We start from the raw sequence: 115,343 nt of genomic DNA, 5'->3' as shown, positions 1-115,343 counted from the left end.
ACGAAGAAGAAACGGGACGACTTTCAAACACCAAAAATCATGTGGAATTAATGCAGGACTTTATACGTGCTATTGGTATTACTGATGAAGAGCGTGATCAAGCTGTTGCACGCGCTGAAACTAAAGAATTAATTGATTTTCGGATGGAAGCTGTAAAAAGTCCTTCCCGTTATCACATTGGCGCAGCCGCAGTATTGATCGCAAGTGAAGGTCAAAACCTTGAAGAACGAGCTGGCGAGGCGAGGCATTCAATATTAGGTAAGTTTTACGGTATTGAGGAAAAGGATCTTTTGTTTTTCTCAGTACATCAAAAAGAAGATGTTGGTCATGTTCGTCAGGGTATTGAACTGGTAGTAGATCTTTGTATTAGTGCAGAAATGCAAGCAGAAGCACTAGAAACTGTTCATCATACTTGTCGATTATTTTATGGCATGTATGAAGGAACTGCTAAACACTACTATGCACAAAAAACAGCATAGATATTCAGTATATTCACCTTAACTCAAAGCAAAAATCGAGAGTATCTTTTTGCTCCCGTATTCAAAGAGTATAAACAAATAGATTGTAATTATTAAGCAAGGAAATTAGACGTATGTACAAGTTGGTTAATATGTTGAAAAAGTTATCAACATTCGGCGAATCAATAATAAGTTTCTACGAAAAAGAAGTTGATAAACGATACAAGTTTTCTAAATTAAGTGATGATGTAAATCTATATGTTAATTATTTGAAGGCTATTGGTGTTAATTCAGGTAGTCGAGTTGGCGTTGCTGCAAACAATTGTTATGAATGGCTAATGGCAGATATTGCGTTAATTGAAATTGGCGCAGTTTCCGTTATATTTCAAGAAAATCATCAAATTAATGATGTTGAACAATTTATAGCTGAGTATGAGTTGGATGTACTTTTACTTGCACCTGAACGTTGGAATCAACTTAACGGTGAAGAGCACAGTAATGTACTTATTATTGGATCTAACCATCGAGAAGTTAAAATAAAGCCGTGTGAGAAAACAAGGTATATTGACAATAGTGATGATCATAGCTTTGTTTTTTCTTCAGGTACGGGCGGTACATTTAAAGGAATGGTTATTGATCGAAATGGGGTTGAACTACAAATTGAATCCTTAGTGGACGCGTTTAATATTACGGCTGCTGATTCGGTTTATGTTTTTATGCCGTTTTCGAATTTTCAGCAAAGGTTATTTTACTATGCGGCTTTATTTGTTGGTGCATCTATGTATGTTGTGCCACAAGAGCAAATATTTGCTGGATTACCTCGTTTAAAACCGACAATTTTGGTTGCTCCACCGATTCTTTATGAATCAATCGCAGCTCAATATGGTCAACTGGAGGGGGCGGCAATAAAGCAAATATTTGGCGGGAATATTCGTTTTATGATCACGGGTATGGCTAAAATTGGTTTGCCAACATTAGAATTATATAAAAGTAAAAATATACCTTTGTTTGAAGTTTATGGTTTAACGGAAAGTGGCGTTGTTTGTGTTAATACGCCAAATAGTAATGTGATTGGGTCAACAGGAAAACCGTTACCTAATACTACAATAGAGATCGTAGAAGATGGGGAAGTGATCGTTATTAAAGAACGGCCTTTGACTAGTCGTTTCTTTGATTATCAGCAGGAAGAAAACGATACCCGTATAGAAGGGAATAAAATATATACTGGTGACTTGGGGTATCTTGACGAAGCTGGGCATCTTTTTTTGATCGGACGAAAAAAAGCAACAATTATCACGGGTGATGGTAAGAAGATCCAACCTGAACCTATAGAAAAACACTTAGAAGAACACTCTCTGATCCAACATTGTGTCTTGTTTCCTTATAAAGATACCAGCGGATTAATGGCTGTTGTGCAAGTACATTTACCTTTAGAAAAAATAGATGTTGTTGAACTTGAACAGCACCTCAATGGATTGTTACAGAAAGAATTTTCTCATATAAGTCTTGCTAAATGGGTCTTTACAGATGTTAGATTTTCAACTGAGAATGGCTTATTAACAAGAAATTTGAAAATAGCCCGTAAGAATATAGCGCAGCATTTTCAAAGTGAACTAAACGAAATTATAACCGATGAATACACTGAGCCAAGCACTGAAATAGAGTCAAAACTTTGTGAAATTTGGCAGTCGGTTATTCGTCTTGAACGGGTTGGGATTTTTGATAATTTCTTTGAAATTGGCGGTGATTCTATTTTGTCTATTCAAGTTGTTGCACAGGCCAATAAACAAGGACTTAGTTTTACCCAAAGACAGCTTTTTGAGCATCAGACCATAAACCAGCTCGCTAAGGTTGTCGGAACAAAAGCAATCGTTGAAGCGCTTCAGGACACAGTTACCGGTAACATGGAATTGTTACCAATTCAGGATTATTTCCTAAACGGCGACCAAACGGATCTTAATTATTTTATTCAACATATAAGTGTTTCAGTTCCTGATGGACTTGATAACGTTCAGTTAGACCAGATCATAAGGGCGCTGTATCAACGACATGATGCGTTAAATCTTAGGTTCTACCAGGAAGCAGGGAGTTGGCAGTCACATTTCATTGCAGACAGTGATTGTGTTCATAAAACACTGAGTGTTGTGAATCTGTCGAATGAAGACCCTAGTGACATTTCTGGCATCATTGAAGCAGTGACATTACAAACGCAGAAAAGCATTAGTTTGAATGATGGCAATATTTTCAAAGCTGTTTATTTTAATTGTGCTGACAATGCCAGTCGTTTATTGCTGGTTATGCATCACTTAGTTGTTGATGGTATTTCCTGGCGCATTTTATTAAAAGATATCAATCAAGGTTATAAACAATTACTAGCTGGGCAGAAAATTTCTTTAGCGCCTAAAACGTCTTCATTCCAACAATGGTCGAGTGCCTTACAATATTATAGTCAAAGTGATAATTTGGTGAAAGAACTGAATTATTGGCAGGAGATTGAAAATAGTGTCGTAACGCCATTGCCTGTTGATGAGCTGAAGGGATCGGATAGCACTTATAGCACTGAAACAACAGAAACTGCCGTTATCGAATTGACCGAAGCTGATAGTACGGCTTTATTAAAAAACTGTAATAATGCCTACAGCACACAAATTAATGAATTATTGCTAGTTGCTCTTTTTATGACTTTTGGTCAATGGAAAGGTCAGTCTGAGAGTGAAACTCAGTTAAAATTACACATTGAAGGTCATGGTAGAGAATTACTGTTTGATGAGCTGGATATCAGCGAAACATTAGGTTGGTTTACTAGCCTGTATCCACTGGTATTAAACTCATCAGAGTTATTTGATGTTGGCAGTATTATTAAAACAGTCAAAGAAAAATTTCGTGCAATTCCTAATAAAGGTATTGGTTACGGTATTTTAAAATACTTACGCAAAAGTCCTGAGCTTAACAATTTTTCTGAAATTAATAATCTTTCAGAGGTTAATCAAAGGTCAAATACACCAGAGATTTTGTTTAATTACCTTGGACAGATATCCCAATCGACAGATGAGGACTTAGACTTTAACCTTATCAACAATAGCGTTGGACTTGCTGAAAGTCCGTTAAGACCAAGAAGTCATCAACTAGGTTTTAATTGCTTAGTCATTGACTCCAAACTAACAATAAAGCTTGATTATAGTCAACAGCAATTTTCATCGGATACGATTGACAATCTTTATCAGAGTTTAAGCGAAAATCTGCAAAAAGTTATTATTCATTGTTTAGCACAATCAGAAAAAATTTATACGCCTTCGGATTTTCCTTTAGCAAAAGTGACCAGTGATACTTTGGCATTATGGCAAAAAGCATATCCGTCATTAAGTAATGTTTATCCGGCAACTCCTACTCAGCAAGGTATGGTATTTCATAGCTTATTAGATCCACAAGCCTATACCACACAGGTATCTCTTACACTGAAAGGGAAATTAGACACTAAATTGTTTAAATCTGCATGGGAAGCCGTAATAAACCGGCACGAAGCTTTACGTACCGCGCTACCAGATGTTGACAATGAAATCATGCATCAGTTAGTTGTATCCGACTATGAACTAAATTGGCAGCAAATTGATTTTCGTCAGTTAAGTGCTGATGAACAGCAAAGTGAAATTAAACATTTCATTGAAAATGACCGCAAGCAAGGCTTTTCGTTCGCTCAATCTCCTTTAATGCGCTTTACATTTTGGCGTAATAGCGACGAAAACTATCAACTATTGTGGTCGCACCATCATGTATTGCTTGATGGTTGGTGTTTACCTCTTATTTTCAGTGAAGTTATGAGTTGCTATCAGGCGAGTTTAGAAGGTAAAACCTTAACACTGGCTGCACCAGTTTCTTATGAAAATTATATTGAATGGCTGAGTTTGCAAGACGAAGATAGCGCGATATATTACTGGCAGCAATCCTTGCAGGGTATTGAGTCAAGAACTGTACTTGCTATCGAAAATATGGCGAACGAGCAGACGGAAACCGGATTGAAAGAAATTGATTTTTCAATTGATGAAGCAACAACAAAACGATTAAACAAATATGCAAAAGAGTCATCAACAACGCTAAATGCAATTGTTCAAGGTATTTGGGCTTATATTTTACAACAATACAGTGGTAACGATAGTGTATTGTTTGGCACAACAGTTTCGGGACGACCAGCAGATTTAATTGATGTTGATTCAATGATCGGCCTATTTATTAATACCTTACCTGTACGAGTTGACGTTGACAGCGAGCAACCCATTAAAGATTGGCTTAAAACTCTGCATAAGAATCAAGTGTACCGGGAAGAAAATGCATTCTTGCCACTTCATGTCATCCAAAAAAATACCGGTATTGCAAACGGTGAAAGCTTATTTGACAGTTTAATCGTTTTTGAAAATTATCCTGTTGATGCGGCACTGAAGCAGCTGGCTGCATCATCTGACTTGCAGATTGAAAACGTCGAAGCGATGGAAAAAACCAATTACGGTCTGCAATTAGTGGTTGAGCCGGGCGACCAGCTGGCGTTTAAATTCAGATACCAATCAGAACGTTATAGCTCAGGTTCTGTACAAGCTTTTATCAAACATATTCATTTATTAATTGAACAGATAACTACAGGTAAAGAGTTAACTGTCGGTGATTTATCGCTACTTAAAATGGAAGATAAAAATCAGCTGTTAAATAAATGGAATGACACTGATGTGGGTTCACCCAGTAATAAATGTATCCATCAACTTATTGAAGCTCAGGTTGAAATTTCACCGGATGCGATTGCGACAGAATATGAAGGTGAAGTTCTGTCTTATCGTGAATTAAATGATCGTTCAAATCAACTGGCCAGATTACTGATCTCAGAAGGTGTGAAAAGCGACATGATTGTCGGTTTATGCATGGAACGTTCTACAGAGATGGTGATAAGTATTTTTGGCATATTAAAAGCCGGCGCGGCTTATATGCCAATGGATCCTGAAAACCCGTCAAATCGCTTAAATTATATTTTGAATGACTCGAAGGTTGATATTATATTATCTCAGTTACATTTAGCTGACCGTCTCCCTGTAGAGCATCAAACTCTATTGTGTCTTGATTCACCAGAGATACTGCAGCGTATAGATCAGCAAGAAATAGCAAACCCTGTGGATCTGAGTGATGTGAATCAATCCAATCTAGCTTATGTTATTTATACTTCGGGGTCGACAGGCCAACCCAAGGGTGTAATGGTAGAGCATGCGGCATTAGTTAATCGTATTAACTGGATGCAAAGTGCTTACCCTATTGATGAAGCTGATTGTGTTTTACAAAAAACACCTTACAACTTTGATGTATCGGTATGGGAATTTTTATGGCCGCTGATGACAGGTGCCAAAATGGTACTTGCGAAACCAGGAGGTCATAAAAATCCTGAATATCTAGTAGATTTGATCCGTTCAAGCAAAGTCACCACACTTCATTTTGTGCCTTCAATGTTAAGCATAATGCTTAGCGGTGCGAACTGGGAAAGTTGCAAGGAAGTCAAACAGGTTTTTAGTAGTGGAGAAGCTTTACCTTATGAATTACAAAAACGATTTTTTGACTCTGGCTCTCAGGCCGCACTCATTAACCTTTATGGTCCAACCGAAGCGGCAATAGATGTATCGTATTGGAATTGTAATAAAAAATCTAACTTAGGCATAGTTCCTATCGGAAAGCCTATTGATAATATTCAGTTATATGTTTTAGATTCCAAGCTTAATCCTTTGCCTGTAGGTGTGTTTGGTGAGTTGCATATTGGTGGTGTTGGGTTAGCTCGTGGTTATCTAAATAACCCTGATTTAACAGACGAAAAATTTATTGAAAATCCGTTTGATAATATAGCTTCAAACAGGCTTCCTTCAAATAAATCTCCTTCAAGAAAATTATACAAAACCGGTGACCTTGCCCGTTGGTTACCCAACGGAAATATCGAGTATTTATCTCGTTTAGACGGGCAGATTAAAATCCGGGGCCAACGTATTGAGCTTGGTGAAATTGAAAGTACACTTCTTGCTTGCACTGAGCTTGCAGGCAAAGAACTTAATATTAAAGTGCTTAAATATTGCTCAGTAGACGTTCGGGAAGAGCATCCGGGAGTAAAACGTTTGGTTGCCTATATTGTTGCGAATGACGAAAATACCAACAATGTAGACGAAACAGTGCTTATAGAATCGCTACGAGATATCGTTAAAACAAACTTGCCTGAGTATATGGTTCCATCGGCTTTTATTTTACTGGATGAATTACCCGTTACCAGTAACGGTAAGTTAGACAGAAAAGCGCTGGCTAAGTTGAAAATAACGACACAAGTAACTAATAAATATGTAGCGCCAGTAACTGAAGTAGAGCGAGCGATAGCATTGATATGGGGCAACATATTAGCGGTAGAAAAAGTAGGGTTAACAGATAATTTCTTTGACCTTGGTGGTGATTCTATTATTGCTATACAAATAATAGCACGAATGAAAGCAAGTGGTCTTAAGGTCACTATGCAGCAATTTTTTGAAATGAAAACTATCGTAAAACTTGCGCTTGTTACAGAAGAATCTGTTAGCCAAATTAGTCAGGCTCCAGTTGAAGGAGATGTGATGTTAACACCAATACAGAGCTGGTTCTTTGACGGAGAGCATAAGGAATTCTCATATTGGAATCAATCGGTACTGTTTACATTAGGCAAACAGGTGCAATCAGCGTTAATTGTTGAAACCCTTGAATATTTAGTTGCTCACCATGATGGCTTACGAAGTCAGTTTGTTCAAAGTGAGGAAGGTTGGCAACAAAAAGTATTATCTGAGCAGCAATTTAATGGTGCTAATGTGTTTGAACAGCATGATATCTTTGATGAAATTAAAGCGCTTGGTAATATATCTGTCGCCATTGAAGCGAAAATTAATAAACTGCAAGGCAGTCTTTCATTAAAAGATGGCCCTCTTTGGAAAGTGGTTCGCCTGAGTATTGATAATACTGAAAGTGACCGACTCATTTTTATATTTCACCACTTGATTATTGATGGCATGTCGTGGCGTATTTTACTTGAAGACTTTGTCAGTACTTTTGAACAACTTGCAACAGGTAAATTGACAAAAAATCCCCCTCCGACTTTACCTATGAAAACAACTTCTTTCAAAGCGTGGGCTGAGCAGCTTGAGCTTTACAGTCAATCGAAAGCGGTTAACGATGCATTACCTTATTGGCAAGAAAATGCGGCACAGGAAATACTTGCTTTGCCGACTGACAAGAACACCGGACCGAATCTTGAAGGTTCTGCGCGAGAAGTTAAAGTAAGACTTAATGAAACTGATACACATACTTTATTAAAAGAAGTGAATGTAGCTTATAGAAGTCAGATCAACGATGTATTATTAACAGCATTAACACGTGTTATTAGTAACTTTTCTGGTGATCCTCGTTGTGTTATTAGCATAGAGGGGCATGGCCGTGAAATGATAGACTCTGACATTGATTTAAGCAGAACTTTGGGCTGGTTTACCACTATGTTTCCTGTGCAATTACGTTGGGACAGTGATGAATGGGGTGAAGGCTTATTATCAATCAAAGACCAACTTAATCAGATTCCGCATAAAGGCTTGAGTTACGGTTTATTAAAACATATTAGAAAAAATGAATTGTTAAATGTTAAGCCAGCACAAGTAGCGTTTAATTATCTCGGACAATTTGATGGTGTGTTAGGTAACAAGATTGGTTTAGAGCTGGCAGATGAATCTACAGGACTTAATCGTCACCCAGCATCGCCTCGTGATCCTTTAATTGAAGTAGAGGGGCTGATAATTAATGGCGAATTAGAAATTCGTTGGTTATATAGCAGTCATCACTATGAAGAAAATACCATCACTGATCTGGCTAATGAATATGTAGAATCATTACAAAGTTTAATTGCTTATTGTTTAAAACCAGAGCATGGCGGCGCATGTGCAACTGATTTCAAAAATAATTTGCTGTCTACCAGCCAAATGCGTAGTTTAATCGCGCCTGAACAGTGGCGTAATTTGCAAGATATGTATCCACTGTCACCGCTGCAAAATGGCATATTGTTTCATGAACTTCTTGAAAAGTATGAGCTAAGTTCAACGAATGAACAGATTTATTTAAATCAGATGTCATGTGATTTTACCGGTTCGTTAGCCGTAGATATGTTTAAACAAGCATGGCAAACGGTTGTCGAACGTCACGAAATACTGCGTACTGCAATTATCTCTGGCGGAGCACATGATCCGGTACAACTGGTAATGAAATCAGTTAAATTAAATGTAGATACACAAAACTGGTGTCATTTAAGTACTGAGCAACAATCTTCACAGCTTAGTGAATTTAAAGATCAGGATCGACAAAATGGTTTTGATTTTAGTCAAAGTCCATTAATGCGATTAACATTGATCCAGCTGGCGGGCAATAAACATGTGTTTGTTTGGAGTCGTCATCATCTGATACTCGATGGTTGGAGTACATCTAAGTTACTTGAAGAAGCATTGCAATGTTATCAATCTATGGTTGATGGAGTTGAAAATGAAATACGTTTGTCGGCCTCTTATGGTGATTACATTCATTGGTTATACGCGCAAGATGAACAGGCTGCCAAAAAATACTGGCAAGAACGACTAGCTGGTTTTTCTACAGTGTCTGCTTTACCTAAAACGCTAGATAAAGGTATTGATAAAGAAAGACAAGGTTATGATACCTGTTCATTAACACTAGATAATGACAAAGTGGGAAATTTACAGGCTATTGCCCAGTCTTATCAAGTAACGTTAAGCACTTTGATTCAAGGGCTCTGGTCTTTAGTTTTAGCGCGTTACAGTGATCAGAATGATGTCATTTATGGTTTAACTACGTCAGGTCGTCCGAGTGAGTTACCGGGTGTTGAATCTATGCTGGGCATGTTCATCAATAGCTTGCCTGTGCGGGTGAAAATTGATGAAAAATCAACTATAGCTCAATGGCTACAAACACTGCAAGCCAATAACATGGCAGCAACTAACTATGAATTTGCGTCACTGGCGGATATTCAACAATATGCTGAAGTAGATCAAGGCACAGCATTATTTGATAGTTTACTGGTATTTGAAAACTATCCGCTTGGCAATTTGGAAAGTGAATTAAATCAACAGTTGCACATTGATAATGTGCAAGTGAATGAGCAGACCAGCTATCCGCTAACGTTGACGGTAGAAATGCAGCAAACTGTGACATTTATTTTTAATTACCAGCGAGCATTATTTGATGATCAATTTATCCTCAAACTATCAGCCTTTTTCCATGAGCTGCTGAATGACTTGATTGATAAACGTCCTGAATGTATTGGTGATTTTTCATCACAGTCTAATAAAGACGCATTGCAAATAAAGCAATGGAATGCAACAGCGCGAGATTATGATACTGAACAGTTATTGCATCAAATGTTTGAAATGCAGGCTGAAAATAATCCAGATGCAATTGCTTTGGCGATGGAAGGGGAAACATCAACCTATCAAGCGCTTAACCAAAGCGCTAATAATCTGGCTCATTACCTTAAAGCTCAAGGTGTTGGAACTGATAGCTGTGTCGGTATTTGTTTAGAGCGTTCTTTTGATATGGTGATCAGTTATTTGGCGGTATTAAAAGCCGGTGGTGCTTATATTCCGCTGGATGCACAACTACCAACGAGCCGACTAGCTTATATGCTTGATAATGCAAACGCAGCTATCTTGATATCTGCGTCAAGTATCAGTTTTTCTGAAATAGAGCGTCAAAGGATAGCCACGCAATCTATTGAAAGAAAAATAGTTAATGTTGACGATAATTCTTTCAAACAACAGTTATCAGTGCAACCAACCAGTAACCTTGGTGATGTAAAGCAATCGAGTAATAATTTGGCTTATGTTCTTTATACTTCAGGAACAACGGGGCAGCCAAAAGGTGTAATGATATCGCATGATGCTATTTGTAATCACATGCATTGGATGCAGGAAATCATTCCTATGGATGCATCAAGTCGATTATTGCAAAAAACATCTTGTAGTTTTGATGCATCAGTTTGGGAATTTTATGCACCTCTTTTACAGGGGGGACAATTGCATCTGGCTAAGCCTGACGGTCATAAAGATACTCAATATTTACTTAAAACCATTAAACAAGAAAATATTTCGGTACTTCAGGTTGTTCCTACGTTATTGCGTTTTCTATTGGAAGGCGGATTAGAACAATGCTCGTCGTTAACTCATGTAGGTTGTGGTGGTGAGGCATTGTCTCGTCAAATGGTGAATGATTTTTATCAGCGTTCAAACGCGCAATTAATTAACTTATATGGTCCTACGGAAGCTTGTATTCATGGTGCTTATTGGCTTTGTGAGTCAGGCGCTAACAATGCACCTGTACCGATTGGACAACCTATCAGCAATGGTCAGTGTTTCGTTTTGGGACGTGATTTTAAACAAGTACCAATAGGTGTTGCAGGAGAATTATATATCGCGGGTAAAGGACTGGCTAAGGGATATATAGGCCAAGATGAAATGACAGCGCGAAAGTTTATTACCGCAACAATTGATGGTTATTCAACTCAATTAGTTTACAAAACAGGTGACAAGGTTCGGTGGCTACCTGATGGTCAATTAGAATACTTAGGCCGTTTTGATAATCAGGTGAAAGTAAGAGGACATCGAATAGAACTTGAAGAAATTGAAATTAATTTACAATCATTTGAGCACGTTTATGAGTGTGCCGTAATTGTCAAACAGCTAGAAGAAGATGCGCTGCTGTTCGCTTATGTCAAGCTTCATGACAATGCAGAAAATAATGTAACCGACAAGATTAAGGCACACTTAATGGCTTTATTGCCTGAATATATGGTGCCAGTACACTTTGTATACGAAGACGATTTACCTTTAATGAATAATGGCAAAATAAATCGTCAGGTTTTAGCACAAAGAGCCTTGTTGTTTGACAATACAGACTTTACATTTGTTGCGCCTACATCACCGCAAGAACAGATTATCGCTGGTATTTTTTGTGACGTATTGAAATGTGAACAGATCAGTATTCATGATAGATTTTTTGATATTGGAGGTCATTCACTTCATGCAACACAGGTAGTGTCTCGGATCCGTGAAAGGTTAAATGTTGAATTGCCGTTGCGTGAGTTTATGATCTGTCAAACGGTTCATGCCTTGACAAAATATATCGCTGGTCAAAGCGATACCATAGTGATGCAATTACCACTAGTGCCGATTGAACGAGGCGATCAAGGCATGTTGTTATCACAAAATCAGGAACGTTTATGGTTTGTTGAGCAAATGTCTCAACACAGCATATTAAATAATGTTGCAGCTGCATTGAAAGCTGTTGGTAATATTGAAATCGACAGGTTAAAGCTAAGTATTGAACAATTGGTGCAGCGTCATGAAGCGTTGCGAAGTCGATTTGTTATCACTGATGCCGGCCCACGGGTATTTTTCAGAGAGCAACCCGCGCTAGATTTTGAATATTTGGATATTCGTCAGAGTTTGCAAAGTAACAGTGATGACAGAGCTAAACAATTAAATCAGCAGATTGATGAGTTGGCATGGCAACCGTTTGATCTTACAAAAGACTCATTACTGCGGATCAAGTTATTCCATATTGCCGACGAAGAATATGTGCTGATGATGGCAATGCACCATATTATTAGTGACGGTTGGTCAATGGGTATTTTAATTGATGACTTAGTCGCGCTATATCATGCAAAATCTCAGCAAGCACTTTCGCCTTTACCAGCGTTAACCTTGCAACATGCCGACTATGTTAATTGGCAAAATGAGTATTTAGATGCAGGTGAAAGCGATCGTCAATTGCAATATTGGCAGCAAAAATTAACAGGTGTAGCGCCTTTATTGTCTTTACCATACGACAGACCAAGACCAGAAATACAAACGTATAACGGTAAAGCTGTTAACTTTCTATTACCACAAAGTCTTTCTGATAAGTTGAGTCAGTTGAGTAAAGAAGAAAATGTGACCTTGTTTATGACGCTAATGTCGGTTTTCGAAATTCTGCTCTACAGACATTCAGGGCAAACAGATTTTGCAATAGGTACACCAATTGCGAATAGAACGAGACCAGAACTTGAATCAATTGTCGGGCTGTTTATTAATACATTAGTTATACGTTCTGATATTGAAACAGGAATACGTTTTAATGAATTATTAGCAAAGGTTGCCAAGACAACATTAGATGCTTATGGGTACCAGGATATTTCTTTAGCTCAATTGGTTAATGCGATAAAGCCTGAACGAAATAGCAGTTATTCCCCATTTTTCCAAACCTGGTTTGTATTACAAAATGCACCATCAGTACCGTTATCGCTTGATGGTACTACTTTTGAACCTATGGAATTAGATATACCAATTGCTAGATTTGACTTAGTCATGAGCTTGCAGGAAACCCCACAGGGTTTAACCGGGGTCTTACAATATAATACAGATTTGTTTGACCGTTCAACAATCGATGGACTTATCGATTCTTATAAAACGTTGTTAGAGGCTGTTGCCAATTCACCAGATAAGTTATTGCAAGACTTGCCACTTATTTCTGATGAAGCAAAAGCCAAGAAAATAGCCCAGCAACAAGTAAATAAACAGACAAGCTTAAGTCGCTTAAAGCGAATTAAGCGTAGATCATAAAATACAAAGGTGATAACAATGAATCAGTTAAACAGTCAACCGAATGCCGGAATTTCACGCCTTCGTAATATCAGGCGTAAACCTGTAGCTTCAAGTAATGAGGTTACAAAAGGGCAAATCGATGGTCATACGTTGCCATTAGTCTATAAATCTGAAAATAGTTCGCTTAGCCTAAGTGATTGGATCAATAAAAATAAAGTGCAACTGGAAACAGAACTATTACAACATGGTGCACTTTTATTTAGGGGGTTTTCAATCGAAGGTGAAAAGGGTTTTGAAAACTTAATTCAAAGCATTTCGGATAAACCGATGTTGGAATACACTAACCGCTCGACACCAAGATCTAGTGTTCGTGGAAATGTTTATACGTCAACAGAGTATCCGGCAGATCAGGAAATAGCATTGCACAACGAAAATGCTTATACCACTTCATGGCCATCAACGTTGTATTTCTATAGTCATACCGCTGCAGAGCAAGGTGGATCAACGCATATAGGAGATAGTCGTAAAGTATTTCAACAAATTGATCCGGCAATAAGAAAACGTTTTGCTGAAAAGGGTGTGCGTTATGTCAGAAACTACGGAGAATTAGATCTTCCGTGGGAAGAGGTTTTTCAAACAACGGATAAGTTAAATGTTGAAAGTCAATGTAAGGAAAGAGACATTAATATTGAATGGTTAAATAATGGTGAAAGATTACGTACATGGCAAAATTGTCAAGGCGTTGCCCAGCATCCAGTCACCAAAGAAGATGTATGGTTTAATCAGGCACATTTATTTCATGTGTCAAATTTACCTCAAGAGATAAAGGAATCTTTACAGTTAATTTATGCTGAGGAAGAACTGCCTCGTCATGCTTTTTATGGTGACGGTTCTTCACTGGAAGAAAGTGTACTTGAAGAAATTCGCGGTATTTATAAAGAGAACGAAGTAGTTTTTCCATGGCAACAGAATGATTTGATGATAGTTGATAACATGCTAGCTGTTCATGGTCGTAAACCATTTAAAGGTAAACGCAGAATATTAGTTGGCATGACCTAAAGCAAAACATACCTGAGAAGTTTGGGTATAAGTACATGTTTAAAATTCAGCAGTTAAAACTCAGCAGTTAAATCACGAGAAATAGCGATACCCATTAGAATTTGTATTTAGTTGGGTTATCATTATTTCCGTGTTGTCGATCTCTGAATTTAAGATAAAAATAATATATTCGTAATGAAACCCAAAAGAAAACTCGATCTCATCCTTCTATAGTTCCATTCTGTATTTTTTAGATCTTCAAGATATAGACACTAATTTAGCGACTTGTTTAGTTAAAAATTTAATTTAACAATGAAGTTCGCCACTTATTAAAATTGATGTCGTACCTAATTAAAGCTAATAAATAATTAAAAAATAAGAATTTCTTTTAGTTTCGTTTTTGAGACCTATTTTATAAAAACGAGATAATTTATTAATGACGGATTGAATTGGTAGCGAAATAATGAACAATATAATTAAAGACGGATTTCGAGTTTCCCCTTATCAGACACGAGTATGGACACTAAGTAGTAATTTAGATGATGCATTTAATTGTCACTTATTACTTGAATTAACGTCAGCCATAACATCTGACTTATTGATTTCTGCAATTAAAAATGTTGTCGATAAACATGAACTACTACGTACCTCAGTACGTTGTCCTGATGGTCATATAATACCGTTGCAATATATAGAAGACGCAGTTGAAATAAAAATAGAACGCCTGTCAATTGAGTCAAAGTCTTGTTCAGAAGAACAGTTGAAAACACTGATAGAAAGTGAATTTGATTGTAATAGCCAAAGTCAAAAATCTCCGCTGGAAGTTACATTGCTCGAACAGGGCGAAGATCTTACGCAGATTTTGTTAAGAATACCGTCAATTTACGGTGATGGACAAACATTGATCAATATCTGGAATGAATGTTTAGCTTATTATTATAAATTGGAAACAACAGAAGACCCTTTTCAGTACGCTGATGTAGCCGAGTGGCTTCATGAAGGGATGGAAACAGAAGAAGCTGTAGAGGGTAAAAAATTCTGGAATGATAGAAACGTTGTTGCAGAGCAGAAAATTCATTTATTAAAAGAACCTCAAGACCAAGGTGATAGCTGGTCACCTAAAGCATTACCATTAACGCTTAGCGGCAAAACAAAAATTAATATCAAGCATTTAGCTGACAATCATCAGATCCCAGCTTCTCAATTGTTGTTAAGCTGCTGGGCTGCTTATTGGTCTATTCAAAATGATGTCTCCAACACAAGAATCGGCACACTTTTTTCTTCAAGAACCTATGATGAGTTGATGGATGTATGTGGTGGTTTAGCTAATTATTTGCCGTTACAAACGACGATAACAGACGAAGATTCTATTGAAACGTTTAGCAAAAAAATGCAATCAGACGTAGCAGAAATGCAAAACTGGTTACATTATTATTCAAGTCATCAGGAAGTGGCTGAACAGTCTTATTACTCGCTTGGTTGTAATATTCAAGAATGCGACTTCATCGAATCACCTTGTGGTTTTGCGGTTAATTCGTGGGCTGTAAACAACGAAAGGTTTGATATTCAGTTAACGGGTTATATTCATAACGACGCGTATCAACTTGAACTTGCTTTTAATGAAGCTTTGTTGTCGACAGTAAAAGCTGAGCGTGTTGCAAAGCAGTTTGAGGCATTTATTGAGCAAGCATTAACGAATAAGCAAGCACCGTTAAAATCAATTAATTTCCTTAGCCAGGAAGAAAAATCATTATTATTGACGGGTGGTTTTCAAGGTGAAAAACAAGATTTTAGCGCTAATTTTAGCAATAATTTCAATAATAGCTCCAACAACAGCTTGATCCATGAAATGGTGGAATATTATGCCGCCAATTCACCAGAGGCTATTGCTGTACGTAATAAGGAGCTTACTTTAACTTATGGCGAACTTAATGCCCGAGCTAACCAAGTCGCTAATTATTTGATTGCCGAGGGCATTGGTGAAAATGCACGGGTTGGATTATTGTTACGTCGTTCAGAATTATTTCTTGTTGGCATATTAGGTGTGCTGAAAACAGGTGCAGCTTATGTTCCCGTTGATCCTGAATTTCCACAAGTACGTATTGAACATATGATCAGTGATGCACAAGTATCATTTATTCTTACACAAGCTAATGTTGTTGAAGCTAATGTCGTTGAAGGTCAGACGGCAATTTTTACGTCGGATTCTATTAAAAATATTAGCTTAGACAGTGAGTGGTCTTCAATTGAGGGATGTGATACCCAAAACGTAAAATCATCGGTTACAGGCGATAGTGCCGCTTACTTAATTTATACCTCAGGTTCTACAGGTAATCCTAAAGGGGTAGTGATATCTCACGCCTCTTTAACAAATTATGTTAATGGTGTTGAGCAAAGATTAGCATTAGCGGCTGACGACACCCTGGCTGCTTTATCAACTATAGCTGCTGACTTAGGGCATACCGCCATATTTGGTGCAATATGTACAGGCAGAACATTAAGTTTACTGCCTGAAGAAATGAATCTTGATGCGGAATTATTAGCTGCTTACCTTGAAGAAAGCCCGATAGATTGTCTTAAAATTGTACCGTCTCATTTAAGTGCTTTATTAAGTTCTGAATCGGCATTGAATTTATTACCTAAAAAACTATTAGTCTTCGGTGGTGAAGCCTTAGATTATTCGCTGGTACAACGAGTTCGTGCGCTTGCTCCTTCGCTTAGAATTATTAACCATTATGGTCCTTCTGAAACCACAGTGGGTGTACTTAGCTTTGAAGTAGCATTTGAAAATACTCCTGCAACAGGACCTGTGGTTATAGGTCGCCCAATGGCGAACAGTGAAATTTATGTATTAGATCAGCATCAGCAACCACTTGCTATCGGATTAGCGGGTGAGCTTTATGTTGGTGGAGCAGGATTGGCTATCGGCTACTGGGATCAAAAAGCACTGACAAATGAAAAGTTCATCAGTCCTGTTTGTGAAGCTATCACGGCTAAACGTCTTTATGCGACAGGAGATAGAGTACGCTTTTTAGCTGATGGCAGTATCGAATATTTAGGCCGTACAGATGATCAAATAAAGGTCCGTGGTCACCGTATTGAAGTGGGTGAAATTGAACGTGCTATTTTAAAAAGTGAGTCAGTAACCGCGGTTACGGTTAAAGCATTTACAATATCAGATGATGATAAACAATTAGCTGCTTATGTTGTTGCACCCACTTTAAAAGATGATCAATTAGCATCGTTGTGTGACGCCCTAAAAGCATTAATACCTGATACGATGATCCCGTCACAGTGGATTATTCTAGGTCAACTTCCCCTGAACAAAAACGGTAAAGTGGACAAGAAAGCGTTACCAGAGCCTGATTGGACGAAAAGTAATAATAAAACGATTTATGTAGCTCCAAGTAGTGAAACAGAGAAACTTTTAGCGACGATTTGGCAGGATATTTTAAATGTTGAAATAATCGGTATCAATGATGATTTTTTCGAAGTGGGTGGGCATTCATTACTAGCAACCCGAGTTGTTACACGAGTACGCAAAGAACTTAATTTCAAATTAGAAGTACGCGACTTCTTTGCTAACCCAACCATTAATGCACTAAGTCAATTAATAAAACAAACTACAAATACCAGCCATAAGCTGGAGATCCCGAGCAGACTTTCGCCGTTGCCTTTGTCTTATGCTCAAAAAAGTTTATGGGTGACTACACAGTTAAGTGGTGGTGCCAGTGCTTACAATATTTGTAGCCCGGTAGAATTAAAAGGGGCCTTAGACAGCGAAGCGTTGCAAAAAAGTTTACAAGCCATTGTTGACCGTCATGAAGTATTGCGGACCAATATGGTTGAACAAAATGACGAGGTAGTGCAACTAATACACGCGTCTATGGAATTACCATTTACCGTTACTTCACTAGAGCAAACAGACGCTGAGCAACTTGATGAAACAATCAAGCAAGCGATAGCCAAAATTGGACAACGTAAGTTTGATTTAGCAAATGATCCACTGATAGAAGCGAGTTTATTTGTAATCTCTCCTGAACGTCATGTTTTGGTGCTTAATGTTCACCATATTGTTACCGATGGCTGGTCATTCGACATAATCATTCGTGAATTTGTACAATTTTATCAACATTATACTGCGGGTCTTAATTTAGACAATATAGCGCCTTTACCGATGCAATACGGCGACTATACAATGTGGCAATTAAGTCAGGCGAATGACGATTCAATTTTACAACAATTAGATTATTGGCAACAACAGCTTGCTGACTTATCACCAACACTGGATTTACCGTTGGATTTTCCTCGTCCGTCAATGCCAACTTTTAACGGTGCACGAGAGCATTTTCAGTTTGATAGCGAAGTAGACCAACGCGTTAAGTCGTTGTGTTTAAAAGAAGGCGCTTCATTATTTATGACTACTTTGGCTGCTTTTCAATTAGTGCTGAGTCGTTTTACCGGTCAATCAGATATTACGATAGGCTCACCAATCGCTAACCGTACTGAAAGTGAATTTGAGTCATTAATTGGATTTTTTGTTAATACATTGGTATTGCGTGGAAAAGTAGACAGCTCGTTAAGTTTTAGCCAATTTTTACAACAGATTAAAGAAACAACGTTGGCAGCTTATGAAAATCAAGACGTGCCATTTGATCAAGTTTCTAACTTAGTTAATAAAGATAAAAGTGCAGGAAGTACAGCAAAAGCACCTTTGTATCAAGTACGTATGGTGATGCGTAATCAGCCGATGAATAGCATTGACGTTGAAGGTGTTCAGGTAACGCCGTTAATGCAAGATTTCAGTACAGCAAAATTTGATTTATTACTTATTTTAGAAGAAGGGGAGAATGGTCTTCAGGGATCGCTTGAATATAATACTTCACTGTTTCGTTCTGAAACTATCAATCGAATTGTTAATGGTTTTAAACAAACTCTGGATGTTCTTTCAAATAACCCTGAGGTTGCGCTAGCTGATATTGAAGAATTGTTCACGGAAAAAGAAGTTAATACAGCGCTTGAGCTAATGCAACGTGAGCAACCTCAAGCAATGCAAACAGAGTTAACAAATGTTGAAGCTTCAAAGACTGTTGCACAGGTTTTTGAAAAACAGGTAAATGCATTTGGTGAACAAGATGCGATTGTTTTTAATAAAATTCGCCTTACGTATGCAGAATTTAATGCAAAGGCCAATTGTCTGGCGAATACTTTAATCGAACAGGGAATAAAACCTCAGTCAAAAGTTGCTATTTTATTGCCTAGAAATGAGTACTATCCACTGTCGATGTTTGCTTGTCTTAAAGCAGGCGCGACATTTATTCCAGTAGATAATGAATGGCCGATTGAAAGAATTGAAAGCATCGTTCAGGAAGCAAAATGTGAATTAGTGATCAGCCAGAGTGATTACAATTTCGGATCAAATATCACCAGCATTAATTTAGCATTAACAACTTTGAGTGATGATGCGAATAACCCTAATATTGAAGTTGATAGTAATCAAGCTGCCTATATTTTGTATACGTCAGGCTCAACAGGTGTACCTAAAGGTGTTGAAGTTAGTCACAGAAATTTACTGAGTTATTTGCAAAGTATTCATCTGGAATTGAAACTACCAGAAAATGCTCAAATGCTGGCGATGTCTACCATGGCGGCAGATTTAGGTTATACCGCATTGTTTGGTGCATTATGCAGTGGTCGTTGCTTCCGTTTTTTCCCTGTTGAATTTAACTTGGATGCCAATCAATTGGCTGATGCATTGCAGCAGGAACCTGTGACTTGTATGAAGATCACGCCTTCTCATTTAGAAGGGTTGCTGACATTATCTGATCCGGCAGGTATTTTACCAACCGAATGTTTGTTACTTGGTGGCGAGCGCTTAATGCCGGGTTTAGTGAGCAAAGTGCTCGAACTTAACCCTGACTGCAGAATCATCAACCATTATGGGCCGACAGAAAGTACCATTGGGGCACTGAGTTATGACGTTTCTAAAGGTGCTGCACTAGATGGAAGCCGCTCTGTTCCTATTGGCAAGCCATTAGCAAACAGCTACGTATATATCTTAGACAATGATTTAAAATTAGTGCCTCAAGGTGTTGCCGGTGAATTATACATTGGTGGTGAAGGGGTATCTTTGGGTTACTTTAATCGTGATGAATTAACTGAGGTCAGTTTTTTGAATGACCCGTTTAGCCATAGCCGATTAAATACTCAAACAAGTGGTAAAATTTACCGTACCGGTGATCGCGTTCGTCAATTAATTGATGGCAATATTGAATTTGTTGGTCGTATGGACGAACAAGTAAAAATTAGAGGTTATCGGGTAGAGCCGGGTGAAATTGCAACAATCATCAGCAATCTGGCAGATGTGGTGGACGTTTGTGTACTTCCGGTTGAACATCCTGTTACGTCAGAACTAGTATTAGCTGCTTACATCGTTGGACCGCAAGACATAGCTTCAACTGTTATTGACCAGCTTAGTCTTAAATTACCACAATATATGGTTCCTAGCCTGATTGAAGTGCTTGATAAATTACCATTAACGGCAAATGGTAAAGTTGATCATAAAGCCTTGCCAGAACCTTCTGCGCATAAATCAACTGATAAACTTCAAGCGCCGAGAGATGAAGTTGAAGAAGCGCTTGTTTCTATCTGGCAATCAGTATTAGGTTTAGAAAAAGTTTCTGTGAACGCCAATTTCTATCAAATGGGCGGTGATTCGATTAAAGCATTACAAATTATTGCACAGGCGCGTAAAATTAATTTGGTGTTTACCCCACAACAACTTTTCAATGTGTTGACGATTAGTCAGGTAGCTGACTTAATTGAAACACCATATTCATCTACTGAACAAGCGTTATTAGCGATTGCTCGCGAAGTGTTGAATAACGATGCTATTACTCGTCACGATTTATTTTTGAAGTTAGGTGGCGATTCTATAAAAGCGTTGCAAATTATAGCGTGTGCAAGACAAAATAATATTGTGTTTACCCCCTCACAATTATTGGAATATCAATCTATTGCGGTATTGTCACGTGCAATTGTTAGTCATCAACAAGATGATGTGCGTCCGCAGGCCGGAGTTTCTTTTGACGTTGCTCCTTTTGAACTGGCTGAAATGACCGCTGAAAAACTTGAAGAGTTACGTCAAGATCCTAAAGTAGCCGATGTCTATCCTGCATCTCCAGTTCAACAGGGGATGTTGTATCATTGTTTGGCGGCGCCTGAAGAGGGATTATATTTTAATCAGGTGATTGGCAACTTTAGTCAGGGTATTGATATCGATGCTTTCAGTAAAGCGTTTGAAGCAGCAATTAATCGCCATGATATTTTACGAACGTCTTTTTTGTGGGGAGATGTAGCTATTCCACATCAAGTGGTTGCAGCCCAGTTAACTTTGCCGTTAATAGTGCATAACTGGCAGGAAATGGATAAGACAGCACAAAATAAAGCGATTGAAAATTTATTAGAAGAAGATCGTAACCATCATTTCGAGTTAGACAATGCACCATTACTTCGCGTCAATATTATTCATCGTTCTGAACGTGAAGCGCTTGTTGTATGGAGCTATCATCATTTGTTATTGGATGGTTGGTGTTTATCATCTTTCATTAGCGAAATATTAGCAGATTATCAGGCTCGTATTGAAGGTCAGGCTTTAGTTTTAGCAAAGCCGGCAAGTTACCGTAACTATATTGCCTGGTTAGCACAACAGGACGAAGCATCTGCTAAATCTTTCTGGAGCAATCAATTAGCTGGTGTTGAAGGAGCAACAGCGCTTCCTATAGCTAAAAACAAAACGGGAATAACGGGTAACGGTCGCATTGTAGAAACATTGGATCCAATTCTAACGACTGCAGTAAACCAGTTAGCACAAGCGTGTAATGTAACGCTAAATACTATAATTCAATCTGCCTGGACAATTTTGTTGTCAAAATACAGTGGACAAAAAGATGTTGTTTTTGGTGCTACAGCGGCAGGTCGTCCGGTAGAGTTGGAAGATTCAGATAGCATGCTGGGTTTATTCATCAATACTTTGCCTATTCGCCAGGTGATTGAAGGTAATGCCAATATTGCTGAGTTAACCAAGCAAATTCAAACAACCAATTTAGCAGTGCGAGAATTTGAATATACGCCATTGAAAGAAATTAAGTCTTGGAGTCAAGTTGCACCAAATGCATCATTGTTCGACAGTATCGTTGTATTTGAAAACTATCCTATTGGTAAAGGTAATCAAGAACTACAGGATAAAGTAGGGATCACAATTTATAACGGTGATCAAACTTCAGGTGGCGGCACGGGCTTTCCTTTGACCTTGATGGTTATTCCTGATGAAGAATGCCGATTTGAGCTTATTTATGAGCAGGACAAATTTGAACAAGCTGTTGTTGCCGACATGCTTGCTCACTTTACCGCATTATTGCACAACATGGTTAATAGTGGTGAGCAAGGTAAAGTTAGTCAACTATCGTTAATGACTCCAGTTGTAGAGAGTGCTTATTTAAAAACACTCACTACTTCTGAATGCGCTACTTCTGATTGCAACACTGAACTGAGAGCCGAATTAATTCATCAAACATTTGAAGCAAAAGCAGCACAGTTTGCTACAAAAACAGCGGTTTCATTTGATGACGTACACTTAACTTATGCAGAGCTAAACGCACAAGCCAACCAGTTAGCCAATTTATTGCGTGATAAGGGCGTTAGTGAGGGGGATTTTGTCGGTATCTGTATGGAGCGCAGTCACTTAACTATTTTAGCAATTATTGCCATTTTGAAAGCGGGTGCAGTTTATGTTCCTGTTGAATCGACAGCACCACAAGACCGTATCAGTTATATATTTGATGATGCAAAGGTTAAGTTCGTACTGACAGAATCACAAGTAAACCTACCGTTTTCTGAAACAGATGAATTGATTTATTTGAATGAACTTGATGCAGAATTGGCAGCATTTGATGCTAACAATTTGAATTTGTCACTTAAACCTAATGCGAGTGCTTATGTTATTTATACTTCAGGTACGACAGGTCAACCTAAAGGCGTAGTGGTTAGTCATAATAACGTATCACGACTATTTTCAACATCTCAGCCACTGTTCAACTTCACAGACAAAGATGTTTGGACGTTATTCCACTCATATGCCTTTGATTTTTCAGTATGGGAAATATGGGGAGCCTTGCTTCATGGTGGTCACTTAGTTGTAGTTCCTTATTGGATCAGTCGTTCGTCTGATAGCTTTTATGATTTATTGTTAAAGTATAAAGTAACGGTATTAAACCAAACACCATCTGCCTTTAAGTTATTGAATAACGTTGATGAGAATCATGCAAAACATAATGAACTAGCGTTACGTTACGTAATTTTTGGTGGTGAAGCGCTGGAAAGCAGCATACTTAAATCCTGGACTGAGCGTCATGCCCTTGATGACATCCAATTAATCAACATGTATGGCATTACAGAGACAACGGTTCATGTAACTTATAAATGTTTAAGTGAAAGTGACTTGCTTGTATCTGTCAGTAATATTGGTAAAGCCTTGCCTGATTTGAATGTTTACGTACTTGATGAATATAAAAATGTACTTCCTGCAGGTGTTTGCGGTGAATTGTATGTGGGTGGAACTGGAGTAGCCAAAGGGTATTTGGGTAAAGAAGAACTTACTAAAGAACGTTTTATTGATCATTCCCTTACCACTAGCAGTAAACTTTACCGCAGTGGTGATTTGGCGAAATATAACGTTGATGGTGATTTAGAATACTTGGGGCGAATTGATCAACAAGTAAAAATTCGTGGTTTTAGAATTGAGTTAGGCGAGATTGAAGCTTGCTTACTTGAACATGAAAAAGTAAAACAAGTTGTTGTGGTTGTTAAAGAAAACTCAACTGACAGCAAACAGCTGGTTGCTTATATTGTAGGTGATGTTGAACCTGATTCGTTAAAAGCACATGCCAGTAGCTTTTTACCCGACTATATGGTGCCATCATTAATCTTGAGTTTAGATGCCTTACCATTAACCATTAATGGTAAGGTTGATGTAAAAGCATTGCCAAATCCAATGGATGTAATTGTTCACCATGAAGACGGTGAGCCGCAAAATGAATTACAGAGAAAGATCGCTCAGGTTTGGAAAAACACACTGAATGTAACTCAGGTGGGTATTCACGATAACTTTTTCGAGCTGGGTGGTGATTCAATTGTTAGTTTGCAGATTGTTTCTCGATTAAAGGACGTTGGTCTGGAGATCACACCTAAGCAACTTTTTGAAACTCAGACAATCTTGGCCATGAGTCAAGTGGTTACTGTGACAAGTGTTTCAAAAATAATTGATCAATTAGCCCCTGTTGTCGGGCACGCAAGTATTACTCCGATCCAGCATTGGTTCTTTGGCCTTGAACACGGAAATATGAATCAGTGGAACCAATCTCAGCTGTTCAAGTTGAATGAATCTATTGATCTGGATGTGTTAAAAAGTGCATTAGACGCTATTCAACATCAACATGATAGTTTACGCAGCAAGTTCTCTTCTGTACAGGATAAATGGCAACAAGAGATCCAAGTACAAACTTTTGATGTACTGCAAACTATCTCATTAGAAGAAGCTGTAGCATCTGGTGGCGATGTAGCAGCATTAATCAAGCAAACTACAGATGAAATACAAACCAGTTTATCGATTGAAAATGGTCCTATCTGGCGTGTTGCTTATATCAATTTAGGTGAAAAGCACGGTGAACGTTTGTTTATCACTTGTCATCATTTGGTTATCGATGGTGTTTCGTGGAGAATTTTATTGGATGATTTATTTAGTTTTTACAATCAAGCTAAATCTGGTCAAACAATAGAGTTACAGGCAAAAAGTACTTCGGTTTTAGATTGGAGTCATGGTTTAGCTGAATACGCTATGTCATCCAAAGTTGTACAACAGCTGGGTTATTGGAAAGCCATTGCAAACAACTCTTATGCACCAATTCCACAGGATTTTGAAAATGGCAGCAATACCGTAGATTCGACAGAAAGGTTGTCATTTGAGTTAGATATTGCTGACACTACAGCATTGTTGAAAAAAATTCCTGAAGTGTATCGTACCCGTATTAATGATATTTTATTAACCGCATTGTCGCAGACTTTATGTAATTGGATGGATTCTGAAACATGTTTAATCAGTTTGGAAGGACATGGCCGGGAATTAGTAAATGATTCTTTTGACGTGAGTCGAACAGTGGGCTGGTTTACTAATTTATTTCCAGTGGCACTACCTGCGTGTTCAAATGATATGCGTCAATCGATATTATCAATTAAAGAACACCTGAGAAGTATTCCTAACAACGGTATTGGTTACGGGGCATTACGATATCTTCATTCTGATGATGAAGTGCGTGCCTCTTTAGTGGTTAACCCTGAAATTACATTTAATTATCTGGGACAATTTGATAATTTGGATGCATCAAAAAGCTGGTTGAGTTCTGCGACAGAAGAGAAAGCTCCAAATCAGGATCTAAACGGTAAACGTCATAGTTTAATTGATGTTGGCGGTGCGGTTTTTAATGGTAAATTTCAAATTACATGGAGCTATTCAAACGCTTATTTTGATAGTGCTACTATTGAAAAGTTAGGGAGTGATTATATTCAGGCCTTAAAATCTATTGTGTTACATTGCCAAGAACCTCTAAGTGGCGGAGTATCACCTTCAGATTACCCATTACTTAACATCACACAATCGCAAATAGACACAATTCAAAGTGTTCCACAGTGGCGCTTAACTAAAGATGCTTATCCTTTATCGCCAATGCAGGAAGGTATTCTGTTTCACGAGCGATTATCTCCTGATGAAAGTGTTTATTTCAATCAACTTAGCGGCATTGTTGAAGGCGAACTGGATATTGAACACTTTAAAAATTGTTGGCAAAAACTGATTGAACGTCATGATATATTGCGCACGCGATTTATTTGGGAAGGCATCGACGCACCTGTTCAATTGATAGAAAAATCAGCGGTTATGCCGATCACTATTGAAGACTGGCAAACTTATTCGAGTGAAGAGCAGCAAGAAAAGCTGGAAGAATACCTGACGAAAGACAGAGCAAGTGGCTTTGATTTTCAACAAGCTCCACTTATGCGTGTAGCGCTTATTCAGCTTAGCGAAACGTCTTATTATTTGGTCTGGAGTCGTCATCATTTATTACTTGATGGCTGGTGTACCGGTATATTGATGGGAGAATTATTAGATTGCTACAATAAATCAATCAGTGGTCAAGATTGGAACCCAGGTGTACCTCGTCCTTTTTCTGCTTACATTGAGTGGTTGCAAAATCAAGACATGTCTAAAGCAGAAAGCTTCTGGCGTTCTTCTTTGGCTGGTATTGATGAGCCAACTGCATTGCCTATGCATAACGATAAAAATGATTTTGGTTATAACAAGCAACATTTAACCTTGCCTGTAGATGTGACAGCTCAATTACAAACGTTGGCGAAAAGTTGCCGTGTTACTATGAATACCTTAGTTCAGGCTGCATGGTCGCTTTTACTTGGGGCTTACAGCGGGCAGAAAAAAGTATTGTTTGGCTCTACCACATCAGGACGACCTGCAGATTTAGCCGGTGTTGAGCAAATACTTGGATTATTTATCAATACCTTGCCTGTACCGGTAGCGTTAGGTTTTGACTTGAGTTTGAAAGATTGGTTGCAGGAGATTCAGCAAACCAATTTAAATATGCGAGAATTTGAATATTCACCATTGTCTGATGTTCAGCAGTGGAGTGAAATTGTTAATCAACACGCCTTGTTCCATAGCTTGTTAGTTTTTGAAAACTTCCCGACTAGAACTCAGGAAGGTGCATTAGATTTTACCCGTATTGGTAATAGCGATCGTACCAATTATCCCTTGGCACTTATTGCCGTTGCACAAGAAACATTGTCGGTTGAATTTTGTTATCAAACAGGTCAATTTACATCCGATAAGATTGAGCAAATGATGGGGCATCTTAGTAACATCTTTATCGATATGCTAAACAAGGCTGAAGAGTCTGTGGGTGCTTTGTCTATGCTAAGTAAAGAAGAGAGGGAACAATGTATTCACGAGTGGAATCAAACCTCAACACAATATCCGGAGAATGCTAATTTAGCGAATATTTTTGAACAGCAAGTAGCAAAAGATGGTGATGCTACTGCATTGCATTATGACGAGGCGAAGTTAAGCTATAGTGAATTAAATGAGCAAGCGAATCAGTTAGCCCACTGGTTACACTCAGAAGGTGTTGATGTAGGTGAATTTGTGGGTGTTGCATTACCTTCAAGTATTGATTGGGCTGTTACTGTGTTAGCAATCATTAAATTGGGTGCGACATATGTGCCGCTAGATCCGAGTTATCCGGCTGAACGTTTGCGTTATATTGCCCAAGATGCTGAACTACGTTGGGTGATAGGCAACGATGCACAACTTGAACAGATACCAGCGATAGAAAACGTTATTTTTCTTGCTGCGATAAAACAAGCGTTAGCGCTGCAACCAAACCATAATTTGGAGTGTATAATATCCAGCAATACTTTGGCTTATATTACCTACACTTCAGGCACAACAGGTCAGCCTAAAGGTGTGATGGTGCCGCAAAAAGGCGTGCTGCGTTTAGTTTTGAACACAAATTATGTTAATTTACAGCCACAAGATAATCTTGCACAGTTGTCTAATACGGCATTTGACGCGGTAACTTTTGAGTTATGGGGAGCATTGTTAAACGGTGGTACGCTGGTTGATATTGCCAACGATATTATTTTATCACCGGTTGATTTGGCTGGCGCATTGCGAGAAAAGGAAATCAGCGTGTTATTCATTACCGGAGCATTGTTTAATCAGGTAGTGAAAGAAGTGCCTGATGCATTTTCAACTGTATCGACCGTTATAGTGGGTGGCGAAGCATTAGAACCTGACGCTATCAGAGCTTTATTAGCGTCTGCACCACCCAAGCGTTTGTTAAATGGATATGGACCGACAGAAAATACTACCTTTTCTGTGTGTCATGAAATTAAACAAGTAGATAAGGATCAAAAATCCGTACCGATAGGTCGTCCTATTGCTAACTCAACTGCTTATATATTAGATATTAATCAACAACCTGTTCCTGTTGGTGTGAAAGGTGAATTATACCTTGGCGGTGATGGTTTAGCGCTGGGTTATCTTAATCAGAAAGAATTAACTCAGCAAAAATTTATTAAACATCCATTTAGTCAGGAGCCGTCAGCTAAGCTTTATCGAACAGGGGATTTAGCACAATATTTACCCTCCGGTGATATTGAATATCTTGGCCGTGTTGACCATCAAGTAAAAATTCGTGGATTTAGAATTGAATTAGGCGAGGTAGAATCAGTACTGCAAGAGCATGAGAGCGTTCATCATTGTATTTTGGTTGTGCGAGGCGAAACGTCACACGATAAACAATTGGTAGCATACGCGGTGTCAGAGGAAAGTGGAGATACGTTAAAAGCCTGGTTACAAGATAGATTACCTGAGTATATGGTTCCTACTTTTGTGGTGATTTTGGATACATTACCTTTAACAAGTAATGGTAAGCTTGATCGTGCAGCCCTGCCGGCAATTGATATATCAAGCGCAATATCAGCAAACTATGAAGCGCCAGTTACAAATACTGAAAAAAGTTTGCACACACTTTGGTCAGATATACTTAAGTTAACGCAAGTGAGTGTTACCGCTAACTTCTTTGAATTAGGTGGACACTCGTTATTGGCAACGCGTTTGGTTTCGGCTATTCGCCAAAGCTTATCGGTTGAACTACCGTTAAAAATGCTATTTGAAAAATCTACAATTCGGGCATTAGCCGAGGAAATAGACGAAAAACTAGGCAATGAAGATGTTCAAACTACTGGTTTGGCTGCGATAGAATCAGTATCCAGAACAGAAGACTTGCCATTGTCATTTGCTCAGCAACGTTTATGGTTTATTGACCAAATGGATACAGCATCGGCAAATTACAATATGCCAATGGCTATTCGTTTTCAGGGTAATTTAAACATCGACGCACTACAACGTGCTTTTGATACCATCATTGCTCGCCATGAAAGCTTAAGAACAGTGTTTAAAACTCAGGAAGGACAAGCGGTCCAAGTTATTCTTGAACCTAAAGAAGTGTTAATACCTTTAATCGATTTACCGACCAGTGATAGTAATTTGGAAGCGTTGGTTAATGAACATGCTTTACGTTCTTTTGATTTGTCTACAGACTTGATGTTGCGTGTAACACTTGTACGTGAAAACAGTAATTCACACGTGATCTTGTTTAATATGCATCATATTGCTTCAGATGGCTGGTCAATGAGTGTATTAATCAGCGAGTTTACTCAGCTGTATAAAGCTTATATAGCAGGTGATACTGATCCGTTAACGCCTTTGAATATTCAATATGCTGATTATGCTCATTGGCAGCGTCAGTGGTTGAATGGCTCTGTGCTTGAACAACAATTGTCATATTGGGAGCAGAAACTAAACGGTTTACCCCCTTTACATGATTTACCGTTAGATTACTCAAGGCCTGCAGAAAAGACTTATCATGGCGCTGTTTATAATCACAACATCAGTGGTTCATGTGCTAACGGATTAAATGAACTAAGTAAACGCAGCAGTACAACGTTGTTTATGACATTGCAAGCGGCATTTTCTGTACTATTAAGCCGCTATAGCAATGAAACCGATATTGTTATGGGGACGCCTGTTGCGGGCAGAACTCAGGCTGAAGTAGAATCCTTGATTGGCTTTTTTGTTAATACTTTAGTGCTACGCCTTGATTTAGACAATAACCCGAGTTTTGACGCTGTATTAGCGCAAGCAAGACAAGTTTCACTGGATGCATTTGCTCATCAGCATGTTCCATTTGAAATGTTGGTAGAAAATTTGCAGCCAGAGCGTAGTCTGAGTTATACCCCGCTGTTCCAAATAATGTTTGTTTTGCAAAACAATGAACAGCCTTTAGAGAATATGGAAGACATCAGTTTAAGCAGAGTTAAGCAGGAAAGAACGCTAGCTAAATTTGATCTTACGTTAACAATGAGTGAACAAGCAGATGGACTTAGCGTTAATTGGGAATACAACCGAGATTTATTTGCACAAGAATCAATAGAGCAAATGGCTAAATGTTTCACTGTATTGTTAGATAGCATAATAAAAGATTCAGCTGAAACAATTCTTTGTTTGCCAATGATGAACGATACAGCACGGCAAGTACTGGTATTGGCTGGTCAGCCTAAAGTTGCTCGTGATTTTATTGAGACAAATGAAGGTGAAATAACGATTCATCAGAAATTTGAACAACAAGTACAGCTTAATCCACAGTCAGTAGCGCTTAGCTATGATGGTATAACAACCAGTTACGGTGAGCTTAATGCTCAAGCGAATCAATTAGCGCATAAACTCATTGCTGAAGGTGTTAACCCTGATGATTTAGTTGGTCTGTGTTTTAATCGTTCTGCTGATATGATCATTGGTATGCTGGCGGTACTTAAAGCCGGTGGGGCATATGTACCTCTTGATCCGGCTTACCCGAAAGAACGACTGCATTACATGGTAGAAGATGCGCAATTAAGCATTGTTATTACTGATGCCGGGTTGGTTGAACAAATAGGATTTGAAGAAACCATTTGCTTGTGTACTGATACACTTGCAGCTGAAATTGAACAAGAGTCGAGTGTTAACCCTTTGGTTGCAGTATTAGCATCAAATCTGGCTTATGTTATTTATACATCGGGTTCAACGGGACAGCCAAAAGGCGTTTTAATTGAACACCAAAATGTATTGCGTTTATTTACTTCAAGCAAAAAGCATTTTAATTTCAATGCTGAAGATGCCTGGACATTATTTCATTCATTTTCCTTTGACTTTGCTGTTTGGGAAACATGGGGAGCACTCATTCATGGTGCCCGATTAGTTAACGTTTCTCAGGAAATAAGTCGTTCTCCGGATCAGTTTGTTAATTTACTGATAGAAGAGGGCATTACCGTGTTAAACCAAACACCTTCTGCTTTCTATAATTTACTTGAGCACATTGTGCCTTGCGAACGCCAGTTTAGTTTACGTTATGTTGTTTTTGGTGGTGAAGCTTTAGAGCCAATGAAATTGCTGCCCTGGTTTGAACGCTTTACCGATAATTCGCCAGAAATGATCAACATGTATGGTATTACTGAAACAACAGTACACGTTACTTATCGCCGCATACATGCTGAGCATAGTCAATCATCAATCAGTGATATTGGTGTCGCACTGGAAGACTTAGGTTTATATGTTTGTAATGCGGAAAAACAATTATTACCAATGGGTATGCCGGGCGAACTTTATGTAGGTGGTGCCGGATTAGCACGTGGATATTTAAATCGTCCGGAAATGACGAATGAACGTTTTGTTAAGGACTTTATTACTTCTGAAACAGAAGGACGTTTGTATAGAACGGGTGATTATGTACGCTTAAGTAAAGACGGTGCATTGGAATATCTTGGTCGTACAGATGAACAAGTAAAAGTACGTGGTTTCAGAATTGAATTAGGTGAGATACAAAATCAACTTATCCAACATGAAAACGTGGCGGATGCTGTTGTGGTGGTGCGTAGTACAGCTAATGATAACAAGTTTATTGTTGCTTATATTATTCTTCCAGCCGGAAGCAATGAAGCAAACACTGATAGTTATCAGCAACAGCAGTTAACGTTAACATTGAAACAGGCGTTATTAGCTGCATTACCTGAGTATATGGTGCCAACTGCGTTTGTTTATTTACCTGCATTACCATTGACGCAAAACGGTAAAATTAATCGCCACGCATTACCAGCCCCAGATCTTGCTGAGAATTCTCAGGGAAGCTATGAAGCACCTGTGACTACGTTAGAGCAGGAACTGCATCAGGTGTGGTCTGAATTATTAAATATAGGGACTATTAGTGTAACGGCAAATTTCTTTGAATTGGGAGGACACTCGTTACTGGCTTCACGTCTTGCATCTGCAATCAGAACTGAAATGGCGCAGGATGTTTCGCTAAAAACAATATTCAGTACACCAACTATCAGAGAACTTGCTGCGCAAATGCTGATTGTCGATAAAGATAATGCGTCGTCAGCATTGACGATTCAACCAGTAGACAGGTCTCAATCTTTACCTTTGTCTTTTTCGCAACAGCGTATGTGGTTTATCGAACAAATGTCAGGTACAGGCTCTAGTTATAACATGCCAATGGCCGTTAGGTTTGATGGTCAGTTAAACCTGAATTATGTTAATAAAGCGATTAATGAAATTATAAAAAGGCATGAAATACTCCGGACAACATATCAGGATAACGATGGTGAACTTGAACAAATTGTTCAATCATTCGCTCCGCTAACCATGAAGATTATTGAGTTGAATTATTTAGATGAAAGTGAAAAATCGGTTACCTTGCATGAAGTTATTAATGCGCATGCGACAGAAACTTTTGCTTTAGATGCTGATCTGATGATCCGTGCATTGGTTGTTAAACTGACACAAGATAGTCATGTATTAATGGTTAATATGCATCACATTGCTTCTGATGGCTGGTCAATGAATATTCTGCTTAATGAGTTTGCTAGCTTGTATGAATCTTATGTAACAGGTTCGGAATATCCTTTATTACCTTTAGCCATTCAATATTCTGACTTTGCTTTTGCACAACGCACATGGCTAACATTGGATGCCAGAACAGATCATGTGGATTATTGGGCCAATAAATTAGCGAATTTGCCAAAACTGCATAGTTTGCCTTTAGATAATGTTCGCCCTGCTACTCCTTCTTCTAAAGGACAGCTTTATCATCATCCTATTAGTGCAAGTTGTCGTGATGGTTTGGTTGAATTGAGTCGTAAAGCGAAAACCACCTTGTTTATGACATTGCAAGCGGCCTTTTCAGTATTAATTAGTCGCTACAGTAATGAATCAGATATTGTCATGGGTACACCGATTGCAGGAAGAACGCAAAGCGAAATAGAACCATTGATTGGTTTCTTTATAAATACGCTGGTACTAAGAAATAATTTGAGTGGTGAACCCAGCTTTACCGACTTATTGGCACAAGTGAAAACGACAGCATTAGAAGCTTTTGAACATCAAAGTTTACCTTTTGAAATGTTGGTTGAAACTTTGGATGTAGAGCGCAGTACCAGCCATAGTCCTGTTTTCCAAATAATGTTTGCTTTACAAAACAATGAATCAACTCAGTTACAATTGCCAGATTTAACCATAGCAACGCTCCCACAGGAGCATACAACGGCCAAATTTGATTTGACCCTTAATGTTATTGAGCGTGAATCTGGATTGGAAACCAGTTGGGAATACAATAGTGATCTTTTTGATCATCAAACAATTGAGCGTATGGCTGGTCATTTTGATGTGTTGTTGCAATCTATCATTGCATCGCCTGAGCAAAACATTGAAACATTACCAATGATCACCAGCCAAGAAAAAGAACAACTGGTTTATCAATGGAATGAAACCAGTAGTGATTATCCTTCAGAGGAAAATCTGGCGAGCGTATTTGAACAAATAGCAGTACAAAGATCCGAACATGTTGCTGTTAAATTTGGTAACGACACGCTGACTTATAGTGCTTTAAATAGAAAAGCCAATCAATTAGCCAACTGGTTATTACAACAGGAATACACCATTGGTGAACATGTGGGTCTTTCTTTAAGCGCAGGAGCTGACTGGGTTGTGGCACTGTTGGCAATAATAAAAACAGGTCGTGCTTATGTGCCACTCGATTTGAGTTATCCTGAAGAACGATTGAACTATATTGTGCAAGATGCAAATATTCAAACCATCATAGGTTACGGTGAGGCTTTAACGGTATTTGAAGGTTTATCAGTAAATTGTGTGTGTTTAAAGGCAATTAGCTCTGCGTTAGCACTTGCGTCAGAAAATAATTTAACCATGACTGCACAAGGCACCAGCACTGCTTATATCATTTATACGTCAGGTACCACCGGCAAGCCTAAAGGTGCTGTTATTCCGCATCAGGCTGTTAACCGATTGGTCTTGAACACAGATTATGTTGAGCTTGACGAAAATAGTTGTATCGCTCAATTGTCAAATATTGCTTTTGATGCGGTAACCTTTGAATTATGGGGGGCGTTGTTAAATGGTGGTAAGCTGGTTGGCATGGATAAGAATGTAGTATTATCTCCCGTTAACTTTGCGGCTGCACTGCGAGAAAATGAAATTAGTGCGCTATTTATTACGGGAACACTGTTTGCCCAAGTAGTGAAAGAGGTGCCGGATGCGTTTGTAACCTTATGCTCTGTTTTGGTCGGTGGTGACGTAGTAGACCCTGAAGCGGTTAGATCTTTACAGCGTTCTGATCTGCTTCACAATATATCAAATCTTTATGGGCCGACAGAAAACACCACATTTTCAGTTGGTTATAAAATTAATCAAGTTAGTAACGAGCAGAGATCTATACCGATAGGTCGTCCGATTGCTAATTCAACGGCTTATATTCTTGATAAACATCAACAGCCTGTACCAGTAGGCGTTATCGGTGAATTATATTTAGGTGGTGATGGTCTGGCTAAAGGATATTTGAACCGTGATGACTTGAACGCTACTGTATTTGTTAACAATCCTTTTGTTGAAGATAGTAACGCCAGAATGTATCGAAGTGGAGATTTGGCAAGATTTCAAGGTGATGGCAATATTGATTTTGTTGGTCGAACAGACCACCAGGTGAAAATTCGTGGATTCAGAATAGAATTAGGAGAAATAGAAGCGGTTCTTAATGAGCATTCGCAAATAAAAGATTGTATTGTTGTTGTTTCTGGTGAGAATCCGATGCATAAAAAATTAGTTGCTTACGTTGTTGCTCCAGGTATAGATTGGTCAGAACTAAAAACATGGTTTAAAAAGCAAATGCCTCATTACATGCTTCCTGATCATTTTATTGAAATGGTCAAATTACCATTGAATATTAATGGTAAGGTCGACCGTAAAGCATTGCCTGAGCTTAAAACTGCTAACATTGTTAGCAACGAATTTATTGCGCCACGAACAGAAGTAGAGATGCAATTAGCGATAATATGGCAAGAGGTTTTACAACTTGAAAAAGTGAGTATGACAGATAGTTTCTTTGACTTAGGTGGTCATTCACTTATTGCAAGCCAAGTCGTTGGACGAGTGAGAAAACACTATGATGTAGAGATGACGTTGGAAAATTTCTTTAGCGAACCTTCTATTGAAAATATTGCTAAGTTGGTTGAGTCGCAATTGGAATCTTTTGAATTAGAAGAAGATGAAGAAGAATTCATTTTATAGCGTTTCTTTTTATAATAATAACATCGGCTAATTCGATATATACCAATAGTCAACTATCAAAAATTAAAGCTGTATAAGCGAGGGAAGAATGTTCCTCGTCAGCATTTTAGGAGTATTTATACAATGTTTAACAATATGTTAGGGAAGTACAAAGGTTTGATTGCGCTTTCAGCATTAGCTAGTGCGCTAACGGCATTTGCAGGTGTTTTTTTAATGTTGCAAATAAGAAATGAAGTCACGCTTGAGACTACACAGAGTATTTTAGAACGTGTGCAAATTTATGGTCTAGGTGTGTTGGGTTTGCTTTTTTTTGGTTTGCTATCACAGTATTTACTCGCTCGATTGAGTACATCTATGGTATGTAAGTTGAGAAATTCAATGGTGAACCGGGTATTAGCAACGAGTTATGAGCAGCTAGAGCGCATTGGGGGGCATCGTATTCAAGCGACAATTACTAATGATATTAGCAGTATATCCAGTGCGATGACTTTGGTGCCTATGTTTACCTTTCATTTAACAATGGTAGTGCTGAGCTTCTTCTATTTATTTTATTTATCTCCAGGACATTTTTTCCTTTTGGCGTCTTTTTTAACGGCTGCAATTACGGTTGCCCAGTTTATTATTAATAAAGTTGGTGATAAATATAAAGAGTTGCGTGAGAGTGAAGATGTTCTTTTTGAAAACTTTAAGGCTTTGGTTGATGGCGGCAAGGAATTAAGCTTGAATCAGAGTCGTAAAAATTATTTTTATAAAAACGTAACCATGCCAGCGACAAAAGAAATTCAAAATCAGGATTTAAAAGCACAACTATACTGGAGTCTGAATAATAACTGGACATCAGCCATGTTATTTTTAACTTTAGGTGTTATCGCTTTTTCAGCGAGTATGTTTGAATCTGCAAGCATTGGCGATATTGTTGGATATGTCTTTATTATTACTTATTTAGTCGGACCCATTAATTTTCTGATGAATACCTTTATGCCTATTTCAAAAGGAAAAATAGCGTTTAATAAAATTGAAAGCCTAAACCTTGCACCAGAGTATACCCACGAGGATGGTTCACAAGTTAATGAACCAAGAAACGAAAAACAATGGAATAAGATTGAAGTTAAAGATTTGGAATATAAGTATGAAAGTGAAGATGGTGCTTATGAATTCTCTGTTGGCCCTATAAATTTAAATTTTAACCAAGGTGAAACGGTATTTATTATTGGTGGTAACGGAAGTGGTAAGTCTACATTTGCTAAATTATTTACGAGTTTGTATACCGCAGATAAAGGCTCAATACAGGTTGATGGCAAGGCGCTAACCACTGAAAATAGTCAATGGTATCGTGATTATTTCACCACTATTTTCTCAGATTATTATTTATTTAGTGAAGTGTTAGATTCAAAAGGGGAGTTAGCGGTTGATGAAGATATTCTTAAGCATTTAGAAAATCTTGGATTATCGGATAAAGTTACTGTGTCAGGTGGTGTATTGAAAACAACTAAGCTATCTATGGGACAAAAGAAAAGATTAGCTTTATTATTAGCCTACATGGAAGATTCACCTATTTACCTTTTTGATGAATGGGCTGCTGATCAAGACCCTTACTTCAGACATTATTTTTACACTGAATTACTGGCTGAAATGAAAAGCAATGGTAAAACGGTTATTGCAATCACCCATGACGACAGATATTTTAACCTTGCTGATAAAGTCATTAAGTTTGAAAATGGCCAGGCGGCAGAAGTTGGTAAAACGGATGAACTTTTCGCCGAACCATTGAAGGCGTCAGCGTAACCATTTTACTTTTCCAACTAAGAATAGAAGCTAAAGTGCCATAAAGTTAATAAGTTTGAAAATGGACAGACGATAATATTTTGTATAACGGATGAAGTTTACGCAGTAGCATTGATGTCTGTACAGCCAAATGGAGCATCGCTGCGGTGGCCATTATGTTGTTTATTGTTGTTAGTAAGGCCTGTTCATTTTATATTTTTTGTGGGTTTATTATTAAATTTATTTTCATTATTTCTAATAATATCGTCAAAATATGAGTGAGTGTAAACAGCACATTAATGCATTTTAAGAGGGGGTCAAAGGAACGATAACATTTTAGCTACTTCAGTTTTATCTAAATGAAATAATAATGAAATTGCAATTCGATTTTTTTCCTTGTTCACACAAGTTAATTTCGCGTTGTTATAACACCTGATTGTACTAAATAAATTGTTTAATTGTGTTTTGAAAATTGATATACGCGATCCACTTGAAGATGCTCTTTTCAGGAAATCGGAGCGAATTATAATTAAGGCATATTTTTTGTTAAGAGTTATTCAGGCGAATATGCGCCTGCATTCTCTTCTAGGTTATCTCCATGTAACGTCCTTAAAAACAAAGGTAACGACGAATAGAGTTTGCTCAACCTCCACCTAATGGCTTGTTTATAAAAGTTTTAACCTACGTTATTGATATCGACAATAGAATAACTGTTCTCTTTAATGAATGCCTTGTCTAAGGCCTTTATAATTCTAGATTCATTTTAACTGGGAGAATATTCACAAAGAGTATGTGTTAAAAAGCAAAGTTTTTCTTTATCACTTTTAATGTCAGTAGCTAAGGCATAATATGCTTTTTGGTCTAGTATGGATTCGCCCTAATTAGCTACATTGAAATATAAGTCATTATTATAGAGTTCAAACCTTTGGTCAGGGCCAATATCTTAGGATTTTGTTCTACTACATTATTTCTATGGCATTCAGTTCTATAATTAATACTTTGTCAATTTAGGCAATTATTTTTATTGAATTTTCTATTTCTGTTAGATTGTTAAAAATCTGATTTTGCATCTCTATATATAATAAATCCTTTAAAAGGTTTATTATTATTCCTTATATTCATTAAGCTAAATAAAATATCATGCGCACGAAATATTAAGACTCTCATTCACATTAACCCAAAGTGCTACTGATCTTTCAATACCAATCTGCATTGATTTACCATCGCCCATCCGACGTGTTTCTACTCCCAAACATCTTAAAATTCTTTCACAAGCAACAGTAGTAACTAATACATACGATTTAATGCCTTTTTTTTGAGCAAAATCATAGAACGACTTAACAAGCTGAGCGGTTGAATTACTCACCATACTTTTATCATTGTTAGTGAATGCTTTATCGACTGTGAATCGGCTGATTTCCCATACATTCTCCTCATGAGGAATATTTTCACCTCGCATTAATTCAGGGAAGATGTTACGCAACATGTAAGAACCTTCAGTAGGTAAAGCTCTCCAGCAACCAACAACTTTCTCGTTTTGATCTGTCATAGCAATGTGGGTTACATCTAGTTTATCAAACTCGTCTTTTTCTAAACCGTTTTCACAGTTAACTTCCCAGCTTAATCTGGTTTTAAATGTATCATAGCGTAGGCGATAAACATCGTTAAGAAGATTGTTATTGATCGTACTGTAGTTGTTGTTGTTTGGTTCAATGTAGTGAATATTTGTCATTTTGGTTGTCTATAAATTGTGTAAATTTGATACAACCACCTTAAACGTTAATACAATGTTAATTTAGCTGTCAGAAATGACAGTCCCCTTTGTATCAGGATTGTTGTCGTCTCTATTGATTTTATAAATAAATAGGGGGTGGTAAGGTTAAGTGATTGTATTATAAGATATGTAGCCAATTTAAATAAGCAGTATTAAGTAAACTCAGTCAAAGTGCTTTGTCAGTTATAAAGTTTGCAGTGCAAGAAGGCATAAATATCTCAACCCTGTATATAATTCAAAGTGCAGGATTTCAGCGTAAATTAAAATGACTTTAGTGAAGGAAAATGATTTAAGCATAGTCATTCTATGTGTTGATTAGTTAACGCAGTATCAAGTCACTTTAAATCCATCGACGAAGCGCTTGAGTCATATCGCTTCATCGATGCTGTGATTCATAAGGGAATAACCATTACGTCATCACCGCGCCTTGAGTTGAAATTTCTCAAGCACTCTTGGTAACGGGTATAGTTGTCAAAAGCAATTTAATACCTCAGGTTTAAGTGTGACAAAAGTTAGTTAACCAGATAACTGGTCAAGTAGAAAAAATTTGCGATTGCACAAGAAACCGCTACATTTTAGGCTGTTGAGTTAAGTGAGTATTATCGAGTTAAATGTTTGTATTCTTAGCAAGTTAAAGCATTAAAACTAGTCTGTATTGCTTTAAAAATCTAGTAAGCAGGAAAAAAGACTAAAGACTACGCCATAGCAAAAGTCTGATAAAAGTCGTATTAAGGAATTAGAGCGAGAGCTACGCAGAAAAGAAAAAGCTTTAGCAGAAACGGTCGCATTACTTGCATTAGGAAAAAAGTTAGACGCCATTGGAAGGAAAAAGAGGACAGCTGATTTCGTTGACTGATAGGTAAAAGCATGCACAGTTGGTCAGTACCGTTGTAACGTCAGGTGTGAGCCAAAATAAGGCTAGCAGTAATGAAGTCCGAGCCTGGGAATAAACTAATAAAACAGAAAGGCAAGCCGTAATTGATGTTTGTAACCGCCAAAATTTTGCCTCACTAACGGCAAAAAAAATATTACCGATACTAGCTGACAGAGGTGAATATATCGAATCAAAGTCGAGTTTTTACCGTATATTGCATGCTGCAACACCGAGGTAAAGCGAAGCCGAGAAATATCCTCAAAAAGCCAACAAGTTATACGACTAAAAAAGCGAAAGAAGTACGGCGTTGGGATAACAGTTACAGCCGTAATGTAGTCGGTTGGGAAGTTCAGGCCAATGAAACAGGTGAGCAAGCGGCGGCACTACTAGAGTACAGCGTTTGGGCAGAGAAATGCTAGAAGAAAGACGTCGTGTTGCACTCTGATAATGGATCACTCATGAAGAGCCTTACTTATAGCGAGCTAAGATGTACGATTTAGTTGTTGTTGTTGTTGTTATTGTTATTGTTGTTGTCTCACGCAGTCGACCAAGGGTAAGTACCGTTGATCCATACTCAGAACCACTACTTAGTACGGTAAAGTATCACCCTAGTTGCGCTAGTGAAGGTTTCAAATCGTTAGATGAAGCCTGTAAATGGGTAAAAGCGTTTGTTTATTGAGGGAACAATGAGCATCGTCATAGTAGAATAAATTTGTCACGTCATGGCAGAGACACTATAGTCTTGATGTTCAAATAAGAGTAAAACTGTTAGCCAGTAGGCGCTGTGGAATTAAATTCAGAGTAACACAAAGAAGCTGCTTAATAATTTAGGTGACAACTGTCTTGATAAACACCAGTAGTGGGGCAGAGCGGACTTACGGACCACATTTAAACTGTTTTTTGACAAACTTATTGACGCTAAAATGACAAATACTATTAACTATTTCTATTGTGATAAACTTGTTTTTTAATTTCGACTTTCAGAGGTTATTAATGCATTTCTTCTGTGTTGTCATGTTACTTCTCCAGTAAAGTGCTAGAGATGAAATTATGACTTGCGCAAAAAACAAGTAAATTGATTGATTAAGCGTATACCTTTAATCGTTGTTTGAATTAAGTATCAGCTACGTGCAGATACCACCAATGTTAAAAACATCTGAGCATGACTAATATTTATGAGAAATCAGGTAGAGCTATTATCTGAAGTATTTAAGAACTCAATCATGTCTTGAATACTATTAATAAATTTTTTCATCAGCATGGGTGGCATATTCATCTCTAATTGCACAGTTTGATTATTAGGTTTCTCATGACTACGGTTATTAATGGTAGTTATTTTGAAATTTGTATTTTCTACTAAAGGGAGGAGGGGAACCTTTTCAAGTTTGATTTTTGATCCCTTTTGTAATTGTTTTACATTCTCTGGAAATTCAGGAATGGCCAATAATAAATACCCTCGTTTGGGAATGGTTCTGATGTATTTAGGAAATTTAATATCATCTTCCAAATACTTTCTTATTAAAGAAATCGTTCGATTAATTGAATTATCACTAGCAACGGTATTCGCCCATACATGCTCAGAAAGTTCGTCCCTAGTGACTATTCTATTTGGGTTTTTTGACATATAAGCTAAAATTTCAACAACTTTTGGTTCCACATTAATACAAGTATCACCTTCACATCTGATTAACTGACAAAGAGTAGGCTGAATAACCCATGCACCAATAATAAAACATTTTTCATCCCATTCTTTCATTTCACGTAATCTCTTTTTTAACATCAATGTTTTCTGCTAATTAAGTCATCTTAAATGCAAAGTATTAACTTCTTAGCGCTAAGATACACTTTTTGTCTTTAAATGGTTAACTGCTGGATCTTACAGCTTTTAACTAAAGTTTCGTTTATGGGGACTTTACCCAATATGAAATGGCCGCCTAAAAGAATTAAAAAACAAAGATAATATATTTATCATAAAAACATAAAGTGTCATAAATAAACGCGTGGTAACGTGTGCATCATTCTCGTACCAGTCCCTTATCTTACTCTTAGGTGCTGAAGATGAACTCAATTCAGCAGCTTTCCGATAACAAATATAGCTGTGTGGATTAGTACAAAAATTACCCGTATTGAGGCATGTGTTATGAAGTTACAGTTATTCTTATCCGAATTGAAACAAAAAGGGATCTTACTCTCTATTACAGAAGGTAAGCTCAAAATTAAAGCAAAAAAAGGACTTTTAACACCTGAAATAAAATCCCAGATTCAGTCATTTAAAGAAGACATTATAACTTATCTTAGTCAGGAAAAACTTACTGCACTCGATGATGTGAGTGGTGATATTCCATTATCTTTTGCTCAGCAACGATTGTGGTTTATTGACCATCTTGCCCAAGGTAGCCCTGAATATAACATGCCTATGGCGCTTAAAATAACAGGTAACTTTGATACAGATGCAGCAGAAAAATCGATCCACCGTATTATTGTGCGGCATGCACCTTTGCGAACAGTTTTTGAAGAAAGAGTACCAAGACCTGTTCAAATTATTAATAACGATTTCGAGTTTAAACTCATTCATCATGATCTGACATCAAAAAATGAAAAAACACAGCAACAACAAATACAAAAATTGTTTGAAGAAGATTGCAATAAAACCTTTAATTTAAAGCATGACCTTATGGTCAGGGCATCTTATCTGCACCTTTCCAACCAAGAAAAAACAAGCCAGGGTGTACTGTTATTCAATATGCACCATATTGCTTCAGATGGTTGGTCAATGAAAGTGTTACTGAAAGAATTTGTCATTCAATATCAGTCTATTATTCAGGGTAAACCAGATCCGTTAGCACCTTTAGCAATACAGTATGTCGATTATGCTTATTGGCAAAGACGTTGGTTGGTTGGTGAAGTGCTGGAGACTCAATTAAATTATTGGAGTACACAATTATCAGAACTACCTAGCGTTCATAGCTTACCGCTAGCCTCTCCTAGAAAAAAAAACAGTGCTCGTCAAGGCGCAGTGGTAACAAACAAGTTAGAGACTAACGTATCACAACAGCTATTAAAAATAGCAAAAGATAATCAATTAACGCCTTTTATGTTATTACATGCAGGGATCGCTTTAGTATTATCTCGTCATAGTAATAGCAATGACATTGTACTCGGTACTCCCGTGGCTAACCGCGTACAACCAGAGTTAGAGCCTTTAATTGGTTTTTTTGTAAATACTTTAGTGTTAAGGGCAGATACCGACCATGACATGCTTAGTGATTATCTGGCACATATTCGGACAATTAATTTTCAGGCTCAATCTTATCAGGACATTCCATTTGAGCAACTTGTTGAATATTGTAATACCCCTAGAAGCAACCTGCATTCACCGTTATTTCAAATAATGTTTTCCATGGATACTACAAGTAAAAACAGTAAGTTATCCCTGTCAGGACTTAGCTTTACTTCTCTGGAAAGCGAATCAATCATTGCAAAATTTGAATTGAATATTACCGCTCAAGTATCAGATGATGGTATAGCTTTTTCATGGGTTTATGACACTGCATTGTTTGATCAAACATACGTCCAAATCTTAAGCGAACACTTAACACGTTTATTAAACAGCATAGCTGAAACGCCTGACGCTAAACTTAAAGATTTAGCCATGCTATCAAGACCAGAGATGCACTACCTGACCAATGAATTGAATAACAGTAAAACTGATTACGTTCAAAATAAATGTATCCACGAATTATTCGAAAAACAAGTACAGCAAACGCCCGACAATATCGCGGTGATTTTTGAAGATAAACAGCTAACTTATAGAGAGCTCAACGAAACGTCGAATCAAATTGCTAATTTTTTGCTTTCACAAGGAGTTACATCTGAAACTTTAGTAGGGATTTGTCTTGATCGTTCCTTTGAAATGATTGCTGCTTTATTGGGAATACTGAAATGTGGCGGTGCTTATGTGCCAATTGACCCAAATTATCCTCAAACCAGAATCGACTACATGTTAGAGGATACTATGTTAACGCATTTACTCACTCAATCGACATTAGCAGATAAATTCAATTCGATTAACGATGGTCAGTTAACTGTTTTAGATTCGTTGACTACAGCTGAAAATTTGCAAACATTTTCAACATTAAATCCAGAGAAAAACAAAGAGCAAAATTCCGTAAACACCGCTTATGTGATTTATACTTCAGGTTCAACAGGGATGCCTAAAGGAGTATTAACCCCCCACATTGGCGTTGTCAGGCTTGTTAATAACCCTGAATTTATCACCTTAGATGAATCAACACGATTTATGCAAGCAAGTTCGATTTCATTTGATGCAGCTACGCTTGAAATTTGGGGGCCATTACTGAATGGCGGTTCTTGTGTTTTATATCCTGAACGTCAAATAGATCTAACCGTATTAAATCAAACGTTAGAAAGCAACCAAGTAAACAGCCTATGGCTGACTGCGGGTTTATTTGAACAGTGGAGTCATGTTGCTAAAAATATGAGATCATTACACTGGATATTAGCCGGTGGTGACATACTTGACACAACCAGTGTAAAACGCGTTTTAGATTGCTTACCTGATGTTACGGTTGTTAATGGCTACGGCCCGACAGAAAGCACAACATTTACCACCTGTTATCCTATGTCTTATGGAGACAAATCCCTAATAGAAAACAGCAGACCTTCAATTCCAATTGGCAAACCAATAAACGGTACTTCACTCTATGTATTATCTCCCGAAGGACACCTTGTTCCTCTAGGCTCGGTTGGTGAACTATACATAGGTGGCACAGGCCTGGCCAGAGGCTATTTAAATCAACCTGAAATGACGGCTGAAAAATTTATTTCGAATCCCTTTAGTGATGATCCTGAAGATCGCTTATATAAAAGTGGCGATTTAGTTCGTTATCTTCTTGATGGTAATTTAGAGTTTGCCGGACGAACAGACGATCAGGTTAAGATCCGAGGATTTAGAATTGAATTAGGTGAAATTGAAATTCAATTATCACAGTGTGACAGTGTCGCTTCATGTTTAGTATTGGTTAGAGAAGATGAACCGGGACAAAAACGTATTGTCGCTTACGTCACACCTTCTGTTCGAAAACAAGACCAAGAATCATATGAACAAGCATTAATACCTGAACTAAAAGCACATCTACAACAAAATCTACCTGCTTATATGATGCCTTCTGCTTTCGTTATTTTAGAAGAGTTTCCTTTAACATCAAATGGTAAGGTTGACAAAAAAGCGTTACCAGCACCTGATGACACATTATTACAGGGTGAATACATAGCCGCTGAAACACCAACCGAACAGGCGTTAGTTAATACATGGTCATCTTTACTTAAAATTAAAGCTGACGACATTAGCGTGAACGCTAACTTCTTTGAGTTGGGAGGACATTCTTTACTCGCCATTCGTTTGGTCGCAGAAATCAGAGCTCAATTACAGCAAGAATTACCTATTAAATTTATTTTTGAATCATCGACTATCCGTGCAATGGCTAATTATATTGATGCAGGCAGCACTGCACAATTAAGACCAGAAATAACCGCAAGTTTACGCCAACCGTGGCAAGCCGTTTCAGCTTCATTTGCCCAACAACGTTTATGGTTCATCGACCAGATTCAAAGCGGAAGTTCAGAATACAACATCCCTGTGGCCATTCAAATCGAAGGGGACTTTAATGTAGATATAGCCGAAAAAGCCATTACCCGTATCGTTGCCAGACATGAAAGTTTACGCACCATCTTTAAAGAGGAAGGTGGACAAACCCTACAGTTCATTCAACCTGATTTTGAATTTAACCTTATTCATCATGATTTAACGCAACTGGATGAGAAAATTCAACAGGAAAAAGTAAAAAATTTACTGACAGAAGACAGCCTTAAACACTTTGATCTAAGCAACGACTTAATGGTTAGAGCGGCTTATCTGCAACTTTCAACACAACAAAGCTCAGACACAAGTACAATTACAAAAGGTGTACTGTTATTTAACATGCACCATATTGCTTCTGACGGCTGGTCACTTGGCGTTTTATTGAAAGAGTTTGTTGCTCTGTATCAATCAATTATTCTAGGAAAACCTGACCCGTTAGCACCTTTAGTAATTCAATACGCTGATTACTCCCTTTGGCAAAAAGAATGGCTGGTTGATGAAATATTGGCAGATCAACTAAGTTATTGGACACAAAAACTAGAAGACGTACCTGCCATACATAGTTTACCACTTGATCATCCAAGATCAGAAACACCTAGCCACCAAGGTGGGGTTGTCACAAACAAGTTAAATGCCGACGTAGCACAACAACTACTGCAAATAGCAACCGATTATAAATTAACACCATTTATGTTACTGCATGCGGCATTAGCGCTTGTGATATCACGACATAGCAATAGCCATGATATTGTTATTGGTACACCTGTGGCCAACCGTTTGCAGACAGAACTGGAACCACTCATTGGTTTCTTTGTTAATACATTGGTATTAAGAACCGATGGACGCCACGAAGCACTGGCAGATTACTTAACGCATATACGCACCATTAATCTTGATGCTCAAGCGCATCAGGATATTCCTTTTGAACAGTTAGTTGAACATTGCCAAGTCCCGCGTAACACGCAACATTCTCCATTATTTCAAATTTTATTTACGATGAACACGAATGAGACAAATCAATTATTAATCCCGGGTGTTAACTTCACACCATTATCCAGCGAAACAATTGTTTCCAAATTTGAATTAGATATCAGTGCCCAAATTAACGACAACGGTATGAGTTTTTCCTGGGTTTATAATACAGCATTGTTTGATCAGGCCCACATCGAAACCTTGAGCGAACATTTAACCCACTTGTTAACCAATATTGCAGAAACCCCTGACGCTAAGCTTAAAGATTTAACCATGCTCTCCATATCGGAAATGCATTATCTGACACATGAATTAAATAACATCAAGACGAATTATTCTCAGGAAAAATGTATCCACGAATTATTCGAGATACAAGTTCAAAAAACACCCGACAATGTCGCAGTAGTATTTAAAGATAAACAATTAACTTATAAAGAGCTGAATCAAGCTTCAAATCAAATCGCTCATTACCTTCGTGAACAAGGCGTTAGAACTGAAACTCTGGTGGGTATTTGCCTTGACCGCTCAACTGAAATGATTATCGGTTTATTGGGCATACTTAAATCAGGCGGAGCCTACGCACCCATTGATCCGAATTATCCGCAAACCAGAATTGATTACATACTCAAAGATACCGGATTAACACATTTAGTGACTGAATCTACTTTGTTAGAAAAATTCAGATCAATTAACGATGGTCAGTTAACTGTTTTAGATTCGTCGACTACAGCTGAAAATTTGCAAACATTTTCAACATTAAATCCAGAGAAAAACAAAGAGCAAAATTCCGTAAACACCGCTTACATAATTTATACTTCTGGTTCAACTGGGATGCCTAAAGGAGTATTAACCCCCCACATTGGCGTTGTCAGGCTTGTTAATAACCCTGAATTTATTACCTTAGATGAATCAACACGATTTATGCAAGCAAGTTCGATTTCATTTGATGCAGCTACGCTTGAAATTTGGGGGCCATTACTGAATGGCGGTTCTTGTGTTTTATATCCTGAACGTCAAATAGATCTAACCGTATTAAATCAAACGTTAGAAAGCAACCAAGTAAACAGCCTATGGCTGACTGCGGGTTTATTTGAACAGTGGAGTCATGTTGCTAAAAATATGAGATCATTACACTGGATATTAGCCGGTGGTGACATACTTGACACAACCAGTGTAAAACGCGTTTTAGATTGCTTACCTGATGTTACGGTTGTTAATGGCTACGGCCCGACAGAAAGCACAACATTTACCACCTGTTATCCTATGTCTTATGGAGACAAATCCCTAATAGAAAACAGCAGACCTTCAATTCCAATTGGCAAACCAATAAACGGTACTTCACTCTATGTATTATCTCCCGAAGGACACCTTGTTCCTCTAGGCTCGGTTGGTGAACTATACATAGGTGGCACAGGCCTGGCCAGAGGCTATTTAAATCAACCTGAAATGACGGCTGAAAAATTTATTTCGAATCCCTTTAGTGATGATCCTGAAGATCGCTTATATAAAAGTGGCGATTTAGTTCGTTATCTTCTTGATGGTAATTTAGAGTTTGCCGGACGAACAGACGATCAGGTTAAGATCCGAGGATTTAGAATTGAATTAGGTGAAATTGAAATTCAATTATCACAGTGTGACAGTGTCGCTTCATGTTTAGTATTGGTTAGAGAAGATGAACCGGGACAAAAACGTATTGTCGCTTACGTCACACCTTCTGTTCGAAAACAAGACCAAGAATCATATGAACAAGCATTAATAGCTGAGTTTAAAGCTTATTTACAAGAAGGTTTACCTGCTTACATGATGCCTTCCGCCTTCGTTATTTTAGAAGAGTTTCCTTTAACATCAAACGGTAAAGTTGACAAAAAAGCGTTACCAGCCCCTGATGACACATTATTACAGGGTGAATACATAGCCGCTGAAACACCAACAGAAGAGACATTAGTTAATATCTGGTCAAATTTACTTAAAATTGAAACTGATGCTATTAGTGTCACCGCTAATTTCTTTGACTTAGGTGGACATTCTTTACTTGCAGTTCGCTTAATCTCGGAAATTCGAGCTCAGTTACAGAAAGAACTACCCATTAAATTGATTTTTGAATCATCAACAATTCGCTTGATAGCCGCGCACATTGATTTAGGTACTAATAGGCCTAGGCCGTTAAGAATGTCAGTAACTTCTGTTTCACGTCAAGAAAATCAGCCTATAGTTACCTCTTTCCCTCAGCAACGCTTATGGTTTATAGATCAATTAAGTAATGGTAGCCCAGAATATAATATGCCGATGGCAATGAAAATAATGGGTCAGATAAATCTACCTGCGGTCGAAGACTCAATCAGTGAGATTATTCAGCGCCATGAAGTACTACGCACCGTTTATATCAATACCAAGCAAGGCTCAATGCAACAAATCCAGAATGAATTTGATTTTATCTTACATCGACATGATTTATCACATTTAGCACCAGCCTCACGCCAATCTCAATTATTAGCCTTAATTGAAGCCGATAAACTGACCGCGTTTGATTTAACACAAGACTTAATGGTGAGAGCAAGTTTTATTCAACTTGAACAAAGTGACAAACAAGAAAAATGCAATGGCGTATTATTATTTAACATGCACCATATCGCCTCAGACGGCTGGTCGATGGAAATATTTGAGCACGAATTCCTTCGCTTGTATTCAGCATTCGATCAAGGATTACCTAGTCCATTATCGCCATTATCTATCCAATATGCTGACTATGCACATTGGCAGCGAAATTGGTTACAGGGAGAAGTGTTAGATTCTCAACTGAATTACTGGCAACAGCAGCTAGAGGACTTACCTTCAGTACATAATTTGATGTTGGACTTCCCTAGACCTGAGGTAAAACAATTTTCAGGAAAAGCAGTGTCATCACAATTACTAACAAAAATTGGTGATGCCCTTACGCGGTTAGCAAAACAATATCAAATAACCCCGTTCATGTTATTACACAGTGCACTGGCTCTAGTATTATCACGCCACAGCAACAGTCAGGATATTGTCATCGGCACACCGATTGCCAATAGGATGCAAACGGAACTTGAACCATTAATTGGTTTCTTCGTCAATACATTGGTATTAAGGCTTGATACTAGCCATCAAGAATTATCAGATTATCTGGCCCATGTGCGTCAAGTCCATCTGGATGCTCAGTCAAATCAGGACGTACCGTTTGAGCAATTAGTTGAGCGATTGAACTTGCCCAGAAGTACCGCCCACACCCCATTGTTTCAGGTGATGTTTTCAACCAATACAGATTATGGGCAAGTTGATAAAAAAGACACTGTTCAAGCCATGTCTGGTGTCACATTATCACCTTTATCGTCAGATTCAATCACGGCAAAATTTGATTTGGATATTTCTATTGAATTAAATGATAACGGCGTACGAATAAATTGGATCTATGACCAAGCGATTTTCAGTGAAGCTCATATCTGGGAATTCAACGACCATTTATGTCGATTATTAACCGGATTAGCTAAATTAGAGACAACTCAACTTAAACCGACAATCGCAAATTTACCGATGTTATCTGACAATGAATTAGCAGAAAGGTTAATGACCGCCAATGGTGAGAAAATTAGCTGCCCTGAGTCATCATGTATTCATCGGTTATTTGAAACACAAGCACAAAAGAATCCTGATGCCATTGCCCTGGTTTTTGAAGAAACACAAATAAGTTATGCTGAGTTGAACCATAAAGCAAACCAACTTGCTTTTTATTTAATCGAGCAAGGGATCACTCCAAATACTTTAGTTGGTTTATATCTGGAAAGATCCATTGAAATGGTGATTGGCATATTAGCCATATTAAAAGCGGGCGCGGCTTATTTACCATTAGATCCAGCTTACCCGGATTCACGCATTAACTATATGCTGGAAGATTCGCAGCTAACAACCGTATTGACTCAACGTCATTTGGCAGCGAAATTACCAATTAAAGAGCTGAACATCCTATGTTTAGATGATGAATTGCTACAATCACAGCTTCAAGCTTATCCATCCAATAATCCGACAATTGAAGCACTTACCGTTTCAAATCTGGCTTATGTTATTTATACCTCTGGTTCAACAGGTCAACCTAAAGGAGTAACTATTAGTCACAGTAATGTGAATCATTATGTACTGGCTGCACAGCATTATTACCACATTAGTGAAAAAGATAATGTGCTGCAATTTTCATCTATCAGCTTTGATATTTGCGTAGAAGAAGTATTTACCACACTGAGCTTTGGAGCCAAATTGGTGTTACGAAGTGAAGCTGTACTCGAAGGCGGACAAGGTTTTTGGGATTTCATCAATCAAAATGAAATCAGTGTTATTTCACTTCCAACGGCTTTCTGGCACTTACTATCAGCAAGTCTCGATGGTTCTTATATTGAAATTGCTAAGGAAAACTTACGTTTGTGTATTATTGGAGGTGAAGGTTATCAGGCGAATCAAGTTGAGCACTGGCGTAATAGTGTGAATATACCACTGTTAAATAGCTATGGACCAACAGAAGGAACCGTAGTAGCCACCGTTTATGACCTGCTGGAACAACCTATGGATCATGTAAAACAGCAGCGAATTGGTAAACCACTGGTAAATGCTCAATGTTATGTATTAGACCAACATTGTCAGCTACAACCCAAAAGCGTGGCAGGTGAACTTTATATCGGTGGCTTAAGTGTTGCGCCTGGATATTTGCACCAGGTAGCACTCACCGCAGAACGATTTGTTAACAACCCGTTTTTTAATGCTGAAAACCCCTATAGCAGCAAAAAACTTTATAGAACTGGTGACTTAGTACGTTATCTTTCTGATGGTAATCTGGAATTCATTGGACGAACAGACGATCAGGTTAAGATCCGAGGATTTAGAATTGAATTAGGTGAAATTGAAATTCAATTATCACAGTGTGACAGTGTCGCTTCATGTTTAGTATTGGTTAGAGAAGATGAACCGGGACAAAAACGTATTGTCGCTTACGTCACACCTTCTGTTCGAAAACAAGACCAAGAATCATATGAACAAGCATTAATAGCTGAGTTTAAAGCTTATTTACAAGAAGGTTTACCTGCTTACATGATGCCTTCCGCCTTCGTTATTTTAGAAGAGTTTCCTTTAACATCAAACGGTAAAGTTGACAAAAAAGCGTTACCAGCCCCTGATGACACATTATTACAGGGTGAATACATAGCCGCTGAAACACCAACAGAAGAGACATTAGTTAATATCTGGTCAAATTTACTTAAAATTGAAACTGATGCTATTAGTGTCACCGCTAATTTCTTTGACTTAGGTGGACATTCTTTACTTGCAGTTCGCTTAATCTCGGAAATTGAACAAACCTTTAATAAACCATTGCCGATGACAAAACTTTTTTCAGCGCAAACATTAAATAAACTTGCTTTATGTATTGACGAACTCATTCATGAAAATGACGAGCAGCCACTCAACCCCATAAATAATTACGATATTATGTCGTTTGGAAATAACAATCACTTGACTAAAATATTTATGGCTCCTGCATTAGGTACTATGGCGATCACATACCAATTTTTAGTTTCACGTTTAGACCATTTGTTTGATGTTAAACTGTTAACCACCGCAGCTATTGATGAACAACATGGTTTTACAGAAGATTTATCACTAAACATAGATGAACGGGTTAATCTCTGGTACCTGGCAATTAAATCAGCTCAACCATCGGGAATATACCGATTGGTGGGTCACTCTTTTGGTGGCGATATCATGTTCGAATTAACAAAGCGTTTAGAGTCTGAAGGTGAGAAAGTTGAACTGATATTACTTGATGCCTATCTTGATAGCATGACTTTGACTTCTACAGAAAAAACGTCAAGCAAAGAAACATTGGCAGAAATATTATTAGGTAGCGAAATTATTGATGAAATATTAACGCGTGAAAAACTTACCAATATCACGCAAAGTATTCTGTATTCAAATTTAATTAAGTTACAGCTTTTACCTGAAAATATTTCAGAAAATAAATTTGATATATATTATCAAGCCGCACAACGTCAGCTAGCGTTGGCACAAAGCCACAAAATATCCGGCACGTTAATTGGTAAAGTTACATTAATAATGGCTAATACCGGACTAGCAATATCTGCTGACAAAACCGCGGTTGTAGAACGAATACAATCAGTAAGCAAAGAAAAATTGTCAATAACTACGAGTGAGGGATCTCACTACTCTATGGTGTTCAAATCAGAACTGGCTAACAAAATAGTAGCAACTTTTAGTCAATCAAATCTGACAGTTCAAGAAAAAAAATCAGAAAAGGTTTTAAATTAAAAACAGTAACAAACTAGAACAGTTCCTAATTTACATGCATGGATTGTTCTAGTACTGGTCAAAATAATTCACACTTCAAAAAAGCAAAAATAATATATTTATCATAAAAACATAAAGAGACCTCATTACCTGCGTGATAACTTGGCTAGCATATTTGTGCAAGCACCTTATCAGTTATCAATAACATAAATGATGTCTGACAGCATGAACACTATTGTAAAAATAAACGTTTAATACCAGCTGGTTATGCTAATTGGTATCTTGATAAAAATTATTATGTTACTAAGTTATTGATCGGAGAATATAAGATGTCAGATGAAACACTAGAAAATCGAAATATAAGTTCAGAGAGGGGAAAAGCATTCCCTATACGACCATTTGTACCTTTTATCGCCTTTATGCTTATTTTAAGTCTATTTTATGTGATGCTTAAAGGTATGAACCCGCCAACGCCAAATTTACAGGCTGCGCCAAACGAGTTTTCAGCATATCGTGCATTCGATATAGTGAAAAATTTAGTTGCAGACGGACCAAGAAATTCAGGGTCAGTAGGTCACCAAACCGCCCAAACTAAAATAATAGATCAGTTAGAGTATTTAGGTTTTGAAGTTCGCGTACAGAAAACGTTTAATTGTCGCCAGATTACTTGTATGCCAATTACCAATATTATGACCCGAATTGAAGGTACTGAAAGTGGCCCTGCGGTAATGTTAACGGCCCACTACGACACACACCCGGCAACTTTAGGTGTTGGTGATGATACTGCTGGTGTTGCCTCTATTCTAGAAATTGCACGAATAATTAAATTAGAAAAACCGTTTAAAAATCCTGTAGTACTACTTTTTTCTGACGGTGAAGAGCTAGGTTTAATTGGCGCAGATGCTTTTATTAAAGAAGACTCTTGGGTAAAAGATATCGCGGCTGCGATTAATATTGAAGCACGCGGTAACCAAGGACAAAGTTTATTATTTGAAACCAGTGCAAACAATGCGTGGTTAGCCAGTGCTTATGCTGACGCAGATATAAAACACTCAGCATTCTCGTTACTGTATGATATTTACCAAAATATGCCTAACGATACCGATTTAACCCTTTATAAAAAAGAAGGAATGATCAGTTTAAACTTTGGTCTTGCAGAAGGTCGTGGCCACTATCATACCGAACTGGACAATTTAGAAAATTTTTCACTGGGTAGTTTACAACATCATGGCGATAACGCCCTCGCCATGCTTAAAGTATTAGCTAATGCTGATTTAGTTAATCCACCCAAAGGAAATGCTATGTATATGGATTTCTTTGGCGGTTCGATGATTGTCTTATCAGTGGCATTTGCTATACCATTATCATTACTGGCATTCGCTATTTTTATCTGGGCATCTACCCGCTCAATAAAGGCTAAAGACACCAGTAAAAAAGCACTGGTTATTTCGCTTCTTGTCTGGCCATTATTAATAGCAGTGGCGACAATATCAGGTCTGATATTAACAAAGTTAGTTGCAATAGTAGCTGGTGCTTACAACCCTTGGGACGCTTTCCCTACTCCTGCTCGAATAGCTATTATAGTTTTTACTTTACTATCCGTTATTTTCACACTTAAAATTTTTGTAAAACACATTAACGTAACTTCAATGATGTTGAGTAATGGTATTTGGTGGTCAGTAATCGCAACAGTTTGCGCAATGTTTTTACCGTCATCTAGCATAATATTTATATTTCCAGCGTTGATTTCAGCCCTTTTATTCATATTAATCCAGAAAAAATCTAAGTGCTACACAGAAATTTATACCGTAATTTCTACACTTGTAGCGACTTTGTTTTTCCTCAAAGTTGCCCTTTTAATTGAAGTGGCATTCGGTTTCAATTTACCACTAGCCTATAGTTTTTTTTGGGGGCTGATTTTTATTGGCTTAACACCACTGTTTATTGACAAAAGTTACACAAAAGCCAATAAAATCATCAACGTTCTCACTTTTATTATTCTATTGGCATCAATCGGCATTGCTTCTATGGTGCCACCTCATTCAGAATTAAGACCTCAAAAAGTTGTATTAGTGCACTTTGAAGACATGAACGAAAAAACAAGCAATTGGATAATTAGCGATACCAGAAACCCATTACCGAAAAAATATCTGACCGAAGCTAAATTTGAAGAAGAACGTGCCAAAATATATCCTTGGTCAGTTAGTGATCGCTACCAGAAAGCAGATGCAAGCGGTGAATCAGCACCGGAATTTAAACTGTTAAGTTCAGAAAAAACAGCTAAGGGGCGTAAATTAACTGTTGAATTTAGTACATTGCGTCAGGCAGATGTCGGCTGGTTTTTCCTTCCACGTTATCCTGATTTTGAAAAAGTGATTATAAATGGATCTAAAGTGCCACTTGAATACCAAGCGAGCTCTCCCTCTAAAGAATGGGCTGTTAATGTGCATAACCTAAAACAAGCACCTGTTATAATCGAGCTATATGTTAGTTCCTTAGAGCCGTTTGAAGTGATGATAATGGATGATAAGCATATAGTGTCTGACGAAGGTAATATAATTTTTGATGCAAAACCTACAGCTGTCGCGATAGATACATCAGGTAATAAACACCGTATTTTAAAACGTGTAATACTTTGATCTAACTGCTGTTAAGTAGTAAAAATAGCGGCACTCTTTATTTCCAAGTGATTTGGGTATGTAGATACCGCTATTTTTTAACAACTGAATTTAAAAAGTTTAGTGAAGCATATTGATAACAAATTGAAATAAGATGTAATATGAAATAATTTATGAGTGGGATCAACATCAAATGAATATTGGAATTTACATTTACGATAATGCTGAAGTACTCGACTTTTCTGGCCCGTTTGAAGTTTTTACAACGGCTTCTCGTGTATGCGAAGGGAGTGAGCCTTTCAATGTTTTCTTAATTAGTCAATCAGGCGATACGGTTTTAGCAAGGGCTGGATATAAGGTTATTCCTGATTACAGCTTCCATAACCATCCTGAAATTGATGTTTTAATCGTTGTGGGTGGCAATCATTCTGATGAAATAAACAAAACTGATGTACTAAGCTGGATTTATTCACAATCAATAAAATCATCAATAGTCGCTTCTGTATGTACAGGTGCCTTTTTATTGGCACAGGCTAAAGTACTCAAGACAGATAAAGTAACAACCCACTGGGAAGACATTACTGATTTAAGACAAATGTTTCCTAAACTAGATGTAGTAGAAGATGTTCGATGGGTCGATGAGGGTAGACTGATCACCTCTGGTGGTATATCAGCAGGAATAGAGATGAGCCTTCAACTAGTTAACAAACTACACAGCAAGACATTAGCTGAAAAAACAGCTAAACAAATGGATTTTTTGTGGGGCGTTGTTGATTAAATAATCGAACCTTTCATCAAAGTGATGATCAGATCATTTACTATAAAACTAAAAAGCACTATCTGATGGGAAAGGCAAAGAACAAAATCACTAATTGGTATCAATACAACCGAGCATTAACTCAGCGTGGCGCTATTACTTGCTCGATTGATGATTCTTCCATAGACGCATAGCACTTTAGTAAAAGAGCAAAAAACGTCAAGATCACCTAATGCATTAAACGGTGTTTTTCAAGGCAGTTGGTTCTAAATTAGTAATATTAAATTACCTATTCATATATTTTATCGTCACTTGAACAATCTATATTAGAAATCATTTTTTGAATAATGATATTTACTTTTTGGATAACAATATTTTTGTTGTGATTAATAAAAAAGTGATATCGAGGAATTAGTGGATATCTGCTGCCGGTTAGAAAAATTCCTCCCTACTTTGCAAATCAGAATAAGTTATATCATTATCTCTCCCACCAAATATTGATATTGGGCAGCTAAATATAGTTTTTAAAGAGTAACAATAGGTATCAGCTAATGTAAAGTCTGATCTAAGGAGCGGCAGTAATTTCTCATTAACTATTTATTGTCAATTATTTTTTTAGGGGTCCATTAATTCCTTCAATTTCAGCAATGAATTCTTTTTCAGGTAGCTTATAAATGGGTTTTCTTCTTGAAGGTATATGTGGACCTGAACTACCAGAAGCAATAAAGTGTGAAGGTAACCTAAGTCCAAATTCCATCTCTAAATAGCTGCTTTCAAACAAAAGATTTGCTCGAGCTGGCGACTTTACAGCAACCAGCTCTACTTCTTCTGGTAACCAATTGCTCTATGAAAAATAAGTCGGCGCATTTCCTCCAGCATAAGGAAAATAAATTACTTTTAATTTTGCATCTGCTTTACGTTGGGTATAACAAACCATTTTGATTCAGGACTTAATATTGTGTTTTGTTTAATAAATATTTGAATGAAGACTATCATTTTATTTTTATAATAAAAGAAATTTTTCTCCAATTAGGTTCGTAAAGTGCGCATTTAACCCTAGATTCTAACAAGGCTGAACATAATCATCATCAAGCCCTACCATATTCATACTAACTACTAACTACTAACTACTGACTTATTGTATTGTAATTGTCTATGAAACTACAAAAATTTATTAGATCATTACACATATCAGAAACTAAACCTAAATGACTAAGGACTTTGGTTGAATACGATGCCATTCTTTTTTATTACTTAAATATAAGAATGGGGATGAATCTGTAATTAAAAATTATGTGAATAACCTGATACCTACTCCCCTTTGGGGGGGATTCATATTAACTTCGCTATTAATTTACTGTCTAATGAGGCAGTGGCGAGATTTCATATGAATATCTATAATTAGGATCCTAATTTAAAGAAATATAAAAACATTATGGTATCCAGTAAACAAGGTCAAGACAAACTTCCGATGGCTATGGTTTCGACCATAGACAAAGCTTTAAACTTATCTAATCGTTCTGGGGTGGCTTGGCTTATATACGATATAAATAATATAGTGACTACGGGAGCTAGCATGGTTGGCTATCCGCAAACATCGTTAAAAAACGACTTAGCTAAAGTGGAAAATGCACATGCACTTTATTTATCTTGTCCGCCATATCCATTATTTATTGAACCAGAGGAGTTATATGAACTGATTGAGGTAAATGGAATAAAACAGCTGCATATACCAAAGATCAAGGCTGATTGGTGGTCAGAATTAGTAAGTAATAACAGTATTGAAGAATTAACAAACTGTCATGTTATAGAGTATCCAATAAATAATATTGGGCAACAAATTTACCACGGGCCATATACAATTCTCACCAAGAACAGACCATGGGTGAAGTGTGTTACTGTAGCCTCAATGGACGGTATAGATATAAATTTAAGTAAGTCAGGATCTTACAAATGTATAAAGTCAATAATAAATTCAATAATAGAAAAAAATCATGCTGTAGCTATTGAATCTGGAACTTACGAAAAAGATAGCATAATACTAGTAAATAAAGCTAAAGCGGAAATAGCCACATATGAAATAAGTAGTGTTAAGGACTTCAAAAAAACATTAAAATTTCAAAATTTATTACAACAACCCACCTTAACTTTAATTGCTGGCACAAATATAATGAAGGAGCTATTGGCATTAGACTTGATTGATGAGGTTGTATATTTCTTTTTATTTTTGAACATAGAGACCATAGACAGACAAGAAGAAACGCGATCGGTTATGCCAAAACTCACAGGTTGGAATATTACAGACACGGAGTCTTTCAAACAGGGGGTTAAGATAAGTTTTTCACGAACTTTATTTTAATTTAGGTGTAAATTGAATAACAATTTAACTGCCTATATCGTGCTGATAATTACCATCAACATGAATGCTAGTCAATACAACGCCTAAGCGCAAGCGTTAATAACGCTAACCATTGGTAAGGCTAACGTCAGCTTGCCAAGTACAACTTCCGCTGCCTATTTAAGCCAATTGTTACGAGCATTAGTTTTATGAAATGCGCCAAGCCGTGATGCATAGTAAGCGGGCTTTATTCGTTTTAGCAAAAATGCTTAGAAAAACAAAAATTCAAATGGCCGAGTAATATCAACCACACTGAATTTTTATTAACAGATGAGTAACTCAGCTGATTCTTATCAGGGTATGATATCTTTGGTCACCAAGAATTACATTATCATTCGATGATCTAATTTCCTGGTCTTACGCTTTTTTTGCAGTCAACGGTCATTGACAAAATTCCTTGTAATCATTGACGCTATAAGCAGTATTAGCTTGAATGTTTTATTAACATCATCCGATGAAATTTAATGCGAATTCACTCCCTAATGACCCTGAACAATTTAAGTAAATACTGCTTGAATTACAGCAACGTCTGGACTATGAGTTAGCGCAGAAAGACAATGAATTGGCAAATAAAGATGTCGCTTATCAACAATTGCTTGCGCGCTATAATCTCAAGCTTGCCAACAAATACGGTAAAAAGTCAGAGAAAATGCTTGGTGCTAATGAAGTATTCAGTGAAGTAGAATTAGTGCTTGATAAACACGACAAAAATTTTCTGGCCGTTCGTCACGCTGAGGCGTGTCGATGTGATTGTAGATATCAATGAAAGCGATAAAGTCTTTGATTGCTACCAAAGCCCGTTGCATAAAGTGGGGGAAGCAGAAGTGAAACCTTATAATTTGTACTGCTCATATTAAAGTCATTAAAACCATCCGTCCTAAATATACTTGTCGCCAATGTGAACGTAACGGCATTGAAAGTGTAGTAAAAACCGTATTAATGCCAGCAAAACCGAGACCAAAATGTATTGCAACGCCAAGCTTACTCAGCCTAATCATCTCGTGTAAATACCAGTTCGGCTTACCGTCATACCGCCAAAAAACGATGTTTAGCGATATTATATTCGAATTAAGTCGTCAAATCATGTCGAGTTGGATGATGCGCAGTACTCAATTACTTGAGCCGCTTTATATATGCTTGAAAGAGAGTTTATTGTCAGAGCCAGCCATCTTTGCAGATGAAACGCCCTTGAAAGTCATCAAGGTAGAAAAAACGACCAGTTATGTGTGGGTGTATTGTTGTGGCAGTGATAGGTTAAGTGAAAAAACCAATGCTTTTTTATACGATTATCACAACAGTCGCGCGGCACAATGCGCGATTGACTTTGTTGATGGCTATCAAGGTTATCTACATGTTGACGGCTATAAAGCTTTTGAGCTTACAGAGGCCAAGTTAGTCGTCTGCCTTGCACATATTCGTCGTAAGTTTGTTGATGCGAAAATGATACAAGCCAAATCGAGAACGGGTAAAGTTGATTTAGCCTTGAATTTAATAGGTAAGCTTTATGGGGTAGAGGCGAATTAAAGAAAAGTCGATAGAAGATAAGTTCGACATTCGGCAGTCACACGCTAAGCCAATCGTAAATGAACTCCATCACTGACTGATGAAGCAGAAAGATAAAATCCCGCCCAAAAGCAAATTGGGTGAGGTTATAAATTACAGCCTTTATCAGTTTGATAAATTCCAGTGCTACCTTGCAGGTTATCTATTGATAACAATAGAGCCAAACGCGCAAAAACCGTTTGTTATCGGCAGTGTTGAGCATTGAAATTTTAAACATAGCATTTTCAAATGCCATTTACTTTCCATATTGTGGCAAATCTTCTCAGCTGGCATTCTCTTATGATTTTTACCTATATATAACAATGGTTTAGTATTGTAAAGTTTAAACTGTGCTGCTGAGCCATAACCATTGGCGTAGATTAAAGCGAAGAAACGTCTGTGCCCTGTTAAGATCTGATACTGACATCATTAATAGGGTAGGTGCCTGAATTAATTCTGAAACTGAAATATAATTATCTAGTTCCATAATCGACTCTATACTCTAATTGGCTTTCGCCACTCAAATGAACCGTATTTTAAATAATTAATCATTCACGATTGACCTATAAGCACATGATCTTCAAGGACCAATTGCTGTTTAGTTACTCTTCTATTAACTAACAGTTTTGCACCATTATTTTCAATAAAAATAGCAGGCATAAAACTGGTGTTTGTGCTACGAGGAAGGACCGAACTTAAAAATATAGATTGATAAGAGAACGAGTCACTATGCAAGTTTTCTTTATTATTAATACTGCTGAGAATTAGCTGTTAATGCTCTAGGACACTCATTGACAAAATTTAGAAGTTAAAACATACAAGTATAATACATGACAAGTTAAGTATTGCGCTGATATGACTAGATTAATTTTTATAGATATTGTCATTAGGAAAAAAAGTATTGTTTTTTAATATGTTATTGTTTATTGTCAAATACTTCATCATGTAAATGGAATTTATTATGGTTAAAATATAGAAATCATAATGTGAGCGTTTTCAAAAGGCTATCGGTTAGGTCATTCTGATAATAAAGAAGGTATTCATATTGATTTCTATGAGGCCGAAAAATATTTTTAAGTGAGTTAAGTGAATACCATATTCTAAAAAACAACAAAATGTGTATTGTTGTATAAATGGCATCATTTAACCTTGAGAACTCCAAATATAATATGTGAGATGAATACTACATGGAAGATGTTATTGGATACTCAGTTAAGACCAATAATGCGCTCTATATTGTGAAAAATTAGTTTCGATAATCTGGTTTTTTATAAGTTAGGCTACTTTCGAGCAATGTCTTTTATAGGGATTAGAAAGCCTTTTCTGGAATAGTCGCTTAACACGGCTATAAGTCTAAATTTTAAAGTTAAACAGTTTTATTAAAATTTAAATAACACATATTGAAAAATTACTTTCAAAGAAGATCATAATGAATAATAAATGGTTTGTTATACCAAAACCCAATATCAATGCAGATTTGAAACTTATATGCTTTCCTTATGCAGGTGGCAGTGCTTCAACTTTTCTCCCTTGGGTAAAGAATCTGCCAAATAATGTTGAGCTCATTATAATCCAAGCCCCTGGGCGAGGTTCTAGGATGGGCGAGCAGACATATTCTGATATGCAGGCCTTAATCGGAGATTTGATTAAAATCATCCCTAGTGTATTAAATAAACCCTATATTTTATTTGGTCATAGTTTAGGAAGTCGAATTGCCTTTGAGCTTATGGACAATCTAAAAAGGTTAAATCATGCATTGCCGCTACATTTTATCGCATCAGGTAGTAGGGGACCGCATCATAAATGTATGAAAGAGCCAATATATGATTTACCCCAGGATGAATTCATCGAAGAATTAAAAAATTTAAATGGTACCCCTAAAGCCGTACTTGAAAATAAAGAACTTATGGAGCTATTCTTACCTTTACTCAAAGCTGATTTTGAAATAGCAGACAGATATTGTTACACAGGAAAAGAGCACTTTGACTGTCTTCTTTCTGTTTTTGGCGGCGAAGACGATGTTGATATCTGCTTGTCTAAACTAAATAGTTGGGGAGATTTTTTTGAAACTGACGCAAATATACATTTATTTCCTGAAAATCATTTTTTTATTGATAGTCAAAGTAAGCTAGTACAACAAAAAGTTAATGACATTATTAAAGATTGTTTAACTAAATTAACATTACAGCCCATAGTGTCAAACGCATAGGTAGCAGTCGATTCAAGTTATTTATTAACGTTTGGTAATAGTACACAAAATGTTAATTATAAAGCAGGAGTGCAAAAACTGAATATTGTAAATATCTATGTACCTGCGGTATATAACACTCAGTTTTTAAACGAGTTTAATTTATTTATACCGGGAGCTGAGCATTTAACATTAACCTCATATCACTACAATGTTGTAAATTACAACAGGAGTTTATTTGACCAGTTTAAGATTTATTTTCCGGAAGAAATTAAATCTTCGGTGATAAAACGTCAGGCGGAGTACCTTGCTGGGCGTTATGCTGCACGTTGTGCTTTACACGATTTAGGTTTTGAAGTAAAAAATATTACCACCGGAAAACATAGAAGCCCAGTTTGGCCTACAGGGATCTCAGCTTCAATCACACATACTGATAGTATAGCTATATGTGCTGCCAGCTATAAATATGATTGTGAATATTTAGGAATAGATCTTGAAAAACGACTCAATTTAAAATGTATTACTGATATTAAAAGCAGTATTATTAATTTACAGGAGGAAAATTTATTATTCCAAACTGAGTTAAGCTTTGAAGACGCGTTTACACTTACTTTTTCAGCTAAAGAAAGTTTATTTAAAGCGTTATATCCTCGTGTGGGTAGATATTTTGATTTTTCTGCAGCTCAAATTATTGATATTTGTTGCAGTACAAATAAATTCACCATGATTTTACTAGAAGATCTCACACAGGAAGTTATAGCAGGTAAAAAATTTACTGGTTATTTCAGTTTTGATGAAACTTATGTTTTTACTCTTATATCGCAGTCCTCCTAGCACCGTTACAACTATATCTGGTATTAAATCTTTTTTTCAATAAAATAGGCTGACTTTTTATTGTCAATTAACATATTGAAAACCTTATATAACTTAATTTGATTCGTTAGTATCATCTTTTTCAGCAAATTTTTCTAATCGTTATACTATTACACAGGTCATTTTTTAGTTTAATCTAAAATAAATTAAGCCCTAACTTCGAGTTTTATTCCGCTTTATTATGCAAAATGTCTGGATTATGTTGTCCTTACTGCATTGGCTAAGCAATCACTATGTATGTGACAGTTCATATAATCTTTGGTCAGATGCCCCCCTTTGGCTATGGATGTATTGTACATTTAATAGTGAACGTTCTTTTACTGAGATCAGACTTTTCTCCTCTTGTTATACCTGCCACACGTAGGCTAGATTACATCAACACTCAGCGATAAATATGAAGCTCCCTGAGCTGGAAAGCCATTGTATCAAGTTGAAAACGAGCTCAAAGCTTTCATCTGTTTTTGTAAAAAATACTACCAAGATACGATAAACCTTATCGAGGGTATTAAGTAATATAAACTAAAGCTATAAAATGAAAATAGTTTAATAATAAGAAAAACTTTTGAATATTTTGGTTGCTAATTCAGATGTAAGCTATTGATATCAAATGACTGGTACTGCTACTATTTTAAAGCTAATAGAACATGGTTTTGTTTGTAAGCTTTTGTATTTATGGTGAATGCATTGTTTTAGTGAGCATTCTTGAGGGGCTGGTGACTTAGGTCGTGGTGGTTCAAGTCCCCCCAACCGCACCACTAAAATTATACAAAGAAGTCCAGTAATGACCGGCTAGCCCTTTAATATCAAGGTCTTCCGGTTTTTTTATGTCCAGAGCTATCCAACTAAACCCGGTTAAATCCACGATTTTATGTAACACATGATGTAACACAAGTATCAACCTAGAGTAGACCGTGTTACATAAATACTATAACTTGATGATATTCAATGTGAATACTAAAAATACTGGTATTACATGGCTAAAATAACCAAACCTCATGGCTCCAAGTTTTGGCTCTTTACCTATTTAAGACCTATCTCCAAAAAACGAGCGAATCTCAGTTTAGGTAAATATCCTACGTTATCTTTAGCTGATGCTAGAAGGTTACGTGAAGAGGCTCGTTCATTATTAGCTAATGAGATAGATCCCAAAGAAGAAAAAGATAAGCAGCAAAGAGAAAAGCTATTAGCTATAAACTCAACGTTGAGAGTAGTTGTTGCACAATGGTTTGCTATTAAAAAACGAAGATAGGTGAAGTAACCGCTACTAGCATTATTCGTAATTTTGAAAACCATATATTTCCCAAGTTATCGAACAAGCCTATCGATCAAATTAATGCGCCTGAAACTATTGCAGTATTAAGGCCACTAGCCGCTAAAGGCAGTTTATAAACAACGAATAAGATAATAGGTCATTTGAATGAAGTGATAACTCATGCGGTTAATACTGGCACTATTCATTATAACCCTTTAACTAGTATTAAAGCGGCTTTTGAAACACCTAAGTCACAAGACATGCTTACCTTAAAACCAGAAGAGCTACCTGAGCTTATGAATGCTTTATTCTATGCAAGTATTAAAGTAACCACACGTTGTCTAATAAAATGGCAGCTATATACTATGGTGCGACTAAGTGAGGCCGCTTCCGCGAAGTGGGATGAAATAGACTTCGAAAATAAGATATGGGTAATTGATGGTCGATAAAACTTATATCTTTAATCTGATATGCCACTCAATTGTTCGACTTTCAAATACCCATTAAACCTCCAAATTAATACACTTAATCTGAATAATGCATTATGGTTCTAAATGTTTCGGGAAGTATCTAAAAATCGTTGTTTAGGGGGTCTGATGGAGAAGGACTTAGTTACCTGTTTATATTATTACGAATTCTAATTTGTACGTAAAGCGGAATAAGCTCCGTCAAAATATCAAATGTTAACTTTCTGACCATACAGCAGACATAAAATTTAATCATTCTATGGCAGAAAGAGGCACAAAGCGTATATGGACTCCACGTATTTTACAATTAACAATTTCACATTAAACAGATTAAGATGCGGTCGTATATACGGCTTTTGTTGAGAGAGCTACCCTCTAGCCTATGATGTTTGCGCACCTATTATCCTTTTCGCCATAACAGTCTTGATGACTTTCGCTAAGGTCAGGTTTTTAATAGGTTGGTCTTACCGTTTATGCTTTATCATTATTGTAAAAATTCTGCTTGTTATTACTCGTGTTTCTATATTGCTAATAATGGCCTTTGTTCATATTTATTTTCATGCCGTAACATTGCCCATGCGGTTCTAACCGTTTTATTGGCTAACGCAATACAGGATCGTTTAATACCCGCTCGCTGAACTAACTTTATCAGCCATGCTTGTTTTGCTGTTTTAGGCTCATCCGGTAAGTTGCAGATATAAGAAAGCGCACCTTGGTACAAGGCTGACCTCAGCTCTTTAATTCCACCAGCTCTATCAATGCCAGTCATGAACACTTTACCTCCTGAGCTATGTTGTTTAGGTGTTAGCCCAACAAATGCTGATGCCTCCCGGCCATTTTTGAATTGCTTTCCATCACCTATTGATGAATACAACAAGCCAGCACACACTTCTGCTACTCCTTCTAAATCCATTAGCTTTTTGCACGGTTGCAATTGACGAATAAGTGCGTTTTTTGTTTTTATTAGTTGAGCTAACTCTTTTCTTAAATGTAAATAGGTTAACCAGAGTTGATTAACAGTTGAGCGTAAACATTCTGGAATTGAATTCGCGTCATTGAGTGTATCCTGGATGACTGTCGTTAATGCTTTAACGCCTCTAGCACTCACAATGCCGTACTCGTAAAGCATGGCTCGTAGGTGGTTACTTAAAGAAGTAATACTACGAGATAAATGAAAGCGACTTGTTTCTAATGTTTGTATCGTTTGTTGTTGTTCAGTTTTGGGTTTACTAGATTTCAGCCCTATTTGTAACGACGCATTGGCAATGGCCAGCGCATCATTGGCATCTGTTTTATGTCCTTGGAGAAAGCCTTTTACTTTTTTAGGGCTAATGATCCGAACGTCATGATCAAAGCTCTGAGCATATCTGCCCCAATAATGACTGCTCCCACAACCTTCAATAGCCACAACAGCTGGTTTGGCTTTTGCCAATAGCTCTTTAAGTTTTTGGCGGGTAACGGCTTTGTTGCTAACTAACTCACCATGTTTGCTAATTTCACAAACCTGAATAATATTCTTAGCTAAATCAATTCCAAAGATAGTAGAGTTCAACATAATATGGTCTCCTTAATAGTTTCTGTAACTCTAGACTAGTTGCTAGGGTTGTGGAGTCCATACATCGTCATAGAGTATATAATAAATGGAAAAGCACCTAAGCTGTTAGCGGGATATGGGTTTGAAAAGATGACATTGTCAATGGATAGGCAGAGTTTAATTGTTGGCGCTTTCCAAATAGCCTATATATCGCTTTAAATGATTAATGTTGATAGTATGAGAGGAAAGTCACGTACCTTCTAACCTCTCTTTTACTTCTTTTGTTGAAAATTGATATTCAAACATAATGAATGTTTTTACAAGCTAATATGCAATGGCTATAAATATATTCCAGTTTTAATTAGACCTTTTTGTTTTCTATGGCGTACATGCGCCATAGCTTTATAAATCAGTCAATAAAAGGTAAAAACTTATTTAGCTGAATTTGTTAAGATTAATAGAGGTTGTAAAAATAAGGTTCATCAATATTAACTGTGATGAACCTTGCCAATATTACTCCATTTCTTCTAAACGCACTCCGCGAGTTTCTTTAATATATTTAATCACAAAGAAAATACTGATAAATGCAGATATTGTATACAAACCATAAGCACCAGCTAAACCAATTGAGCCTAATATAATAGGGAAGGTCATCGTAATAGCAAAGTTAGCTATCCATTGAGCGCTAGCCGCTATTGCTAAAGCAGCACCACGTATGCGGTTATTAAACATTTCACCTAATAATACCCAAACAACAGGTCCCCAACTCAAACCAAAAAATACAACAAATAAGTTAGCCATAATTAAAGCGAAAGTTCCCATCGTTTCAGATAACGCTATTTTTCCTACTTCATCAAAACCAGCGGTACCAAAAATAAAACTCAGTACGCCTAAGCTAATAAACATACCAACACTTCCAACTAACAATAGAGGTTTACGGCCCACTTTATCGATTAAGGCAATAGCAATAAATGTTGATACAATATTGGTTGTTCCGGTTAATACATTGATTAATAAAGATTGTGATTCGTCAAACCCTGCCGCTTGCCAAAGTTCTGCGCCATAATAAAAAACAACGTTAATACCAACAAATTGTTGAAATACAGATAGGGCAATACCTACCCAAATTATAGGGTGTATTTGCTTTTTCCCTTCAATGAATAAATCTAAAATATTAGATCTCTTATTACCATGTAATGATTTTTTTACTTCATCAATAAGTTCGTTTTCAATACCTACTGAAATCTTTTTAAATACCCCACGTGCTTTTTCTATATTGCCTTTTGCTACTAGAAAACGCGGCGATTCTGGAATAAATAACACTCCAATTAAAAATAATGTTGCAGGGATTAATTCAACCCAAAACATCCAGCGCCATGCTGACATGTCGAGTAAAAATGAATTTTCAGCGCTACCTGCTGATGAAGCGATGATATAATTGCTTAGAAATGCAGCAAATAAACCTAGCACTATCGCGAGTTGTTGCAGCGTCGCTAGTCGACCTCGTATTGCAGCGGGGGCAACTTCTGCGATATATGCAGGCGCTAGAACTGATGCAGCGCCAATCCCTAAACCACCAATTAACCGGTAAAAAATAAACTCGACAGAAGAGTCTGATATACCTGAGCCAAAAGCACTTATAGCAAATATGAGCGCTGTAATAATCATGATGGGTTTACGTCCAAAATGGTTAGAAATGGGGCCTGCCATCAAGGCGCCAACGGCACAACCTAATAAAACAGAGGCCACGTTAAATCCTGTGGCAACATCATTTGATTGAAAAGCATTACCTAATGCGGTGACTGTGCCATTAATGACCCCTGAATCGAAACCAAAAAGAAATCCTCCTAAAGCAGCGACAGAAGAAATAAATAATACATATAAAACAGAGGTATTGGCCTCTTCTATTTTTTCTGAGGGGATATTTAAATCAGCTAAATGCGTTTTTTCGGTCATACTGTTTCCTTTTTAGTTTTTGTTATTAGTTTTTGTTATTAGTTTTATTAAAGCGGCTAAAATAAAAAAACCATTACTTAATGTAATGGTAAATCGAAAGAACCGACTTAAGGGAAGAACTCCAAGGCTTAATATGAGTAATCAAGTCTCTAAAATTAGTGATGAAAATATTAGCCCGCATATTTTAAAATAATTTTATTAGGTGCAACTTTTTGATAGCTGATATTAAAGTTTCTACTGAGCACATCAAGTAGGCCTGTGACATCACCGGTTTTAAACAGTCCAGCTACTTGTATCTTTTGAAGACTTTCATCGTCGGCCAATTCAAACTTTATATCGGTATAACGACTGATCTCTGCCATTGCTTGGGCAAGAGACTCACCACGGAATATCAAGTTACCCTGACGCCAACTTAAGCTAGCAGCGATTTCAAGAGGACCTACTTTTGTTATTTTTTCTTGAATTTTTCCTGAAGTGTCTAAATCTACTTTTTCACCTTTAGAAATGGCCATAGAATTTTGTGGCAATCTTTTTGCCATTTGTTCTATTTCATCGCTAGCTTTGTTGTCTTTTTGAGCAACCAATACTTTACCATCGGTTACAATAAGTTCGACTAAATCACTTCGTACTTCAACATTAAAAGCAGTACCAACCGCTTGAATTATTTTACCACCTGCAATGACGCTTAATGGACGCGATGTATCATGTGCCACTTTAATGTGAATTTCTCCGCGTTGTAACTCTATTATTCGAGAGTTTTGAGTGTATTTAACTTGAACAAAGCTATTGGTGTTAAGGACTATTTTAGTGTTGTCAGGTAAGTTAATGGTATTGCTTTCACCCACATTAGTTTGATAGCTGGCTTGCATTGCTATTATAGAAGATGTGCTTTGCTCAAACGGAAGATAGTTGCTACCACTTTGATAGAGTATAAATGCGAGTGCAACGATAAATGAAGCAGCAAGAGAGGTAACGGTAAGCCTTGCTTTATGTTGCTTAACATCTGTTTGAGGAAAAAGTTCAGATAAACGACCTAAATCATCCATTTTGTCCCACATTTGAGCCACTTCAAATAAAACTTCAACATTTAAAGTATCAATAGATAACCATGTCGAAAGTTGCTTTTTCTCTACATCTGTTAAGTTGCGGTCTAACTTCGCGATCCAATCACTTGCTTCATTTAAACGAAGTTCTTCTGTTAGCTCTGCTGATTTTTGTTCTGTCGATTTTTGATTGATTTGATGAATATTACTCATGAGTGCCTCCTGCAATATTAGGAGACAGGCTAGAAGAGGGAGAATTTACTTGTTTATTAATATTGCGCATAAAAAGCGTACTACGCTTCATGCCTGTTGATATATGTTTTTCCACGGTACTTTCACTAAGGTTTAATTGAGCAGCGATCTCGCGCTGCGAATATCCATAAACTTTCTTTAACACAAAAACTTTGCGGCATTGTGTCGGTAATTGTCTTACGGCTTCACAAAAATGCGAAAATTCATTGCTCGTTAATGTATTTTCATACATTTCATCAGAATCACTTGATAATAAATACTCCAAAGTCTGAATATCATCAACACGGTCAACAAGTTTAACATTGGCTTGTTTTAGATAATCTAGTGCTAAGTTTCGTGCTGTTCTATACATAAAAGACTTAGGTGAAGTAATATGTTCTTTATTTTCAATTTGGCAGATACGGACATAAGTTTCTTGAACAATATCTTCAATTTCATCAGGGGGAACAATTCGAGATACCACACGAGAAATACTTTTTCTCGAGGCTAAATATATTTTATAAAATAAAGTATCGTTCGACATTGGGTTCACTTTTACTTATTGTTTTAATTTTTTTATCATCTTGTTATCTAAAAGCTCGATATATAGCGATTAAATTACCCGCGTTACAGTTAAGACGATTAACTTAAATAAATCCGCCATATAATTATTAATAATAATTATGGATAAATATCTTACGCTTAAATGACCTCTCAACAAAGTCATTATGGTAGATAATGTAGGACACAAGTATAATTAATTTTTTATGCATTATGCTTCATAATCTTTTATTGAATCTGCTTCATAGGTTGTAATTCATCGTAGAGTTGAATATGGTCGATCTGGCGGAAAAATAAAATATAAATAATAACTCAAAAGCTATCTGATGATTCCTTGTTGTATTCACTTTAATTTCATAAAGTTAACTTGAATTTATTTAGATTTATCCTTCGTTTTTTGCCAATAAAATTAACAATAAAAATTATAACAAGGCTTAATTTAAAAGTAATGATGAGTTTTTTTTTAAAAAAAATATTAAATCGTATTTATAAATTTTTATGGAAGAAAAAAAGTGATTTGTCATCTTTTTTTTATGTATGGCGAAAAGTTGTGCATCTCGAATCTAGAAATATTCAAATACACTTCTTCTGTATTATTATGCTTTTTAGTTTACCTAGCTGGGTTTATGCAAAAGATGAATTAGAAAAAATCGCTTTCAATATTCCTCGACAAAGAGCCGATTTATCGCTAATAAATTTTGCAGAACAGGCAGATATAACGTTACTTTTTCCATTAAATAAAATTGAAAATAAACAAACAAACCGAGTATCAGGTAATTACTCTGTGATGGATGCACTCAATAAATTACTCAAAGATACCGGTCTTACAACAGATATTAGCGAGAGTGGCCAGTTATCTATATTAATTGATCCTAGCTTTGAGAGAAAAACTTACCTATCACAAAATAACGAAAATAAAGTTACTAACAAGACATTAACTGCTTTAAGTCCTATTTCAACGACGCCCTTAATGGTCGAGATAGAAATAATAGAGGTGAGTGGTCTCCGGGATGCGTTAGGTCGTGCTATGGATGAAAAACATGAAGCATTAGGAGTGGTTGACTCCATTTCTGCCCAAAATATTGGTAAATTCCCTGATACCAATTTAGCTGAATCACTACAGCGTATTACAGGGGTATCAATTGACCGTTCAAGTGGTGAAGGGCAGTTAATTACGGTACGTGGTTTCGGTCCGCAATTTAATACTGTTTTGGTTAATGGTCGTCAAATGGCGTCAGAAACCCAAAGCCGTGCCTTTAGTTTTGATACGATAGCCTCTGATTTAGTCAAAAGTTTAGATGTATATAAAACCTCTACCGCTATTATGCAATCAGGTGGTATTGGCGCAACCGTTAATGTTAGCACTGCACGTCCATTTGCTATTAATGGCTTTAAAATGTCAGGAAGTGTTAAAGGTATTTACGACGAAAATAGTGAAAAAACCACACCAGAAATTTCAGGCTTGATCAGTAATACGTTTGATGATGATACTTATGGTGTTTTATTCGCTATATCATATCAAGAGCGTGAAACACGTTTAAACCAAGCTCAAATGGATGGTTGGCTCGAAAATGTGGGAGTGCCTAATCCACAAACTGAAAGTGGCACTGCGTATAGTGGTAATATTTTCTCTCCGCGTAACTATGATCATAAAGTTACCAGAGAAGAACGTACACGTACCAATGCTAATTTAGTCTTACAATATGCGCCTAAGGACAACTTAATTATTACGGCTGATGTATTGTATTCTGACTTTGATGTTAAAACGGATACTACCTCATATGGTCATTGGTTTACCTCACCAAATATTGAAGGTTTTGGCAGCGATACCACTGCAACAGTTGATGCTAATGGTACCGTAATCGATTTATACCAAGAAGTTGGTTTAGCTACCGATATGCACGCTAAGAAATTTGACCGTTTAACTGAGTCGAGCTCTTTGGGATTAAACTTTGATTGGGATGTTAGAGAAAATCTTAATATGAAATTTGACCTTAGTAATTCTCGTGCAGAACGCGACGCAAACAAGGGCCGTGGTAATCAATTATCACTTATTGGTTATGCCAACCGCGTACGCTTTCAAATTGATGACAATATTCTGCCATATGCTAGTGATTTTTCAAGTGCAAACGAAAATATTTATAGCGGTCAACAAGAGTTAGACGGTAAGGCCTATGATCCAAGCGTTACACCTGCGGGAGTATCTGACTACCTAGACTCTGCGAATAGCCGAGCTCATGTCATGTTACGTCGAGGTTGGGCGGTTGAAGACCGTATTGACCAAATTAGATGGAACAGTACATGGATTGATGATAGTGATACAGGCCTATCGGCGATTAAATTTGGTGCTATGTATTCATCTGAAACCAAGAGTCTTGACCGTTGGGATAATGAAGGTGCAGGTATTCACTGTGTTTTTTGTGGTTACTCCGACGCACCTGATATCGACGTATTTTCTCAATATGTATTTAATGCAGGCAGTGACTTTTTAAGTGATGTTAGCGGAAGTGGTCGTATGCCTACTTCATGGTTAGCACATGATGGCGAAGCTAATTTTTCTTACCTAGAGCAATATTCAGCGGTTAATGGAAACCAAATTAGTTTTGATGCCGAAAAACGAAATAAATCATTTGAAATTACGGAACAAACCCTTTCACTTTATGTTGAACTTGACTTTGAAGGAGAACTCGCCGAAATGCCTTTATCAGTTACCGCAGGCTTTAGGTATGAATCAACTAACGTTGATGTTGATGGTACTGATGAATCGGTTACTGAACTAGTTATACTTGATAAAACTGAAATGTTAGCGACATACGGTACTGCAGAATCAATTACAAAAAGCTCAGATTACGATGTCATATTACCAAACTTGAGCGTTAAGTTAGAAATTAACGATGATTTAGTCGCTCGTTTTGCCTCGTCTCAAACAATCACTCGTCCAACGTTAGAAAGTATGTCTCCTGTTACCGTTATTGGCACTACTCGCCAAGGGGGTAACTTAACATCGAGTTCAGGTAATCCAGAATTAGAGCCATTTACTTCTGATAATATCGACTTTTCTTTAGAATGGTATTACGCCGATACGAGTTATATATCAGCGGGTTATTTCAGAAAATATGTTACAAACTTTATTATTAACTCAACAGAAGACATCATATTTTCAACTGAAAATGGTAGCTTATTAACGGATCCTTCAACAGGTAGTAATGTTGATTATCCTGACACTGAAGATGAAACGGCAGTTTTCACAAATACGTTACTTAATAACAGTGAGTCAGCGACTGTTGATGGCTGGGAAGTTGCCCTACAACATACATTTGGTGATACGGGTTTTGGTTTTATAGCTAATACAACATTAGTTAATAGTGATGCTGAACTTCATCCTGCTGATATTACTGAAGTATTTGCATTAACAGGCTTAAGTGACTCATATAACCTTGTTGCATTTTACGAAAATAACCGTTTTCAGGCGCGTATTGCCTATAACTGGCGCGACACTTTTGTTCAATCATTAACTCAGTCAAATGGTGATGGGGTCACAATTGTTGAAGACTATGCGCAAGTTGACGCGAGTGGGAGTTATGATATTTCTGAAAACATTACCGTTTTCTTTGAAGGGATTAACTTAACTGAAGAATACGTTCATAAACGTGGTCGTTTCGCTAATCAATTATTATTGATTGAAGATAGTGGACGTCGATTTGCCTTTGGTGTACGTGGTAATTATTAACCCTGAATAGTGTAAAGTACAAAAGTATGCATATTTTTTCTCGAGGTAAAGCCGCTTATAACTTGTTTTTTATGAAAGTATATTATTTCACATCATCGATTCTAATTTCTTATTGTAGGCAAATTTAATATGAGTAACCCAATAAAAACCGTCGTTATTGTCGGTGGTGGTATTGCCGGGTGGTTAACTGCAGGTAGATTAGCAGCAAAGCATAAAGGACAATCTGTAAATGGTTTAAATGTGGTTTTGGTTGAATCTCCTCATATTCCTATAGTGGGTGTGGGTGAAGGTACTTGGCCGACGATGAGAAGTACGTTATTAGCATTGGGTATTAGTGAAACTGATTTTATTCGTGAATGTGATGCAAGTTTCAAACAAGGCGCTAAATTTGCCAAGTGGGTTGATGGCAAAGACGATGACTTTTATTATCATCCACTTGTGATACCCCAAGGCTTTGGTAAAGGTGATATAGCCGGACATTGGTTAGCTAAACAACACAATGCTGACACATCGTCTTTTTCCAATGATGTCTGTTATCAAGAAGCATTGTGCGAACAAGGCTTGGCCCCTAAAACCATTAGAACACCTGAATATGCTGATGTTGCCAATTATGCTTACCATTTAGACTCTGGAAAATTTGCGCTGTTTTTACAGAAACATTGCACCAACACTTTAGGGGTAAAGCATGTTTTAGATGATGTAACTTCTATTAATACACTGGAAAACGGTGATATAGCATCCGTTTTAACGTCAGAGCATGGTGAAGTAGCAGGTGATTTGTTTGTTGATTGTACTGGTTTTTCATCATTGTTATTAGGTAAGCATTACCAAGTTCCCTTTAAAAGTTGTAGTGACGTTTTGTTTATTGATACTGCACTAGCAGTTCATGTGCCTTATGAAAATGAGAATGATGAGATCGCTTCACATACCTTATCAACTGGGCAAGAAGCAGGGTGGATATGGGATATAGGACTGCAACATCGCCGAGGTGTTGGTTATGTTTATTCAAGTAAGCATTCTAGCGAAGAACAAGCGAAAGCAGTACTTGCTCGTTATGTAGGTGATACGTTTGATTCATTAACTGTGCGTAAAATTCCTATTGTTAGTGGTTATCGAGAAAAATTTTGGCAAAATAATTGTGTTGCTGTTGGTCTGTCAGCTGGATTTTTGGAGCCTTTAGAGGCGTCAGCTTTGGTCTTGGTCGAATTGTCAGCACAAATGATCAGTGAACAATTACCACAATCACGTGACATTATGGATATTGTCGCTAAACGTTTTAATGAAACGTTTCTTTATCGATGGGAAAAAATAATCGACTTTCTTAAGTTACATTACATTTTAAGTAAAAGAACGGACAATACTTTCTGGACGGATAATCGTGATCCTAAATCTATTCCTGAAAGTTTAAAAGAAGCGATGGCCCTTTGGCAATATAGAGCACCCGCTGATCACGACTTTACCAGCCGGAATGAAGTTTTTCCTGCGGCAAGTTATCAGTATATTTTATATGGCATGGGTTTTAAAAGCGACTATAGCCAACATGTTTATGCCCTCGATGATATTAGCTTTGCTCAGTACCATTTTGCGCAAAATAAAAAACTTATTGATAAAGCTGTTTCCTTATTACCGAAAAACCGTGAATTGATTAATAAAGTTATTGAATTTGGTTTTAACCGAATTTAATAAAATGAGTATAAAGAGAAATAATAAATGGCTAATTTAGTCGCAGTAGATAATAAAAATCATATAAACACTAAAGTTAATCTCAAAAAAGTTGAACAATACGGTGCTAATTTGCATCTTATTCCCGTTGTTTTATCAGAATTTATACATTTAGCAGTGCAATACCCCATTGTCATAACCAAAAATGGTAATACAGGGCAGTTTGTTTTTTCTACGATGTTAGGGTTTGAAAAAAATGAAAACTTGTTTTGGAAAAATGAACAGTGGCAAGGCCTATATGTTCCGCTACAAATAAGGAGACAACCTTTTTTTGTTGAAGCGAAGGGTGGGAATAAAAATAACGAACTCGCTGTTTGTTTGAATACGAATAGTCCTGCACTATTAGATAATATAGGGGAAGGGTTGTTTGATGAGAAAGGTAATGAATCGAAATACTTTCAAGAAGTAAAAGCAAGCCTAGCGCAATTACTGATGGGTGAAAAAGAAAATAAGATATTATTGGATCAGCTGACGTCAATGGCATTAATTCAGTCAATGTCATTAGAAATAAGCTTTGTTAATAAAGGTACTCTTCAATTAACGGGTTTATATACCATTGACCAAGAGAAATTAGCTTCACTGAATAATGAACAGGTATGCTCTCTACATAAGACTGGCTTATTGCCAGCGATATATACAATGATCACATCATTAGGGCAAATTCAGGCGCTAATTAATTTAAAAAACAAGCGTCTAACTAAATAACTACGGGAATATGAAATATCAATAATAACAAAATCAGAAAGCAATAATAAATAAGCCGATGGCAATGGTTAAAATACCTAGGGTATTTAACAAGCTAAGGACTTTGAAAGAAAATCTGTTACAGGCTCATCATGAATCATATTTATACTCTATTGAATGTCACAATAGTGTCTTACCATCCACTCATTTTAGCCTAAAATCAAGAATAGCAGTATCACAGAATAAAACGAATAGACTTTAATAGTAAGCTCTTAACTGGTTTTTCTGCATTTAATATCAGCACTGGCAAGTTTTCTTCAGTTTCAGCATTGATAGGCTCCATCGACGTGATTTGGCTACTTAGCAATTGTGACGACATAAAATGCTCTTTCCTACTCTCTAACCGTTGCTCAATTAAAGATTGATCTGCATTAAGTAAAATTGCTACACCATGAAGGTATGAGTCAAATATTGATTTTCTGTGCTGTTTTTTTAATCCTGAATAGGCCAACACACAACTTTTATTTTGAGATTCAAAAAGGTTTAGCTGTTTACCAATACGTTTTATCCAAGGCTCTCTTTGCTTATCAGTTAAGGGGATACCTTGCGACATTTGTTTAATGGCGTCTTCATTATGAAAAGAGTCAGCATCTAAGAAGGTAATATCAAAATGACTAGCTATTTCCTGGGCTAGGGTTGTTTTTCCGCATCCAGACACGCCCATAACGACTACCAAGATAGGTGTTTTTTTATTTTTTATCTCATTACTTGTTAACAATATTAGTCTCTTTATTTATCTAATTACAGCGCAACCATGCGTAATTTACTATTGAATAGTGAAAATCTCTAGGTTTAATCGTGTTGTTGATGGAAGTGGTAGTTGCAATAGAACACATTGTTACATAGGATGGTTGCGCTAACAATTATCATTGTTAATATTCGAAAACAATGATGACAGGTTCTTTATACAAATTATCAAGAGAAATTAGCAATCGAAATTTTTATAACAGTATCATAAGGGATCTTATGCAAGATATTATACAAAGCCCAAGTCCATTATTTTTACTATCTGTCGCCGCACTTTCAATCGCAGCGCTACTCTTACTGATCATAAAATTTCGAATTCATGCCTTCATATCACTGATTTTTATAAGTTTCTGTACCGCTGTCATTGCCGGTATTCCCAGTGAAGACGTTGTGCCAACATTAATGAGTGGCTTTGGCGGTACCCTTGCATCAGTTGCCTTATTGGTTGGGCTTGGTGCCATGATAGGGAAACTATTAGAAGTATCAGGTGGTGCTCAGGTATTAGCAGATAAATTGATAGGGAGGTTTGGTGTAAAAAAAGCCCCGCTGGCTCTTGGTGTAGCCTCATTGATATTTGGATTCCCAATATTTTTCGATGCGGGTTTAATTGTAATGATGCCCATAATTTTCAGTGTAGCTAAACGATTTGGTGGTTCTTTACTTATCTATGCGCTGCCTGCAGCGGGCGCATTTGCTGTAATGCACGCTTTTGTACCACCTCACCCTGGACCTGTTGCCGCCGCTGCTTTTCTTGGCGCGGATATCGGTCTTTTGTTAGTGGTGGGATTACTGGTAGCGGTGCCAACATGGTATCTGGGTTCTTATTTGTTTGGTGTATACTCTGGCAAAAAATTTAATATTTCACTGTCGAATCTACTTCATTCCACAGAGTCGAACTTGCAACCGAATAAGCTTCCTAGATTTTCAACAGTAATGTCACTACTTATATTACCTATGCTGCTTATATTTCTCGATACCGGCCTTAACACTTTAACAGCTGCTGGTATCATAGATGGGGCTAACCCATTCACTAGGGTTTTGAGAATGATGGGGAAAACCCCCATTGCGTTACTTATAACGCTGTTAGTTTGCCTTTTTGTTTTTTCAAAAGACTACGGAATGAAAAAATTAGATAGCCTATGCAGTGAATCACTTGCACCCATATGTGGTGTTATTTTGATTACCGGTGCCGGAGGGATGTATGGAGGAGTATTACGTTCCAGTGGAATTGGCGATGCCCTTGCTGGATTGCTTACGGATACAGGTATGCCAGTTATTGTGGCTGCGTTTGTTATTGCTACTTGTCTTAGAGTTGCCCAAGGCTCAGCTACTGTAGCCCTGACTACTACCGCTGCAGTCATATCCCCTATGGTGGCCTCGACAGTAGGTCTGTCGTCTCTTGACCTTTGTTTCATTGTTATCGCTATCGCGGGAGGTGCAACCGTATTATCTCATTTCAACGATTCCGGGTTTTGGCTGGTGAGTCGCTTACTTGGAATGGATGAGAAAACCACGTTAAGAACATGGACTGTTATGGAAACACTATTGGGGAGTATTGCCTTTTTAATTGTCTTGGTTTTAAGTTTGGTTTTTTAGTATTAGACACCATAAAAGTCATAACAACTTATTAGCGCCAATGCGGTATTGAATAAAAAAATTTAAGGTTTTGTATGTCTATTTCTACAGATAAATCAAGAAGTTCTAAGAGAATAACGTTAAAAGACGTTGCTAAAAAAGCTGGGGTAAGCGCTATTACGGTTTCTAGAGTAGTAAATGACTATGTTGGAGTACGTGTAAATGTTCGTGAAAAAGTAGAAGCCGCAATTAACGCACTTGGCTACATTCCTAACCGTTCAGCCAGTATTTTAGCTTCATCACGTTCAAAATTAATTGGTGTTTTAATTCCTTCATTATCTAATGTGGTATTTAATGATGTATTACGTGGAATTTACGACATTACGGGCCCCGCAAATTATCAGGTGTTATTAGCAGACACCCATTATTCACCCATAGAAGAAGAAAGATCAATTCGTACTCTGCTTGGACAATCTCCTGAGGGTTTAATCGTCACAGGCGGTGAACAAACCGACGCCGCTAAAGCCATGTTAAAAGCCTCTGGTGTGCCAGTAGTTCAGATTATGGATAAGGTTAAATCGCCAATAGATATTAATGTTGGCTTTTCTCATTTTGAAGCAGGTGCAGCCGTTGCAAAAATGTTACTTGCAAAGTCATATCAAAAAATTGGTTTTATTGGTGCCAGAATGGATCCCAGAACCTGTGACCGTTTGGCGGGGTTTAAATCAGTACTTGCTGCGGCCGAATCTTTAGATTTAAAACGCGTGATAACTAATCCACAACCCTCTTCTGTTGCCATGGGAACGGTTTTATTTAGAGAATTGATGGCGGCCACTAATGGAGACTGTGATGCCGTTTTTTGTTGTAACGATGACTTAGCCTTGGGAGCATTGCATGAATGTAAAAAAATGCATATTAACGTACCCAGTAAATTTGGAGTGTGTGGGTTTAACGACATTGAAATGGCAACATATGCTGAACCTTCATTATCGAGCGTGAGTGTTAACCGATACAAAATGGGTAAGCAAGCCATGGAACTGATATTCGCGCGTTTAAATAACTCAGAAATTAGTGACAATGTACAGATAAACACACAGCAAAGTTATGTAAATACGGGGTTTGAATTGTTTATGCGTAATTCAACCCGATAGTGATGAATTACGCATAAATAATCTTTTAAAAAAAAGTAAATAAAACTAAGTAATTTAACCAAGGTATTCTTATGAGTTTTAAACGAACTAAACCCAAAAAAATCAAACTCGTTAGCGCTTTATTTATTAGTTTATTAGTTGTTTCTTGTGCTGATGACAATGGAATTGAGGTAGTTGTTCAAGCAACAAATAACAGCATATCAAACGCTGTTATCAACTCTGTTTCTGACGCTAACGCACGCTATTGCTCTGCAGGTTCTGAGAATGTTCAGCTGGACTTAGCCAGTATAAAGCTAGTTCGTGAACAGAACATTCCATTGATGTATCAAGGTTATAACAATATAGAAGGTCCTGTTTGGTATAAAGGGGCATTGTATTATTCCAATATGGGTTCACATCAACCCGATGAAAATGACTTTATATTAAGCAATCAAACAACCATTTGGCGTTGGGTGCCGGGAAGTAAGCCACAAGTTTGGATGAAAGATAGTGAGGCGGGTACCAATGGCTTAGCATTAGACAGTAAAGGTAATTTAATCGTCACTCGTCAGCTTGATGGCTCACTTTCGTCTATTGATTGGCATAGCAAAAAAATTACTCCCATGGTAAGTACATACCAAAATAAACGCTTTAATTCTCCTAATGATTTAACTATTGGATACGACGATACCGTATATTTCACGGATCCAAATTGGAATACACCCTCAAATATTAATTTGGAAAGTGTCCAAGGGGGTGGTAAAGAAGGCTCAACTGCTCCTGGGCAAAGAATTTATCGAGTGACAACAAATAGTATTGAAAATGCTAGCGTTAAAGCAACTAATGTCACTACTTTGGTACCAGCTTTGAGTGATAAACCTAATGGAATTATATTAACCCTTGATCAGCAAAAATTAATCGTTGGTGGCTTGCAAGGTTTATGGGTGTTTGATTTACATTTGGGCGAGGTTGCTAATCCTAAAAAATTGCTAGATACCCCAATAGACGGATTAGGTAAAGACTGTAGCGGCAATATTTATGTGACTACCACGCGAAAAATTCCAGAAAGAAAAGATGGGCAAGTGGTCGTTATATTAGACAAAAAACAAAAGGAAGTGGGTATGTTAAAAGTACCCGGTATTCATATTGTTACTAATATTGCTTTTGGTGGGGATGACCGAAAAACACTCTTCGTGACAGGGCTAACCGCACCAATGGACGAGAATGAGCGCCGTCAATGTGGTGATAAGCCTTGTTTAAAAGCCGGTATTTATACCACTAAACTTAATGTACAAGGCTTTCCTTTTTAACTGTTTTAAAAGAACATTAAATATCAGTATGTTTATACCTTTGGGGGTTGTCGTTCGACGTTAATTCAGCAGTCCCTATTGTGTTGATACTTACCGTTTCATTCGAACAATGCTCTTGGCGAAATGCTGAAGGGCTTTGTTCGAATAACTTTTGAAACTGACGACTAAAATAACTGTGATCGCCAAAGCCCGTATTATTAGCAATAGTGGCAATAGCAATATTGGTTTCTATGAGTAAGCGTCGCGCATTTTCTAAGCGTACTTCATTAATGAATTGTTTAGGTGTTTTACCTAGAAATTTTTTGAAACGACGTTCTAATGCGCTAATAGATAAATGTGTTATATCAGCGAGTTCTTCCAAACAGATATGTTGCATATAGTTTTTTCGCACATAAGCAACAGGTGTCTTTAAGGCATCCATTCCAGCCAATGCAGATGACGTTTTTTCTAAATGTCGTGTAATTCCATAAGAACCAATGGGTTTGCCTTCCTCATTAAATAAAGGTCTTTTAGAAGTAGTGAACCAAGCAATGTCGCCTGATTTTGTATGATTCATTTCTAAACGGTTATTAACAACTTCGCCATTCATCACTTTTTGATCGTCAACATTATACTGTTTAGCCATGTGTGCTGGAGAAAAGTCAAAATCTCTTAACCCGATTATTTGAACAAGTGACGTGACGCCAATATGCTCCAAGAAGAATTTATTTGCATAAACAAAACAATTTTGTTCATCTTTTACCCAAAAAAGAACATCAGGCATTAGATCAAACATTTCAATGATTTGTTTAACACTAAATTTGTTAATAAAATTATCTACACAAGCTCTCGACATCGTCATCTTATTTATATTTCATACCTACATAATTATAGTGTATGGACAGAGTGAAAAAATTACAACGCCGATTTTGTTGTATAAAAAACTGATTTACTCTTAACACGTTCTTAAAAAAAATCTTTATAGCAAATAATCACCTTGTATGAATCTTTATACAATAAAGTTTATCGTGCAAAGTGTGCTGTTTTTAAGCGTAACCATATTTATTTGATTGGAAGTCAATTCTAAATTTTGAATTGACTAGCGGAAAAATAAATTTCATTCGTCTGTATAAATAGGAGAAGGATTTCTGGGGGGGAAAGAAAACCAGGGGGAATAAGAAACAAAGTATCACAAGAAAACAGAAAGGTTTAGATCTAGACGAATTTAACAGCAGTTTCGTATGCACTATACCTTCATAATAAAAACTATAATAGGCAACATAAACATGATGAACAAAAATTATAAAACCTTTAATAAATCATTACTCGCCAAAACCATCAGTGTAATGCTTGGTACTTCAGTAATGGTGCCAGTGTTAGCAGAAGAAACTAAGAAAGAAGAAGAAAAAGTTGAAGTTATTCAAGTCACTGGTATGCGAGGCAGTTTATCTCAATCAATGAATGTTAAGCGTCAATCAACGGGTGTCGTTGATGCTATTTCTGCTGTGGATATGGGGCAATTTCCTGATACCAATCTTGCAGAATCTTTGCAACGTATTACGGGTGTATCAATTAACCGAGTTAACGGTGAAGGTTCAGAAGTTACCGTACGTGGCTTTGGTGGTAACTTTAATTTAGTGACCTTAAATGGCCGTCAAATGCCAGCAGCAAACGTAGGTACAATTACGGGTAACCCACAAGATAAAGGCGCAGCAGGTACGAGTCGCTCATTTGATTTTTCAAATCTTGCCTCTGAAGGCGTAAGTGGAATTGAAGTCTATAAAACAGGACGTGCTGCAGGTTCTTCTGGTGGCATTGGTGCAACAATCAACATTAATACTGTTAAACCACTTGAGCAAAGCGAAAATTCAGCTTCTATTGGCGTTAAAGGCGTTAAAGATGAAAGTGGCGATGGTATCACGCCTGAAATAAGTGGTGTAACAACTTGGGTAAATGATGACTCAACTTTTGGTGTTTCATTATTTGGCTCATTCCAAGAACGTGACTCGGGTAGTCGACACATGAGTACTGAAGTGTACGAATTACGTACATATAATGGTGCAGAAGATTTAAACTCTTTAACCATTCCTGGCGCTACCGTGGTAAATGAACCCACTATTGGTCAAATTCTAGCGATACCTAGTAATATTGGCTTAGGAACTAACCAAGATAATCGTGAACGTACTAATGCGATGCTAACATTGCAATATCAACCCATCGACGAACTTAGATTTACGTTTGATGCAACATATGCAAAAAATGAAAAAGAATCTACATCACTTATCGATGGTATTTGGTTTGCACGTCAATTCAGCTCTGTTGAATTTGATGGTAACCCAGTAGTGTCTACGCCTGTTAAATTTTCTGAAACGGGTGGCGCAAATAACCAAGTTATCGGTAAAGATTTTTTCTTTCAAAATTTAGCATTAGCGACAAAAGATGAATTAAAATCTTTTGGCTTTAATGCGGCTTATGAAGTAAATGATGACTTAACCTTAAATTTCGATGTCGCATCCTCAGAAGCAACAAGTGGTGGTGCTGGTCCTTTAGGGCTAAACTCTGTGCGCTTTAATATGGCAGGTGCAACCGCTGGTTTTCAAACAGTTGACTTTACTCAGCCAATTCCTGCAGCGAGTATATTAGTTGAAGATTCGTTAAAAGGTGGCAACGGTAATGGGATTTTTGATAAAGCTGATATTGGCTCTCAAGTTACACAAACCGATATGTCTAATCAAGTTTCAAATGTTGACCAATTCCGTTTTGAAGGTCAATGGTCTGGTGACGAGGTTACTGTTGATTTTGGTGTTGGCTATATTTCAACAGAAATGAAACAAACCCGCCAAGCGTCAACTGACGCTTTAGGTGATTGGGGCGTAACAGCTCCGGGTGATATCCCAGAGGGTTTATTTGATCAAAGCTGTACCGCTTGTGCATTTGAAGACCATGATATTTCTGGTGTTGACGGTGCCGATGCACTTTCACCTGGTGGTACAACAATACCACTCGGTAGTGTTTCATTTAGTGGTGACCCAGTAGCACTTCTAAATGCAGTTGGTCCTGCTTACGGTGTATCTTTAGCGGGTCGCTCTATTAATACCGATGATGATAATACGGTTGAAGAAGACATTTTATCGGTATATGTTCAAGCGAATATGGATTATGACGTTGCTGACATGACATTAAACATTGTTGCAGGTTTACGTTATGAGCAAACAGATGTTACTTCATCGTCGAATCAATTTTTACCGACACAAATAATTTGGGAAGCGGATAACGATTTTCTACCGGTATTAGGTACAACAGTAGAAACTATCCGAGACGATAATGACTACTCTAACTTTTTACCGAGTATCGATTTTACGCTTAATGTAAATGATGACATTAAGGCACGTGCTTCATTTAGTAAAACATTGGCTCGACCTTCTTATGATCAACTGTTTCAATCTACGTCAATATCACCTCAACCACGCATAACAGCATTGGGTGGTGTAGCAACAGGCAAATCAGGTAATGCACAATTAGATCCACTTGAATCAACAAACATTGATTTATCTTTAGAGTGGTATTACAGCGATTCAAGCCTAATTTCTGTCGGTTACTATAGAAAAGACGTTGAAAACTTTGTGGGTATCGCGCAAAGTCAAAAAACATTATTTGGTTTACTCGATGCGACTTCAGGTGCCGCTGGAACAACTTCCGGTGACGCGATAGCGGCATTGAACGCAGGTGGTTATGATGTTAACGAAGTTAACCTGTTTACCATGTCGGCTGTTTTGCAAAATCCTGCAGACTTTCCAAATGGCGCTGCAGATTTTCAAGACCCTGTTGCAAATCCAAACTTTGAGGGTGAAGTTTTTGCCGCTTATGATGTATTTGCACAAGCTGGTGATCCAGAATTACAATTCCAAGTAACAGGTCCTGTGAACGATAAAAGTGCGGTGATCGACGGTTTTGAATTTGCATGGCAGCATTTCTTTGGTGAAACTGGCTTTGGTTATCAATTAAACTACACGACTGTAAATGGTGATATTGGTTATGATAATGGTGGTTCTATCAATGTTGATCAATTTGCATTGGAAGGTTTAAGTGATACAGCTAACGCCGTATTAATTTACGAGATGGACGGCTTTTCAGCACGTATTGCCTATAACTGGCGAGATGAGTTTTTAAGTACGACTAACCGTGGTAAAGGTCCACGTAACCCGGTATACCTTGCTGAAGCTGAGCAAATTGATATTAACGTGAGTTATAGCCCACTTGAAGACTTAACGTTAAGTTTAGATGTGATTAACTTAACTGAAGAAGGTCTGCGTAAGTATGGTCGTAGTAAAAACAATATTTTCTTTGTTCAAGAAGCAGATAGACGTTTTGTGTTAAGTGCTAATTACAAATTTTAGACTTTGAATAAATTTTTCAGTTTAATCAATTAGCTGAAGATATTTATTTGATACCATTCCTCATATTGTACGATAGAAAATTATTTATGAGGATTGGTATTACCTAAGAGTGAAACATGATATTAATGTTTCATTCTTTTTTTAAGGTCATTGTTCCTGGTAATTTATGGGGATATGACGCAACTTTATAATAAAGCGAAGTATGCGATGAGCAATGCAATAGTCTTAAATAATGTCGATCATAAAGATATTAAGGTTGATACACGACCTGAATCTAACTTAAATGTAAATCGTTCGTTGATATACGCTACTGAAATAGGCGAATTACATAAAGAATTTCCCTTGGTTTTTCACAGGGATTCTGAAACAGGACTCACACAGTTACACGCGATATTGGGTTTGGAAAGAGATGAAAACTTGTTTGTGGGTGAAAGTGGTTGGACAACTCGATTTGTACCCGCATTACTCGCAAGAGGCCCATTTAGTTTAGGTTATAAAAAAGCGATTAAAGAAAATAACGGGCAACAAGATCCTGTTATTTGCATTGATATGGAAGATACTCGGGTAAATACCGAGCAGGGTGAGAATGTTTTTCTTCAATTTGGCGGCGAAGCACCTTATCTAAACTATGTAAAAAAAGCACTGCAAACTATTGATAGTGGAATGCAATTTGATAAAACACTTTATACGCTAGTTAAGTCAATGGACTTGTTAGAACCGGTATCTATTAACATTAAACTCAGTAATATAGAAGAAGTGAATTTCACTGATTATTATACGGTTAACCAAGATAAACTCGCAAAACTCGATGGCGCTAATCTCGCTGAGTTGAACCAATATGGCGTACTCAGTTTGTTGTATTTTGTATTGTCGTCGATGGGGAATTTCCAAACATTGATAGCGCTAAAGAATGCAAAATCTGCAATGTATTAATCCTTTGTTGAAACTGTATCTTCTAACTAACGAAGGACGTGCATGATGACAATTACCAATCAACGTAAAACTGATACTAAAATTGTTGTAAAGGTTCTCGAAGGGATCACACCTCAAACGATCCCATATGATGAACTCTTTTCGTATAACCAGCCTATTATTTTAAAAGGGTTAGTTAAAGACTGGCCGTTAGTGAAAGCTGGACAAGCATCTGCTGAACAATCCGTTAATACAGTAATGGCTCAACTTGAGCAGCATTACAACAAACGTCCATTACTTGTTTATAAAGCTCCCGCTGAAAATAAAGCCCGTTTTGGTTACAATAAAAGCTGTACTGGCTTTAACTTCTCTAGTAACCGAAGCACCATTACCGACGTTTTTGATGCTATACGAAGCCAACTGAATCAAGAAGAACATGATTATTTCTACATTAATTCACTCAGATTCGATGAAGGGTTCCCAGACCTTAATCAAACGAATAAATTAGACTTTGATCATGCCGAATTTAAAAATAATCAGCCGGTTTCAAAAATCTGGTTAGGCACAGAGTCTGTTGCCGCCGCACATTTTGATCAACCAAAAAATATTGCCTGTTGTGTCGCGGGTAAAAGGCGTTTCACTTTATTCCCACCTGATCAAGTCAATAATCTATACCCGGGACCGTTAAGTCCCACCCCAGGAGGTCAAGTCGTTACGTTAGCTGATCTCCGTAACCCAGATTTTAGCCGCTTTCCCCGCTTAAAAGAGGCGCTTGATAATGCCTATGTTGCAGATCTTGAACCGGGTGATGGTCTATATTACCCCAGTATGTGGTGGCATGAAGTAGAAGCTTTTGATCGTTTTAATGTCATGGTGAATTATTGGTGGATGGAAGCAGAACCTTATTTAGGCAGCCCAATGGACGCATTAATGCATGCCATGATGAGCGTTAGAGATCGCCCTACAAAAGATAAAAAAGCATGGAAAGCATTATTCGATTACTACATTTTTGGTGATAGCGAAAATGTACGCGCACATTTACCACCCGAAAGTTATGGCGCATTAGCCAAAATTGACGAAAATCAAGCGAGACAACTGGGTGCAATGTTGAGAAACAACCTCAACCGTTAATATAAAAAAAACATAATATTTACACAAAACTAAAATTACATTAGCGCTGATGCTTAAGCTAAGAGACAAAATATAATGACCGATTCAAAAACTAAAGTAGTTATCGCAGGTGGTGGAACCTCTGGTTGGCTTAGCGCATATAGCTTAGTATCTCGCCTTGGCAATGTATTAGATATTACCCTAGTAGAATCTGATCAAATTGGCACTATCGGTGTAGGTGAAGCGACAATCCCAACTATACAAGCTTATCATCACTTGATCGGTATCGATGAGCAAGAATTTATGTCGGCGACACAAGCAACGTTCAAATTAGGTATTCAGTTTGAAGATTGGGGCAAGAAAAAAGACAGTTACTTTCACTCTTTCGGTGAAATTGGTCAGCGCTCTTGGATGGCAGAATTTCATGAGTTTTGGATGGAAGCTAAAGCACAAGGTTTTGGTGGAAGCCTCGAAGATTATTGTCTTGAACTAAAAGCAGCCAAAGCGAATAAGTTTGCCAAACAAGTAGGCAAAAAAACTGTTAATTATGCTTATCATTTCAATGCTACCGCATATGCTACCTTCTTACGGAGCAAAAGTGAAACGGCAGGTGTTAAGCGCGAAGAAGGTTTTATAGAACAAGTAATAAAAGATGAAACAGGCAATATTACCTCATTAACTTTAGGTGATGGAAAAGAGATCACGGGGGATTTTTTCATTGATTGCACAGGGTTCAAAGCGCTACTCATTGGAGAAAGTCTTGACGTTGGTTATCAAGATTGGAGTCATTATTTAGCGGCAGATAGTGCGATTGCCGTGCAAACAAAAGCAGTAGAAGAGCCAAGACCTTATACTCAAGCTATGGCTCACTCCGCTGGCTGGCAATGGCGAATTCCCCTGCAAAATCGTGTCGGTAACGGTATTGTTTATAGCAGCAAGTTTTTATCTGATGACGAAGCCCGCAGTACATTGATGGGAAATCTAACCGGAGAACCTATTACCGAACCCAGACAATTGCGTTTTACTACGGGGCGACGCGAAAAAGCTTGGCATAAAAACTGTGTTGCTGTTGGTTTATCGAGCGGCTTTTTAGAACCCTTAGAGTCAACCAGTATTCACCTTGTTACGACCGCCTTACTCCGACTCATGAAAATGTTCCCCTTTGGCGGAAATACAGCGTTACTCGCGGAACAATATAATCGTGAGGTCAAATTAGAAGCTGAAACCATTCGTGATTTTATCATCCTTCATTATCATTTAACCGCTCGTGACGACAGCCCGTTTTGGGAGCATTATCGAACCATGGAAATTCCTGAATCGTTGGCGCATCGAATGGCACTCTTTAAAGAAAATGGTTATGCATGGCTTGATGATGTTGGCTTATTTAGGGTGGATTCTTGGGTGCAAGTAATGATGGGGCAAGGCATTATGCCTGAGCAGCATCATAAAGGCAGCTGTGTTCTGCCTACTGAAGGCTTAAAAGAGCAAATGACAGCACTACGAAATAGGGTTGCAAACGCGGTTGCACAATTACCACAACATTCAGATTTTATTAAAAAATACTGTCCCGCTAAAAGTAACTAATTGAGCAAAAGTAGATGTTACTTAGCGGTGCATAAATGATTAATAACTGAATTCAATGGATATTAGAAGATAAAATGAAAACGAAAATTGTGATTGTTGGTGGTGGTACAGCAGGTTGGTTAACGGCAGGTATTATTGCTGCTCGTCATTATATAAAAGATTCACCAATGCAAAATACCAAGGTTACCCTTGTGGAATCGCCAGATGTTAAAAATTTAGGCGTTGGTGAAGGCACTTGGCCAACCATGAGAGATACTCTTCGTCAAATTGGTATTTCCGAGCGGGAGTTTCTCTCTTGTTGTGACGCGAGTTTTAAACAAGCGTCTAAATTTGTTGGTTGGTCTCAGGGGAAAAGTGAGCATTATTATCATCCTTTTACGGCACCTTCAGGTTACGGCGGCGTTAGCATGGCGGATCATTGGTCAGCGTCATCTAAAGATATAGATTTTGAACGTTGGGTTTGTGCACAAGGGGCTATTTGTGACAAAAACCTTGCGCCTAAACTTCCACAAATGCCTGAATATGCTTTTAGTTTGAATTATGGTTATCACCTTAATGCGGGTAAGTTTGTTAAAATGCTTCACCAACATTGTATTGATAATCTAGGTGTTAACTATATACAAGGGCATGTTGAGCAGGTTGTTCCAGCAGAAAATGACGATATAGCTTCACTTATATTAACGAGTGGTGAACAAATATTGGGTGATTTGTTCATCGACTGCAGTGGCTTTGCTGCTATTTTAATTGGCAAACATTACCAAATCCCTTTTAAGTCACAGCAACATATTTTGTTTAATGACACGGCATTAGCGGTTCAAGTAGAGTATGTTGATAATCAAACGCCTATCGATTCATGTACCGTTGCAACCGCTCAAAACAGTGGTTGGATTTGGGATATTTCGCTACAAAATAGGCGAGGAATAGGGCATGTTTTTTCGAGCGATTTTACAACTTCAGAAAAAGCCGAAGAGGCGTTACAAAGCTATGTGAAAAACGATCCCTTGCTTAATTCACAAAATATCACACCTCGAAAAATTAAGTTTACGCCAGGTCATAGAGAAAAATTCTGGCATAATAACTGTGTAGCTATTGGTGTTTCAGCTGGTTTTGTCGAACCTTTAGAAGCTACTGCTTTGGTATTAATTGAAAAATCAGCAGAGTGGATCAGTCAGCAACTTCCACGAGATGGTAGTGCCATGCAAGTTTTGGCGAAAAGGTTTAATCATTTAACCTTGCAAAGATGGCAAGAAATCATCGATTTTCTTAAGTTACATTACCTACTTTCGAAACGAACAGATAGTGCATATTGGCAAGCACATCAACAAGTAGAGTCAATTCCCGAAAGTTTACAGGAATCATTGCAATTATGGCGTTCACAAGCGCCAGGGCTTTATGAAAGTAATCAACGGTTTGAACTTTTTTCGTCGGCCAGTAAACAATATGTCTTGTATGGTATGGGCTTTAATACAATGACGCAGACATTAGATCAGAAAGAAGTTTCGTTAATAAAACGTCTACGAAATGAAACGCGTAATACGACTGAGCAATTGTTCAATGCCTTACCAACGAACAGGGAGTTTCTAACTAAAATAGGGCAAAAATAAATAAAGTTATGTATGAATAGACGCTCGTTTATTCATATAATCACGGGCTAATATAGCTATATTAGCCCGTTTTCTCTGCAGACCTGAGCGATTTTACATGATTTTTTCTCAGCCTTTTAGCTTTTCAAAGATAATATAAAAACCGGTTCCCCCAAAAAACATCCCAAAGTACCGACGAAGAGAAAATAGATACTTTTAATTTGTGGATCTGATGGACGCGTAAACCTTTTATTGGGGTCTGATCAACTTTTGCATAAACACTAAAATTCTGAATATACCCCATCGAAAGAAAGTAATTGATTGTCTTATCTCTTTTCCAACAAATAATAACCACCATAAAAAAACGCCGATTTTGTTGCATAAAAAACCGATTTATTCTTAACACAATATTGGGAAATGTAATTATAGTAAATCAACAGTTACAGCAGGCCCTTATGTTTTAGGGATGAGTAAAATAATGAAATTGCATTGCTATAACGTCTATTTAAAAAGAGTTAATTATCATGCGTAAAATTAGAATGGGTATGGTTGGCGGCGGAAAAGGCGCTTTTATTGGTGCTATTCATCGCATAGCCGCACAGTTAGATAATCAGATTGAGCTCGTCTGTGGCGCGTTTAGTTCTAATCCAACTAATGCTATTTCATCGGGTAAGTCGCTATATTTAGACGAAGATAGATGCTACCGCTCTTACCAAGAAATGTTTGAGAAAGAAGCAAAGCTTAGTGTTGATAAACGTATGGACATGGTGTCTATAGTTACCCCGAATCATCTTCATTTCCCTGTGGCTAAAATGGCGCTTGAATACGGTTTTCATGTGATGTCTGATAAACCGGCAACAGTTGACTTAGCCCAAACGTTGGCGTTGAAAAAAATTATTGAACAAACGGGTTTGTTGTACGGATTAACACATACCTACACGGGTTACCCGATGATAAAAGAAGCGAAAGCGCGAATTGAACATGGGCAACTAGGAAAAATTAAAAAGGTTGTTGTTGAATATCCACAAGGGTGGTTAGCACATAAAAAAGATGAAGGCAGTAAACAAGCTACATGGCGCTTAGATCCTACTAAATCAGGTATTAGTTGCTGCATGGGCGACATTGGCGTGCACGCCGCAAACCTTGCAGAATACGTGACAGGCCTTGCGATCACAGAAGTTTGTGCTGATTTATCGAGTAGTGTTACCGGACGAGTACTTGATGATGACGGCACTGTATTACTGCGTTTTAATTCAGGTGCACAAGGTGTTTTATTGGCGAGCCAAATTTCAGTGGGTGAAGAGAACAGCCTTAAATTACGTATATACGGTGAAACCGCCAGTATTGAATGGTCACAACTTGAACCCAACAGTGTTTGGATGAAGTTTACAGATAAACCGAGTCAGTTGATCCGTGCCGGCGTCGGAGAAATGGATACTATTACACAAGCAAACTTGAGAACGCCAGCAGGTCACCCAGAAGGTTATCTAGAAGCTTTCGCTAATATTTATACGCAGTTCTCATATCAAATACGCAGTAGGTTATTTCCTAGTAGTGATAATACAAATACTAACGACCTAGTCAGCATTAATGAGACAGCAATGAATGATGTACCAGGCATAGAGTCTGCCATAAGAGGTATGGCATTTATAGAAAATGTTGTGGCTGCGAGCCAATCTGACTTGAAATGGCACCCATTTTTAGTAGTACCACAAAACATCACTATTTCAAACAAACTCAAAAAGTTATAAGGAGAATTTCATGGTAAATGCAATGCAAAAAATTAAAGGCCCTGCGATTTTTCTAGCACAATTTATTGGCGATGAAGCTCCATTTAATGACTTGCTGTCATTATGTCAATGGGCTGCGAGTTTAGGATATAAAGGAATTCAATTACCCACAGACCCTAAACTTATCGACTTATCCAAAGCGGCAATAAGCCAAAGCTATTGTGATGAAATAACGGCGATAGTTGCTGCAGCCGGCTTAGTGATCACTGAGCTTTCAACACACCTTCAAGGTCAACTTGTCGCCGTTCATCCGGCTTATGATAAAATGTTCGATGGCTTTGCTCCTAAAGCGTTACGAAACAATCCTTTAGCGAGAACTGAATGGGCGATAGAACAACTAAAGTGTGCGGCTAAAGCGAGTGAAAGACTCGGTTTAAAAGCTCATGCTACTTTTTCAGGTGCATTGCTGTGGCATACTTTTTATCCATGGCCACAAAGACCTCCCGGTTTAGTTGAGTTAGGTTTTGAAGAATTAGCTCATCGTTGGTTGCCTATTCTTGAGGCATTTGATGAAGCGGGTGTAGATGTCTGTTATGAATTACATCCGGGAGAAGATTTACACGATGGCGCAAGCTTCGAACGTTTTCTTGAAGCGGTCAACCATCACCCAAGGGCTAATATATTATATGACCCGAGTCACTTTGTTTTACAACAATTAGATTACCTTGCTTTTATCGATATATATCATGAGCGCATAAAAGCTTTTCATGTCAAAGATGCTGAGTTTAATCCTTCAGGTCGCAGTGGTGTTTATGGCGGTTATCAATCGTGGCAAGACAGACCGGGGCGTTTTCGATCATTAGGTGATGGCCAAATTAACTTTAAAGCTATTTTTAGCAAGCTGACTCAATATGGTTTTAGTGGTTGGGCAGTGCTTGAATGGGAGTGTTGTATCAAACATCCTGAAGATGGTGCCAAAGAAGGGGCAGTATTTATAGCTGAACATATTATTAATCCCACCGAAAAAGCCTTTGATGATTTTGCAGCAGTAACCACAGACACTAAAGTTAATAAAAGCCTTTTAGGTCTTTTACCCGATGAATTTTGTAAGGATCAAAACAATGACCGTTAGTAAAACAATCACCGAAAAAGATTCATCACGGATATTTATCATCTGTTGTTTGGCTTTACTCGTTACTTCAATGACCTTTGCAATTCGAGCCGGTATTTTAAGTCAGCTTGGCACTGAGTTTGCGCTTAACGACGGACAGCTCGGCTGGGTAAACGCCATGGCATTTCTTGGTTTTCCTGTCGCTATGATGATAGGAGGCGCATTATACAATACCCTTGGTGCGAAAAGGCTATTATTGATTGCCTTCATATGTCACTTAGTCGGACTACTATTAACGATATCTGCTGAAGGTTTTTGGGGCTTACTCATTTCTACTTTCTTTATTGGTTTTGCTAATGGAGCAGTAGAAGCAGGGTGTAACCCACTCATCGCAGAAACTTACCCTAAAAACAAAACGACAATGTTGAATAAATTTCATGTTTGGTTCCCTGGTGGAATTGTCGTTGGTGCGCTAATTTCAAAAGCAATGACCGATGCAGGTTTAGGCTGGCAATTACAAATATCGGTCATGTTAATTCCAACAATTTTATATGGCGTGATGACCTTAAAACAACACTTCCCTGAGATTGAACGCATCAAAGGATCCACCCGTGACAATGTAAAAGCATTATTTTCTCCATTATTCATTTTTATGGCGATTTGTATGACGCTAACAACTACCGCGGAATTAGGCACACAACAATGGATCGAAAGAATTTTGGGCGCGTCTGGTGCATCGCCAATGCTAATCATGGCATTAATTACTGGATTAATGGCCGTTGGTCGCTATTTTGCTGGCCCCGTTATACATCGTCTTAACCCTGTCGGCGTACTTCTTTTTTCTGCGATTGTCGCCACATGTGGAATATATGCAATGAGTATTGCTACGGGGTCTTCAGTCTATATTGCCGCTATTTTATTTGCCATAGGCGTCATGTACTTTTGGCCAACCATGGTTGGGTTTGTTGCCGAAAACATACCAGAAAGTGGTGCTTTGGGTATGTCGATGATAGGTGCTGCAGGGATGTTTGCCTTAAGTTTATGGAATCCTGTTATTGGCCACTGGATAGACAGTGCACGTGAGAAAGCTAATGCTTCCGTTATTGCAGGCATTGACCCTGATCTTGCTGCAGGTCAGAGTGTACTTGCAAATCTAGCGGTATTTCCCGCAATACTCATTATCGCTTTTACACTTTTGTACTTTTATATGAATAAAAAAAAGTCACCGACTGAAGTGACTACTGAACGTAGTTAAAGACAAAATTAAAGCATCAATTAAGGGGGAGTTTGTTATGAAAAATGATAATGCATCGATAACTGCATCAGCGTCAATAAGAACGAATGAAAAATCTAGACGACATTTTCTGAAAGGTTTTACCACTATGTTGGGCGGTGTTGCCGTTGGTTCGCTGGTAACAGGAAATGCTATTTCTGTTGCGATGGCCTATGTGCCAAGCAATGACAATATGCTCACTGACGGTAAAATCTTTAATAAAAATCAATTGGTATTACTTAAGCAAATTTGTTCAATTGTTATTCCTAAAACCGATACATTAGGCGCAGCAGAAGTTGATACCCATGGTTTTATTGATAATCAACTTTATCATTGTCACACCAAAGAAGACCAAAATACGGTGCTAGCACTATTAACACTGATTGATAGTCGTGCTAAACAGCAGGGATCAAATTCATTTATCAAGCTGACTGCAAAGCAACAGTTTCAACTGTTGACTGAACTTGATTTAGGAGAGCACAGTTTTGATCAAATTCAGCGTGCAGATTTTAAGTTGTTGAAACAATATATTTGTTTTGGATATTACACCTCTGAAGTTGGAGCCACACAAGAGTTACGTTATGACCCCGTTCCGGGCGGATTTAAAGGTTCAATACCGTATAAAAAGTCTGATCCAACTTGGGCAACGCGTGGTTTATTTAATTAAGTAATCGACATAACAACTTCTTTGGTATGAGAAAATAAAAATGAAAGAACAAGTATATATAAATAAAAGCAGTGAAGTTTATGATGCGATTGTTATTGGCTCAGGAATTTCAGGTGGCTGGGCAGCAAAAGAGTTTTGTGAACGTGGTTATAAAACGCTGATGATAGAGCGTGGCGGTGTTGTTGAACATCGCAAAGACTATTCGGGGGAAAATACGCCATTGTGGAAACAAGAACATCGTGGGAAAGTGGAAAATATTTTAGTCGACCAGCAACATAATATCCAAAAGCAATGTTACGCTTTTGGTAATGCGACCAAGCAACTTTTCGGCAATGATCGAGACTTACCTTATACTACTAAACCTGGTACTGAATTCTCTTGGATACGCGGGAATATGCTCGGTGGAAAATCGTTATTATGGCACCGACAAACCTATCGTTTAGGTGAATATGATTTTAATGCTAACAAGCTCGATGGATATGGTAATGACTGGCCAATTCGCACTAAAGATATTGAAAAATGGTATTCACATGTTGAGATACATGCAGGTATAAGTGGATCTAAAGAAAACTTACCTAATTTACCCGACAGCGAATTTTTGCCACCTTTTGAAATGATGGCACCAGAGAAGGCAATAAAAGCAAAATTTGCTGAGTTATATCCCGAACGACCTTTAATTATGGGACGAACGGCTCATTTAACAAAACCTTCAAAATTACATATATCACAAGGGCGCGTTCAATGTCAGGCGCGTAATGAATGCCATGCAGGTTGTTCTTATGGTGCTTATTTCTCTACCCAAAGCTCAACATTACCTGCTGCAGCAAAAACAGGTAATTTACACATCGCGCCTAACAGCGTAGTACATAGTCTTATTTATGATGAAAAAACTAATCGTGTAAAAGGTGTACGCGTAATTGATAACAATGATTTAAGTGAACGCGAATATTTTGCTAAAGTCATTTTTGTTTGTGCATCTACTATTGGCTCAACACAAATCTTGATGAACTCTACCTCGAAAAAGTTTCCTAATGGTATTGCTAATAGCTCGGGTGTGCTTGGCCATTATTTAATGGATCACAATTATAATTCGGTCGCTTCTGGTGATATTGATGGTTTTGAAAACGAGTATTATTCAGGCCGAAGACCTTCAGGCCTTATGATGCCTAATTTCTATTATAAGCCAGATCCAAAACGTGGCTTCTTAAGAGGTTATGCGCTAGGAGCTAGTGCCTACCGAGAGGGATGGGATTCACAACAACATCAAGATGGTTTAGGTGTTGAATATAAAAATAAAATAAAACAAGCGGGTAAATGGCGTTTTGGTCTATATGCACAAGGTGAAATGTTACCAAGATTTGAAAATCAAATGCGTCTGCATCCAACATTAAAAGATAAATGGGGTATTCCTCAAATCGAGTTCGATGTTCGTTATACAGAAAACGAACAGTTAATGATGGAGGATGCAGCAGAACAATCTATTAAGATGTTAAAAGCTGCCGGATTGAAGAATGTATCTGGCAGGTCTACACACCGTCCTCCAGGTATCGCAATTCATGAGTTAGGTACCGCGCGAATGGGACGTGACCCAAAGACATCGATTTTGAATGGTTTTAATCAAAGTCATGATATACCTAATTTATTTGTGACTGATGGTGCGAGTTTTTGTTCTTCAGCCGTTCAAAACCCTAGTTTAACCTTTATGGCATTAACCGCGAGAGCGGTTGATTATGCCGTTAAAGAAGTAGCCGCTAAACGCATATAGCATTTATCACTGAATTTAAAAAGTATTCAAGCCAATAGGAAGAAGAATGAAACGATTAACATTAATAACATGGGTAACTATGGTGTGCATTTTCAGCATGTCGTGTACTTCTCACGTTAATAAAGATAACCCTACACAACAATATAAAAACAAGTTAATTCCTAAACTGAGTGTGCAGTTATGGTCAGTAAAAAATGAGCTTAAAAACGACTTTGAAGGTACGTTAACTAAATTAGCCGCAATGGGGTTTGACGGTGTTGAATTTGCGGGAGATTTTGGACCTTATAAAGATAATGCTAAAGGACTTAAAAGCTTTTTAGATAATTTAGGATTAGAAGTCAGTGCTGCACATGCTAATTTTAACGTCTATGAAGATAATGTTTTTGAACAAACCGTGGCTTATTATAAAGCTTTAGGCATTGATACGTTAATCATTCCCTGGGATGAGAGAGCGTGGAATTCAGATGAAGTGGATAACTTTATCACTGACGTAAACCTATTATATACTAAGCTGACAGCGGAAGGCTTTCGTTTTGGTTTTCATAATCACGACCAAGAATTTAATGCCTATAAAGGCTCAACATTCTGGGATCACATTGCCATATCAACCCCTAAAGATTTTGTGTTACAAATGGATGTTGGTTGGGTGACACTCGCTGAAAAAGACCCTGTAGAATATATCAATCGTTATCCTAATCGTACATTGACCACTCATATCAAAGCAAAATTACCAAAAGACATAGCTGCTAAAATGGCAATTAATGGCAAACGACAGATTGTTGGGGATGATGTCACTGATTGGGATAGCGTATTAAAAGCAGATATAATGGTTGGTGGTACAAAGTGGTTTGTTATAGAACAAGAAGAATATCCAGATGGTTTAACACCACTACAAGCGGTTAAATTATCAAAGCAAGGCTTGGATAAAGCGATTAGGAACTTGTAATCAGTGAAACGAGGTCAGTATATAATCTGGTCACCTATTTAGGGGGGGTCATATGACCTAATTTAATTTCAGGCGATCTTCGTAACTCCTTCAAGCTTATATCTGGACTTAAAGGCATCATTTTGTTTGTAAGGATCAGAATGTATTTAAATTACAGTATCACATACCATATTTTGCCTTTAAATTATAAAAATAGATATTAAAGCTCTAGTTTGATTTTTATTTTTTTAAAGGAAATGCGCTATTATTTGTTTAAAATATTTATTTGGAGGATATATGAGCCAAGAGATCATAATAAAACTAAGGCACTGAGCAGAAGAAACGACCTCCACTTGAGAAATGTTTGTATTATTATGCCAAATGAAGAGAAAATAGACTTGCGCCAATTTATGATTTTGTATCTACAGCCCGATACTTAGATACATTCTTGGATAGCTATTTAGCACGGCCTTTACTGAAAACAGCAGAAAATAATAATGAGTTAGCGCTGGGTTTTAATACCCCATATGGTCAATATATTGGGTATGACTTCATTGAATTTGCACAATGATTGGGTTTAAACGTTAAGTTAGCTGTAAAATTTATCTCAGAAGCAGTTAAGAATAAAGCTATTGTAATTGAGACTATTAACAGTAGCTTTATGACTGAGGCTTACAAGAGAGAGATCATTCGTTGTTTTAATCAAAGACTGAGTTGTCTTCAAGTTCAATACTTTAACCCTATCTAGCAATATAGGCTTTTTTTATGTATTCATCTTAATTACGATTTTGGTTGCTAATTATTCCTAATCGTTTTGCGATCTTTCTAAGATTGATCTTTTAATAGTTTTCAGTGTTTTTACCTTTTATATTTTTTTCTAATAAGCCATTTATCAACTCCATTGGCAAAGGAAAAAGAATGGTGGAATTTTTTTCGCCTGCAATTTCGGTTAACGTTTGTAAATAGCGCAACATAATAGCATTTGGTTGTTCTGATAGTTTACTGGCTGCTTCTGTTAACTTTCCTGATGCTTCCAGTTCTCCTAAGGCATGAATCACTTTTGCACGACGTGTTCGTTCTGCTTCCGCTTGTTGGGCAATTGCTCGGATCATGCTTTCATTTAAATCAACGTGTTTAATTTCAACATTTGAAACTTTAATGCCCCAACCATCAGTTCTCTCATCTAGAATGGTTTGAATGTCGGTATTCAACATATCTCTATTAGCGAGCATTTCATCGAGTTCATGTTGCCCTAAAACAGATCTTAGCGTGGTTTGTGCTAGTTGTGAGGTTGCTTGCAAAAAGTCTTCAACATTAATAATAGCTTTTTGTGGATCTATCACTCGAAAATAAATAACGGCATTGACCTTTACCGAAACATTATCACGACTAATTACATCTTGGCTGGGAACATCCATAACTACGGTACGTAAGTCCACCTTCACCATTTGCTGAATTAAAGGAATAACAATAATGAAGCCAGGACCTTTTACTTTATAAAAGCGGCCAAGTAAAAAAATAACGCCGCGTTCATACTCTCTTAAAATTCGAAAGGCGCTTAGCAGTATGGCGATAAATAAAAATATTATCGACGTTGAAAATATCTCAATATTATTAAGTATGGGAGGCATTAGTTTGCTCCTTATCGGTAACTAATGTGGCAGTTGAGGCTAGATTTAGTTTTAACCCCTTGATAGATAGGACTTTAACTTTTTGACCTTTTTTTACTGGCTGTAAAGAATAAGCAGCCCAACGCTCACCATTGAATATAACGTAGCCGTTTTCAGTGAAGTCTTCATCAACAGCTACCCAAGCATTAATGAATTCTTCTTGGCCACTAACGACTTTATTTTTTCTTGCCCGCCAAATAAAACCTAAAGCGAAAACAATAAAAAATGTAGAGGTAAATGCAATTCCATATATTAGTGGCAATGACACTTTGAAATGGTCTAGATCGGTATTAAATAAAAAGATTGAACCTATAACAAAAGCAGCAACACCGCCTATGCCAAAAACACCAAAGCTGGGCACTAAAGACTCTGCGATCAATAATACTATGCCTAAAATAACTAAACCCGCGCCAACATAATTTACTGGTAGTAATTGAAAAGCATATAGAGCGACAAATAATGAAATGCCACCAATCACTCCAGCAACACCTATACCAGGGCTGTAAAACTCTAGCATTAAGCCGTAAATACCTATTAGCATTAGAATATAGGCAATATTAGGATCGGTAATGGTGGCAAGAAATTGGCTACGCCAATCGGGCCTTTTGGTGGTTAGGTTTACATTAGTGAGATCTAATTGAATAACTTGTTGGTTTATTGATACTTCCTTACCGTTTAGTTGCTCCATTAGCGCTTGTGGCGTTTCGGCGATTATATCAATAACCTTGGTTTTTAACGCTTCACTTGCCGTTAAAGTGGCGGCATCGCTTACCGATTTTTCTGCCCACTCGGCATTGCGATTACGTAATTGAGCTAAGGAACGAATATAGGCAATAGCATCATTAAGCACTTTTTTTTCCATAGAAGTAGTCTTATTTTTTTCAGATTTACCTTTGGGCTCTGACACTATGGGCGAAGCAATATTTACCGGAGTTGCTGCGCCAAGCGTAGTCGCCGAAGCCATTGCTGCAATGTGGCAAGCATAAAGGATATAAGTGCCAGCGCTTGCTGCGCGAGCTCCTTGCGGATATACCAAGCAAGCTATTGGCACGGTTGAACCGAGTATACTTTTATTAATGTCACGTAAACTGGCACTTAAACCGCCGGGAGTATCTAAAGTAATTAATATCAGTGGCGTATTAGTATTAGCGTTAGCTAGAGATATTTCCCTAACTAGATAATCACTTATCGCCGGTCCTATAGCACCTTTTATGTTAAGTAAGGGCACTTCGGTATAACTAGCTTGCTTTGCCATTTGTGTGGGGATACTTTGCATTGACTGTGCGTTTAGGGTCAAAAATGCACAACTCAGTAATAAAAGCATATCAGCCAATCTGTACATGACAAGTCCTCATATTTTTATTCCTATCGTTAGGACAATATGATCAGTGTAGTTAGATCATCTGAATCTACTAAATGTCTAATGTTGTAATTATCTTAAATTAAAGGAAAAATCGTTTTTACCTGACATAAGTCAGGGGCAAGGTTAAAGATAAACTTTTAAATGCAGTGAGAACGGTATTAATGAAGGGGCTTATATTAATCATTTAACCATCTTATTTCAGGTGCTTGGTGGGCTTGGTATTTTTTTATTAGGCATGATTGTGATGACTGGAACATTACACGAACTTGCAGGAGGCATTATTTGTAATTCACTAAAAAACTCACTAAAAGCCCATTTTCTGCTGCTTTGACAGGCGTTACTTGTACAGCGATATTGCAGTCATCAAGTGCGTTAACGGTAGCTGCTGTTGGTTTTGTTGGTGCTGGCTTAATGACGTTTTCACCGTCATTAGGTATTATTTTTGGTGCCAATGCAGGAACCACTATTACAGATTGGTTAGTGGTTCTATTAGGCTTTAAATTAAAGCTAGGTACCGTTATTTTACCGGTTGTTTTTATTGGCGCTATTCTTAAATTGTTCGTTAAAGAGCGCATTGCCTCCATCGGCTTTGCATTAGCAGGATTGGGTTTGATTTTTGTTGGCATAAGCATGATGCAAGAGCGAATGAGTGGCTTAGAGCACATTATTATCCCTGATCAATTCCCTGCTGATACATTGATTGGGCGATTGAAACTGATGCTTATGTCGATTTTATTCATTTAGACAAAGCAAATAATCCTCAGTGGCAACAGCTAGTAGCAGCTATTGATATTTTAGATCATTTACAGCGTTTGCATGAGTGCTTTGATGAGGAAGAGTATTGTGCTTTTGCCGTAAAAGATAATGACGATTTAGTGGTATATGTAAAGCAATTTATGACCATTGTTAGACATATTACTGACAATATAGATCAACAACATTGGCATCAAAATGCTCAACTAGCGAGTAAAGCTTACGAAAAATTATTGGCCCAATTAAACCCGCTGAGAAATAACGCAATGAGTAATATTACCACAGGCAATGTCACTGTGTCGTAAGCAAAAAAAGAGGTAGAAGCAATACGCTGGCTTAAGCGAGTCAGTTATCATGTTTGTCGAATAACCCATCACTTAAACCTATTTCATTGCGCTAATAAAGGTTAAGCGGTGAAGGTTTTAGAAGGCATTAATAACTAACTGATTTAGATCATTGAAAAGCATAGGAGGAATTTGTACAAATACTATACCTAAGTTTATATCTAACTTGTTTGAGAAGTATATGGGCTGTTCATTAAACAAAACTGCAAATATAAAGTATGCATAAAAAAATAATTAATAAATATACTAGTGATAATCAAGTAAGTAATTTACCTGATTATCAACAATGCTATCAACACTTTAATTGGCCTAGTATAACGCCGCAACTCAATATTGCGTATCAAGCTGTTGATAGCCATTTAAACACCCCAAATGAAAACAAAATAGCCTTGCGTTGGCTTGGTAAGCAAAATCAATGTGTTGATTTTACCTATCGCGATTTAGCTGAACAAACCAGCCGTTTTGCTAGTGTGTTAAATACACTTGGCCTTGAACCGTGCAGTCGCGTTTTCAGCTTAGCAGGTCGATTACCTTTATTATATATTGCAGCCTTAGGTACCTTAAAAGCCGGTTGTGTTTTCACTCCCTTATTTTCAGATTTTGGTCCTGAACCTATTCGTTCTCGCATGGAAATAGGTGAAGCCAATGTCCTCGTTACCACCATGAGTTTGTATCGAAAAAAAGTCGCTAAATGGTGGCAAGAATTGCCTCACTTAAAGGCTATTTTATTAATTGACGGAGTAGGTGTCCTTGATGATGGTTGCTATGCGGTAACTAAATTAATGGAAAATGCCAACGCGGGTTTACCTTGTGTAAAAACATCGCCAGATGATATGGCTTTATTGCACTTTACCAGCGGTACTACAGGGAAACCTAAAGGGGTTGTTCATGTTCATCATGCCGTCGTGGCACATAAATCTTCTGCTTATTATGCGCTTGATATACATGCAACCGACATTTATTGGTGTACGGCTGATCCGGGTTGGGTCACCGGTACTACTTACGGCATTATTGCGCCTTTATGTCTTGGTGCCACCATGATTGTTGATGAGGCTGAATTTGACGTAGAGCGTTGGTATCAAATACTTGAGCAACAGCAAGTCAATGTTTGGTATAGCGCGCCAACCGCTATTCGACTGTTAATGAAAGCAGGTTGTGAGATACGAGCGCAATATGATTTATCACACCTGCGTTTTATCGCTAGTGTCGGTGAGCCACTTAATCCTGAAGCTGTTGTGTGGAGTGAACGTGTTCTCGGTTTGCCTTTTCATGATAATTGGTGGCAAACAGAAACGGGAGCAATAATGATTGCCAACTATGCCAGCATGCCAATTAAACCCGGCGCTATGGGCTTGCCATTACCTGGTATTGAGGCAGGAATTGTTAAGCGAACTAATAAAGAAAGTGAGCAAGTGACTCTCGAAGTACTCAGTGAAGCAAATCAAATTGGCGAATTAGCATTAAAACAAGGCTGGCCATCAATGTTTCGTGGCTATCTACACCAAAATGAAAAATACCAACATTGTTTCACACAAGGCTGGTATCTCAGCGGTGATTTAGCTTATAGAGATGAACAAGGTTACTACTGGTTTGTAGGCCGCGCTGACGATTTAATTAAATCATCGGGTCACTTAATAGGTCCTTTTGAAGTAGAAAGTGCCTTGATGGAACATGAAGATGTGATTGAGGTAGGCGTTATTGGCATACCGGATGACATCGCTGGAGAGGTTGTTAAGGCTTACGTTACCTTAAAATCAGGCGTAATCCCAAGTGAGCAATTACAAAAGCAGCTTAAAGGCTTTGCCCGTAAAAAACTTGGCGCAGCGGTTGCCCCAAAAGAAATAGTATTTCGACAAAACTTACCCAAAACTCGCAGCGGCAAAATAATGCGTCGTTTACTTAAAGCACGAGAACTGGGCTTGCCACTAGGCGACATATCAACTTTAGAGAGTGATGAGCAATGAAGCATAAATTACACCTTGATCGAACGTATTTACTTGCGCAGCTCAAAAAAATGTTACGCATTCGACACTTTGAAGAAAAATGTGCCGAGCTTTATGCGCAAGAAAAAATCCGTGGTTTTTTGCATTTATACATTGGTGAAGAAGCCATTGCGGTTGGTGTAATGTCAACCCTTTGCGCTAAAGATAATATTGTTGCCACTTATCGAGAGCATGGTCATGCATTGGCGCGTGGCTTATCAATGAAGTCTATTTTAGCCGAAATGTATGGTCGTACTAATGGCTGTAGCCGAGGGCGCGGCGGCTCTATGCACCTATTTGATAAAAGCCAGCATTTTTACGGTGGTAATGCCATTGTTGGTGGTGGTTTACCTTTAGCAGTAGGCCTGGCTATGGCAAATAAAAAACAAGAGCAACAAGCGCTAACCGTGTGTTTTTTTGGTGAAGGTGCTGTTGCTGAAGGGGAGTTTCATGAGGCAATGAACCTAGCCGTGTTATGGCAATTACCGGTGCTATTCATTTGTGAAAATAATCGCTATGCCATGGGAACAGCGTTGGCACTGTCTGAATCTGAAACCAATATTGCTAAAAAAGCCAGTAGCTATGGAATGACCGCAGTGCAGGTTGATGGCATGAATGTTGTTGATATTGAAGCGGCAAGTAGCAAAGCGGTTGATCAAATCAGAGAAACTAATAAGCCGTATTTTTTAGAGTGTCAAAGTTATCGATTTCGTGGACATTCAAGCTTTGATGGACAGTTATACCGAGATAAGGCTGAAGTGAAGTTATGGCAAGAACAAGGTCCGGTGATCCGTTTAATTACTTGGTTAAAAGATAATAACCGTCTAGAAGATAAAGAAATTAGCAGCATTGAAGCTGAAATAAAGGATGAAATACAAGCAGCGATTACGTTTGCAGAACAAGGCGAATGGGAGCCGATATCGGATCTAACTAAAGATGTTTATAGCCCAGCTGTATCATCGACTAATACAAGCCAAGGAGAGCAATCATGAGCGAGCAAGTGTTGACTTATCGCGAAGCTTTGCGAGCGGGTATTGAGCAGGCGCTTATTGATGATGACCGCGTATTTTTGATGGGTGAAGATGTCGGTTGTTATGGCGGCTGTTATGGTGTTAGTAAAGGATTACTTGAACGATATGGTGAGCATAAAATTATTGATACACCTTTATGTGAATCGGGTTTTGTTGGTGTAGGCGTAGGCGCTGCATTGGGTGGCATGCGCCCAATTATTGAAGTGATGACGGTTAATTTTAGCTTATTGGCGATGGATCAAATTGTTAATAGTGCAGCAACACTGCGCCATATGTCAGGAGGACAGGTAAATGTGCCATTGGTTATTCGCATGGCATGTGGCGCAGGTCTACAACTTGCCGCACAACACTCCCATAGTTGGGAAAATTTTTATGCGCATATTCCTGGTTTAAAAGTGTTAAGTCCGGCAACGCATACTGATGCAAAGCATATGTTAATTCAAGCATTAGCGGATCCCGATCCTGTGGTGATTTTTGAGCATGTCATGTTGTTAAATACGCGTGGAGACGTTTTAGAAAACAGTGAAGTAAGCATGGAAAAAGCGTTAGTTCGACAGCAAGGAACCGATGTTAGTTTGATCACCTATGGAGGCAGTTTACATAAAGCATTATCTGCAGCTAAACAACTTAAAAAATTAAATATTAGCGCTGAAGTGTTAGACCTACGCTGTTTACGGCCTCTTGATACAAAGGCTATTGTTGCCAGTGTCACCAAAACACATCGTGCGATTATCATTGATGAAGCTTGGCTTACGGGCAGTTTGGCAGGAGAGATTAGTGCAATTATTATGGAACAAGCTTTTTGGCATTTAGATGCACCAGTTAAACGGCTTTGTACGGTAGAAGTTCCTATTCCTTATCCTAGCCACCTTGAGCAAGCAGCATTACCTCAAGTTGAACAAATCGTGACAGCGGCTCAAAATATTATGGTAGCGCGATAATGACATCGACACCAAGTGATAAAGTTAAAAGCAGCGTGGCAGAGCTTGAAGATATAACAATGCCTTCACTGGGCGCTGATATGACCGAAGGTACGTTAACTCAGTGGTTAGTCAAAGAAGGCGATAAAGTTAATAGTGGTGACATTATTGCCGTACTAGAAACACAAAAGGGAGCTATCGACATGGAGGTGTATTCTAGCGGTACTATCACAGAAATATTAGTTGAACCTGTTATAGAAGTACCTGTTGGTACTATATTGGCACGCATTGCTTTAGCAGAACCATCGAATAAAATAGTTAAGTCAGTAGTACCTGCAGTGGACAAAGTAAATGAAACATCTGTTCCGGTTGTTGAAACGTCTCCCGTTAATAAGCAAGTTAACGTACTTGATGTCAAAATCAGTGATGTTAAAGCATCGCCTATTGCTCGACGTTTGGCAAAAGAGCAACAGATAAATTTAACTGGCATTATAGGAAACGGTCCGCAAGGGGCTATTTTGTTAAATGACCTAACGCCTTTATTAACAGATAAAAAACAGCTAAACAGTAAGAAACTTAAGTTTGCGGGTACTACAGAACAAAATATGCGCAATGCTATCGCAGTAGCAATGACTAAATCAAAACAGGAAATCCCACACTTTTATTTAAGCGTAGAAGTCGATATCACGAGTGCGCAACAATGGTTACAACAACAAAATCAAACAAGCCCACCAGAAGACCATGTGATCTTACTGGCATTATTATTAAAAGCGTTGGCGAACTCCTTGGTTAAATATCCCAAGCTCAACGGTTTCTACCAAAAGGACATATCTCAAAGTGATTTACCTCAAGGCGATCACTTTGAACAAGTCAGTGCCATTCATATAGGTAATGTCATTAGTTTACGCCAAGGTGGTTTAGTGGTGCCAGCGATACATGATGTTGATAAATTATCAATAACTGAGCTTATGCAAGGTCTGCGAGATATTACCGAACGTAGTCGAAGCGGACACTTACGCAGCTCAGAATTAATGGATGCCACCGTTACAGTGACGAATATGGGGGAGCGTGGAGCAGACAGTGTTTTTGGTATCATTTATCCACCACAAGTGGCTATTTTAGGCTTTGGTAAAGTGAGAGACATAGTCAAAGTTGTTAATGATGATATGGTGATAGCACAAGTATTAACGTTAAGTTTGAGCGCTGATCATCGAGTAATTGATGGCATGTTAGCCGCTAAGTTTCTTAACTATTTGGCTAAAAAATTACAAAAACCGGAATGCTTATGAGCAGCACATATACTCAACAAAATATTCAACAAATTATTATTGAAGCTATTCAAGAGGCAGCGCCTGAAATTGAACAAGAGGATATTAATATGGATGAAGATATTCGTGAAGAATGTGATTTAGATTCCATGGATTTTATCAATTATTTAATCGCTTTAAAAAAATCTACGGGTGTCAGTATTGCTGAGGGTGATTACTCCCAAGTGAATACCTTTAACAAAATGCTTAACTATTTATCTGCACAGCTTTCCAAAAATCCTCAAGCCTAACCGTTAAGATAAAAGCATAAATCAAAAAATAAGGAAGAGCATCATGATCAATAACGCTAATATTTCTACTCATATTAATAGTCCTTACCTCTATTGGTTTGATGAGTTAACCATTGCCGATGTCGCTAAAGTAGGCGGTAAAAATGCGAGCCTAGGGGAAATGATCACGGCTATGTCGAAAAGTGGCATTGCGGTGCCTACAGGTTTTGCCACTAGCGCCCAATTATTTCGTGACTTTTTAAGTCAAAACAACCTTGATGAACTTATTAAGCAACACTTACAATCATATATTGCCGGTGCTAAAAGTTTAGCATTAACGGGGAAAGCTATTAGGGCATTGATCAGCCAAGGAGATTTCACAGCAACGCAACAAGAAGAAATTTGTAGCGCCTATAAAGAGCTTTCAAAGCGGATTTCTAAAGAAAATTCTCAAGAAAAAGAACAAGACAATATCAGTGTCGCGGTTAGAAGCTCAGCCACCGCTGAAGATTTGCCTGAAGCGAGTTTTGCCGGTCAGCAAGAAAGCTATTTAAATGTTACTGGTGAAGACAATTTGCTTGAAGCTTGTCGTCAATGCTTTGCTTCACTTTATACTGATAGAGCAATCGTTTACCGCCAAGAGCAAGGCTTTGACCATCAACAATTGGCGCTTTGTGTTGGTGTTCAACAAATGCTTAACGCTCATTGTGCCGGAGTGATGTTTAGTCTTGACACTGAAACAGGTTTTCCTGATGTTGTCGTGATAAATGGCGCCTGGGGGTTGGGTGAAACCATTGTTAAGGGCACAGTAACACCCGATAGTTTTATGGTTTATAAGCCTTTACTTAACCAAGAACACTTGCGACCTATTATTGAAAAAAACTGTGGTAACAAACGTCAAAAAATGCTGTTTTCCTCATCACTAGAACAGCCAACTATTACCCTTGATACGAGTGAGGATGAGAGAGCGACACTCGTTCTTAAGGACCATGAAATTCTAATTCTTGCTCGCTGGGCAGTCAAAATAGAGCAACACTATGGCTGTGCTATGGATATGGAATGGGCGAAAGACTCTGTTAGCCAGCAACTTTATATCGTTCAGGCGAGGCCTGAAACAGTAGAGTCGCAAAAGGTGGGCTCAGTCTTAGTAAATTATCAGCTAAAAGAAGAGTCAACAGTGCTTGTTCAAGGGGCAAGTGTCGGCAGCGCTATTGCTACAGGGAACGTATTTAAAATAGATAGCCCTAAAGATATCGATAAATTTCCAGATGGGGCGGTTCTAGTGACGCAAAAAACGGATCCTGATTGGGTGCCAATTATGCGTAGAGCGGCAGGAATTATAACGGATAGTGGCGGTCCAACCAGTCATGCGGCCATTGTAAGTCGCGAGTTAAAAGTAGCCGCTATTGTCGGTTGTGAAAATGCCACACAGTTATTGCAAAATGAGCAAGAGGTGACGTTAAGTTGTGCACAGGGTTCAATAGGAAAAGTGTATCAAGGCAAATTAGCTTTTGAAGAACATGCGGTTAATTTAGCTGATATACCAACAACTAAAACAGATATTATGATCAATGCGGCCATGCCTGATGGTATTTTTCAGTGGTGGTCATTACCCGTTGCGGGCATTGGTTTAACGCGTATTGAATTCATTATTTCTAGCCAAATTTGTTTACATCCCATGGCGTTGATACAGCCTGAAAAAATAAGCGATAACAAGGTGCGCGCTAAAATAGACCAATTAACCCAAGGGTATCAAAATCCTCCTGATTATTTTATTGATAAACTTGCTTTAGGTGTTGGTAAAATCGCAGCGTCGCAATATCCTAAACCTGTGATTGTGCGTATGTCAGATTTTAAATCAAATGAATACCGAGGTTTATTAGCGGGTGAATTTTTTGAAATTGAAGAAGAAAACCCTATGTTAGGGCTACGTGGTGCCTCTCGTTATTATCATCCGCTTTATCGAGATGCTTTCAAACTAGAGTGCAAAGCCATTATCAAAGCTCGTCAAGAGATGGGCTTTGATAATATTATTGTTATGATCCCCTTTTGTCGAACGCCCAGTGAAGCTGACCAAGTATTAGCGGTAATGGCAGAGGCAGGACTCACTCGTGGTCTTAATGGTTTGCAGGTTTACGTTATGTGTGAAATCCCATCAAATATTATTTTAGCTGAGCAGTTTGCCCAACGTTTTGATGGATTTTCTATTGGCAGTAATGATTTGACGCAATTAGTGTTGGGTATAGACAGAGACTCCATCGAATTAAAACCCTTATTTGATGCGAGAAATGAGGCGGTAAAAATCATGATTGCGCAAATGATCCAAGTGGCTCATCAGCACCATTGTAAAGTAGGGATCTGTGGGCAAGCGCCATCTGATCATCCTGAATTTGCCGAATTTTTGGTGGAAGCTGGTATCGATTCAATTTCCTTAAACCCAGACTCTGTTGTTAAAGCAAGTATTCATATCGCTAAGGCTGAACAAAAGCAATTATCCCTAAACGAGGGATTGTAATTCTTGCCAACTAAACGTAGGACCCTTTTTGCAAACATAGTGTTCATGTAAATAGCAATGACCACATAGCCCAACGGCGCAATGCATACGTCTTTCAATGGCGAGAAAAATAGCATCGTTGGTCATTCCCTTATTAACTAACTGTTTTGCAGCGCGGTACATCATTATTTCGGGGCCGCAAAGGAGTGCTGTTGCTGGTGGCTTGGTAAAGGCAGACATTGCTGTATCTATTATATCCAGTGGTGTCCCTTGGCTTTCATTTTCGGCTAAGGTGTATTGATCTTTTATTTCATTTAAGGTGTTATAAATTTTAATATGCGCTTGCCAACGTTCACGTTCAGGAGACAATAATTGCGCTCGCTTGCTTTGTGCCCCATAAACTAAGACGACTCGTTGATCATCTGCTAGATTATCAATCAAACCATTAATTAAATTGACTAAAGGTGCTAAGCCGCAACCACCAGCAATAATAATAATATTTTTGCCAATAATTTCCTCTAACGGCCACCCATGTCCAAAAGGACCACGAGCACCAAGAATTTCACCTTTGGGCAGGGTAAATAAAGTATGGGTAAGTTTACCCATTTGACGAATTAAAGCACGAAACTCTCCTTGTTCATTAGGAGGCTCAGTAAAAGTAAAAGCGGCTTCACCAATACTGGGGACATTGAGCATAAAAAACTGTCCAGGTTGGGCACTTTGCCAGTCGTACGTTGTTGCCTGGCTAGTTATGTTGCGCAAGCGAAATTGATAATGACGAGCCTTTTCACCATCATCAATATAATCCACTAATTCAATTGCATCTGGAGTATGATTAAGCATCGCTATTAATCCTTTTCATTACGCTATGTATGCCAATAACACCAGGGCAAGTTTGCTCGCAGCGGCCACATCCTACACAGCCATGGCGGTTAAATTCAGTGAAAAACTCATTGCCAAATTTATGGTGCCAAAATCGTTGAACTCTTTTACCAGCATCGCTTGAAGGGTTGTGAAAACTGGCTTCTCGTTGAAAACCTTCATAAAGGCAAGAGTCCCAAAAGCGTTGCTGTTTTATCACTTTTTTCTGCTCCGATTCAACAGTAATACTGCGAGTGCTATAACAAGAACAAGTAGGACATAAGGTGGTACACCCCGAACAGCCAAGGCATTGCACCGCCAGTTGCTGCCAAAATGAATCCTTAATTTCGCCGCTATTAAGCTTGTCTATCGCTTGAGTAATATAAGTGTTGTCGGGAAAGTCTTGTTCACATTGATGTAAGACAAGATCGCGTTGAGTTAATAAATGCCAGTGTGCGACGCTAAGTGCTAAGCCTTTAACTGCTTCACTACCTTTATCACTCGTCGTGATCACTAACCATTGTTGGTTTTCTAAAGGATGTAAAATAATGTCAGCACTCTGCTCTCTAACCCCTGGGCCCGCATCTACCGTTGGACAAAATCCTTGCTGACATGGCCTTACGCAATCAAGTCCTACGAGTAAACAGTGTTGACGCCTTGCTTGATAATAAGGGTCGTCTTTAAAGAATTTATCTTGGTAACTGATGGCAGTAAGGTCACAGCTTAGTGCACCAAACAATACAAAAGGGGCAGGTTTTGGTAGCGTTTCTTGAAAATATTCACCATTAAAAATCAGTAAGTTTTCATGTTCAGCAAAGAAAAAATCTTTAGCTGAGCTTTGGGGCAGCTTGGCAATAAGGGGGGCATTACCTTCTTTAGTTTGCTGTTGCCAAGAACACTGCCCATTGTCATCTTCGATGACTTGATAAAGTTGATGTTGAATGAGTAAATGTTGCTGAAGCAAGTCCAAATTATCTAGCAGATAAATTTCCATATTATTGCTCGCCTTGTAGTTGTTGTATTGTTTTAGGGGGTTGTCCTTTGGCTAATGGGGTTACCGCAACGGCACAAGCTTTAAGCTCAGGCATTTTGGTGACAGGGTCTTGTGCAGTATTCGTCAGCTGATTAGAGGGTGCTTCTTTAAAATGATAAGGCATAGCAACTAAACCAACAGGTACATCGTCACTGAGCATAGCGCGAGTTTCAACATAGCCGCGACGAGACTTAATACTCACTGGCGCTTGATGGGTAATATCGAGTGCCTGAGCATCAATAGGATTAATAAAGAGAAGGCCAGGCGGTGTTTCTCTTTCTAATAAAGGAGATTTACGCGTCATTGAGCCACAACCATAGTGAAAATGTAAACGGTTAGTGGTTAATAATAGTGGAAAGAGGTCATCGATTGGCTCATCGATATCAACGTGATTAACGCAAATAAATCGTGCTCTACCAATAGGAAAACTTTGTTGATGTAAAATAGACGTGCCCTCTGGAGCATCAAAGGTGCATGGCCATTGTAAGCCTGAGTTATCACTAATTTTTTGGTAAGTCATCGCTTGATAATCAGGAGTTAACGAGGCCATCTCATTAAATACTTCTTCGCTGTTTTGCCAGTTTAGTAACTGACTACCCATTTGCTTGGCGAGCGCTTGTAACCATTGCCAATCACCTTTAGCTTCACCCCGTGGTGCTAAGGCTTGATTTACTTTTTGTACGCGTCGCTCGCAATTGGTAAAGGTACCGTCTTTTTCGGCAAAAGAAGCTGCAGGTAAAATAATATCGGCCAATTTTGCCGTTTCTGTCATGGTGAGTTCGGCGACCACCAATAAATCAAGATTCTTTAAAGACGATTTTACATGATTTTGATCGGGATCGGTTACCACAGGATCCTCCCCAAAAAGTAGTAAGGCGTGAAAATCGCCTGATTGAGCCGCTTTAGTCATGCCAAGCGACGTTAACCCCGGCTGCTGAGCGATTTTTGCTCCCCATGCATTGCTAAATTTTTCTTGGCTTTCTAATTCAGCTACCCCTTGATAACCGGGGAAAACATTTGGTAAACAGCCCATGTCACATGCTCCTTGCACGTTGTTTTGTCCTCGCAGTGGGTTAACGCCAGTACCTACTTTACCTATATGACCACAGCTTAATGCTAAATTAGCCAGCGAGATAACATTGTTAGTGCCGCTTACATATTGGGTTATGCCCATGCCGTAGAAAATCATCGCGCGTTTTGCTTGGCTATAAGCTCTTGCTGTGGTGCGAATTAACTCAGCGCTAACGCCTGTAATACTCTCAACTGATTCTGGGGTTATATCTTTTACATGCAGTGCTAGTTGCTCAAACCCCTGAGTACGTGACGAAATAAAGTTTTTATCGAACCATTGCTCTTTTATGATGACATGCAATAACGCGTTGATTAACGCAATATTACTGCCGAGTTTTAGTTGTAAATGCATGGAGGTTAGCTTGGCAAGGCGAGTTACTCTGGGATCAACAACAATCAGTTCAGTACCTTGAGCGTGCGCTTGCATGATATGCCCACCCAAAATGCTATGGTTTTCGGTAGGATCAGCGCCAAAAACTAATATTAAATCAGTGTCAAAAATGTCTTTGGCGCTATTGGTCATAGCACCAGAGCCTAAAGATTGTTTTAGACCTGCAACCGTTGGGCTGTGACAAATTCTGGCGCAATGGTCAATATTATTGGTTTTTAATACCGCACGGGCAAATTTTTGCGCGGCATAATTATCCTCATTACTGGCTCTAGCGCTACTAATAATCCCTACAGTTTGACTACCTGACTCATCAATTATCGAGGTTAACTCACAAGCTATGGTGGTTAATGCTTCTTGCCAGCTAATCGGATAAAATTTTTTGTTGATACGCTTTAATGGTTGAGTTATCCGTTCATTGGTATTAATAGCGTAAGGAGTGCTCCAACCTTTTTCACAGAGTTTCCCCTGACTTATAGGATGGTTTTGTTGTGGCTCTACACTCAGTAGTTGACCTTGCTCATTTATTTTTAAACACATGCCACAACCAACGCCGCAAAAAGGGCAGATTGTTTTAACGAGATCGGCACACATAACAACACCTTCTTATAATCCATTTATTTCACCAGTGTAGCAGTAAGTATTGGACGTTTTTTAGACTAACTATTACTTGCCTGATTTAAATCAGGCGATGCTTACTTTAGTTAGGTTGCTCACCTTTATAAAGCTAAAGTAAAATCATCAAGGTATGTTATTAAGGAAATAACTATGTCTGAAATATTCGGCTCTGATGCATTTTCACCTAAAGAAATTGCTCAACGGGTAAATGATGTCGGTGTTGTAAAAGTGCATTTACCTTTTCTATCTTTGTTCATGTTAGGTGTACTTGCAGGTGCATTTATAGGTTTGGGAGCGCTTTATTTTGTCTTAATTAAATCTGATGCTTCCCTTGGCTTCGCTACTAGCCAAGTGGTTGGCGGTTTGGCATTTTCTTTAGGGCTAATCTTGGTGATTGTTGCTGGCGCAGAATTATTTACGGGTAATAATTTGTTAGTCATGGCGTGGGCAGGGGGGAAAATAACGAGTGTAGAGCTCCTGAGAAACTGGATTATAGTTTGCTTTGCTAACTTTGTTGGTGCTGCAGGCTTGGCGGTATTAGTGTTTCTTTCGGGTCATACCGAAATGAATAATGGCGCAATTGCTGATCAGTATATAAAGATAGCGATGGTAAAAACCGCGATGCCATTTTGGAGTGCTTTTTTTAAAGGAGTGTTATGTAATGTATTGGTGTGCATGGCAGTATGGATGGCTTTTGCAGGACGTACTGTTATCGATAAAGCGATAGCCATTGTTTTTCCTATTTCTGCTTTTGTTGCGGCAGGTTTTGAACACTGTATTGCTAATATGTATATTATTCCGTTAGCCATGTTAGAAAAAGTTTTTAATACCACAAGCTTAGCGGCAGAAACGGTTACTTGGGCTGGTTTTTTTAATAACTTATTACCGGTTATATTGGGAAACTTAGTGGGTGGCAGTCTGTTAGTGGGCATTGTTTACCACATTATTTATCGTAGAAACAATACGCCACCAAACGAAAAATAAGTTTTTTGGCCTACACCACATTAAAAAATTTAGGGATGATAAAAGGCTTCTATTTACCCAAAGAACTTA

The 115,343-nt window shown here is 37.8% G+C and carries 55 protein-coding genes and 3 pseudogenes (1 of these 58 only partly in view); 44 read left to right on the top strand and 14 right to left on the bottom strand.

The window, feature by feature from the left end:
• The 5 genes from H4J73_RS06160 to H4J73_RS06140 form a co-directional block, all read left to right on the top strand.
• Positions 1 to 479, top strand: the 3' portion of a protein-coding gene (locus H4J73_RS06160; RefSeq protein WP_220460655.1) for a TenA family transcriptional regulator. It extends 190 nt beyond the left edge of the window; 479 of the gene's 669 nt are visible here — the last part of the coding sequence; the start codon falls outside the window, past its left edge; it ends in the stop codon at positions 477 to 479.
• A 113-nt stretch (positions 480 to 592) separates the two neighbouring features.
• Complete coding sequence (locus H4J73_RS06155) at positions 593 to 13,135, top strand: non-ribosomal peptide synthetase (protein WP_182223795.1); 12,543 nt, start codon at positions 593 to 595, stop codon at positions 13,133 to 13,135.
• A gap of 18 nt (positions 13,136 to 13,153) precedes the next feature.
• Positions 13,154 to 14,176, top strand: coding sequence for a TauD/TfdA family dioxygenase (locus H4J73_RS06150; RefSeq protein WP_182223794.1), 1,023 nt, complete (start codon positions 13,154 to 13,156; stop codon positions 14,174 to 14,176).
• A gap of 442 nt (positions 14,177 to 14,618) precedes the next feature.
• A complete protein-coding gene (locus tag H4J73_RS06145; RefSeq protein WP_182223793.1) occupies positions 14,619 to 35,456 on the top strand; it encodes a non-ribosomal peptide synthase/polyketide synthase in 20,838 nt (6,945 codons plus the stop codon).
• Positions 35,457 to 35,579: 123 nt separating this feature from the next.
• Entirely contained in the window at positions 35,580 to 37,241 is a 1,662-nt protein-coding gene (locus tag H4J73_RS06140; protein WP_182223792.1) for a cyclic peptide export ABC transporter, read from the top strand.
• 1,117 nt (positions 37,242 to 38,358) lie between these two features.
• On the opposite strand, the gene H4J73_RS06135 is transcribed toward H4J73_RS06140, so the two are convergent.
• Positions 38,359 to 38,952 (bottom strand): acyl-homoserine-lactone synthase, encoded by a 594-nt coding sequence (locus tag H4J73_RS06135; protein WP_182223791.1) that lies wholly within the window; start codon positions 38,950 to 38,952, stop codon positions 38,359 to 38,361.
• A gap of 505 nt (positions 38,953 to 39,457) precedes the next feature.
• Between H4J73_RS06135 and H4J73_RS20930 the strand changes: the two are divergent.
• A pseudogene (locus H4J73_RS20930) lies at positions 39,458 to 40,633 on the top strand (IS3 family transposase); the annotation flags it as partial.
• A gap of 418 nt (positions 40,634 to 41,051) precedes the next feature.
• On the opposite strand, the gene H4J73_RS06120 reads toward H4J73_RS20930, so the two are convergent.
• Positions 41,052 to 41,624: a winged helix-turn-helix domain-containing protein gene (locus H4J73_RS06120; protein ID WP_182223788.1), complete on the bottom strand. Its 573-nt coding sequence runs from the start codon at positions 41,622 to 41,624 to the stop codon at positions 41,052 to 41,054.
• 384 nt (positions 41,625 to 42,008) lie between these two features.
• Between H4J73_RS06120 and H4J73_RS06115 the strand changes: the two genes are divergently transcribed.
• The 4 genes and pseudogenes from H4J73_RS06115 to H4J73_RS20415 all read left to right on the top strand — a co-directional run.
• Entirely contained in the window at positions 42,009 to 52,832 is a 10,824-nt protein-coding gene (locus H4J73_RS06115) for a non-ribosomal peptide synthetase (RefSeq protein WP_182223787.1), read from the top strand.
• 308 nt (positions 52,833 to 53,140) lie between these two features.
• A complete protein-coding gene (locus tag H4J73_RS06110) occupies positions 53,141 to 55,450 on the top strand; it encodes a M28 family peptidase (protein WP_182223786.1) in 2,310 nt (769 codons plus the stop codon).
• 172 nt (positions 55,451 to 55,622) lie between these two features.
• A complete protein-coding gene (locus H4J73_RS06105; protein WP_182223785.1) occupies positions 55,623 to 56,207 on the top strand; it encodes a DJ-1/PfpI family protein in 585 nt (194 codons plus the stop codon).
• 65 nt (positions 56,208 to 56,272) lie between these two features.
• Positions 56,273 to 56,377 (top strand): annotated as a pseudogene (locus H4J73_RS20415) (IS5 family transposase); the annotation flags it as partial.
• Positions 56,378 to 56,793: 416 nt separating this feature from the next.
• On the opposite strand, the gene H4J73_RS06100 reads toward H4J73_RS20415, so the two are convergent.
• Complete coding sequence (locus H4J73_RS06100) at positions 56,794 to 56,943, bottom strand: hypothetical protein (protein ID WP_182223784.1); 150 nt, start codon at positions 56,941 to 56,943, stop codon at positions 56,794 to 56,796.
• 678 nt (positions 56,944 to 57,621) lie between these two features.
• Here H4J73_RS06100 and H4J73_RS06095 point away from each other — a divergent pair.
• The 8 genes from H4J73_RS06095 to H4J73_RS06065 all read left to right on the top strand — a co-directional run bounded on the left by H4J73_RS06095 (position 57,622) and on the right by H4J73_RS06065 (position 64,888).
• The gene (locus H4J73_RS06095) at positions 57,622 to 58,545 is read left to right on the top strand and encodes a hypothetical protein (protein ID WP_182223783.1); all 924 of its coding nucleotides are present in this window, start codon (positions 57,622 to 57,624) and stop codon (positions 58,543 to 58,545) included.
• Positions 58,546 to 59,146: 601 nt separating this feature from the next.
• On the top strand, positions 59,147 to 59,350 hold the full coding sequence (locus tag H4J73_RS06090) for a hypothetical protein (RefSeq protein ID WP_182223782.1): 204 nt from the start codon (positions 59,147 to 59,149) through the stop codon (positions 59,348 to 59,350).
• 68 nt (positions 59,351 to 59,418) lie between these two features.
• On the top strand, positions 59,419 to 60,108 hold the full coding sequence (gene tnpC / locus H4J73_RS06085) for an IS66 family transposase (RefSeq protein WP_182223814.1): 690 nt from the start codon (positions 59,419 to 59,421) through the stop codon (positions 60,106 to 60,108).
• Between the two features lie 1,447 nt (positions 60,109 to 61,555).
• A complete protein-coding gene (locus H4J73_RS06080; RefSeq protein ID WP_182223781.1) occupies positions 61,556 to 62,335 on the top strand; it encodes a thioesterase II family protein in 780 nt (259 codons plus the stop codon).
• A 69-nt stretch (positions 62,336 to 62,404) separates the two neighbouring features.
• Positions 62,405 to 63,148 carry a 4'-phosphopantetheinyl transferase superfamily protein gene (locus H4J73_RS06075; RefSeq protein ID WP_182223780.1) on the top strand — a complete coding sequence of 248 codons (744 nt, stop codon included), beginning with the start codon at positions 62,405 to 62,407 and terminating at the stop codon, positions 63,146 to 63,148.
• Between the two features lie 1,012 nt (positions 63,149 to 64,160).
• Positions 64,161 to 64,436, top strand: a complete 276-nt coding sequence (locus H4J73_RS06070) for an integrase arm-type DNA-binding domain-containing protein (RefSeq protein WP_182223779.1) — start codon at positions 64,161 to 64,163, stop codon at positions 64,434 to 64,436.
• Positions 64,433 to 64,576 carry a phage integrase central domain-containing protein gene (locus H4J73_RS20925; RefSeq protein WP_404851858.1) on the top strand — a complete coding sequence of 48 codons (144 nt, stop codon included), beginning with the start codon at positions 64,433 to 64,435 and terminating at the stop codon, positions 64,574 to 64,576. Before H4J73_RS06070 ends, H4J73_RS20925 begins: the two co-directional genes overlap by 4 nt.
• A 33-nt stretch (positions 64,577 to 64,609) precedes the next feature.
• On the top strand, positions 64,610 to 64,888 hold the full coding sequence (locus tag H4J73_RS06065; protein ID WP_310649692.1) for a tyrosine-type recombinase/integrase: 279 nt from the start codon (positions 64,610 to 64,612) through the stop codon (positions 64,886 to 64,888).
• Positions 64,889 to 65,426: 538 nt separating this feature from the next.
• On the opposite strand, the gene H4J73_RS06060 is transcribed toward H4J73_RS06065, so the two are convergent.
• The 4 genes from H4J73_RS06060 to H4J73_RS06045 all read right to left on the bottom strand — a co-directional run bounded on the left by H4J73_RS06060 (position 65,427) and on the right by H4J73_RS06045 (position 70,214).
• Positions 65,427 to 66,461, bottom strand: coding sequence for an IS110 family transposase (locus H4J73_RS06060; RefSeq protein ID WP_182223777.1), 1,035 nt, complete (start codon positions 66,459 to 66,461; stop codon positions 65,427 to 65,429).
• Positions 66,462 to 66,953: 492 nt separating this feature from the next.
• Positions 66,954 to 68,396 (bottom strand): sugar porter family MFS transporter, encoded by a 1,443-nt coding sequence (locus H4J73_RS06055; RefSeq protein ID WP_182181324.1) that lies wholly within the window; start codon positions 68,394 to 68,396, stop codon positions 66,954 to 66,956.
• A gap of 170 nt (positions 68,397 to 68,566) precedes the next feature.
• Positions 68,567 to 69,652 (bottom strand): FecR family protein, encoded by a 1,086-nt coding sequence (locus H4J73_RS06050; RefSeq protein WP_182223776.1) that lies wholly within the window; start codon positions 69,650 to 69,652, stop codon positions 68,567 to 68,569.
• Entirely contained in the window at positions 69,645 to 70,214 is a 570-nt protein-coding gene (locus H4J73_RS06045) for an RNA polymerase sigma factor (protein WP_182181322.1), read from the bottom strand. Before H4J73_RS06045 ends, H4J73_RS06050 begins: the two co-directional genes overlap by 8 nt.
• A gap of 465 nt (positions 70,215 to 70,679) precedes the next feature.
• Here H4J73_RS06045 and H4J73_RS06040 point away from each other — a divergent pair, with 465 nt between their 5' ends.
• From H4J73_RS06040 to H4J73_RS06030, 3 genes are all read left to right on the top strand, one after another.
• Positions 70,680 to 73,961, top strand: coding sequence for a TonB-dependent receptor (locus tag H4J73_RS06040; protein ID WP_404851857.1), 3,282 nt, complete (start codon positions 70,680 to 70,682; stop codon positions 73,959 to 73,961).
• A gap of 129 nt (positions 73,962 to 74,090) precedes the next feature.
• Positions 74,091 to 75,644, top strand: coding sequence for a tryptophan halogenase family protein (locus H4J73_RS06035; RefSeq protein ID WP_182223775.1), 1,554 nt, complete (start codon positions 74,091 to 74,093; stop codon positions 75,642 to 75,644).
• A 27-nt stretch (positions 75,645 to 75,671) separates the two neighbouring features.
• On the top strand, positions 75,672 to 76,388 hold the full coding sequence (locus tag H4J73_RS06030) for a SapC family protein (RefSeq protein WP_182181320.1): 717 nt from the start codon (positions 75,672 to 75,674) through the stop codon (positions 76,386 to 76,388).
• A gap of 214 nt (positions 76,389 to 76,602) precedes the next feature.
• Here the strand turns inward: H4J73_RS06030 and H4J73_RS06025 are convergent, their stop codons facing one another.
• Positions 76,603 to 77,145, bottom strand: coding sequence for a gluconokinase (locus H4J73_RS06025; protein WP_259366730.1), 543 nt, complete (start codon positions 77,143 to 77,145; stop codon positions 76,603 to 76,605).
• Between the two features lie 248 nt (positions 77,146 to 77,393).
• Between H4J73_RS06025 and H4J73_RS06020 the strand changes: the two genes are divergently transcribed.
• The 3 genes from H4J73_RS06020 to H4J73_RS06010 all read left to right on the top strand — a co-directional run bounded on the left by H4J73_RS06020 (position 77,394) and on the right by H4J73_RS06010 (position 81,189).
• Positions 77,394 to 78,770, top strand: a complete 1,377-nt coding sequence (locus H4J73_RS06020) for a GntP family permease (protein WP_182223774.1) — start codon at positions 77,394 to 77,396, stop codon at positions 78,768 to 78,770.
• A gap of 74 nt (positions 78,771 to 78,844) precedes the next feature.
• Positions 78,845 to 79,900, top strand: coding sequence for a LacI family DNA-binding transcriptional regulator (locus tag H4J73_RS06015; RefSeq protein ID WP_182181318.1), 1,056 nt, complete (start codon positions 78,845 to 78,847; stop codon positions 79,898 to 79,900).
• A 71-nt stretch (positions 79,901 to 79,971) separates the two neighbouring features.
• Complete coding sequence (locus H4J73_RS06010; RefSeq protein ID WP_182181317.1) at positions 79,972 to 81,189, top strand: SMP-30/gluconolactonase/LRE family protein; 1,218 nt, start codon at positions 79,972 to 79,974, stop codon at positions 81,187 to 81,189.
• A gap of 16 nt (positions 81,190 to 81,205) precedes the next feature.
• Here the strand turns inward: H4J73_RS06010 and H4J73_RS06005 are convergent, their stop codons facing one another.
• Positions 81,206 to 82,024 carry an AraC family transcriptional regulator gene (locus H4J73_RS06005; protein WP_182223773.1) on the bottom strand — a complete coding sequence of 273 codons (819 nt, stop codon included), beginning with the start codon at positions 82,022 to 82,024 and terminating at the stop codon, positions 81,206 to 81,208.
• A 430-nt stretch (positions 82,025 to 82,454) separates the two neighbouring features.
• On the opposite strand from H4J73_RS06005, the gene H4J73_RS06000 reads away from it, so the two are divergent.
• The 11 genes from H4J73_RS06000 (at position 82,455) to H4J73_RS05950 (ending at position 98,246) form a co-directional block, all read left to right on the top strand.
• Positions 82,455 to 85,565 carry a TonB-dependent receptor gene (locus H4J73_RS06000; protein ID WP_259366731.1) on the top strand — a complete coding sequence of 1,037 codons (3,111 nt, stop codon included), beginning with the start codon at positions 82,455 to 82,457 and terminating at the stop codon, positions 85,563 to 85,565.
• Between the two features lie 207 nt (positions 85,566 to 85,772).
• Positions 85,773 to 86,498: a SapC family protein gene (locus tag H4J73_RS05995; protein ID WP_182181443.1), complete on the top strand. Its 726-nt coding sequence runs from the start codon at positions 85,773 to 85,775 to the stop codon at positions 86,496 to 86,498.
• A gap of 42 nt (positions 86,499 to 86,540) precedes the next feature.
• The gene (locus H4J73_RS05990; RefSeq protein WP_259366733.1) at positions 86,541 to 87,608 is read left to right on the top strand and encodes a cupin-like domain-containing protein; all 1,068 of its coding nucleotides are present in this window, start codon (positions 86,541 to 86,543) and stop codon (positions 87,606 to 87,608) included.
• Between the two features lie 75 nt (positions 87,609 to 87,683).
• Positions 87,684 to 89,171, top strand: a complete 1,488-nt coding sequence (locus H4J73_RS05985) for a tryptophan halogenase family protein (protein WP_182181315.1) — start codon at positions 87,684 to 87,686, stop codon at positions 89,169 to 89,171.
• A 74-nt stretch (positions 89,172 to 89,245) separates the two neighbouring features.
• The gene (locus H4J73_RS05980) at positions 89,246 to 90,775 is read left to right on the top strand and encodes a tryptophan halogenase family protein (RefSeq protein WP_182181314.1); all 1,530 of its coding nucleotides are present in this window, start codon (positions 89,246 to 89,248) and stop codon (positions 90,773 to 90,775) included.
• Positions 90,776 to 91,278: 503 nt separating this feature from the next.
• Positions 91,279 to 92,505 (top strand): Gfo/Idh/MocA family protein, encoded by a 1,227-nt coding sequence (locus H4J73_RS05975; RefSeq protein WP_259366734.1) that lies wholly within the window; start codon positions 91,279 to 91,281, stop codon positions 92,503 to 92,505.
• A gap of 22 nt (positions 92,506 to 92,527) precedes the next feature.
• Positions 92,528 to 93,616, top strand: a complete 1,089-nt coding sequence (locus tag H4J73_RS05970; RefSeq protein ID WP_182181440.1) for a sugar phosphate isomerase/epimerase — start codon at positions 92,528 to 92,530, stop codon at positions 93,614 to 93,616.
• The gene (locus tag H4J73_RS05965) at positions 93,606 to 94,850 is read left to right on the top strand and encodes a sugar MFS transporter (RefSeq protein WP_220460654.1); all 1,245 of its coding nucleotides are present in this window, start codon (positions 93,606 to 93,608) and stop codon (positions 94,848 to 94,850) included. Before H4J73_RS05970 ends, H4J73_RS05965 begins: the two co-directional genes overlap by 11 nt.
• Before the next feature lie 37 nt (positions 94,851 to 94,887).
• Entirely contained in the window at positions 94,888 to 95,535 is a 648-nt protein-coding gene (locus H4J73_RS05960; protein ID WP_182223772.1) for a gluconate 2-dehydrogenase subunit 3 family protein, read from the top strand.
• A 40-nt stretch (positions 95,536 to 95,575) separates the two neighbouring features.
• Positions 95,576 to 97,300 carry a GMC oxidoreductase gene (locus tag H4J73_RS05955; protein ID WP_182181312.1) on the top strand — a complete coding sequence of 575 codons (1,725 nt, stop codon included), beginning with the start codon at positions 95,576 to 95,578 and terminating at the stop codon, positions 97,298 to 97,300.
• Between the two features lie 46 nt (positions 97,301 to 97,346).
• Positions 97,347 to 98,246 (top strand): sugar phosphate isomerase/epimerase, encoded by a 900-nt coding sequence (locus tag H4J73_RS05950; RefSeq protein ID WP_259366735.1) that lies wholly within the window; start codon positions 97,347 to 97,349, stop codon positions 98,244 to 98,246.
• Positions 98,247 to 99,064: 818 nt separating this feature from the next.
• Here the strand turns inward: H4J73_RS05950 and H4J73_RS05945 are convergent.
• Both H4J73_RS05945 and H4J73_RS05940 read right to left on the bottom strand, forming a co-directional pair.
• Positions 99,065 to 99,856 carry a slipin family protein gene (locus H4J73_RS05945; protein ID WP_182181311.1) on the bottom strand — a complete coding sequence of 264 codons (792 nt, stop codon included), beginning with the start codon at positions 99,854 to 99,856 and terminating at the stop codon, positions 99,065 to 99,067.
• Positions 99,840 to 101,237, bottom strand: a complete 1,398-nt coding sequence (locus tag H4J73_RS05940; RefSeq protein WP_182181310.1) for a nodulation protein NfeD — start codon at positions 101,235 to 101,237, stop codon at positions 99,840 to 99,842. Before H4J73_RS05940 ends, H4J73_RS05945 begins: the two co-directional genes overlap by 17 nt.
• 327 nt (positions 101,238 to 101,564) lie before the next feature.
• Between H4J73_RS05940 and H4J73_RS05935 the strand changes: the two are divergent.
• From H4J73_RS05935 to ppsA, 8 genes and pseudogenes are all read left to right on the top strand, one after another.
• A pseudogene (locus H4J73_RS05935) lies at positions 101,565 to 102,002 on the top strand (Na/Pi symporter); the annotation flags it as partial.
• A 152-nt stretch (positions 102,003 to 102,154) separates the two neighbouring features.
• Positions 102,155 to 102,316 (top strand): hypothetical protein, encoded by a 162-nt coding sequence (locus H4J73_RS05930; protein ID WP_182181308.1) that lies wholly within the window; start codon positions 102,155 to 102,157, stop codon positions 102,314 to 102,316.
• 257 nt (positions 102,317 to 102,573) lie between these two features.
• A complete protein-coding gene (acsA, locus tag H4J73_RS05925) occupies positions 102,574 to 104,319 on the top strand; it encodes an acetate--CoA ligase (protein ID WP_182181307.1) in 1,746 nt (581 codons plus the stop codon).
• Positions 104,316 to 105,329: a pyruvate dehydrogenase (acetyl-transferring) E1 component subunit alpha gene (gene pdhA, locus H4J73_RS05920; RefSeq protein ID WP_182181306.1), complete on the top strand. Its 1,014-nt coding sequence runs from the start codon at positions 104,316 to 104,318 to the stop codon at positions 105,327 to 105,329. The genes acsA and pdhA overlap by 4 nt, the downstream gene beginning before the upstream one ends.
• Complete coding sequence (locus H4J73_RS05915) at positions 105,326 to 106,309, top strand: alpha-ketoacid dehydrogenase subunit beta (RefSeq protein WP_182181305.1); 984 nt, start codon at positions 105,326 to 105,328, stop codon at positions 106,307 to 106,309. The genes pdhA and H4J73_RS05915 overlap by 4 nt, the downstream gene beginning before the upstream one ends.
• On the top strand, positions 106,309 to 107,577 hold the full coding sequence (locus H4J73_RS05910) for a dihydrolipoamide acetyltransferase family protein (RefSeq protein ID WP_259366736.1): 1,269 nt from the start codon (positions 106,309 to 106,311) through the stop codon (positions 107,575 to 107,577). Before H4J73_RS05915 ends, H4J73_RS05910 begins: the two co-directional genes overlap by 1 nt.
• Positions 107,574 to 107,846, top strand: a complete 273-nt coding sequence (locus H4J73_RS05905) for an acyl carrier protein (protein WP_182181304.1) — start codon at positions 107,574 to 107,576, stop codon at positions 107,844 to 107,846. Before H4J73_RS05910 ends, H4J73_RS05905 begins: the two co-directional genes overlap by 4 nt.
• Positions 107,847 to 107,889: 43 nt before the next feature.
• Positions 107,890 to 110,340 (top strand): phosphoenolpyruvate synthase, encoded by a 2,451-nt coding sequence (ppsA, locus tag H4J73_RS05900; protein ID WP_182181303.1) that lies wholly within the window; start codon positions 107,890 to 107,892, stop codon positions 110,338 to 110,340.
• Here ppsA and H4J73_RS05895 read toward each other — a convergent pair.
• The 3 genes from H4J73_RS05895 to fdhF are packed head-to-tail and all read right to left on the bottom strand — an operon-like array spanning position 110,323 to position 114,266.
• Positions 110,323 to 111,162, bottom strand: coding sequence for an FAD-binding oxidoreductase (locus tag H4J73_RS05895; RefSeq protein WP_182223770.1), 840 nt, complete (start codon positions 111,160 to 111,162; stop codon positions 110,323 to 110,325). The two genes, ppsA and H4J73_RS05895, sit on opposite strands and share 18 nt — an antisense overlap.
• Positions 111,155 to 112,174 carry a 4Fe-4S dicluster domain-containing protein gene (locus H4J73_RS05890; protein ID WP_182223769.1) on the bottom strand — a complete coding sequence of 340 codons (1,020 nt, stop codon included), beginning with the start codon at positions 112,172 to 112,174 and terminating at the stop codon, positions 111,155 to 111,157. The genes H4J73_RS05895 and H4J73_RS05890 overlap by 8 nt, the downstream gene beginning before the upstream one ends.
• Before the next feature lies 1 nt (position 112,175).
• Positions 112,176 to 114,266, bottom strand: a complete 2,091-nt coding sequence (gene fdhF, locus H4J73_RS05885) for a formate dehydrogenase subunit alpha (RefSeq protein WP_182223768.1) — start codon at positions 114,264 to 114,266, stop codon at positions 112,176 to 112,178.
• 174 nt (positions 114,267 to 114,440) lie between these two features.
• On the opposite strand from fdhF, the gene H4J73_RS05880 reads away from it, so the two are divergent.
• Complete coding sequence (locus H4J73_RS05880; RefSeq protein WP_182181299.1) at positions 114,441 to 115,274, top strand: formate/nitrite transporter family protein; 834 nt, start codon at positions 114,441 to 114,443, stop codon at positions 115,272 to 115,274.
• Positions 115,275 to 115,343: the final 69 nt, after the last annotated feature.

This window comes from Colwellia sp. MB3u-41 (assembly GCF_014076845.1).
Lineage (GTDB): Bacteria > Pseudomonadota > Gammaproteobacteria > Enterobacterales > Alteromonadaceae > Colwellia_A.
This window is presented reverse-complemented; position numbering and strand designations above follow the sequence as displayed.

Coding starts and splice junctions, on each gene's coding strand:
- H4J73_RS05910 (WP_259366736.1), top strand. CDS start 106,309: ATGACATCGACACCAAGTGATAAAGTTAAAAGCAGCGTGGCAGAGCTT.
- ppsA (WP_182181303.1), top strand. CDS start 107,890: ATGATCAATAACGCTAATATTTCTACTCATATTAATAGTCCTTACCTC.
- acsA (WP_182181307.1), top strand. CDS start 102,574: ATGCATAAAAAAATAATTAATAAATATACTAGTGATAATCAAGTAAGT.
- H4J73_RS05985 (WP_182181315.1), top strand. CDS start 87,684: ATGACCGATTCAAAAACTAAAGTAGTTATCGCAGGTGGTGGAACCTCT.
- H4J73_RS05880 (WP_182181299.1), top strand. CDS start 114,441: ATGTCTGAAATATTCGGCTCTGATGCATTTTCACCTAAAGAAATTGCT.
- H4J73_RS05995 (WP_182181443.1), top strand. CDS start 85,773: ATGAGCAATGCAATAGTCTTAAATAATGTCGATCATAAAGATATTAAG.
- H4J73_RS06110 (WP_182223786.1), top strand. CDS start 53,141: ATGTCAGATGAAACACTAGAAAATCGAAATATAAGTTCAGAGAGGGGA.
- H4J73_RS05940 (WP_182181310.1), bottom strand. CDS start 101,237: ATGTACAGATTGGCTGATATGCTTTTATTACTGAGTTGTGCATTTTTG.
- H4J73_RS06010 (WP_182181317.1), top strand. CDS start 79,972: ATGAGTTTTAAACGAACTAAACCCAAAAAAATCAAACTCGTTAGCGCT.
- H4J73_RS06045 (WP_182181322.1), bottom strand. CDS start 70,214: ATGTCGAACGATACTTTATTTTATAAAATATATTTAGCCTCGAGAAAA.
- H4J73_RS05890 (WP_182223769.1), bottom strand. CDS start 112,174: ATGGAAATTTATCTGCTAGATAATTTGGACTTGCTTCAGCAACATTTA.
- pdhA (WP_182181306.1), top strand. CDS start 104,316: ATGAAGCATAAATTACACCTTGATCGAACGTATTTACTTGCGCAGCTC.
- fdhF (WP_182223768.1), bottom strand. CDS start 114,266: ATGTGTGCCGATCTCGTTAAAACAATCTGCCCTTTTTGCGGCGTTGGT.
- H4J73_RS05915 (WP_182181305.1), top strand. CDS start 105,326: ATGAGCGAGCAAGTGTTGACTTATCGCGAAGCTTTGCGAGCGGGTATT.
- H4J73_RS06055 (WP_182181324.1), bottom strand. CDS start 68,396: ATGACCGAAAAAACGCATTTAGCTGATTTAAATATCCCCTCAGAAAAA.
- H4J73_RS06150 (WP_182223794.1), top strand. CDS start 13,154: ATGAATCAGTTAAACAGTCAACCGAATGCCGGAATTTCACGCCTTCGT.
- H4J73_RS06135 (WP_182223791.1), bottom strand. CDS start 38,952: ATGACAAATATTCACTACATTGAACCAAACAACAACAACTACAGTACG.
- H4J73_RS06095 (WP_182223783.1), top strand. CDS start 57,622: ATGGTATCCAGTAAACAAGGTCAAGACAAACTTCCGATGGCTATGGTT.
- H4J73_RS06155 (WP_182223795.1), top strand. CDS start 593: ATGTACAAGTTGGTTAATATGTTGAAAAAGTTATCAACATTCGGCGAA.
- H4J73_RS06115 (WP_182223787.1), top strand. CDS start 42,009: ATGAAGTTACAGTTATTCTTATCCGAATTGAAACAAAAAGGGATCTTA.
- H4J73_RS06080 (WP_182223781.1), top strand. CDS start 61,556: ATGAATAATAAATGGTTTGTTATACCAAAACCCAATATCAATGCAGAT.
- H4J73_RS06040 (WP_404851857.1), top strand. CDS start 70,680: ATGATGAGTTTTTTTTTAAAAAAAATATTAAATCGTATTTATAAATTT.
- H4J73_RS06035 (WP_182223775.1), top strand. CDS start 74,091: ATGAGTAACCCAATAAAAACCGTCGTTATTGTCGGTGGTGGTATTGCC.
- H4J73_RS06105 (WP_182223785.1), top strand. CDS start 55,623: ATGAATATTGGAATTTACATTTACGATAATGCTGAAGTACTCGACTTT.
- H4J73_RS06030 (WP_182181320.1), top strand. CDS start 75,672: ATGGCTAATTTAGTCGCAGTAGATAATAAAAATCATATAAACACTAAA.
- H4J73_RS06100 (WP_182223784.1), bottom strand. CDS start 56,943: ATGGAATTTGGACTTAGGTTACCTTCACACTTTATTGCTTCTGGTAGT.
- H4J73_RS06140 (WP_182223792.1), top strand. CDS start 35,580: ATGTTTAACAATATGTTAGGGAAGTACAAAGGTTTGATTGCGCTTTCA.
- H4J73_RS05930 (WP_182181308.1), top strand. CDS start 102,155: ATGACCATTGTTAGACATATTACTGACAATATAGATCAACAACATTGG.
- H4J73_RS06000 (WP_259366731.1), top strand. CDS start 82,455: ATGATGAACAAAAATTATAAAACCTTTAATAAATCATTACTCGCCAAA.
- H4J73_RS05990 (WP_259366733.1), top strand. CDS start 86,541: ATGATGACAATTACCAATCAACGTAAAACTGATACTAAAATTGTTGTA.
- H4J73_RS05975 (WP_259366734.1), top strand. CDS start 91,279: ATGCGTAAAATTAGAATGGGTATGGTTGGCGGCGGAAAAGGCGCTTTT.
- H4J73_RS06060 (WP_182223777.1), bottom strand. CDS start 66,461: ATGTTGAACTCTACTATCTTTGGAATTGATTTAGCTAAGAATATTATT.
- H4J73_RS05905 (WP_182181304.1), top strand. CDS start 107,574: ATGAGCAGCACATATACTCAACAAAATATTCAACAAATTATTATTGAA.
- H4J73_RS06145 (WP_182223793.1), top strand. CDS start 14,619: ATGAACAATATAATTAAAGACGGATTTCGAGTTTCCCCTTATCAGACA.
- H4J73_RS06120 (WP_182223788.1), bottom strand. CDS start 41,624: ATGAAAGAATGGGATGAAAAATGTTTTATTATTGGTGCATGGGTTATT.
- H4J73_RS05950 (WP_259366735.1), top strand. CDS start 97,347: ATGAAACGATTAACATTAATAACATGGGTAACTATGGTGTGCATTTTC.
- H4J73_RS05960 (WP_182223772.1), top strand. CDS start 94,888: ATGAAAAATGATAATGCATCGATAACTGCATCAGCGTCAATAAGAACG.
- H4J73_RS05980 (WP_182181314.1), top strand. CDS start 89,246: ATGAAAACGAAAATTGTGATTGTTGGTGGTGGTACAGCAGGTTGGTTA.
- H4J73_RS06070 (WP_182223779.1), top strand. CDS start 64,161: ATGGCTAAAATAACCAAACCTCATGGCTCCAAGTTTTGGCTCTTTACC.
- H4J73_RS05965 (WP_220460654.1), top strand. CDS start 93,606: ATGACCGTTAGTAAAACAATCACCGAAAAAGATTCATCACGGATATTT.
- H4J73_RS06050 (WP_182223776.1), bottom strand. CDS start 69,652: ATGAGTAATATTCATCAAATCAATCAAAAATCGACAGAACAAAAATCA.
- H4J73_RS05970 (WP_182181440.1), top strand. CDS start 92,528: ATGCAAAAAATTAAAGGCCCTGCGATTTTTCTAGCACAATTTATTGGC.
- H4J73_RS05945 (WP_182181311.1), bottom strand. CDS start 99,856: ATGCCTCCCATACTTAATAATATTGAGATATTTTCAACGTCGATAATA.
- H4J73_RS05955 (WP_182181312.1), top strand. CDS start 95,576: ATGAAAGAACAAGTATATATAAATAAAAGCAGTGAAGTTTATGATGCG.
- H4J73_RS05895 (WP_182223770.1), bottom strand. CDS start 111,162: ATGCTTAATCATACTCCAGATGCAATTGAATTAGTGGATTATATTGAT.
- H4J73_RS06015 (WP_182181318.1), top strand. CDS start 78,845: ATGTCTATTTCTACAGATAAATCAAGAAGTTCTAAGAGAATAACGTTA.
- H4J73_RS06020 (WP_182223774.1), top strand. CDS start 77,394: ATGCAAGATATTATACAAAGCCCAAGTCCATTATTTTTACTATCTGTC.
- H4J73_RS06005 (WP_182223773.1), bottom strand. CDS start 82,024: ATGTCGAGAGCTTGTGTAGATAATTTTATTAACAAATTTAGTGTTAAA.